Source organism: Mesorhizobium sp. BR1-1-15 (assembly GCF_020165475.1).
Classification (GTDB): Bacteria; Pseudomonadota; Alphaproteobacteria; order Rhizobiales; family Rhizobiaceae; genus Mesorhizobium.
Genome location: NZ_JAIUIF010000002.1, coordinates 167,870 through 281,726, shown reverse-complemented (window position 1 = coordinate 281,726; position 113,857 = coordinate 167,870). Strand labels below are relative to the sequence as shown.

Sequence of the window (113,857 nt, the reverse complement as noted above, 5' to 3'; positions counted from 1 at the left end):
GCGGGCGCCGAAATCCATATGCGGCGCAAACCAGTCGCCGACGATCCTGCCGCCTCTCATGACGGTCAGCGCATCCGTGTGCGAGCGGCTGAGAAAAGCCGCGACGGTTTCCGGCGTGCTCGCCACCGCGATCTTTTCGTCGAGCAATCCGCCGAAATCCTCGGCCGGCGCCTCGTTGACCGGCAGGGCGGCGACACGCGCGCTCGGCACCAGCTCGCCGACGTTCTGGAATGACCATCGGTTGAACGGATTTTCCCGCCAGTTGGCGAGCAGCACCTGGTTGCGGCGGAAGCCGTAACGGGTCTCGAACGCGGTCTTGCCGGTCATGGCATTTCCTTCCAGGTCGTGTCTTGTGGGGGTTCAGCTCAGCGCGGCGGCGATGGCATGCACGGCCTTCAGCGTCGCCATGGAATAGGCGACGTTGCTGAAATCCGGCCAGCTCGAAAGCTTGACCACGACCATCCGCGTATTCCAGTCGATGTGGATCATCTGCCCGAACACGCCCCGGCACATCAGCGCCCGCGAATGTGGATTCTCGATCCAGAACTGGTTGCGATAGCTGCCCTCTGGCAGGCTCGGACTAAAGCCCGGCCCGTGGCTGCCGCTGCGCGTCGCCTCGATCCAATCGGCCGGCACGATGCCGCCGCCATTATCGAGGATCAGCTGGCCGAAGCGGGCATAATCGCGCAGCGTCGCGTTGAAGCCGCCATCGGCCAGCGCGTAGCCGGCGCTGTCGACGGTGAAGCAGGCGCTTTCATCGGCGCCGAGCTTTTGCCAGAGTTCTTCCGAGACCAGTTGCGCCAGCCGCTTGCCGGTCACCCGCTCCAGGATGAACGCGAGCACATCGGTTTCGACCGAGCGGTACTCGAATGCCGCCCCATGTGGCCGGACCGTCTCCGTCAAGCCCAGGATCAGCTCGAACATGTGCGCGGGCCAGCGAAAGTCCGGGTCGCTGCCCGGCGGCACCGGCTTCCAGCCGGTGGCGACATCGACCTGGCCTATGTCGGAATAACGGTCGTTATATTCCTCCGAGAAACACACGCCCGTCGTCATGTCGAGCACGTGCTGGACTCTGGCGCCGGCCCACCCGGTTGCCTTCAATTCCGGCAGGTAGTCCGTCACCGGCCTCGCCGGATCGACCAGCCCGCGCCCGGCCAGTATGCCGAACACCGAGCCGGTGACCGACTTGGCCATCGACTGCGACAGATGCAGCGTGCGCTCGTCCATGCCGTTGAAGTAGCGCTCAAAGGCTATCTTGCCGTCCTTGAGCACCAGGAAGCCATCCGTATAGGTCTCGTCCAGCAGGCCCGCGAGCGTCGAGGCCTTGCCATCGCTGCCCTCGACCGGCAGCCCGTCGAGATCGACCTCTGCGCGTTCGAGGCGGTGACGGTGGCCATTGCCGCGCCAGACTTCGACGGTCGGCAGAATTTCCCTGATGTGCTGGAAAGCCCAGCGGTTCCAGGGCGGCCTGTCCCAGTCGAGCCTTGGTGGCACCATGGCGGGCGGCGAGCCCTGCATGATCGGCGGCCGCGGATCGCTGTTGCGATAGGAGTCCATGAAAGCCATTCCCGGAAACGGAAAGACCCGGCGGCATGTGCCACCGGGTCGATCACGCAGCGATCACTTCTGCAGTTCGGTCCAGATCTTGGTGTAGATCTCCTGGGTTTCGGGAGCGCACATCTTCTGGAATTCGCCATGCGGCTTGGCGTCGGCCGGAATGACCACTTCCGGCGCATCCTTCATGTCGGCCGGCATATACTTCTCCGAGCCGGTGATGGCATTGGCGTAGCGGTGGAAGGCCGAGAGGCCGGCCGCGTTTTCCGGATCCATGATGAAGTTCTGGAACAACTTGGCGTTCTCGACATTCTTGGCTTCCTTCAGGACGACGACATTGTCGCTCCACAGGCCAAAGCCTTCTTTCGGATAGTTGTAGTGGATAGCCGGGTTGGCCAGGCGCTGGCGCAGCGCCGAGCCGTTCCAGTCGCTGGTCGCCTTGAAGTCGCCGGCGCCCATCTTCTCGATGGTATTGTATTCCATGGCGATCCAGTTCGGCTTGGCCGCGACCAGAAGGTCGCGCACCTTCTTCAGCACCGCCTTGTCGTCGGTGCATTGCTCGCCGCCGACATATTTGACTGCCGCGAAGATGACGTCGTTCATCTCTGGAACGACATTGACCTTGCCCTTCAACTCGTCGGGCGTGTTGAACACGATGCCCCAGGTGTCGGCAGGACCCTTGTAGGCGTCGGTGTTGACGACCACGCCGATCGTGCCCCAGGCCCATGGCACGGAATATTTGCGGCCAGGATCGAATTCAGGATTGGCCCATTCGGGCGCGATGTTCTTCGCGTTCTCCATCTTGCCCGGATCGGTCTCCTGGACGAGGCCTTCCTTTATCCAGATCGGCACGTAGGTCTGCGAGGGCACCGCTATGTCGAAGCCGGTGCCGCCCTGGCGAACCTTGGCGAGCGCCGTGTCGTTGGAATCGTAGTCGGTGATGGTCACCTTGACGTTGTATTTCTGCTCGAACTTCTTGATTACGTCGGGGCTGGTGTAGTTGCCCCAATTGTAGATGTTGAGCACGCCGTCGGCGCGCGCAAGGCCCGTCGAAGCGAGCAACGCCAACCCCAAGGTGGCCGTTGTTGTCTTCCAGTTCATCGTTCCAGCTCCCATTTCAGGTTCAGTCTCGTTTCCTGCTGACGAAGAAAAACAACGTGACGATCGCAACCGAAAGCAGCAGGAAGGCGGTCGATATCGCGTTGATCTCGGGTGTGATGCCGCGGCGGATCTGGCCGAGCATATAGGTGGGCAGCGTGTCCTGGCCGCCCGACTTGACGAATTCGGTGATGACGACGTCATCCAGCGAGATGACGAAGGCCAGCATCAGTCCGGCAAGGATGCCGGGCCACAAAAGCGGCAGCGTGATGCGGCGGAAGGTCTTCCACGGCGTCGCGTAGAGGTCGGCGGCGGCGCGTTCCAGAGTCAGGTCCATATTCTCCAGCCGCGCCCTGATCGGCAAATAGGCGAAAGGAATGCAGAACGCCGTATGCGCGGCGATCAGGTAACCGAGGCCCGAATAGCCGGTGAAGATCTTGATGCGCGAGAAGAAGATCAGCAGCGCCACGCCGGTGACGATCTCGGGCACCATCAGCGGCTGGTTGATCGCTGCGTATTTGAAGGTGAGGCCGGGATAGGGCGCGGTGCGCGTGGTGGCGAGCGCCGCCATGGTGGCGAAGATGGTCGACAGCACCGCCGCGGTGGCGCCGATCTGGAACGAGCGCAGCGTCGCGTCGATGACCTGCGTGTTCTGATATGCCGACTGGAACCATTTCAGCGAAAAACCGCCCCATTCGGAAGTCGAGGTCGCCGCGTTGAAGGCATAGATCACCAGCACGACGATCGGCAGATAAAGCACGACGAAACAGGTCGCCGCGATCGCGGTGAATCCGGGCTGGTGCTTGATGGAGAAGTTGCTAGCCATGCCGCACCCCCGACTTGCCGGCATTGCGCACATAGGCAAGCAGCGCCACCATGACGATGATCATGACCGTGATCGACAACGCCGAACCGAGTGGCCAGTTGCGGCCCTGTCCGAACTGCAATTCGATCAGGTTGGACAGCATCATGTTCTTGCCGCCGCCAAGCACGCTCGGCGTCACATAGGCGCCGAGGGCCGGAATGAAGACCAGGATGGAGCCGGCGATGACGCCGGGTTTGACCAGCGGGAAAATGATCTTGCGCAGCACCTTGAAGCGTGTCGCGTAGAGATCGTAGCCGGCCTCGACCAGCCGGAAATCGAGTTTTTCCATGCTGGCATAGATCGGCAGCACCATCAGCGGCAGGTAGACATAGGCCATGCCGATCAGGATCGCCGTGTCGGTGTAGAGGATCTGCACCGGCGCCGAGACGATGCCGAGCTTCAGAAGGATGGTATTGACGATGCCTTCGTTGCGGATGATCTGCAGAACAGCGAAAGTGCGGATCAGAAGGTTAGTCCAGAACGGGATGGTGATCAGGAACAGCCAGAGATCCCTGGTCTTTTCACTGCGCGTCGCCATGAAATAGGCGGTCGGGAAGCCGAGCGCCAAAGTCGCCAGCGTCGTCACCACCGCGAGCTTGATCGAGCGCAGGAAGATGGTGACGTGGGCGGCCGCCAGCGACAGCGTGTCGTCGAAAATGTCGCGTTCCATGAACACCGACACCCAGGCTTCCGGCGAAAATTGCCACTTCACGTCGCCATAGGCGCCGGGCGTCAGGAACGAATAGACGAGCACGATTAGCAACGGGCCGGTCGCGGCGAGCAGAATGACCAGCAGCGCCGGCGCTGACAGCAACCAGCGGGCGCGGACGTCGCGCCGCTCCGCTGCCTTGGCGACTTCTTCGGCGGTGGCCATCAGTCCCTCAGCACTTGCGCGGCGTCGTTGCCGATCAGGATGCCGACCTTGTCGCCGCGCTCGAAACCGCAGCCGGCGCTGCGCGTGTTCTGCTGGCGCACGGTGAAGGCTTCGCCGCTGTCGAGCTGGACATGGATATGCGTGTCGGTGCCGAAATAGACGATGTTGTCGACCGTGCCCGCCAGGTCGCCCTTGCTCCTGGTCAGCTTGGCATGCTCCGGCCTCACCACCACGGTGGCGTTGTCCTTCGGCTGGAAGCCTTCGGCAACGGTCGCCTCGATGGTTGTGCCGGATTTGAGCGTCGCGCGCGCCTTGCCGTTGCCGGTGCCTGATATGGCCGCGGTGAGAAAATTGGTCTCGCCGATGAAGTCGGCGACGAAGCGTTCGGCAGGCTTGTCGTAGATATCCCACGGCGAGCCGACTTGCAGGATCTTGCCCGACGACATCACCGCGATGCGGTCCGACATCGTCAGCGCTTCTTCCTGGTCATGGGTGACGAAGATGAAGGTTATGCCGGTCTCGTGCTGCAGCCGCTTCAACTCGATTTGCATCTCCTTGCGCAGCTTGTAGTCGAGGGCGGAGAGCGGTTCGTCGAGCAGCAGCACCTTCGGTTGCGGCGCGAGCGCCCGGGCCAGCGCCACGCGCTGCTGCTGGCCGCCGGAAATCTGGCCGGTGCGCCGGCCCGCCAGCGCCTCCATCTTGACCAGCTTCAGCATCTCGGCAACGCGCGCCTTGATCTGCGCCTTGGGCTTGCCCAGCATCTCCAGGCCGAAGCCGATATTGTCTGCCACCGTCATGTGAGGGAACAGCGCATAGGACTGGAAGACGGTGTTGACCGGCCGCTTGAAGGGCGGCAATGGCGCGATGTCCTGGCCGTAAAGCAGGATTTCGCCGGCGGTTGGAAAGTCGAAGCCGGCGATCAGCCGCAGCAAGGTGGTCTTGCCGCAGCCGGATGGTCCCAGCAGTGTGAAGAATTCGTTTTCGCGGATGGATATCGAGACTGTGTCGAGGGCAGCGACCTGCCCCTCACCCGATCCGAAAATTTTGCTGACGTTAACTACTTCAATCGCATTCCGATCCGGTTTGTCCGGCACGATTACGCCTCACTGTTGACCCCGCTCTTGCTGGCGGAGCTTTTCCCCTATTGGATGTGACCACATGGCCGGTGGGTTGGCAAGTCCGGCATTGAATCACAGTTCAGTCGGTCATTTCAGTCCGCCATTTCAGCAGGCAAGCCGCATGCCATCTCAGGCCTGGTAGGTGACTTTGCCGCCGCAGATCGTTGTTACCGGGCGCACCTTGTGCAGGTCGGCCGGCATAGTCTTTTCGATGTCGGCCGACAAAACCACCAGATCGGCCATATAGCCCGGCTTCAGCGTGCCCTTGCGGTGCTCGGCGAATTCGGCATAGGCGCCCTCGACCGTGTAGGCGGCAAGCGATTCACGCAGCGAGAAGCTCTGGTCCGGATCGCTTGATGCCCATGGTTTGCGCATCACTGCCGCCTGGATGCCCAGGATCGGATCGATCGGCGACACCGGCCAGTCCGACGCGAACACGACATGCGCGCCGGCATTCTTCAGGGTGCGCCAGGCATAGCTCAGCGGCCAGCGCGCCGGCCCGATGCGCGACACAGTCGGCTCCAGCGGAAAATCCATGGCGCCGGGCGGATGCGGCGGCTGCATCGAAGCGATGGCGCCGAGTTCGGCGAAACGCGGCACATCAGATGCGCCGATGACCTCTATATGTTCGACACGATGCCGGCTGTCGCGCCTGCCATTGGCCTTTTGCGCCGCCTCGTAGCCGTCGAGGACGGCGCGCACCGCGCCGTCGCCGATCGAATGCACGGCGATCTGCAGGCCGCGCCTGTCGACGGCGACGGCGAGATCGATGAATTGCTGGGGCGTGAACAGTGGTTCACCCACCCAGTCGGGACGGTCGGCATAGGGCTCGATCATGACGGCCGTCCAGGAATCGAGCACGCCGTCGTAGAACACCTTGACCATGCCTGACGACAGCCACTCGCCATTGTAGCGCTCGGCCATCGCCGAGGCCTTGTCGAGCATGTCGAGCGTCATGAAATTCTTGTAGTGGAAGGGTATCTGCACCCGGCAGGACAGACCCTCCTCGGCCTCGATCTCGGCCAGCAATTCGAGCTGGTAGAGATTGCCGTCCATGTTCTGGATCGAGGTGATGCCGTGGCGCGCGCACCAGGCGAGCCCGCGCCGCATGATGTCGCGGTCGGCGGCGCGTTCTTCCGCCGATGGCATCGGGTCTGGCTCGCCGCCCGTCGCCAGCCCGAGCCGCACCCGGCCCTCGCCGGCAAGATCGAGCACCGGGCCGAAAGCCTCGCCCTCGCGCAGTTCGCCATTGGCCAGACCGTCGTCGCCCATGACGATCTCATTGCCGGGGCCAAGCGTGCGCCCATTCAGGATGCCAGCCAAGTCCAGCGCCTTGGTGTTGGCCCACATCGTATGGTGGTCGGGCGCGGCCATGACGAAGGGCCGGTCCGGCAGGATCGCATCGAGATGATGGCGCGTCACTCGCTCGTCGTCGAGCACGGTGTAGTCGACGCCCTGTCCGACCAGCATCTTGGCATCGGGGTGCGTCGACGCGTAGTCGCGGATCGCCTTTTGCAGCGCCTCGAAACCGTGGACGCCCGACAACTGGAGATGGGCAAGCTCGGCCGCGCCTGAAAACAGATGCATGTGGGCTTCGATGAAACCCGGGATCACCGAACCGCCCCTGGCGTCGATGACCCTGGTGGCCGGCCCCTTGAACTCTTCGATGGAGGCGTGGCTGCCGAGAGCGACGATGGCGCCATCCTTGACGGCAACGGCTTCGGCGGTCGGATTGTCATCGTCCATGGTCAACACACGACCATTGATGACGATCAGATCCGCCTTGTGACCCGCACCCGTGACAGACATCGCGACTCCGCGCTTTTGACTGAGACCGACAACCACTGCCCACGAGCTGCCGCTCCGCGGGAGGGGCGATGGGGAAAGATGATGCCGGCGCGCTGTCTTCGAAATTCCCCTTGTTATCCCCAAGGCAGCGTGGATAAAAGAATGCGACTAATCATTCGCGTTTGTCAACATGCGGAATTTGCAATGTATTGTGGACAACACTCTGCGCCGATGTTGGGACTGGGCGGGGAACGAGGACGTCAAGCCGTGAAGCGCAGTCTCGATCGCAAAACCAGGATAGCGCTCGAACCGCGCAAGCAGCCGCGCCAACAACGGTCGAGCAAGGTGGTGGACCGGATCCTCGACGCGGCGCTGATCCTGACCCGCGAGCAAGGCACAAGGACGCCGACCACGCTCGCCATAGCGCAGCGCGCGGGCCTGTCGGTTGGTTCGGTCTACCAGTACTTCCCCAACAAGGAAGCCATTCTCCTGGACCTCGCCCGGCGCTGGCTGTCATCCTTTCCCGAAGTGATCGCGAGGCGCATCAGGGTCGACCCGCCCACCAACCGGGAGGAGTTTCGGCGGGAGGTACGCAGGCTTTTCACGGACACCTCCAGGCTTTATCTCGACAATGCCAGCCTGATGCCGGTGATCGAGGCGATTTCAGGCAACGCCGACCTGAGGCCGATCCAGAACGAATATGACGACCAGATCATCGCCCTCTATGCGGCATGGCTGCGGCACGTGAACCCGGCTCTCGAAGACAAGGTCGCCAGCCGGCTCGGCCTGCTGATGATGGAGGTCGGGCACGCCTGCCGTCTTGTCGGCCTGAAAAGGGATCGCCGGACATACGACCTCATCGAGGACGATGTCGAAACCATGTGGCTCGCTCTGGTGACCCCCTATCTCAACCTTGACTGATTTCGCATTCGAGAGGAATTTCATGAAGACTGTCTATTCGCCGCTTCACGCCGGCCACGCCGGCCAGATGGAACTGGTCACATCGGCGATCGTGCCGGGTTTCGAAAAACCCTCGCGCGCCGAGTTCATCAAGGCGCGGGTCGAGAGCGAGAAACTCGGAGCGATCATCGCGCCGGCCGAGCATGATCTTGCCGCCGCCAAGCGCATCCACAGGGCCGACTACGTCGACTTCCTGCCGACGGTCTGGCCGCAATGGATCGCCGAGGGCCACACAGGCACAGCCATGCCCTTCACTTGGCCGACACGCGGCCTGCGCGGCGACGTGCCGCCGAAGCGCATCGACGCCCTGCTTGGCTATTATTCCTTCGATGGCGGCGCCACCTTCGTCGAAGGCACATGGGCCGCGATCAAATCGTCCTACGACGTCGCGCTGACGGCAGCCGGCCTGGTCAAGGCCGGCGAAGCCTCCGCCTTCGCGCTCTGCCGTCCGCCCGGCCACCATGCCGGAGCCGGCTTCATGGGCGGCTATTGCTACATCAACAACGCGGCCGTTGCCGCGCAATGGTTCCGCGACCAGGGGGCCGGCCGCATCTCGATCCTCGATGTCGACTATCATCACGGCAACGGCACACAGGAGATCTTCTACGACCGCGCCGACGTGCAGGTCCTCAATTTGCACGGCGACCCGATGGTCGAATATCCGTTCTTCCTCGGCCATGCCGACGAGCGTGGCGCCGGCGCGGGCGAAGGTTTCAACATCAACTATCCCATGCCGTTCGGCACCGGCTGGGACGCCTGGAGCGCCTCGCTGGAAGACGCCTGCGCCAGGCTCGCCGCCTACGCGCCAGACGTCGTCATCGTCTCGCTCGGCGTCGACACGTTCGAGAAGGATCCGATCAGCCAGTTCAAGCTCAAGTCGTCGGACTATCCCATGATCGGCCGCCGCATCGCCAGGCTCGGCCTGCCGACGCTGTTCGTCATGGAAGGCGGCTACGCCGTCGAGGAAATCGGCATCAATGCCGTCGGCGTCCTGACCGGCTTCGAGGACCGGTGAAACCGGCTGCCCACAGCGCGGCAGCTTTCAGGGAAACACGAAAAAGGGCGGCGTCAGCCGCTCTTTGACATCCTCCAGCGACATCCTCTCGGACCTTGGCTTGCGCGACCGAAACAGCCCGGCCGAGATGACCGGCTTGCATGGCTCGGGTATTTCCACGCACCGAAACGCGCGAAAATCGGCGCCTGAGTCGCGGCTTGAGTCCACTCGATTCGATTTTGTCAAATCGCGTTTGATGTCAGATTCATCTACGGGTAGATTAGACCCGAATCAGCCGGTCCTCGGGGGGCGCGGCGACCACCCAAAGTCTCACGTGCCGGAATATTCCGGCGCCAGACGCGGACGGCTTCGCGTTCCCTGAATGGATTCCGTCTGATCGGGCGCGACCCCGCGCTTGTGTGTGTCTCGTAAATGTAACGCGTTTTCCGGTTCGGCGGCTGGCTCTCCAGCATCCGGACATCAGCATCGATTCCGGCCAAAAACAGCAAATGAGCAGTCCCGCCGCGCTTCTTCAATCCGACACATTGGGCTCGCGCCTGACGTCGCGCGGCGATCTCACCAGCTTTTTCATGGAGTTGACCGCCGAGATCGGTGCCGACAGCTATATGCTGGTCGCCATCGTCCACGATCAGGACCGCAACGACGCGCGCATCGTCTCGTCCAATTGGATTTTCGACGCCATCGAACTGATCGGCAAGCGGCTGATCGCTGGCCTTGCCCAGGGCGCGCTCACCGTTGCGCCGGGCATGCGTCCAAGGCCGCTGGTGTCGGCGCAGGCACCACAGGCCGAGGGGCTGGTCTCCGGCGAAGAGGCACGTCTGCTCGACGTGCTCGGCCACGCCGAGATCTATTCGCTCAGGCTGAATGTCGGCCGCCAACGCCTGTTCGCGCTGTTCTCGGCGGCAGCCGCCGGCCGGATCGACCAGCCAGCGCTGATGAAGGCGCAGCTGAAGTGCTGCTACGCGCTCTCGCATATTCCGCAACTGATCGCCGCCGCCGCCATGCAGGATCCGCTGTCGGACCGCGAGCGCGAATGCCTGTTCTGGGTCTCGGAAGGCAAGACCACGGACGAGGTTGCCGTCATCCTTGGCGTGTCCTCCAACACCGTCAACAGCTACATCACCCACGCCATCCAGAAATTCGCGGCCAGCAACCGCGCGATGGCCATCGCCACGGCGATCAGGAGCGGCATCATTTGAAACAGGCCGACGTCAAGCAGGCCGCCGAGGCCCTTTTCAACGACCAGCGCAATCCGTTCGGTGCCTTCTCGCTCGGCTCCGAAACGCATCACGCCGTGACCATTCCCGATGCTGTGCGGCGCTGCCGTTGGATCGCCGTCGACATCAATGCCTCGGCCTTCGGCCTGTTCTTCGTCAGCCCGTCGCTCGAGCGGGCGCGGCTGGTGCCGTGCTTCGATTCCGACTATCCCGGCATATCGGTGGCGACCAAGTTCATCTCGGGCGCCAATGGCGAGGAGATCGTGCGCCATAGCAGGATCTCGACCGAACCGCGCTGGTGGACGGATGACGGTGTGGCGGCCATGAGCGAGATGTTCGGCGGCCTTGCCTGGACCGAGCAGATGGCGCCGCTGGCGCCCGGCAGCAGCGGCATCGCCTTTCCCGTCCACGCCGATCGCGGCCAGTGCGGCCTCGTCGTCTTCCTCGGCTCGGAGATCGCCCTGCCGCAGGACGCGCTCTATGAAATCCACGCCCGTTGCTTTTCGCTGTTCGCCGCTGTCGCCCGCATGCGTCCGGGCGATGTCGGCAAGACGCGCGCGATCTCCAAGCGCGAGCTCGAATGCCTGAAGCTGACCGCCAACGGCAATACCAGCGAGGAGATAGCGCGGCTGCTGAAACTGTCGGTGCATACCGCCAACCAGTATCTCACCCAGTCGACCCAGAAGCTCAACGCCGTCAACCGCAACCAGGCGGTCGCCAAGGCGCTGCGGCTCGGCCTGATCGAATAGTTAGAACGCCAGCGGCTCGACCTTGCGGATACGCGCCTGTTCGACCACCGCCTCGAGCAGGGCGGTGTTGTGCTCGGGGTCCTCGCCGGGCTTTTCGAACGACACGTAGTTGACCGCGACCGAGGCGCCTTTTTCGCTCAGCGTCAGCTGGAAATAGACCGTGACGCCGGGCGGCCGAAGCTCGAGATCGAGCACGATGCGCGGGCTGCCGCTCCAGTCGACATGCGCCTCGCCGCCATGGCCGAGCCTCAGCGTGCCCGGCTTGAAGAACAGTTCCGCCGCGGAATCGACCAGGTCCGACAGGCAGGCGAAATGCTCCAGCCGGATGAAGGCGATATAATCGGCGACATCGATCAGCCTGAGCTCCGCCACGACTTGCTCGATGGCGCTGGCGACGATGATCTCGCGGGAATTGGCGTGCGGTTGGCGGTTCATGAAATCTGTCTGCGCTCAGCCTTTTTCGAGTAGACGATCCGCACCAGTTCGGCGACGGCCTGGTAGAATTGCGACGGGATCACACTATCGACCGAAACTTGCTTGTACATGGAGCGGGCGAGCGCCACGTCCTCGAAGATCGGGATGTTGTGCTCGCGCGCGATTTCGCGGATCTTGAGCGCCACCAGATCCTGCCCCTTGGCCAGCACCAGCGGTGCCGAATCCTCGTCGCGCACATATTTAAGCGCGATCGAGAAGTGCGTCGGGTTGGCGATGATCAACGTCGCGCGCGGCACCGCCGTCATCATCCGCTTGCGAGCGCGGTCGCGCGCCAGCGAGCGCAGCCGCGACTTAACGATCGGGTCACCCTCGGACTGCTTGAACTCGTCCTTGACCTCCTGCTTGCTCATGCGCAGGTCCTGCTTCCAGTGGAAGCGCGACCAGACGATGTCGATCGCCGCGATCAGGCCCATGACGAAGACGATCGCCACCAGTATGTCGACCGCGATGCCGCGGATGACGAGGCCGAAGGCGACGGGATTGGTGATCATGCCGGCGAGCAGCTTGCGGTGATCCTCGGACAGCGTGAAGGCGAGCACGACGATGGCGAAGCCCACCTTGCCGAGCGCCTTCAGGAACTCGACCCAGCCCTGCACCCCGAACAGCCTGTTCCAGCCCTTGACGATCGAGATGCGCGACAGCTGCGGCCTGATGCGTTCGCCGACGAATTGCGGCATGTTCTGGAACACCGAGGCACCGACGCCGGCGATGGTCAGGAGCACCAGCAGGCTGAGGATGGCACGGCCCACCTCCAGCATGACGATCTTGTAGAGCGCGATGACGTCGGTCTCGGTGTCCATCGGCCAGGCTTCCGGCTTCTCCAGGAACATCGACAGGAACATGCCGAGATCGACAATGGCATCCTTGGCGTAGAAGACGGTGAACACCAGTATGGCGACGAAGGAGGCCAGCAGCGCGGTCTCCCTCGAATGGGGCAGCTTGCCCTGTTCGATGGTGTCGCGGATCTTCTTTTCCGTCGCTTCTTCGGTTTTGGAATCCTTGTCGACCGCCTCTGCCATGATCCGGCCTTAGGCGGCGGCGTTCTGGGTCGCGGGAAGCTCGAACGCGCCTTCGCGCGCCAGCCGGATTGTCGTCGTCACGATCGTCTTGCGCGCCGCCATGATGTCGGCGAGGGGAACCCCTTCGGATCCTTGTCCGAGTTCGGCTTCGATCATGCGCCGCGAGCGTGCGCCGATCGCCGACAGCGCCGCTTCGGCAAGGATCGCCGAAGTGCCGCGCAGCGCCAGCGTGACCAGTTCGGTCGACAGCCCGTCGAATAGAAGCACGCGCGCTTTCTGGGTAAGCAGCGGCAAATCGTCGAAGGAGAACAGCCGAGCCCGGACGCCGTCGAGATCGGGCGTGCCGGCGGCCTCCAGGTCCTGCATGACCTCCTCGAGCAGCGGCTTGTCCAATTCGTTGAGAACGCTGGCGACGCGCGCCTGTCCGGCCGATGTATCCTTGGTCGCGGTTTCCGCCAGCACGCTGGTGCGCAGCCGATTTTCGACGATCCTGCTGGCGGCGTCGGGAACATTGGCCATCGTCACCATGCGCTTGATGATCTCGCCGCGCGTCGGCTTGCTCAACGTCAACAGCACGCTCGCCGCCGCCTGCGGCGCCAGCTTCGACAGCACCATGGCCGCAGTCTGCGGATGTTCACCGGCCAGGAAAGTACCAAGCCGCACCGGCTCGAGCTTCTCGAGCTCGGGCCAGATCGGCGGCGGACCTTCCGGCGCAACCTCGAATTTCTTGTCACCCATGATCGCGCTCATCTCTTCGGGTGACAGCGATTCATTGAGGATGGTGTCCATCCTGTCGGCGGAATCGAGCAGTCCCGCCCCTTCGGTGAACTCCGCCTCGAACTCGGCGACGATGCGCTCGAGATCGCCTTGCGGAATGGTCCTGAGCAGCCGGGCGCCCTCGATGAGCGCCTTCAATTCTTCCTGCTTGAAGAATTTCAAGAGGCGGCTGGCCGACGGCTTGCCCATCGCCACCAGTATGGCGGCCGCCTTCTGCGGACGCGTCAGGGAAAGGGACGTTGTCATGCCTTTCGCTCCCGCTGCCGCCGGCAAGACCCGCGACGCATCTTCACGCGCCCTTCGTGCCGGCGATGATTTCGGTCAGCCTGATGCCGAAGCGCGACGGGTCGCTTTCGAGCACGGTGATCTCGCCGCGCGCTATTCTGCGGCCGTTGACCACCACGTCGACCGGTTCGCCGATGCGGCGGTTGAGCGCCACCGTGGAGCCCTTCTGCAGCGCCATCAGGTCGGACACCGGCATCTCGGTGCTGCCGAGGATGATCTGGACGTCGACTGGGATGTTCATGATGACGCTCGAATTGGCAGCGGACGCGGCCTTGAACGCAATATCGGGGCGCTGTTCCTCTTCATGCAGAACCCCGCGCAATTCCTCGATGGCGCGGTCGAGCTGCTCGTCCGGCTGGTCGATTTCGGCTTCTGCCTTGGTCTTGGCCATGCATCGTCTCCAAAAGCTCAGGCGTGCCCGGCACCAGCCGGCATGAGCCCGTCGATAAAATCCTGTCCGGCATCATAGGGATGCTTGATCCGGACGGTGTAATTCTGTCCCAGCTTGCCGAACTCGCATACGAACAGCGTCTTGCCGCGCGCGCCGAGACGCGCTTGCGATTGCGCCGTCGCCTCGAATTCGATGATCTGGCCAATTTCGAAATCGGCAAGATCGCCGAGCGTCAGTCGGGCCAGCGGCATGGTCGCCTCGAGCGCCACCGTGGAGCGCATCACTTCTTCCGAAAAGCGCGCGCGCCAGCTGGCGCCCTGATCGTTCTCGCCGCCGGCAGCAGCGCTGTCTCGGCTGGCCAGCACGACACGCTGCGGCATCGTCACCGTGACGGTGCCGCTGTCGGCCGGCGTCGAGATGCCGAAGACGATGCGGATTGCAGCGCCGTCGCGGAACACGTGTCGTTTGGCTTCGGTGCCCGACATCGCCCGCGGCACTGGCAGGCGCAGGTCGAGCGACCGTCGTCCCGATCCGTTCAGTGCCTGCGCGACCTGCTGGAACATCATGGTCGAAACATCGACCTCGATCTGCGACAGATCACGCTCTATCGGCGATGCCGGCATCTCCGGGTCGCCGCCGAACAGCGTGCAAAGCGTGACCGCGATCGCCGGCGCATCGATCACCAGGGTCATGGCATCGGAGGACGTGGCTGACGCAACGATGGTCATGGCAAACGTATCGCCGGCACGGGAGCGGGCCTCCGCGACGCGGCTGACCTCGACCCCCCTGAGATCGACGGTGACCGGAACTCCAAGCTCACTGGTCAGGCTCTTCTGCAGCAGCGGCGCAGCGCGCTCTGCCATGCCCCGGCCGGCGCCGATGACCTGGGCGGCCTCGCCGCTGTCGCCGACCAGGCGCTCGATGATCAGGGAGCGCGCTTGTGAGGGACTGCCGGGACTGGTCATGACAATGTCGGCACCGATCTGTCGCGCATCGCTCAGGCGGCCCTTTTCTCGGCGGAGCCGGTGTTCATCGTGCTCTGCTCGACGGCGTCGATGGTCGGCCGTTCATAGGACGATATGGTCTTGCGGCCGAACTCGATCGCCACCTGCGGCAGGGCGCCGTTCATGTAGGCGAGCAACGTCTGCTTGACGATGATGTAGAGCCGGTTCTTCTTCTCGCGCACCGTCTTGATCTTGGTGGCGACGGGCCCGACCACCGCGTAAGACAGGAAGATGCCGAGGAAGGTGCCGACGAGGGCGGCGCCGATCAGGCCGCCAAGGATTTCCGGCGACTGGTCGAGCGCGCCCATCGCCTTGACCACGCCGAGCACGGCGGCGACGATCCCGAGCGCCGGCAGGCCGTCGCCGACCGCCACCAGCGCGTGGTAGGCTTTCATCTTGTCGGACTTGATGGTCTGGATTTCCTCATCCATCAGCGCCTCGATCTCGTGCGAACGGGCGTTGCCGATGATGATGATCCGGCAATAGTCGCAGATGAAATGCGTCAGGTCGTGGTTCTTCAGCACGGTGGGGAATGCCTGGAAGATCGCCGATTCCTCGGGATTGTCGATATGCGCCTCGACCTCGCTGCGCGACTTCGAACGCAGTTCACGCATCAGGCTGTGCAGCACGCCGAGCGTTTCCAGATAATCCTGCTCCTTCGGCACGGCCTGCTTGAAGGCTTCGAGGATGCCCCTGCCGGTGTCCTTGACCGTTTTCATCGGATTGGCGACGAGGAAGGTGCCGAGTGCGGCGCCGCAGATGACCACCGCTTCCCAGGGCTGCATCAGCACATGCAGATGCCCGCCCATGGCCATGAAGCCGCCAAGGACGCAGCCGAGCGTCACCACCAGTCCAATCAGAATGCCCACGAGAGGTCCTTCCGCATTTCAAGTCAGCTGCAAGGGATAGTCCCCGTGCCTTGTGTGAGGCTTGAATCGGAGCGGCATCGAGCCGATCGGCGCGATTCAGTTTCGCGCAAGGAAGTGAGTCTATTGTGCTGGCATAGCTTCGGCCGGAGGCGCGTCCTTGCTCAGTACCTATACCAGCTACCAGTTGATCACTAGGGACATCGACAAGTCGATCGACCGCATCGAAAAGCAGCCGGCGGTCGATCGCGACACCAAATATTATCTGGACAACATCACCAAGGTGAAATCGATCGACGATTTCGTCAACAATGACCGTTTGTTCAAATATGCCATGAAGGCCTACGGCCTGGAGGACATGGCTTACGCCAAGGCGTTCATGGTCAAGGCGCTCAAGGAAGGCGTTTCCGACCCCGACAGTTTCGCCAACAAGCTGACCGACAAGCGCTACGCCGAATTTGTCAGCGCCTTCAACTTCGCAGCCAACGGCGCCAATACCACCGTTTACAACAAGTCGCAGCAGCTGGTGACCGGCAACTATGCGCTGCAAGTCCAGATCGGCGCCTCGCAGGCGGGCTTCTCTTATTATCAGAGCGAAACCGCCTATTATGTCACCAACATCTCCAAGGTTAAGTCGATCGACGACCTGATGGGCGACAGCCGTCTGCTGACATACGCGATGGCCGCATTCGGGCTCGACGCCGAAACCGAACCGGCCGCAACGGTCAGGGCGATGCTCGAAGGTGGCGTCAGCGATCCCAACAGTCCCGCCAACAAGCTGACCGACAAGAGTTACGCCAACTTCGTCTCGGCGTTCGACTTCGCCCAGTATGGCGATCAGACGACCACGCGCGACAACGTCCAGCAGGCGGTGCCTAAGGGCTACATGGCCGGAGCCGGGCTGACGTTGGTCAAGCCGAGCGCGCAGTACGTCAAGGGCGAGGCCGACTACTACGCGGCAAACATTTCCAAGGTGAAGTCGATTGACGACCTCATGGCGGACAAGCGCCTGCTTACATTCGCCATGGCGTCCTATGGACTGGATGCGTCAACCGAAACCCCGCGGCAGATCCGCGCCATGCTCGAGGGCGGCGTGAGCGATCCCAACAGCCCTGCAAACAAGCTGACCGATAAACGATACGCCAACTTCGTCACGGCCTTCGATTTTGCCCAATATGGCGATCAGACGACCACGCGCGACGCAGTGCTGAAAGATACGCCGAAAATCTACACGACAGAGTCGGCGCTTGGCCTGATCAAGCCGAATGCGGACTACATCAAGTCGGAGACCGCATATTACCTGGCGAACATCACGAACGTGAAATCCATCGACGATCTGATGGCCAACAGCCGCTTGTACAATTATGCCCTGTCGGCCTACGCGCTCGATCCGGCGACAGAGAGCAAGGATCTCATCCGCAGCGTCCTGGCCGGTGGCGTCCGCGACCCCGACAGCGTCGCCAACAAGATGACCAACAAAGCCTATGCCGGGCTCGCCTCCGCCTTCAACTTCGAACAATACGGCGAAGCGGCCACCACGACCAATCCGGCACAGCAGCCGACCGTCGACAAATACATGCGCCAGACGCTGGAGGAGGATGCCGGCCAAACCAACGAGGGCGTACGGCTGGCGCTCTATTTCCAGCGCAAGGCGCCCGATATCACCAGCTGGTATAATGTGCTCGCCGACACCGCTCTTGCCAGTGTGGTGCGCACCGTGCTCGGCCTGCCCGATTCCTTCGCCACCGCCGACGTCGACAAGCAGGCGCAGCTGTTCGAGCAGAAGCTCGATATTTCCGATTTCTCCGACCCCGAAAAGCTCGGCAAGTTCCTGACCCGCTTCACCTCCATGTACGAGATCAACCACCCGACCTCGTCAGCCGTGTCGTCGATCAGCGTGCTCTTCGCCAAGCCGGTCACAGCGGGGATCTCCACCGACCTGATGATGGCCATGCAGAAGTTGAAGTTCTGACCATGCGGGACAGTCTCTACGTCGCCCTTTCCTCGCAGATCGCGCTCGAGCGTCGGCTCGACACGATCGCCGACAATGTCGCCAACGCCTCGACCGTCGGCTTTCGCGCCACCGGCGTGAAGTTCGAGGACGTGGTGTCCGGCACCGGGCCGAAATCCGTGTCCTTCGCCTCCTCGGGCAAGACCTACCTTTCCGGCGCCCATGGCTCCCTGACCGAGACCGGCAATCCGTTCGATTTCGCCATACAGGGCGACGCCTGGTTCGCCATCGAGACGCCGGTCGGCACCGTCATGACCCGCGATGGCCGCTTCTCGATGAACGAGAATGGCGAGCTGATGTCGGTCGAGGGCCATCCCGTGCTCGACGCCGGCGGCGCACCGATCCAGCTCGACCCCCGCAACGGCCCGCCCAAGGCCGGAGCCGACGGATCGTTGCGCCAGAACGATCAGCTGGTAGGCTCCATCGGCCTGTACAATTTCGATCCGGGTGAGAATTTCGTGCGCTACGGCAATTCCGGCATCGTGCCGGCGCGCACGCCCGAGCCGGTGACCGATCGCGCCGATATCGGCGTCGCCCAGGGCTTCGTCGAGGAATCCAACGTCAATCCGGTGCTGGAGATGACGCGGCTGATCATGGTCCAGCGCGCCTTCGAGAACACCGCCGCCCTGATGCGGCAGACTGATTCCTCAACCGACGAGGCGATCAAGACGCTCGGCTCGAAGTAGCATGTCGCTCGACCAGCCAACCCTGCGCGCACCCGAAAGACTGCCCCAGCCAACGCCGGAAGACCGGCTTGCCGCGCTGGAGCGGATATGGCGGCGCTTCAGCGATGCCGAGGGACTGCTCAAACGCGGCGGCCTCGTCACCGAAGTCACATCGACGCATTACAAGGTGCGCGGCCTTTCGGATTTCGCCAGGCTGGGCGATCTTGTCGAACAGCGCGGCCATGCCGGCACGCGCCGCGGCGAGATCGTCAAGATCAGCCGCGACGAGATTGTCGTGGCCCCCTTCGAACGCAGTGCCGATGCCGGCATAGGCGACGCCGTTTTCCGTCGCGGTCCGCTCGCCGTGGCGCCGCATGCCTCGTGGCGCGGCCGCACGATCGACGCGCTCACCCGGGCGATCGACGGCGGTCCGCCATTGGTCAGGGGCGACGGCATGTCGGCCGCCGCCGCAACGCCGGGCGCCATGGCGCGCCAGCGCGTCGGCACCGCCTTCATGACCGGGGTCAAGATCATCGACATTTTCACGCCGCTCTGTTTCGGCCAGCGCATGGGCGTCTTTGCCGGTTCCGGTGTCGGCAAGTCGACGCTGCTGGCCATGCTCGCCGGCGCAGACGCCTTCGACACCGTCGTTGTGGCGCTGATCGGCGAACGCGGCCGCGAGGTCCGCGAATTCCTCGAGGACACGATCGGCGACAGCATGGCCAAGACCGTAGCCGTCGTCGCCACCAGCGACGAAAGCGCCATGATGCGCCGGCGCGCGCCGGACACCGCGATGCGTGTCGCCGAACATTTTCGCGACCAGGGCCACCGCGTGCTTCTGGTGCTGGATTCGATCACCCGCTTTGCCCACGCCCTGCGCGAAGTGGCGACGGGAACGGGTGAGCCGCCGGTCGCGCGCGGCTATCCCGCTTCGGTTTTCACCGAGCTGCCGAAGCTGCTCGAACGCGCCGGGCCGGGAGTGGAAGGGAAAGGATCGATCACCGCGATCATTTCCGTGCTGGTCGACGGCGACGACCACAACGATCCAGTGGCCGATTCCGTGCGCGGCATCCTTGACGGCCATGTCGTGCTCGACCGCGCGATTGCCGAACAGGGCCGCTATCCGCCGGTCAATCCGCTGTCGTCCATATCACGCCTGGCCGGCAAGGCCTGGAGCGTCGAGCAGCGCGCGCTGGTGACGCGGCTGAAGTCGATGATCTCCCGCTTCGAGGACACGCGCGACATCCGCCTGCTCGGCGCCTACCAGGGCGGCGCCGACGTGGAACTCGATATGGCGGTGCGCCAGGTACCCCTGATCTACGAGGCGCTGATGCAATCGCCGAAGGACCGCCCGTCCGCTGATCCGTTCTCCGATCTCGCCCGCCATCTCAAGGGAAAGCAGAATGCCGAACAAGGGGACTGAGCTCCAGCATACCGAGCGTATCCTGCGCGAAATGATCGCTGAGGCGAAAGCCGAAGAAGAGATCGAAGCCAGCCGCAACTCGGCCATCGACGGGCTCTTCGCGGCGCCGCAATGGCCGCAGCCGCCCAAGACCGCGTTTCCCAGGCTGGGCAAGAAGGCCGGCCGGCGCAGCGATTTCGTCATCGCCGCGCTCGGCATCACGCTCGGCCTGATCTGCGCGCTGTTCCCCTGGTATATCTTCTTCAATCAGGAACAGTTCGGCGTCCAGGCAATCAAGTTCGGCGGCACCGGCACCAATTCTGGACGCGAGGGCGGCGGCGTGGTTGCCGAGCGCAGCGCGACGCTGACGGCCAAGGACGTTCCGAATGCCAATATCGACCTGCTTGCCACCGGAACCGTGCAGGATTATCCCAGCGCCGCCCCGGCGCCAGATGACCAGCCCTTTCCGGCCGACGTCACCAAATTCCGCATGGTCCACGTCGCCAATGGCCGCGCCATGATCGAGGACGACACCGGGCTGTGGATGGTCCAGCGCGGCTCGATACTGCCGGATTCCAACAAGGTGTCGTCGATCGAGCAACGCAACGGCAAATGGGTGATGGTCACCAGTGCCAACCAGGTGATCGAGCTTTCCAGATAAGTTCGCCGCGCTTGCCGGTTGCGTCCGCCCGCAAGGTCCGCGCAAGACTGGCGGCCTAGTCTTTGGGCACACGCCCGGAGATTCCCATGGAGCCCGTTTCTCTTTTCGATCTCGCCGCCAAGCAGGCGCAATGGCTGGCCGTGCGTCAGTCGGCGGTCGCCGGCAACATCGCCAACGCCAACACGCCGGGCTATACGGCAAACGATGTCGAGCCGTTCGAAAAGGTGCTCGACCGCGCGGCGGTGTCGTTGCAGACGACACAGGCCGGACACCTCGGCAGCGCCGCGACCAATGCCGGTTTCGCGATCAAGCCACAGGAAGACGACGGCGTCGTCATGCCGTCCAAAAACACCGTCGTGCTCGAGGACCAGCTTCTCAAGGCCGGTGAGGTGCGCCGCTCCTTCGAGCTCAACACGGCAATCGTCAAGGCATTCCATTCGATGATGATGATGGCGGTGAAGAGCTGACCATGGACGCGCTCACAGCAGCCCTCAAAGTAGCAGCCTCCGGCCTCGGCGCCCAGTCGGAGCGGCTGCGCGTGGTTTCCGAAAACCTCGCCAATGCCCAGTCGACCGGCACCACCCCCGGCTCCGACCCCTATCGCCGCAAGACCATCAGCTTCGTCTCGGAGCTCGACCGGACCACTGGCAGCTCAACGGTCGAAGTGAACTCGATCGACCGCGATCCCAGCGATTTTCCCGTGGAATTCCAGCCCGGCAACGAGGCCGCCGACGACAAGGGCTACGTCAAGATGCCCAACGTCAACGTGCTGATCGAAATGGCCGACATGACCGAGGCCAACCGCTCCTACGAGGCCAACCTGCAAGTCGTGAAGCAGGCGCGCGATCTCATTTCAATGACCATCGACCTGATGAGGAACCAATGATCGTGAACGGCATCGGCGCGCTAAACCTGAAGCCTGGACTTGGCGACACGGCGACTGAGCTGCTTCAGGGCGGCGTTGCGCCCGCGACCGCAGGCAACCTCGGCACCTCCTTCGCCGAGGCGCTGAGCCAGGCGGCCACAAAGACCGTCAACACGCTGCAGAACGCCGAGCAGGTCTCGGTCCAGGCGCTCAAGGGCGACGCCGACACCCGTCAGGTCGTCGATGCCGTGATGAGCGCCCAGCAGGCGCTGCAGACCGCCGTCGCCATCCGCGACAAGGTCGTTTCGGCCTATCTCGAAGTCAGCCGCATGGGCATCTGAGGAGTTCGGCCATGAAAGCACTCGCCATCGCCGCCACCGGCATGAACGCCCAGCAGACCAATCTGGAAGTCATCGCCAACAATATCGCCAACATCAACACCACCGGCTACAAGCGGGCGCGGGCCGAATTCTCCGACCTGCTCTACCAGGTCGACCGCACGCAAGGCGTGCCCAACCGCTCCAACGCTTCGCTGGTGCCGGAGGGCGTCTCGATCGGCCTCGGCGTCAAGACCACCGCCGTGCGCAACGTCCACACCCAGGGCGAACTGACCAGCACCGGCAACAGTTTCGACATGGCGCTCACCGGCAGGGGCTGGTTCCAGATCGAAGGCGCCGATGGCGGCACGCTCTACACCCGCGCCGGCGCCTTCAACACCAACGCCACAGGCCAGCTGGTGACGGTGGACGGCGCCAGCGTCATTCCAGCGATCAACGTCCCGGTCGACGCCGTCGAGGTCATCGTCAACAAGACGGGCCAGGTCTTCGCCCGCATCGATGGCCAGACCGACCTGCAGAATCTCGGCCAGCTCCAGATCGTCAACTTCGCCAACGAAGCGGGACTGGCGCCGCTCGGCGACAATCTGTTCCAGGAAACGACCGCCTCTGGCCCGGCCAATGCCGGCGTGCCCGGCGATCCCGGCTTCGCCACCATCCAGCAAGGCTATCTTGAGGCCTCCAACGTCGACCCGGTCAAGGAAATTACCGAACTGATCTCGGCGCAGCGCGCTTATGAGATGAATTCCAAGGTCATCCAGGCCGCCGACGACATGGCCTCGGTCGTCTCCAAGAACATCAGGTAACGACAATGGCCGGTCCGGTCTCCTGCTCCGCGTTCCGCCGCACCGCGCTCGTCCTTGCGCTGGTGACCGGCGGCATGCCGGCTTTCGCGCAGGACGCGGCCAACCGGTCGGCAACGCAGATCGCCAGCAGCCAGCCTGCCGGCGAGGTCGTGCTGATCCCAAACCGGGTCATTTATCCCGGCGAGACCATCGAGCTCGCGGCCCTCAAGCAGGTGACCCTCATCCCCGGCAAGCACAAGCCCGACGCGGTGGCGACCCTTGCCGAGGAACTCCAGGGCAAGATCGCCAAGCGCACGCTGCTGCCCGGCCGCTACATCCCCGCCGCCGCCATTCGCGACGCCTGGCTGGTCGAGCAGGGCGCAGCCGTGCAGGTCTTCTTCATCGCCGGCGGATTGACGATATCGGCCACCGCCGTGACCTTGCAGCCAGGCTCGGCCGGCGATCTCATCAAGGTTCGCAACAGCGACAGCGGGAAAATTCTCTCCGGCACGGTGATGGCTGACGGAACCATCCAGGTCAGCGCTTCATGATGCGTCCGCTTGCTCTTCTGCTTGCGGCCGCGCTCGGCCTGCAGCCTGCCTTGGCCGACGGCCTCACGCCCAAGGCCAAGCGCGAACTCGCCGCCAGGAATGGCGGCGTCTATGACGATCCTGAATATGATCCGGCCACCACCACGCGCATGTTCCGCGTCTCGCCCGGGCCAAGCTCGCTGCCGCCGGGCCAGGTCGCCTCGCGCATCAAGGACATCGCGCAGCTGCAAAGTTCGCGCGACAACCAGCTCGTCGGCTACGGCCTAGTCATCGGCCTCGCCGGATCGGGCGACAGCCTGCGCAACTCGCCGTTCACCGAACAGTCGATTCGCGCCATGCTGGAGAATCTCGGCATCGCCACCGAAGGCGGCAGAGCGCGCGCCAAGAACGTCGCCGCCGTCATCGTCACCGCCAACATGCCGCCCTACGTACAGTCGGGCGCGCGCATCGACATCGATGTCTCCTCGATGGGCGACGCCACCTCGCTCGCCGGCGGCACGCTGATCATGACGCCGCTGAAGGCGGCGGACGGCGAAATCTATGCCGTCGGCCAGGGCGCGGTCATCGTTTCGGGCTTCACCGCCCAGGGTCAGGCCGAGCAGTTGACGCAAGGCGTCCCGACCGCGGGCCGCGTGCCGAACGGCGCCATCATCGAGCGTGCCGTGAAGGCCGAGTTCGATGACCAGCCGATACTGACGCTGCAGCTGCGCAATCCCGATTTCTCGACCGCCATTCGCATCGCCGACGCGATCAATGACTACACCAGCCAGCGCTTCGGCATGCGCGTGGCGGCCGAGCGCGATTCCCGCACCGTGCAGATCAGACGGCCGAAAAGCGTCTCGGCGGCCCGCTTCTACGCTGAGATCGAGAACCTGGTGGTCGAATCCGATACGCCGGCCCGCGTCGTCATCGATGAGCGCACCGGCACCATAGTCATCGGCAACGACGTCAAGATCTCGCGCGTGGCCATCAGCCACGGCACGCTGACGGTGCGCATCACCGAAGCACCACGCGTCGTGCAGCCCGAACCCTTCTCCAAGGGCGAAACCGCCGTCGAGCCGTTTACCGCCATCGACGCCAGCCGGCCCGACGCACGCGTCGCCGTGCTCGACGGCCCCGACCTGCAAACCCTTGTTTCCGGTCTCAACCGCCTCGGCGTGAAGCCCGACGGCATCATTGCCATCCTGCAAGGCATCAAGTCGGCCGGCGCCCTGCAGGCCGACCTGGTTCTCCAATAGGCGATGCCGATGATCTCCTCCCTCTCATTCCATCAAGGACGCCGCCCCGCCGCGATCCTGTTCGCGGCCTGCGCTCTGGCGGCCTTTTCCAGCGGCGTGCATGCCGAGGAAGCCGTCCGCCAGGTCCTGCCGGGGGCGCCGCCCGCACCCGCGCCGCAGCTGTTGGCCCGGGAGAAGGCTCCCGACCAAAGCGAGATCGAGCGCTTCTGCTCCAACATAGCCGACGCCGCCCGCGATCGCCGCTACGTGTTGCAGGCGGAGGAGTTGAAACAGCTCCAGGCCGGCATCGACCAACGCATGAAGGCACTGGACGAAAAGCGGGCCGAATACGAGACCTGGCTGAAGCGGCGCGAGGTGTTCCTGGCCCGGGCCGAGGACAGCGTCGTCAAGATCTATGCCGGCATGAAGCCCGACGCGGCGGCCGAGCGCCTGGCCATCGTCAATGCCGATCTCGCCGCGGCCATCCTGATGAAGCTGGATTCGCGCAAGGCCGGCGTCATCCTCAACGAAATGGACCAGAAGGCGGCGGCGACGCTCACCGGCATCATGGCCAGCGCAGCCCGAAGGGTAGATCCGTCATGATCCGCAGAACGCTTATCCTGTGCGCGGTCGCAGCTTTGTCCGGCTGCGGCACCAATCTCAAGGAGATCGGCAGGGAGCCTTCCCTGTCGCCGGTCGGTTCCGGCATCGGCAATGAAGGAGCTTCGCCCTACAGCTATCCCGAGCCGCCTGCGGCGCCGGTCAAGAAATTCTCGCTGTGGGACGATCGCCAGAGCCGGCTGTTCACCGATCCCAGGGCGTTGCGCGAAGGCGACATTCTCACCGTCAGGATCAAGCTCAACGACAAGGCCAACTTCAAGAACCAGAACGACAGGAGCCGCACCGCCTCGCGCAAGCTGGGTTACGACGTCACGCTCGGATGGGAAGACAAGAGCACGAGCGGCAAGGGCGACGCCGGCCTGAGCTCCAGCACCGAAACCAATGCGGACGGCGAGATCAAGCGCTCGGAGAACCTGGAGCTCAACGTTGCTGCCGTCGTCACCGAAGTCCTGCCCAATGGCAATTTGATGATCAGGGGCTCGCAGGAAGTGCGTGTCAATTATGAGCTCAGGGTGCTCACCATCGCCGGCATGGTGCGCCCGTCGGATATCGGCGCGGAGAACACCATCTCCTACGAACGCATCGCCGAGGCGCGCATCTCCTATGGCGGCCGCGGCCGCGTCAGCGAGGTCCAGCAGCCGGCCTACGGCCAGCAGATCCTCGACCAGGTTCTTCCGTTCTAGGGCATTGGAGACCGCAGCACCGTGGCCAGCGTCGAACAGGTTCCGTCTCGCAAGGGTCCTTCCCTTGCCGTCCAGGGCGCCATGCTGCTCCTGGTGACGGCTGCCGCCATCGGCATGGGCTGGCTGTCCGGCGGCTATCTCAAGGGTGTGGGGGCACCGGCATCGGTACCCGTCGCGCCGGAAAACGAGGGCAAGGTACCCAAGCCCGCCGACGCGCAAGAGCCCGGCACGGGACCGTCACTCGTCGCGCTGGCGCCGATCACCACCAACATCGCCTCGCCCGCCGAGACCTGGATCAGGATGGAGGTGTCGGTGGTCTACGACGCGCCGCAGCCGCCGGCAATGTCGGATGAGATCCATCAGGATCTTCTGGCCTTCGTGCGCACCCTGAAGATGCACCAGATAGAAGGCGCCAGCGGCTATCAGCACCTGAAGGCCGATATCGAGGAGCGCGCCTCGATCCGCAGCCAGGGGCATGCCAAGCAGGTACTCATCAGGACGTTGCTGCTCGAATGAAGAAATTTCTTCTTGCCGCGGCGCTGCTCGGCGCCGCCACATCGATCGCGACGGCCCAGCAACTGGACCTCGGCGGCATCGGCAAGGCCGACGGCACCACCGTTGGCTACATCATCCAGATGTTCGGCCTGCTCACCGTGCTTTCGGTGGCGCCGGGCCTGCTGATCATGGTGACAAGCTTCACCCGTTTCGTCATCGCCTTCTCGATCCTGCGCGCCGGCATCGGCCTGCAGTCGACGCCGGCGAACCTTATCCTCATTTCGCTGTCGCTGTTCATGACCTTCTATGTCATGGCGCCGACCTTCGACCAGGCCTGGAATACCGGCGTCAAGCCGCTGATGGACAACCAGATCAGCCAAACCGAGGCTTTCGAGAAGATTTCCGATCCCTTCCGCACCTTCATGCTGCACAATGTGCGCGACAAGGACTTCGACCTGTTCGCCGACCTCGCGCGCGAACGCGGCCAGACCGTTGCGAAGGAAACCGTCGACCTGCGCATCCTGGTGCCCGCCTTCATGATCTCCGAGATCAGGCGCGGCTTCGAGATCGGCTTCCTGATCGTGCTGCCGTTCCTGGTCATCGACCTGATCGTCGCCACCATCACAATGGCGATGGGCATGATGATGCTGCCGCCGACGGTGGTGTCGCTGCCCTTCAAGATCCTGTTCTTCGTCCTGATCGACGGCTGGAACCTGCTCGTCGGCAGCCTGGTGCGCTCCTTCAACTGATCGCGCCCGGCGCCGAACCGCGCCCTCCCGTTTTTTTCGACAATATTTTTCGATTAACCGTCCGGTTTAGTCCTTTGGTAGGGACTTGCCGCCATATTCCCCGCAGATGGCGGGTGATCGGGTCTCAGACAGATCATTGGCATGATGCCGCTCCGTCATACCGGCCAATCCGGTATGTCAAAAAACACCTGTAAAAAGTAAGGTACGAGTAGACATGGCCAGTATCATGACCAATGCCTCGGCGCTGACCGCGCTGCAGAGCTTGAACGCCACCAACAAGAACCTCGAAACCACCCAGGCCCGCATTTCGACGGGCTATCGCGTTTCCCAGGCTTCGGACAACGCTGCTTACTGGTCGATCGCCACCACGATGCGTTCCGACAACCAGCAGATGTCGACCGTTTCGGACGCGCTCGGCCTCGGCGCCTCGAAGGTCGATACCGCTTACACCGGCATGAACAGCGCGATCGACACCATCAACCAGATCAAGACCAAGCTGACCGCCTCTTACGGCCAGACGGATGCCGACAAGGAAAAGACCCAGACCGAAATCGCCGCCCTTCAGAAGCAGCTGAAGGCCTATGCCGACGGCGCCAGCTTCTCCGGCACCAACATGCTGTCCGTGGACAGCGGCACGGGCACGTCCGTGGCGGACATCAAGATCGTTTCGGCCTTCAACCGTGACGCTTCCGGCGCGGTATCGATCTCGACGATCGACGTCAACGTGGAAAGCACCAAGCTGTACGAGGCGGGTACCACGGCCGGCACCGCGAAGGGCATCCTCGACGCCGCGCGTCTGGGCACCGACGGCAGCGTCACCGCCACGGCGGCTACTCCGGCTGCTGGTGCTACCGTTGCGGCCGGCGACACCTATTCGGTCGCCAGCCTGAAGATCTTCGACTCCGCAACGGGCAAAGGCTTCAGCGACGACCAGATCTCGGGGATGATGAACGTCGTCGACGCCGCGCTCAAGGACATGACGAACGCCGCCACCACGCTCGGCGCCGCCAAGAGCAGCATCGACCTGCAGAAGACCTTCACGCAGAGCCTGATGGACTCCATCGACCGCGGCGTTGGCCAGCTCGTCGATGCCGACATGAACAAGGAATCGACCCGCCTCCAGGCCCTGCAGGTTCAGCAGCAGCTCGGCATCCAGGCGCTGTCGATCGCCAACGGTTCGTCGCAGTCGATCCTGTCGCTCTTCCGCGGCTGATCGCCTTCACCATCCACGAACAGCACCAAGATATCGGGCCGCGCCAAAAGCGCGGCCCGATTGCGTTTGCTCCAGCCCCGCGCAATCCTCGTTCCTTAACTGTCGAAAGCTGACTTTTAACAGGGCGTTAACCATATCGCGCTAGCTATGGTTAACCAATAGCTTACGACAGGTTGTCGAATCGGCCCGACCGGCACGATCGCAGCCGATGGGCAGGCCGACCAGGCCTGTGGGCATGCCGGCTTAGAGAAGGAGCGAGTTTCTTGGCGAGCATCATGACGAACGCTGCGGCGTTGACTGCACTTCAAAGCCTCAACGCCACCAACAAGTCGCTCGAGCAGACACAGGCCCGCGTCTCGACGGGCTATCGCGTCTCCGAGGCCTCCGACAACGCCGCCTACTGGTCGATCGCCACCACCATGCGCTCCGACAACCAGGCGCTCTCGACCGTGCAGGATGCGCTCGGCCTCGGCGCCTCGAAGGTCGACACCGCCTATACCGGCATGAACAATGTGCTGGACACGATCGGCAAGATCAAAACCAAGCTGCTTTCGACCGTCGGCCAGACGGATGCCGCCAAGGCAAAGACGCAGACCGAAATCACGGCGCTTCAGGCGCAGATGAAATCCTTTGCCGACGCCGCCACCTTCTCCGGTTCGAATTTCCTGTCGGTGATCTCCAAGCAGGTGTCGGCCGCCAATGACGGCGTCCAGCCCGACTCCAAGATCGTGTCCTCGTTCAACCGCACCTCGTCCGGCGCCGTCCAACTCGGGACGATTGACATCGATGTCGAGAGCACCAAGCTTTTCGATTCCGGTCTCGCCGGCGAGGTCAAGAACCAGGGCATTCTCGACCGCAAGACATCGGTCTATTCGACCGCGGCCGCGCAGACCCTCTATGACACCGCCTATGCGGCATCGATCGCGGGTGGATCAACGGATATCGCAGCCAACACCGCCGGCCAGACAGCGGCGGGGGCGGTTACCAAGGTCGACAATATTTCCGCCTACAATCTCGACATCACTGCGGCAGGCGTGACCGACGACATCATCACCCAGATGATCACCAAGATCGACAACGTCATGAGCCAGCTGACCGATTCCGCCACCATCCTCGGTTCGGCCAAGAGCAGCATCGACCTGCAGAAGACCTTCACGCAGAGCCTGATGGACTCCATCGACCGCGGTGTCGGCCAGCTCGTCGACGCCGACATGAACAAGGAATCGACCCGCCTTCAGGCGCTCCAGGTGCAGCAGCAGCTTGGCATCCAGTCGCTGTCGATCGCCAACAGTTCCTCGCAGTCGATCCTGTCGCTGTTCAAGAGCTGACCGCCCACTCGACGTCTTCACCTCAAGGTTGACGGGCCGCGCGCCGAGCGCGGCCCGATTTCATTTTCGCACAAGCTTCGAGGGCTAGTGTTCCAGCGGACAGTCATGCTGGGAGTAGTCGACCGTGCCGGAACAGATCCAGAGCATCATCGCGAATCTCCGCGGGTTTGGCGTGAAGCGCCTGGCCATGCTGGCGGGCATCGCCGCATTGGTGATGAGCGTCATCGGTGTCGCTTCCGTCTATCTCAACCGTCCGGCCTACGACACGCTCTATGTCGGGCTCGACCGCGCCGACGTGAACCAGATCGGCCTCGTGCTGGGCGAGGCCGGCATCGGCTTCGACGTCGGCTCCGACGGAACCTCGGTCCTGGTCCCGGCCGGCACCACCGCGCAGGCCCGCATGCTGCTTGCCGAAAAGGGCCTGCCGACCAGCGCCAATGCCGGCTATGAACTGTTCGACAATGTCGGCTCGCTCGGCCTGACCTCCTTCATGCAGCAGATCACGCGTGTGCGCGCGCTGGAGGGCGAAATATCGCGCACCATCCAGTCGATCGCGGGCGTCAAGGCTGCGCGCGTCCATATCGTTATGTCCGAGCGTGCCAATTTCCGCCGCGACGAGCAGCAGCCCTCCGCGTCGGTCGTCATCCGCTACGCCGGCATCGACGCCGAGAAAAGCGCCATGTCGATCCGCCATCTCGTCGCCGCCGCCGTTCCCGGCCTGTCGGCCGACAAGGTGACGGTGCTCGATTCCAACGGCAATCTGCTGGCGGCGGGAGATGATCCCTCCAACACAAGTGCCGCCCGCACGCTTGGCGTCGAACAAACCGTCGAGGCGCAGATCGGCGACAACATCCGGCGCGCCCTCACCCCGTATCTCGGCCCGGACAATTTCCGCGCCAGCGTCAAGGCCGACGTCAACACCGATACCCGCCAGACGGAGGAGACGATCTTCGATCCGGAGTCGCGCGTCGAGCGTTCGGTGCAGTCGGTGCGCGCCAACGAGAACAACAACCAGAAGCAGGCCTCAACGCCGGCCAGCGTCGAGCAGAACCTGCCCGAGACGCAGACGACCGCCACCGAGGGTCCGCAATCCTCCTCCCAGAACGACCGCAGGGAAGAGATCACCAACTACGAGATCAACTCCAAGAAGATCGCCACCGTCTCCAACGGCTACAGCGTCACCAAGATGTCCATCGCCGTGGTCGTCAACCAGGATCGGCTGAAGGCGATCCTGGGCAAGGACGCCACGCCCGAACAGATCGCCAAGCGCGTCGCCGACATCCAGAAGATGGTGACCTCTGCCACCGGCTTCGACGACAAGCGCGGCGATGTCATCGACGTCTCGGCGGTCGAGTTCATCGACGGGCTCGACGGCGAGGCGGTCCCGCAAGCCGGAATGCTCGATTCCGTCGGCCAGCATGCCGGCACGCTGATCAATGCCGGCGCCTTCATCGTCGTGGTGTTCCTGGTGGCCTTCTTCGGCCTGCGCCCGATGGCGGCGGCCCTGACAGCAAAGGCCACGCCGGCCATAGCGGGTCCCAATTTCGACGAGGTCCAGCGCTCGCTGCCGACGCCGGAGGGCACGGCTTCCGCCGAAGCCGGCTCGGCCGTCGGCGCGTTGCCGGGCGTGCGCGCCGGTTCCACGCCGCTCGACGACCTGCGCCAGAAGATCAGGCCTGCGCCGCAGGAGCGGCTTGCCCGCATGGTCGACCTCAACGAGGAGCGCACAGCGCAGATCCTGCGCAAATGGGCGGCCCAGGAAGTCGCGGTGTAGTCCATGCCTTCCCTAGCCCTTTTCGATCTCCTGCCGGATTTCGGCCCGCGCCCGCAACGTGTCAGCCAGCCGAGGGCCGCCGCCGAGCACGAGCCGGAAGCAGCCGCGCCGCAAGCCGATATCGGCACGCTGATCGCCGAAGCGGTCGCCCAGGCGGAGGCGGCGCTTGGCGAGCGGCTTGCGGCTGCCCACGAAGCAGCGATGGACGCTGAACGCCGGGCGAATGCCGAGGAAGCGAAGGCCTTTCTCGAGAGCTTCGGCGGCGATGTCGGCGAGGCGGTCTCGCTGCGCATCGATGCCATGGAGGCGCGCGTGACGGACCTCGTCGCCGCCACGGTCGCCCGCATCATCGGCGGCATCGTCAGTGACGACCTGCAAAAGCGCTCGCTTGAAGCGCTTGCCGGTGCGGTCCGCGAAGCGGTCGGCGATGGCGAAGCGGTGCGCATAGTCGTTCGCGGCCCGCTTTCCCTTTTCGAAGCGCTGAAGGCATCGCTCGGAGCGCGCGCCGCCAATCTCGACTTCATCGAAGCTCCCGGCTTCGATCTCACGGTCTCCATCGACGAAGCGGTGTTCGAGACGCGCATGGCCGAATGGTCGGCAACGCTCTCCCAGGTGTTGGCATGAGCGTCGCCGATGCCGATCAGGCCAGGCACGAGATCATCATCGTGCGTCGTGGCCATGACGACCACGAGGAGGGCCATCACGGTGGCGTCTGGAAGATCGCCTTCGCCGACTTCATGACGGCCATGATGTGCTTCTTCCTGGTCATGTGGCTGATCAACGCCGCCAACGAACAGACCAAGGCGGCGGTCGCCAGCTATTTCAATCCGGTCAAGCTGGTCGACCGCACGTCGAGCCGCAAGGGCCTGGAGGATCTCGGCGACGGTCCGCGCGCCATCGGGCTGACCGCCGACAATCCGGAAGAGGCGGCCACCAAGGCCGGACAGGATGGAGCCGGCGGCGCGGGTTCATCCGATCCCAAAAAGGAAAAGCAGGAGCCGCAGCAGTCCGAGCAGTCCGACGAACACCTGTTCGCCGATCCCTACGCGGTGCTTTCGGAAATCGCCACCAACACCGGCATCATGCAGAACGTCAGCCAGAAGGGCGATGGCGGCGCGCAGAGTGCCGGCCCGGCAACGGGCGCTTCCGGCGGCGCCTCCTATCGCGATCCGTTCGAGCCTGATTTCTGGTCTCAGCAGGTGGCCTCGCCGGGCGCCGAGGCCAGCGCGCAGCGCGCCAGGATCGAAGGTGATCCGGTGAAGCCCGGCGACAAGGCCGCCGAGGCGCAGGTCGCCAAGGTCAAGGCCGTGCCGCCTGCGCCGCCGGTCATCGCGGCGCCGCTTGAACCTCTGGCAAAGGACGGCAAGGCCACAACGGCAATCGCCGAGGCGGGTGATGCGAAAGCCGGCGCCGCCGGGCCCGCGGACGCCAAGGTTGCCGCCGCCCAGGAGGCGGCCAAGCCCGATGCCGGCGAAAAGAAGCCGGGCGCGGCCGCGCTTAAGGCTGCGGCCGATGTCAGGCAGCAGCTGGCCGAGGCCTTCAAACCTGGCGACAAGTTGCACGACGGCGTCTCGGTCGAAGCCACCGACAAGGGCGTCCTCATCTCGATCACCGACCAGCTTGACTTCGGCATGTTCGAGGTCGGCTCCGCGATGCCGCGCCGTGAGCTGGTGCTCGCGATGGAAAAGATCGGCCGCATCGTCAACAGCCAGAAGGGCACGATCAGCATCAACGGCCACACCGACGCGCGGCCGTTCCGCAGCGCCGGCTACGACAATTGGCGGCTGTCGACGGCGCGCGCGCATTCGGCGTACTACATGCTGGTGCGCGGCGGCGTCGACGAGCGCCGCATCACCGAAGTCGCCGGCTTCGCCGACCGCCAGCCGAAGGACCCCGCCGATCCGCTGTCGGCGGTGAACCGCCGCATCGAGATACTGATGGCGACCGGCGGATGAGGCGGGCGGTCTTCACCAGCCGCTTGATGGGCCTTTTGCTGTTGGCCGGCCAGCCTACGGCCGCCCTCGCGCAGGATTCGTTGCAACCCTATCAGCTGGTGCGCTCGCTGCAGCTTATTCAGGACCGTATCGCCGTCGGCGACCACGCCGCGCTGCCGATGCAGTCCAAGCTGCTGGAGATGATCGATACGCGCTTGCGCGAGGCGGACAAGGACGATTTCAGGGATCCGAAGAATTTTCGCGCGCTGCTGGTCTACGGCATGAGCGGCGGCAACCCGGTGACCGTCGAGGCGGCCGTGTCGCGCGCCACCGCCGATGCGCGGGACCTAGCCCTTGCCAGGGGCGTCATCGATTACCTGAACGGCCGCCCCGCCGAGGCCATCGAAGCCTTGAAGCCGGTCGATCCGATGGCGGAGCCCAGCGACCTCGGCGCCTTCCTTGCCCTGGTCAAGGGTTCGCTGCTCGCCAGCGACCAGCCGGCCGCGGCGCTGGTGCTGCTCGACGAGGCGAAATTGCTCGGCCCCGGGACACTGGTCGAGGAGGCGGCATTGCGCCGCTCGGTCGGCATTGCGGTCGCGCAGCGCGACGCGGCGCGCTTTGCGCTTGCCTCCACACAATATGTCGAGCGCTATCTCTATTCGCCCTATGCCAGCCAGTTCGCCGACTCCTTCGTCTCGGGCGTGATTGAGCTGCACATGTCGATCAGCCAGGACAAATTGGCCGATATCACCTCAATGATGGATCCCGAGCGCGAGAAGGTCATTTATCTGCGCATCGCCCGCCGCGCCGCGATCGACGGCCTGAACGAACTGTCCGCCTTCGCCTCGGCGCGGGCCGAGCAAGGCCGCGACGGCAACACCAATCAGGGCGATCCGCGCGCCCTGCTCTACTCAAGCCTGTCCACCGTGACATCGGGTACCATCGAGGACGTGCGCGCCAAGCTGGGCAAGATCGACCGCAGCCGGTTATCGGACGGCGACCGCGCGCTGCTCGACGCCGCCGAGGCCATCGCCGGCGAAGTGGTGGCACCGCCCGCTTCCCTCCCGACCGCCAGCTCGGCACCTGCAGAGGTCATGCCATCGCACGAGCCCGAGCCTGCCGCCGCGCAGACGGCCGACGCCGCCGGATTGCCGCCCGTCGAGGGTGCTGTCTCCGAACGGCCGGCCGTCGCGCCATCCGGCGATACAGTGGCAGTTGCGCCGAACGCGCCGGCTCCGGGCGATGCGGCAACTGTCCTGCCGGCATCGGCGCCGGCGGCCGCGGCCAGCACCGACACGTCAGACCCAACCGATGCCGCGATGGTCAAAACCCGTCGACAGCTCGACCTGATCGACCAGATGCTTGGAGCCGCTCCGAAATGACCCCCAGCCTCGGTCCGGCGCTGCCGGGAATCACCACCGCGCGCACGACGGCGGAACAGCCGGCGGCGACCGGAAAAAATGACGACACGGGTTTCGGCAAGATGCTCGACGACAAGGCCGGCCCGGCCCACCCGGACAAGCATCCGGCAGCCGGGGCCGGATCGCGCGATGAGCGCTGGAGCAGGCTTGCCGCCGGTCCTGCCGGGCAGAAGGACGAGCCACTGCCGGCTGGCAAGGCAAGGATCCCATCCAGCGGAATGCCGGCCGCGAAAACGGCCAGGGACGACAAGACCGCCGAGCCGGACAAGGACTCCGATGGCGCAGCGGCCGCGACAGGTGCGACGCCGCTCGAGGACCATCTGCCGTTGCTGATCGCGTTCCATGACCTGCGCCATTTCTCGACATCGGCCAGACCGGCCGATACGAACGAAACCGGACAGGAACCGGCGCTCGACGGGCAGCTCCTGCCGAAGGCCTACCGGCCGAAATCCGCCGCCGGGCATGACGATCTCGACCCGATCTCGAAGCCCGAGCGGACATCGCTCGTCGATGGGTCGCTGACCAAGCTCGATGGCCAGACCGTCCACGACGCCGCTGGCACGCCAAAACGCGACAATGCGATCGCGGCCGGGCCGCTGCCCCAGACAGCGCCGGCCGAAGTGCCGGGCGTGGATCCGAAGCAGGCGGCACCGCAGCTGAAATCCATGGCCGATGTTCAGTCCTCGTTGCGGCACGAGCCCGGAAAACAACTGTCGGCGGCAGGGCGCATCGACGTGGTCTCCGAGCGCAGCTTCCCTGCCCCGCCGCAGGCGCCGATGAGCCAGGCCGCCCTCAACGTGATCGGCGCCATAACAGCCGATGGCGGCCCGAAAACGACGCTTTCGACACACTCCGCAACCGCGCAACTGACAGGCCCTGTTGCCGCCGCGACACATGTGTTGAAGATCGAACTTCATCCGGCCGAGCTTGGCATGGTCACCGCCAATCTTCGCCTCTCCGGAGAACAACTTTCGATTGAGTTGAAGCCTCAAACACATGACGCCTACCACCGGCTGTCCTCTGATAGCGATGCCATCGTCAAGTCCCTGCGCGGACTCGGCTTCGAGGTTGACAAGGTCACGATACTACAACCTTCGGTAGCGGTCCCCGCAACGACCCGCACTGATGCGACCGCATCCTTGCAGACGGCGGCGGGCCGCGACCAGTCGTCCTTTCAACCCGGGAATTCCGGCGGCGGCAACAGCGGCGCCGGCGGCCAGCAACCGGGCCAGCAATCCGCCGGAAGACACAATGATGACGCGCAAGCACACGGCCGCCCCGCTTCGCCTTCTCGCGAGCGCGCTGGCGGCGATATCTTTATCTAGTCTTGCGAGCGCCGCCGCTGCCGCCGCCAATGCTTGCGAACCGGAGATCCTGCGCGCCGCCGACCACTATGGCGTGCCGGCCGGCATCCTCTATGCCGTCGGCTTGACCGAGACCGGCAAGAAGGGAAGCTTGCAGCCCAACGCATTGAATATAGAAGGAAAAGCAGTCTTCCCGACAAGCCGCGCCGAAGCTCTTGCCACCTTCGCCAATGCCCGACGCGAGGGCAAGACGCTGATCGATCTCGGCTGCATGCAAATCAATCACCACTACCACGGCGCGCATTTCCGCAGCGTCGAGGACATGCTAGATCCGCGTCAGAACGTCGACTATGCAGCGCGTTTCCTGGCCAGCCTTCATGCCCGTCACGTGACCTGGTCGATGGCCGTCGCCCGCTATCACGCGGGGCCCGACAACGACCCGGCGCAGAAGGTCTATGTCTGCCGCGTGATATCAAACATGGTGGCCACCGGCTTCGGCAAATGGACCGGCAACGCCCGCACGTTCTGCAACCCATGAGTGTATTGTTGCATCTCATGCAATCAGTCGCAAAGTCTCGGCGTTGCGCTTCGACTTGGCCGGGACTTGGAGCACCAAGCATATCTCACCCCATGCTAATGCAACCGATGCGATTCCAGACTCCCAAGAAACTAGTTACAAGAAATGACGGTTGTTCAGGATTCCTGCCAGCGGATACGGCTTTCCCCACGGGGCAGATGAGCTGATTCGGAGGCGGGGCCGATGATCGTTATCGTTGACGAGCGAGAGCTCGTGACAGACGGATACAATTCACTTTTTGACCGCGAGGGCATCGCCTGCGCGGGCTTCGCTTCCGGCGAATTCGGCGAGTGGGTGAACTCGGCGGCCGATGCCGATCTGCGCTCGGTCCGGGCCTTCCTCATCGGCGACTGCCGCGAAGGCGCGATCTCTCCGCGCCAGATCCGCGACCGCACCGGAGCCCCGGTGATTGCTCTCAGCGAGCAGCATTCGCTGGAGAACACGTTGCGGCTGTTCGAGAGCGGTGTCGATGACGTCATCCGCAAGCCGGTCCATATCCGCGAGATCCTGGCTCGCATAACAGCCATCCGCCGCCGCGCCAACGAAGATGCCGCCTTTACCGAGATCGGTGCCATGCGCATCTTCATGGATGGCCGCGACCCTGAAATCAATGGCCAGCCGCTTCCCTTGCCGCGCCGTGAGCGCCGCATTCTCGAATATCTGGCAAGCAATCGCGGCCGCCGCGTCACCAAGACCCAAGTATTCAACGCCATCTACGGCATCTTCGACGAAGAGGTCGAGGAGAACGTGGTGGAAAGCCACATCAGCAAGCTGCGCAAGAAGCTGCGCGAGAAGCTGGGCACCGATCCGATCGATTCCAAGCGCTTCCTCGGCTACCGGCTGGTGTTCTGATGCACCGCCGCGCCAGCCTCGCGCAAGACAGGACGCGTAGCCTCGCTGCCAATGGCATGGACATTGCGGAGACATTTCGATGAGCCTCTACGGGATGATGCGGACCGGCGTTTCCGGCATGAACGCGCAGGCCAACCGTCTGTCGACGACAGCCGACAACATCGCCAATTCCGATACCACCGGCTACAAGCGGTCCTCCGCCGAATTTTCAACGCTGGTCATGCCCTCGACGGGCGGCGCCTATAATTCCGGCGGCATCACCACCACGATCCGGCAGGCGGTCAGCGATCCCGGCGTTCTCCAATACACCACCTCTGTCTCCGACCTTGCCGTCAGCGGCGACGGCTTCTTTGTCGTCCAGGACCCGAGCGGCACGCCTTTCCTGACCCGCGCCGGCGCCTTCGTTCCCGATGGACAGGGCAGGCTGGTCAACTCGGCCGGCTTCCAGCTGATGGCCTACAGCTACGAAAATGGCGTGCCGGCGGCGACGGTGAACGGTTTTGAAGGATTGGTCCCGGTCGTCATCTCCGACCAGGGAATGACCGCGACCCCGAGCACCGAGGGTCTCTACAGCGGCAACCTGCCCGCAGGCGCGACGCCGGTCGCGGCCGGCAACCTGCCCACCACCAACGCCGCAGGCGCGCAGTACACCTCGAAATCCTCGATGGTCGCCTATGACAATCTCGGCAACAAGAAGCTGCTCGACGTCTATTTCACCAACACCGGCGCCGGCACCTGGCAGGTGTCGGTCTTCGACCAGTCGAAGGCGACCGCTGGAACGTCATTCCCCTACGCCGGCGGCGCACTGGGCTCGGCCAACCTGACGTTCGACACGACCACGGGCAAGCTCACCGGCGCCGTCGACAGCGTCTCGCTCACCGTGCCCAACGGCAGCGCCTTTTCGTTGGATCTGTCGGCATTGACCCAGCTCGGCACCGGCTTCACGGTTTCGGACGCTCAGGTCAACGGCAACGCGCCGAGCACCATCGACAAGGTGCAGATCAGCAAGGACGGCACCATCTACGCCCAGTACAAGGACGGCTCCACCAAGCCGCTCTACAAGATCCCGCTGGCCGATGTGCAGAGTCCCGACCAGCTCACCGCGCTGCCCGGCAATGTGTACTCGCAAGGCACAGAATCCGGCGCGGTCCGCGTCGGCTTTGCCAATGAAGGCAAGCTTGGCTCCATCATCTCCGGCGCGCTCGAGAATTCGAACGTCGATATCGCCGAGGAACTGACCAACATGATCGCGGCGCAGCGCAGCTACACCGCCAATTCGAAAGTCTTCCAGACGGGTTCCGACCTGATGGACGTCCTTGTCAACCTGAAGAGATAAAACCGGGCAACGCCCGTGAAAGACCCGCATGTCGCTTTCCACCGCATTGAGCATCGCCCAATCGGCGCTTATGAACACCGCTCGGCAGACCAGCGTTGTCTCGCGCAACGTCGCCGACGCTTCCAATCCGGACTATACGCGCCGCATCGCCGTCGTCACCAGCACGGCGCCGGGCGCGCGCTCGGTTGACATCCAGCGCGTAGCCAACGACCTGCTCTTCCGTCAGAATCTAAGCGCCCTGTCGGCGTACAGCGGCCAGAACGCGCTCTATAGCGGCCTGGATCAGCTGGATGTTTCGGTCAATGGTGTCGACAATGCGTCCTCTCCCTCGACCGCGATCGGCAATTTGCAGCAGGCGCTGCAGCTCTATGCCACCTCGCCGTCCAACCAGAATCTCGGCTCCAGCGTTATCGACGCGGCCAAGCAGGTCGTGCGCTCCCTGAACGAAGGCTCCAGGGCCATTCAGGACTTTCGCACCCAGACCGACGGCCAGATCGCCACGGCGGTAGACGATCTCAACTCGCTGCTCAGCCAATTCCAGGACGCCAACCAGGCTGTCATATCAGGCACGCGCTCCGGCACCGACGTTTCCGATGCGCTGGACCAGCGCGACGCGCTTTTGAAGAAGATCTCGGACTATGTTCCGGTCTCCACCTTCACGCGCGGCGACAATGACATGGTCATCACCACGGGTGACGGCACGACACTGTTCGAAACCATCCCGCGAACGGTCAGCTTCGCCCCATCCTCCGGCTACAGCGCCGGTACCGTCGGCAATGCCCTCTACATCGATAATGTGCCGATCTCGGCGGGAACCAGCGGCAACACCAGCGCCAGCGGCAAGCTTGCCGGTTTGCTGCAATTGCGCGATGGCGTAGCCTCGACCATGCAGAGCCAGCTCGACGAGACCGCGCGCGGCCTGATCACGGCGTTCGCCGAGACCGCGCCGTCAATGCCCAACGCCGCCGGGCTGTTCACCTGGTCGGGCGCGCCGGCGGTGCCGGCCGCTGGCACGCTGGTCAATGGCCTTGCCGGCACGATCAGCGTCAATGCCGCCATGGATCCAAGTGTCGGCGGCAATCCGGCACTGCTGCGCGACGGCGGCGCCAACGGCGCGGCCTATATCGTCAACACTGGTGGCGCCTCTTATTCCAGCCTTCTGGTCGCCTATGGCGACCGGCTCGATCAGCCGATGACATTCGACCCCGCCGCCGGGATTTCGGCGACGTCGAGCGTTGCCGACTATGCCGCCAATTCGATCGGTTGGCTCCAGAGCGTGCGCCAGCAGGCTTCGACCGCAGCCGACGCCAAGCAAGCCCTGGCATCGCGCAGCGCCGAGGCGCTGTCCAACGCGACCGGCGTCAATGTCGACCAGGAAATGTCACTGCTTCTCGATCTCGAACACACCTATCAGGCATCGGCCCGAATGATGAAAACCGTCGACGACATGTTGGCGGCTCTGCTCAGCGCGGTGGGATAATCCATGACCTCAGTCTCTTCGGCCGCCCTCTCGAACGCGATGCGTTATCAGCAGATGCGCATGCAGGCCGAACTCGTCAAAGCCACGAAGGAGTCCTCGACCGGCAGGGTCGCCGATGTCGGCCTGGCACTGGGCGGACGCACCGCCCAGTCCGTCACCTTCTCGCGCGATCTCGACCGGCTCAACGTCATCATCGATTCCAACGGCCTGGTGGCCGCCCGGCTCTCCTCGACGCAGACCTCGCTCGGCCAGCTTTCCAGCGTCGCGCAGACCTTGCTGTCGAGCCTGACCACCTCGACGTCGGGCGATTCCTCCGCCAACCTCACCCAGTCGGCCGGCAAGACAGCCGTCCAGCAGCTCGCCTCGATCCTCAACACCAGCGTCAACGGCGAGTATCTGTTTGCCGGCACCAACACCGACGTCAAGCCGATCAACGATTTCACCGCGGCCGGATCACCCGCCAAGGCTGCCTTCGACGCCTCCTTCGTCGCCAATTTCGGTTTCACGCCGGATGACCCCGCCGCGGCAAACATTACCGCGGCCCAGATGGACGATTTCATCACCAACGACGTCGAGCCGCAGTTCTTCGGTTCGGGCTGGCAGGCCAACTGGTCGAACGCCACCGACCAGCAGATCGTCAGCCGCATCGCGCTCAACGAAACCACCGCGACCTCGACCAGCGCCAACAGCGACGGTATCAAGAAGCTCGCCATGGCGGCGGCCATGGTCTCCAGCCTGATGTCGACCAACATCAGCCAGGCGGCGAAGGATACCATCGTCGGCCGCTCGCAGTCGCTGGTTGGCGAAGCGCTGAGCGGCATCGGCCAGGTTCAGTCCGAAACCGGCATCGTCCAGAAGCGCGTGTCCGACGCTGTCGACCGCATGAAGACACAGGTCGACCTGTTCGAGCGCCACATTCTCGATCTTGAAGCGGTCGACCCGGCCGAAGCCGCGACCCGCGTCGCCGACCTGACGCAGCACATCGAGACCTCCTTCGCATTGACGGCAAGGCTCCAGCAGCTCAGCCTATTGAATTACCTGACCTGACAACTCTGAACCGGAACGGTAGAGCCAACGATGTACCAATTCTCCTACGCCGACATCCAGAGCACCTCTGTCGCCGATGCGAAGGACCGTGAACGGGAGCTGTTGACCCGCTCGATCGATATGCTGGCGGCGGCCGCCGCCCTTGGCCCCGCTTCGATGGAGGCGGTGGAGGCGCTGCATTTCACCAACCGCGTCTGGACCGCCTTTGTCGAGGATCTCGGCTCCAATGACAACGCGCTTCCCAAGGAACTGCGCGCCAACCTGATTTCGATCGGCCTTTGGCTGCTGCGCGAGGCGGAAGACATCCGCCAGGGCCGCACCCAGAATTTCGAGGGACTGATCGAGGTATCCCAGATCATCCGCGACGGCATTCAATGACCAACACGCTGAAGATATCGCTGAAGCCGAACGAGAAGATCTACATCAACGGTGCCGTCATCCGCGTCGACCGCAAGGTCACCGTCGAATTGATGAACGACGTGCAGTTCCTGCTCGAAAGCCATGTGATCCAGGCCGATGACGCCTCGACGCCGCTCAAGCAGCTGTATTTCATCCTCCAGGTGATGCTGATGAACCCGGCCGGCGCCGGCGAGGCGCGCGAAATGTTCCGCCGCTCCTTGCCGCTGCTGCTTGCAAGTTTCGAGGACGCCGAGATCGGCAGTGCGCTGAAACAGATCGACCGCATGGTCGGCGAGGATCACATCTACGAGGCGCTAAAGGCGATCAGGTCGCTCTATCCGCTCGAACGCCGCGCGCTTGGCGGCAATGACGACGTTCCGGGCGCCTCGCGTCCGCTGGCTGTAGGAGCACGCTGATGACCGTGGACATGACGACGACGATACCGGTTGGCGCCAATCAGGCCAGCCAGCAGACCTCCAAGACCGCTGTCGACTACCAGTCCTTCCTGAAGCTTCTGATCGCCGAGATGAAGAACCAGGATCCGACCAAGCCGATGGATTCGACACAGTATGTCGCCCAGCTCGCCACCTTCTCGCAGGTCGAGCAGTCTGTGCAGACCAATACCAAGCTGGACCAGATCATGCAGTCCTCGGCGCTGTCGCAGGCCGATGCGCTGATCGGGCGCTCGATAACGTCCGCCGACGGCAAGACGACGGGCACCGTCGCGTCCGTGCGCCTTGCCAGCAGCGGCCTCATCGCCGTGCTGGGCAACGGCACCGAGATCGCGGTCGGCCCCGGCGTCTCGGTCAAGGCGGCAAGCTGACGGCTCCGGCGGGCCGACCCCATGAACGAGGCCGACGCACTCGACATCGTCCAGTACGCGGTGTGGACGGTGCTGACCGCATCCGCCCCGGTGGTGCTGGTCGCCATGGCGGTGGGTATCGGCATCGCCTTGATCCAGGCCCTGACGCAGGTCCAGGAGATCACCTTGACCTTCGTGCCGAAGATCGTCGCCATCATGCTCGTGGCGGCGCTGACCGGTCCCTTCATCGGCAGCCAGATATCGGCCTTCACCAACGTCGTCTTCGAGCGCATTGAAAACGGGTTCTAGCTGCTTGCGGCGAGCCGGCCCGTTCTGCCCCGACGACTTACCGGCAGCAGCCTGCTGTCGCCGATGCGGACCGTGTACGGCATAGGGCTGCATCCGCGGCGCGGCGTCGAAGCAACGCCGCACGGCTGCGTGGTCCTCCTCTATCCTCTTGTTGGACCATGATCTTTTTTTCAGGACGTTCGCTCTTTGCGGCACGATGCCATAGTTTCGGCAAACCATCCGGGGAAACGGATCACCGCAACGATCGGCAAGCCATGACAGGGCCTTTCCTATGATTGACGAAAAGCCGGAGAGCGAGAGCGTTTCGGCGCTGGCGCCGTTCCGGCACGGCATCTTCCGCGCCGTGTGGTCGGCCAGCCTCGTGTCGAATTTCGGCGGCCTCATCCAGGGCGTCGGCGCCGCCTGGATGATGACCACGATCGCCACCTCGCCCTATCAGGTCGCGCTGGTGCAGGCCTCGACCACCTTGCCGATCATGCTGTTCGCGCTCGTCGCCGGCGCCATCGCCGACAGCTTCGACCGGCGCAAGGTTATGCTGGTCGCCCAGACCTTCATGCTGGTCGTCTCGGTGCTTCTGACCCTGTTCACCTATTCCGGCTTGATGACGCCGTGGACGCTGCTTGCCTTCACCTTCCTGATCGACAGCGGCACGGCCCTGAACAGCCCGTCCTGGCAAGCCTCCGTCGGCGACATCGTGCCCCGCAACAAGGTGCCGGCCGCCGTCGCGTTGAACTCGATGGGCTTCAACCTGACCCGCAGCGTCGGTCCGGCGATCGGCGGCATCATCGTCGCCGCAGCCGGGGCGGCGGCCGCCTTCGCGGCCAACGCGGTGAGCTATATCGGTCTCATCGTCGTGCTGGCGCGCTGGAAGCCGCAGGTTCAGCCATCGACGCTGCCGCGCGAATCGCTTGGCGCGGCCATGGGCGCAGGCCTGCGCTACGTCGCCATGTCGCCCAATATCGGCAAGGTGCTGGTCAGGGGCTCCGCCTTCGGCTTCAGCGCCGGCGCGGTGCTGGCGCTCCTGCCGCTGGTGGCGCGCGACGTCGTCAAGGGCGATGCCTTGACCTATGGCATCATGCTGGGCGCCTTCGGCATCGGCGCGGTCGGCGGCGCGCTGATCAGCGTGCGGCTGCGCCAGCTTTTGTCCAGCGAGACCATGGTGCGCTCGGCCTTCGCCGGCTTCGCCGTCTGCGCCTTCAATGCCGCCGTCAGCCACAACGCCTGGCAGACATCGCTCGGCCTGCTGGTCGGCGGCGCGTGCTGGGTGATCGCGCTTTCGCATTTCAACGTCACCGTGCAGATGGCGACGCCGCGCTGGGTCGTCGGCCGGGTGCTGTCGGTCTATCAGACCGCGACCTTCGGCGGCATCGCGCTCGGCAGCTGGATCTGGGGCATCGTCGCCGACGCGCATGGCGCCGGGACAGCGCTGATCGCGGCGGCCATCGCCATGCTGGCTGGCGGCGCCATCGGCCTCGTGCTGCCGCTGCCGCAGCAGCAGGTGCTGAACCTCGATCCGCTCAACCGCTTCAAGGAGCCGCATCTCGCGCTCGACCTGAAGCCACGCAGCGGCCCCATCGCCATCATGATCGAATACATCATCCGCGACGAGGACGTGCCGGAGTTCCTGGCCACCATGGCCGAGCGCGGCCGCATCCGCCGCCGCGACGGTGCCCGCAACTGGACGCTGGCGCGCGATCTCGAAAATCCGGCGATCTGGATCGAGCACTACCACACGCCGACCTGGCTCGAATATGTCAGGCACAACGGCCGCATCACCCAAGCCGACGCCACGGTCGGCGAGCGCCTGCGGGCGCTGCACAGCGGCGACGAGCCGCCGCGGGTGCGCCGCGTGATCGAGCGCCCGACAACCGCGGGCACGGCGCTGGTCATGGCAAAGGGCCCGATCGAGCATTAGGAGTGCAGGATAGCGCGAAGACGTTTTCGTCCGGGCTTGCATCAACACAAAGCGTTAGAGCGGACCCAGCCAGCGGAACGCGCGCTTCAGTTCGGCGACGCCATCGCGTTCGTACCAACGGCCGTGCGCCATGATCACGCGTTCCGGATTCCATTCTAGCATCTTTTCGACTGCCGCCTTGAGTTGCCCCCTGGGGAAGGTCAATCGCAAATCGCGCGGCGTCTTGCCATCCGGATCAACGACACCAGCCGCCCTGGCAAGCCAGCGCCACGGCCAGCCAAGCTTCCGCGATTCGAAGTTCTCGATCAGGTCTGTCAGGATCAATGTTCGGCTGACGGAATGGAAGAACACTATCTCCGTCATGAAGCTGCCCTCCACCGGCAGCGACTTGAGGTCATCGTCCCACGGGTAGCCCCTCTCGGCACCAAGCTCGTTCGCCTCGAAATCGATCCTGTCGCCCGCCTGCTCGCGAATGCCCGGTGCCAGCCAGATACCCGCATCCGCAAAGGCCCTGCGCCACATCGGAATCCACCAATAGTGGATCCGGTTCGGCCCGATGATGTAGCGGACCTTGCCCAATCCAGCGATCTCGGCCTCGAGGCTCCCTGTCAGCAAGGTGGGTGAATGGACGAACAAATCGCCGTCGTTGACGCGGATGACGGTCATCCGTGTCGGAAACCGCATTTTCGGCCAAGGCATGCCGAAGCGGATGACCGGGCCATCCACGATCCAGACGTCCTTCGAAACCAGCTTTAACGTGTTGAGCGGCGGATATGGTGTGCGGTCGGCCATGGTCTGCTGATGTAGGGTGGAGAACAAGCTTGGCCACGGCAGCTTCGCCTTGCACGAGTTCAGCCGGGCCGGCTCGGCAGCCTACCTTCGCCCGACCTACCCTTCGCCCGACAAGTCCCGGCGCGCTTTTTCCAGCTCCTCGGCATAGCGCCGCATCAGATGGCCCTCGGTCAGCAGTCCGAGCACGATGTGGTCGGTGAAATCCTCGACCACGGCCAACTCCTCGGCGCCGGCCCGCTGGAAGGTCTCGGCGGCCGACTGCACGTTCATGCTCGGCACCAGGACGGCATCCTTGTATTGCGCGAGGTCGCGCACCGCCGTCTCGCCGTCGGACAGGTCGCTGTGCAGTTCGGCAACGATCAGCACGCCGACATACTGGTCACCCGCGTCGACGGCGATGACGCGCTGGGCCGAGCCCAGCGGTACCTGCTTGCGGAAGGCCGCAAGCGTCGTGTCGGCATTGATGGTCTTGATGTCCTTGCGCATCATCGAGCCGACGGTCAGGCTGCGCATCCAGCCGACGTCATGGGCGCTGCGGATCGTTTCGCCGCGCAGATGAAAGCGCCACGTCGAGAAGGAGTAGCCGAAGGTCTCGCGCACCAGGATCGCCGCCATGATCGAGGCCGCCAGGACGACGCCGGTTAGCGTCAGGTCGCGGGTCGATTCCAGCGCCAGGAACGTCATCGTCAGCGGCCCGCCGACGACGCCGACCGCCAGCGATGTCATGCCGACGACGGCAGCGACGGCGGAATCGATGCCGGTCGACGGCGAGATGAAAGCCATCACATCGGCGAATGCCTTGCCGAGCAGGGCGCCAAGAAACAGCGAAGCGAAGAACAGTCCGCCGCGAAACCCCGAACCCAGCGAGATCGCGGAAGCCGCCAGCTTCAGCACGAAGACGCTGGCCACCACGCTCAGCCCATAGTTCATGGCGAATTCGCGATGCAGCGCGCCGTGGCCGCTCGACAGCACCTGCGGCGTGACCAGCCCGAGCAGGCCGACGATGACGCCGCCGATGACGGGACGCAGCGAGGCGTCGACCGACAGCTTGGCAAAGGCGCGTTCGACCAGCGTCACCAGATGCATGATGGCGATCGAGGCGGCCCCGCCAAGCAGTCCAAGCAGCAGGAAGGGCACGTACTGGCTGGCCGTGAGTGCCGGCAGGCCCGCAAGCTCCAGCGGGAACGGCACGCCGCCGAACATCTCGGCGGTGAGCGAGGCGGAGATCGCCGCCGTCATGACAGGCACCACATTGGCGACCGAATAGATGCCGATGACCAGTTCGAAACCATAGAAAGCACCGGTCAGCGGCGCATCGAAAGCCGCCGCGATGGCGCCGGCGGCGCCGCAGCCGACCAGGATGCGGACATCATTGCGGCGCAGCTTGAACAGCCGCGCCAGCCGCGAAGCCAGGCCGGAACCGACCTGCGTATAGCCGGCTTCCAGCCCGACAGAGGCGCCGAAACCGCTGGAGATCATGGTCTGGCCGGCGATGATGAACGTATCGGTCAGCGACATGCGACCGCCATAGAGCGCGTTGGCCTCGATCGGGTCGACAGGCGTGCGAAATCTCCGCTTTCTCAGCCAGATCACCGTCAGCCCGAGCAGGATGCCGCCGATCGCCGGGATCAGGGCCTCCATGGGGTGGGCGAGCGAGAACATGCCGGAAAGCCGGCCGCCGGGCTGTACGCCGAACAACAGCCCGTGCAGGTCCTGCACGATCTGGCTCATCGCGGTGACCAGTATGCCCGCCATGACGCCGACGATGCCGGCAAGGACGACAACCGCGATGCCTCGCGCTTCGAGCAGCGGGATCGAATTGATGAGCACCGCGCGCAGCCGGCGAGCGTAGACTTGCGGTTGATTCCTGGGCGATTGGTTTTTGGTAAGCACCGGAGCGGCTCGCCGACATCAGCAAGGCATTGAAAACACTGCCGTGCTGATACGCCGAGCGGCACCGCATGGCAACCACAATGACGGCGCCCGCGCGCCCTTTGGGAGGGAGCCCGTCCGGCCGCCGATGGTCAGGTCGGCTTCGGGTCGCCGGCCTCGTAGAGCACGAGATTGCGCTCGCCGATGCCGAGCGCCGGCCAGCTTGCGCGCCAATCCACAAGGTGCGGCGCGGCGAAATGTGCGTCGAGCGCCGCCCTGTCACTCCAGACTTCCGTGACCCGAATCAACCCGGCGTCGAGGACATCCCGCGCATAGGAGTATGCGAGGCAACCGGGCTCGGCACGGCTGGCAACAACCATGCGTTCCATCGCTGGCCTTGCCTGTTCGAGCTTGTCGGGTGGCAGACGAACCGTGCCGATGACCAGCAGCATGAGATTTCCTTTCGATGGTTGGGCAGGCCACTCTCCCACCCTCGCGCAAGCTTGGCCAGCTACCCTCGCCGGGCTGTCGCATGCTCGGCAGCCCACGGTTTTCGAGGACTAGAATGGCGATAAGCGAAAGCATCCAGCCCGGCGCCGTGGCCAAGAACGGTCGCGACGTCTTCTTCGCGCTGGGCATCGTCATCATCCTGGCCGTGCTGTTCCTGCCGATCCCGGCCTTTCTCATCGACGTCGGCCTTGCCTTCTCGATCGCCCTTTCGGTGCTGATCCTGATGGTGGCACTGTGGATCCAGCGGCCGCTCGACTTCTCCTCGTTTCCGACCGTGCTGCTCATCGCCACCATGCTGCGGCTATCGCTTAACATTGCCACCACGCGCATGATCCTGTCGCACGGCAATGAAGGCACGCACGCCGCCGGCTACGTCATCGCCGGCTTCTCCAAACTGGTGATGGCCAGCGATTTCGTCATCGGCCTGATCGTCTTCATGATCCTGATCGTGGTGAACTTCATCGTCATCACCAAGGGCGCCACCCGTATCGCCGAGGTCGGCGCCCGTTTCACCCTCGACGCCATCCCCGGCAAGCAGATGTCGATCGACGCCGACCTCTCCGCCGGCATGATCGACGACAAGACAGCGCAGTTGCGCCGCCGCGAGCTGGAAGAGGAATCCTCCTTCTTCGGCTCGATGGACGGCGCCTCGAAATTCGTCCGCGGCGACGCCATCGCCGGCCTCATCATCACCGCCATCAACATCGTCGGCGGCATCGCCATCGGCTATATCAGGCACGGCATGGGCATGGGCGAGGCCGCCGACGTGTTCATCAAGCTGTCGGTCGGCGACGGTCTGGTCACCCAGATCCCGGCGCTCATCGTCTCGCTCGCCGCCGGCCTGCTGGTTTCCAAGGGCGGTACGCGCGGTTCGACGAACCAGGCCGTGTTCGGGCAACTCGGCGCGCATCCGCGCGCGCTCTATGTGGCGGCGGCGCTGCTGGTGCTGCTCGGCCTGATGCCTGGCCTGCCCTTCTTCCCCTTCTTCGCGCTCGCCGGCGGCATGGCCGGCCTCGGCTATGTCATTCCGATGCGCCACAACCGGGCCATGGCCGAGGCCGAGGCGCTGAAGAACCAGGAGAAGGCGACCAAGGCCGAGGAAGAGAAGAACTCGGTCAAGGCCTCGCTCGCCACCGCCGAGATCGAGCTTCTGATCGGCAAGCAGCTTTCGACCCGGCTGCTGGTCTCGCATCAGGAGCTGGTCTTCCGCATGGCCAAGATGCGCAAGAAGTTCGCCCAGCAATATGGCTTCGTCGTGCCCGAAGTGCGCGTCGCCGACGATTTCGCCATCCCGCCGAAAAGCTATCAGATCAAGGTGCACGGAACGGTGGTCGCCGAATATTCGATGCGCGTCGGGGAGATCATGGTGCTGCTCGGCAACCGCGACGTTCCCGAAATTCCGGGCGAGGAGATCCGCGAGCCGGCCTTCGGCATGCGTGCCTATTCCGTCATGGAAACATTCGCCGAGGATCTGAAGCGCGAGAACTACACCTTTGCCGACAACATGTCGGTGCTGCTCACCCATCTCTCCGAGGTCATCCGCAACAACCTGCCGCAGCTTCTGTCCTACAAGGATATGAAGGCGCTGCTCGAGCGCCAGGATCAGGAATACCGCAAGCTCGCCGACGAGATCTGCACCACGCACATCTCCTATCCCGGCCTGCAGGCAGTGTTGAAGCTGCTGCTGGCCGAGCGTGTCTCGATCCGCAACCTGCACCTGATCATCGAGGCCATCGCCGAGATCGCGCCGCATGTGCGCCGCACCGAGCAGATCGTCGAGCATGTCCGCATCCGCATGGCGCAGCAGATCTGCGGCGATCTTTCGGAGGGCGGCGTGCTCAAGGTGTTGCGTCTCGGCAACCGCTGGGACCTGGCCTTCCACCAGAGCCTCAAGCGCGACGCCAAGGGCGAGGTGCGCGAGTTCGATATCGATCCGCGCCAGCTGGAAGAATTCGGCCAGGACGCCACCAAGGCGATCAAGAAATTCCTCGAAGCCGGCGAGCGTTTCGTCCTCGTCACCGCGCCCGACGCGCGCCCCTATGTGCGCATGATCATCGAGCGGCTGTTCACCACGCTGCCGGTGCTCTCGCATGTCGAAATCGCCAAGGGCGTCGAGATCAGGGTGCTCGGGACGATATCGTGAGCGTTCTCTCGCAAGCGGTCGTCATCGCGGCTTTCCTCGCCTTCTGCCGCATCGGCGCCTGCTTCATGCTGATGCCCGGCCTGTCCAGCGCCCGCATCCCGGTGCAGGTCAGGCTGTTCGTTGCGGTCGCCGCCACCGGCGGCCTGCTCGCCTTCCTGTGGGACAAGATCTTTCCCTTCGTCGATCCGCGTCCGCAGATCCTGGTGCCGATGATCGTTTCCGAACTCCTGGTCGGCGGCCTGATCGGCGCCATGACCAGGCTCTACATGGAAGCCCTGCGCTTCATGGGGTCGGCCATCGCCATGCTGATCGGCTATGGCGGCTCGGGCGGGCCAGCGATCGAGGAGCCCGAACCGCAGGCGGCGCTCGCCGCCATGATCTCGTTCTCGGCACTGCTGCTGCTGTTCGTCTTCGACTTCGACCATGAGATCATACGCGCGCTGGTGACGTCCTATACGGTCGCGCCGGTCAACGTCTTCTTCAACCCGCAGGCGGCACTGGTCGATGTCGCCGACACGGTGTCGGACACCTTCTTCCTGGTCATCCGCCTCGGCAGCCCTTTCGTCGCCTATGCCATTCTCGTCAACCTGACGATCGGCTTCGTCAACAAGCTGACGCCGCAGATCCCGATCTATTTCATCTCTCAGCCCTTCGTCATCGCCGGCGGCATGCTCATCTTCTATTTCGCCGTCGGCTCCATGCTGTCGCTGTTCGTCGACGGCTTTGTCGACCTGACGCTGGCGAGGTGACATGAGCACGCGCAAGGACCGCCTGAAGAAGCTGGTCAAGGTTCAGGAACAGTTGAAGGCGCTGCACGAGACGCGCCACGCCACCCTCCTCGCCGCCGCAAATGCCGCCGAAGCCGAGGCCAAGGAACTGGTCGAGCATTTCGACAAGGACAATTCCCTCTCCGGCCTTTTCCCCGATCTCTACCACCGCCGCATCGCCCAGGCCGTCGTGCGCCAGGAGGCGAACCTCGAAAGCGCCAGGAAGGAGGCCGGCCTCGTCGCGTCGGCAACCGCGCGCACCAACATGGTCGAGCGCGCCTACAAGGACGTGCGCAACCGCGACGAACGCGAACGCTCCGACCGCGAACGCCTCGATCTGATCGCGCAGAAGCGGGGACAGGAGTAGAGGAGGAGGTCTGGACGCAAAGCAAGCCTTCGCAGCGGAATCCTGACTGACCGCTTTGCGCCTCGTACGGGCTATGGATGCAATTTCGCGTCTACCCAGAAGCCGCCCGTACAGCCTGTCGAAGAATGTGCCGAGCCTCCGCATTGCGGAGGATCGTAAAAAGGCGACTTTTCAGCTAGCTTGTTATCTGTTCGGCGGCAGCTTCCTCGAGGCCAGCTGCCGCTTGGACGGCAAGACCGCGAGCCGCTGCCTGTGAATCGTAAAATTCCTCGAGCGCATGGACCCTGCCCCACCGCAGGGTAAACACGTGGAGACCTCGGTTGATGTACGACGTGTCGCCGTTAAGCAGGGTCGCGGTGCCATCCCACTGGGCAAACACAGTGGTATGCCATGGCCAGCCCTCCACCCAGATGTGATTGACCGTGAGACGGAGGGTGGGCAGAACACGGCCGAGGCGTTCAAACCAGCGGCGCAGGGCTTCCTTGTCGTGGCGCTCTCCACCAAGCGCGTGGGCGCCGCCAACCCGATGATGGACATGCGGCGCGAGTGCTTTCACCGCCGCATCCCAGCGATGATTGTTGACGTCATCGAAGCTCTTTCGGATCGATTTCTCGACAAAATAACTATATAGCATATCACTCTCCTCCAACTCATTCGGTAGCGCGATCGAAGGCACCTGTGGCAAGCTGTTCGGACGCAGCCGACACCATGCAGGGTCTGCGCGTCAGCGCATTGTCGCGTCGGCTCGCAGGTATGTGTCGGTCTCGGTCGAGATCGTGACCTCCTCGCCCGACCTTGAGAACGCATAAAGCGAATCCTGATGGCCCGGCATGGAAAAGGCCACGGAGTCGCCGTCAGCAAGGCCCATGACGAAGCGCAGCGGATCACCTCCGATCTTCGGCGCGAAGGTGGCGGTGACCTCCAGCAGGTCGCCGTTGACCGGGACGTAGTAGACCACCATGTCGAGCTGTCCCTCGTGCAGGCTGGCAGCTTCGATCGGGCGTCCGATGGTCGCTTCCTCGGCAAAAGCCGGTTTCGCAAGAAACATCGCGGCCAGAACGGACGCACTCAGGGTTTTGCGGATCATCTCATATCTCCTTTTTTGGATTGCGTTCGACCTCTATATAATGTATAGATTACGAATGCAATCTAAAAAGGAGATGGCGATGCGCGTAAGTCGCACTCAGGCCGCGGAAAACCGCGAAACCGTGATCAATGTGGCAAGCCGCCTTTTTCGGGAGCGAGGCTTTGACGGCATTGGCCTCAAGGATCTGATGAAGGGCGCCGGGCTGACCCAGGGCGCCTTTTACAAGCAGTTCGAGTCAAAGGACGACCTGGCGGCGCAGGCATCCAGGCGCGCGATGGAAAGCGCCACCGACAAGTGGTCGGCCGCGACAGCGGCAAACCCTGGGAAACCGCTCGACGGGGTGATCTCATTCTACCTCAGTATGGATCATCGCGCGGAAAAGATGGACGGCTGCCCGGTCGTCGCGCTCGGCTCGGATGCGGCCAGGCAAGGCGCCGAGGTAAAGGCCTCATTCGAGGCCGGCATCAGGGAGTATCTCGAGATGCTCGGCAGTTGGGTTGGCGAGGACGACGGCGAAAAGGGCGGCAACAAGGCAATGGCCGTTCTCTCGACAATGGTCGGCGCGGTCATGCTCTCGCGGGTGGTCAACGACCCGGACCTCGCGCAGGCTTTTCTGGATGCGGCGGCCGATCAGGTTCGCGAGACAGTCGCCATCTGAATGATGCGGGCAGCGGCGCCTGATCCATTGCTCGCCGCTCGGACCGAACCGTCGCGCGCGACTGCGAAGAAGTAACGGATACCGTCCCAGTCGATCATGGAGAAGTTCGCGTCGTCACGTGAAGCCTCCGGTGCGATTTCGCACCACCGTAGTGCGTGTCTTCCGACTGCATGGCGCGCCTGGGCATGCCTACCTCTTGGCGTGGGGCAGCGGCGATGCGTCCGCCCGAAGGAGAAGCGCGATGAGCTATTCCACCATGAGATTTGGGGCTGTTGGCCAGGCATTGGCCCGTATGTTCGGCCGCTAGGCAAGCACCGGGCTCGGCATCCTTCGGCACTAGCATCGGAACGCCTGCGTGCGCTCGCGCGGCTTATCTAGCTGAGCGGCATCAGCTGACCTCCGGGCCATCCGTCCGGTCGTCTGGCCACCTATAATCGGAGATCAAGGGCATGAACATCGAACTCAAGGGCCGAAAGGCCATCGTCACCGGATCGACCGCCGGCATCGGTCGCGCGATCGCCGAAGGGCTGGCGCGCGCAGGCTCCGCCGTCGTCGTCAATGGACGTACGGAAGAGCGGGTCGCCGCGACGCTCCGGGAACTGCGCGCGCTGCTGCCTGACGCCGACCTCACCGGCATTGCCGCCGATCTCGCGACAGCCGAGGGCTCGGCGGCGCTCGCGGCGCAGGCGCCGGATGCCGACATCCTCGTCAACAATGTTGGCACTGCACGTCCCAATGGCTTCTTCGAGCAGGACGACGCCGCATGGCTCGACCTCTTCCAGCTCAACGTGATGAGCGGCGTGCGCGCCGCGCGCCACTATATGCCGGGTATGGTCGAGCGCGGGTGGGGACGGGTCGTCTTCATCAGCAGCGAGTCCGCGCTCGCTATCCCCAAGGAGATGATCGACTACGGCATGACCAAGACCGCGTTGCTGGCCGTGTCGCGCGGGCTGGCCGAACTTGTCGGTGGCACCGGCGTCACGGTCAACGCTGTCCTGCCGGGGCCGACCGACTCCGAGATTCTCGGCGGCTGGATGAAGGCCACCGCGAAAGAGCAGGGCATCACGCAAACGGACGCCGAGCATAATTTCCTGAAATCGCTGCGTCCGACCACGCTCATCAACCGGTTCGCGACAACCGAGGAAGTCGCGAACATGGTCGTCTACACCTGCTCCGAGCAGGCCTCGGCGACCACCGGCGCCGCGTTGCGCGTCGACGGTGGTGTGCTCCGCTCGATCGGATGAGCCGCGTCCCACCGCCGCGGTGGCATGAGGGTCGCCGCGGCTGAGCCGGCCTCAAATCGGCGCCGGCTCGGGTGACTCCTGTCGGCAGCGATTGTCGGATCGTCGAGCCGCCTGGGGTGCGCCGCCGATCGACCGGGCCGAGGTCAAGATCGACGAGGGGCCGTGGATCGCCAAGAAACATACCTGTCGGGAGAGCAACGGACAGGTGACCGCCGTATTCAGGTCAGTTGACGGCTCGGCGCGTCGAGCCGAGCAGCCTGGAAGCTGTGTTTGCTAATGCCAGGAGCCGCCGTCTGCTCTCGGCCCTTACGCGTCCGTGCAGCAATGCGCCACTGTCCGGAATTACGGTTGGGAAGAGCGCTCGTCCGCCGGTTGCGGGAATTGCCCTTCGTTGTTCATGCTTACTTCCGTAACCAGCTTGCGGCGAAGCGCCGTGCTGTAATCGTTTGGCCCTTTCGGCGTCATGACGAAGGCCTGGGAACCGCCAATGACCGATTTGGCAAAATAGGATGCCAGCAAATTGCCGGGATCGTCGCCTTCGGTGGGAATGGCGATCGCGTTGATCGTATATCCCTTGGCAATGGCGTTCAGCCTGCTCGGCTGAACAGGAAGTCCGTCGTTGTTCTCACCATTGGAGGAGATATCGATGACCTTCTTGGCGGCATTTCCAGGAAACTGGTCCAGCAGAAGACTGCCAATGTCGATAGCCGAGGAAACCGATGTTCCGGCTCGCCCCCGGCGGATGACGCCGGTATCCCCTTTCCTGCTGATCTCCGCCGCCGCCGCTCTTGCGTCTTCCAGTCCGCAGATGCTTGTCCACGGCAGTATGGTGCGTGCGTGTCCGGGGCTCGACCATTCAAAGTAGGCCACGCCGATGCAGCCGACGTAATTCCGGCCGATGGCGGCGATGATCTCGGGCGACGTGAGTGCCGCGGCATGTCCCTCGCGTTGCAGATCGGCGATCTTTGGATCAATCGATGACGAGAAGTCGACCGCGAACACGATGGCAACGTCGACATTCGCTGCATGCGCCGGGAGATTCCAGAACGCAGAAGCTGCAAGTATCCCCGCCAGTCTCAGGAGTGAATTGGCTCGCCTTGCCAGCCCCCTTCCCGATGGCTTTGTGGGCGAAAAAAGATTGGCCCCGCCTATCGGCTGCACCCGCCCGCGAAAGGAGACCGCTCCAGAAGAGGGACCGGCGTCCTGATACATATCTATAAACATGCCATTCTCCATCGCGACAACCGATCGTTGTCAAAGCCGCCCATTTTCAACATGTGGAAATTTGACGAGGGACCTTGGACCCGACGCCGAACAGCAGCAGATCGGCCTTGGTCCACAAAAGATAACAGCCGAGTAACGTCAGCGGCATGATAAGTACCGCGAAGGACTCGCCCGACCAGACCACCGGCAAAGCCTGGCCGAGGGCGACGGTTGTCGCCACCACTGCCGGCAACCTGCTGGCGAGCACCGCACTGCGGAACGGATCGGGCCAGGCGGTCGGCCACACCGGAACCGGCCTGCCCGGCCTGTGAAAGGTGCTGCCGAACTTGCCGAGCGCATGCAGCAGGCCGGAGGTCGCCGCAAGCAACGGGTCGCCGAGCAGCAAGAGCGCGATGCCGAGCCCGATTGCGCCTAATCCCGAGAGGAAGTCGCCCAGACGATTGAGGGTGGGATCGGGAACATCCGGCTTTGCCCAAGCCCGGTGGTAGGCTTCGCCGCCCCAGAAAAAGACGAGGGTAGCCAAGGTGAGCGCAACAGTGCCATGGCTGCCCGCGAAATAGTCCATCACCGCCGCGATGACAGCGCTTTCCTCATGCTGGCCGACTGGCGCGGCCGCAATTTGGGTTGCAAGACCTACGATGAGGCCAAGCGCGTTGCCACTGTTGTAATAGCCGCCGGGTCCCTTCATGCGGGCACCAAGGGCCGATCTCAAATGTGCGAGCGGAAGAAGGACTGTCCACGCGTTCATCGCAGCGCCCCCGCGGCCTGTCCGGCCGCGCTCGATACGGCGACGTTCGCATCAGCGGCAGTGGTCATCGCATTCCTCCACCGGACCTGAACTGTTGACGCGGCGTTCGCCTGCCCCGCTTGCCGGCGCTGTTGCAAAGGCAGGGGCAATGTCGAAGCGTTGGTTCGAAGCGGTCCGCAAGGACGCACGTGCCTGCGGCGCTCGGTTCGATCGTGCGACGGAAAGGATCGCACCGAGAATGATCGCTGCTCCCAAGGCGCCCGGCCACGAACTCCGCTCGCCCAGAAAGATCGCCGCGCCCAGCGCCCCGAAAACGCTTTCGGCACTGACGATCACGGCGGCGTGGCTGGCCGGCGTGAAGCGCAGGGCAACCGTCTGTATGCCGAAGGCTATCGCGGTGGAGAAGACGCCGAGTATCGCCAATTCCGGACCGGCTGCGAATGCGGCGGCCAGCGACAGGTTGCCTTGCATTGCCCCAAGCGGCAGGGCGAAGACTGCGGCGCCGAGGAATTGTGCGGCGGCGGCGGTGAACGGCCGCGCATGGGCCTGCATGTGCCGGCCGAGCTCGACCGCCCAGAGCGCATAGCAGGCAGCCGACAGGATGGCGGTGAGATCGCCGCTGCCGAGGCCGCCGATCCCATCCGACAAAAGCAGGGCTCCGACCAGGGTCAGCCCGGCAGCGATCGTGAGGCCCGCTGTCGGACGCTCGCCGACGAGCAACCAGGCGGCCAGAGGTGTCATTACGGTTGCCGTGCTCACCAGAAAGCTTGCATTGGTGACCGAGGCTCCGACATAGCAAAGCTGCTGAAGCGTGATGGAGATGGCGAACAGCGCGCCCACCCTGGCCAGGCTCGGAAAATAGCCCGCCCCGATCGCCACTCGCCTTTCGGTCAAGACAAAGGGCAGCACCAGCAGCCCGCCGATCAGGCAACGCAGACTTACCGCGCTCATGGCGTCGAGATGGACCAGCACCGTCTTTTGCGAGACGTTGCCGAAGCCCCACAATGCGGCTGCAAAGAGCAGCAGCAAATTGGCTCTTGTTCTGGACACGCGCCCCCCTTGAACCAAGCATTGCGTTGACTTGGCCGCCTAATTTAGCGAAGTCTAAATGACCTGCCGTCACGGGGGCGCTTGACGCGCGGTGACGGACGATTGCGGAACGTTAGATTTGCGTTAGAATTTCGTCAGGCTGAGGCAGCAGATGCAAAGTGACGACGGCGGCGCTGCAAATAGAATCTCACTCTTCGGCGGCTTCCGTATTGAAACAACTGGCCCGCTTCGACTGGTCGGGAAACGCGGCCCGGCAATCGTTGCTTATCTGGCCCGATGTCCGGGCATGGCAGCAACGCGGGAGAAACTGGCTGACCTGCTATGGGGCGACAGCGATGGCGAACATTCGCGCAACAGTCTTCGCCAAACCCTCAGCGTCCTGCGCCGCGATCTCTCGGGTGTCGATCTTATCCATTCCACCGGAGAGTTGATCCACCTCAGGCCAGAGGCGTTTCGGGTCGATGTGGAGGAGTTCGAGACGGGTTTATCGGCCCGCTCCGCGCAGGAACTCGAAAAGGCTCTGGCGAACTACACTGGCCCGTTTCTCGACGGTCTCCATGTGGGAAGCAATGGCTTCGACGACTGGGTCGCGTCGGAACGCGACAGGTTGCTCGGTCGTGCGCTTGAATCATTCGAGAAACTGGCTCGCCTCGTCGACGCTGAAGCGGGCCTCGTCCTGGCCGATCGCGTCCTGGCCATGGATCCGGCGCGGGAAGAATCCTATCGGCTCAAGATGGAATTGCTCCTTGCTTGTGGTCAACGCGACAAGGCGCTCAGGACATACGAGGCCTGCAGAAGCATGCTGAAGAAGGAGTTCGGCGTCGAAGCCGGCCCAGAGACGCGGGCACTATGGCAGTCCCTGCTGCTTGCTTCCGACACGGCGTCACACGCGCCGTCGGCAAGTGGTGTTGCGGCCAGCCATCGCCTCGGACACCCTTCCATTGGCGTTGCCGACTTCACCAATCTGACCGGAAAACAAGGCGACAATTTTTTCTCCAAGGGACTGGTCCAGGACATCACGACAGCTCTTTCCGAGGTGGCCGACTATGTCGTGCTCTCCGCGGTTCCCCCGACAGATAAGGTCGGCCCGCGCCAAGAAGGTAAAGCGCCGGGAGCGCTGCGGGCACAATATGTGCTCAGCGGCAGCATCCAGAGATCCGGCAATGGGCTGAGGGTGAACATCCAGCTTGTCGATGCCGTCGGCGGTCATCATGTCTGGGCCCAGAAGTTCGACGGCCACTCCGAGAATGCGCTCGAATTCCAGGACAGGATCGCCCAGTCCGTCGTTCTGGCGGTGATCCTCGAACTTCAGCTGACCAACTGGAAGGTCCGCGACAAGAGTCCGCCTGGTCCCCCTGAAGTGCGCAGGTTGGTGAACGAGGCGCTCATGAAATATTTTGAGATGACCCACGACTCGCTGCTGGTCGGGATGGAACTTGCGACGAAGGCGCTCTCGACAGGGCCCGACAACGCCCGTGCGAAGCGGACGCTCTCGATCATGATTTCCATGGGCATCGCGTTTGGCGCGCTGCCCCGCGAGCAGGGCAATATCGAGTATACGCTGGCGCTTGCCGAGGCCGCGGTGCGGGCGGTGCCGGACGATGAAATTGCCCGGTGCATCTTGTCATTCGCTCTCGAAAGTTGCGGTCGTATCGACGAGGCGATCGTCGAATGCCGGCACGCGATCAGCCTCAACCCAAATTATCCGAGCGGCCACGGCGATATTGCGATGCTCTTCGCGCTGCGCGGGCAGGTCAGCGAAGCCGTGCGCGAGGCGAACGAGGCGATCCGGCTGGGAACCCATGACGTCATCGACTACTGGCGTCACCACGGGCTCGTTATGGCGCTGTTTGCCGGCGGAGACGATCAGCGGGCGCTCGAGGTCGCGCGCAAGGTGGTCAGGACAAAGCCGGGCTTCGTTCGTGGCGCGCTTTATTGGGCCGCGGCCGCGGCCGCAACCGGCAATCGCGATGAAGCGTCGCGGGCCATCCATCATTGCCTGTCACAACTTCCGCATCTCAATCTGAGCAATGTCTGCCCTGGCTTTGTGCCGCGCTATGTGAAGGATCATCACCATTCCCGGTTCCTTGAAATGCTGTCGAGGGCCGGTCTTCCCCCGTCCTGAAGCGCGTCACGTTCGAACGGATTCGGGCGAGACGCTTTCTGCAGGTCGTTCTCCCAAAACCGGAAGCCACATTTTTACCCGACATGCGTTGTTGAAATCTGGCTGCGCGGCTGGATGCAGAGAACCCTGACCTTCCTTCCTCCCCCGCAAGCCTGCCACAAGCTTGTTGAGGCATGGTCTGGCCAAGGAAACCCGACAAAAGGCGGACTTTCTTGGCGATCTCTCCCCCCAGCGACATCGTGATGGATGTTGTCCGAGCAGCCGAGCCGGCGGATCTCGCGGCCGCGCGCGCCGCACTGACCAGGCATGCGGGCGGCGTTGCCGGCAGCTTTTCGGTCGAGGCCGCTTCGGCCGGGACGATGCTGTCGCGCGCCACCGCCGACCAGGCCGTGGCGGCCGATTCATCCAAGAAGTTCAAGAAATTCGAAGCCATGGTGCTCCAGACCTTCATCCAGAACATGATGCCCAAGGACACCGAGGGCGTGTACGGCAAGGGCCTGGCCGGCGACATGTGGAAATCGCAGCTCGCCGAGCGCGTCGCCGACGTCATGGCCGAGCGCGGCGGCATCGGCATCGCCAAATCGCTGCTCGCCGACCATTATCTCGAAGGCAAGCGCAAGGTGCCGATCGGCCCGGTCTCCGGCGGGCCTGAAAAGACCGAGATCGACCGGCAGAGCCGTCTGTCCACCTCGCTCGTCCAGGAGCTGCAGCGCAAGGCCGCCAGGTCCATGACCGGCGATGAAACGACCACAAAGACAGACATCAAGATCTAGACTGGGAAACGCCATGGCCGACTTTTCGGAATTCACCGCCAACCTGCCGGCGCGCACGGCCACATCGGAAGCCCCGGTCGCACTCGCGCGGCCCGGAAACCTTGCCGCCATCATCGGCCGCATCGAGGAAGTCGTCGAGCAAGAAACGGCCGGGCTGCGCAGCGACACCGGCTACGATCTCAAGGCATCGAACGCGCGCAAGAGCCGCTATCTCTATGAACTGACCCGTGCCATGCGCGGCGGCAGCGAAGCCGAGTTCCTCGAACAGCACCGCGAAGGCCTTGTCCGGCTTCGCCAGAAGCTTGCGAAGAACGAGGCGGCGATCCTGGCGCATCTGAGCGCCGTCAACGAGGTCGCTGGCCTGTTGCGCACCGCCATCCAGCGCGCCGAAACCGACGGCACTTATTCCGCCGGCGAGTTCGGCCGGGCGCGCGGTTAGCGCGTGGTCGCCGGCTCGGGTGCCTGAATGGTCAAGGTCATCGCCATCGCGGTCTGGATCTGCGTCGCCACCCTCGGCGCGGTGTTCTATTCGTTCCAGGCCGCCGGCGAACGCGGCGTCGGCGAAAAGCCGAAGCCGATGCTGGGCGGGCTGGACTACGTCAAGACCGAGGTCATCTCGGTGCCGCTGATCCGCAACGCCAGGATCGACGGTTATTTCCTGACCAAGTTGGTCTACACGGTCGAACCCGAGCAGATCAAGAAACTGTCGATCCCGGCCGAGGCACTGATCACCGACCAGGTCTATTCCTACCTGTATTCCAATCCGCAGATCGACTTCACCAAGAAGGAGACGATCGACCTCGACGCCTTCCGCGCCGCGATCCGCGATACCGTCAACACACGCGTCGGCGCCACACTGGTGCATGAGGTTCTGGTCGATCAGGTCAATTTCCTGAGCAAGGATGAGATACGCGACAACTGGTTGCGCCGCCGGCAGGAAGCCGGCGCCACTGCGTCCGAGATGACCAAGGCCTTCAAGTCGCATTGAGCCCCCGGGCATGCCACTGGCCAGGCACGGTGATCCGGTCCTCGCCCGGTGCGGCGATAGGAACCAGGCCCTGCAATTCGCGTTGACGTAAACGTCAATCCAAAGCTATATGCGGCAGCGACCGTGGCCGCGAAGATGCATGGCCCTCGGGCGGATCGATGTGTCGTGGCGCGACAGGATGCAACCAGATAAGCAGATGCAACCGAACAGGCAGATGCAACCAGACAGGAGAACAGCGTGAGCGTTCAGGAGATTGCCGACAAGATCAGGTCGCGCGTGGCCAGCAGCGGGTTCGATCGTTCCGTGAAATTCGACACCGGCAGCGATGGCGTCATCGTCATCGACGGCGCCGATGTCTCGACCGCCGACGGCCCCGCCGACTGTACCATCAAGCTCTCGCTCGACGATCTGGACTCGCTGATATCGGGCGATCTCAACCCGACCATGGCGTTCATGACCGGCAAGATAAAGGTCGAAGGCGACATGTCTGTCGCCATGGCGCTCAGCCAGTTGATCGGCTGAGACAGAAGACCGCCGAGACTGTTCTCGGAACGAAAACGCCGCCGTTTCGGGCGGCGTTTTTCGTTCGTTTGGGGCTCAGCGCCTCAGGCCGCCAGCGCCTGCGCCTTCAGCTTGCGCCCCGCGGCCTTCAGCGTGCCATGGACGCCGTCGAGCGCGCCCTCCACCAGTTCCACCGCGAGCAGCCGATGCCGCTCATACGGGCCCGGCATGGCCAGCGAACCGGTCTTTGCGGCTGAGAAGCCGAAGCGGCCGTAATAGGGCGCGTCGCCGACCAGCAGGATCGCCGCGTGGCCGAGACGCGCGGCTTCGGCGACCGCATGGCGCATCAGCGCCGAGCCGATGCCGGCACTCTTGAGCGAAGGAGCGACCGCCAGGGGCCCAAGCAACAGTGCTGCCGGACCGCCCTCGCCCAGCGTGACGTCCCAGAGCCGCACCGTGCCCATCACGGCGCCCGATGCGTCGCGCGCGACGAAAGCCAGGCCTTCCGAGGGCCGCCGGCCCCGCCGCAGCTTCTCCGACGACTTCGTCTTGCGCTTCGGCCCCATGGCGGCATCGAGCAACGCCTCGCGCGCCGCGATATCATCAGGCGTTTCGGCAACGATGGCGAAAGCACGGGCACTCTCCCCCCTCGAGGGGGAGATGTCGCCGAAGGCGACAGAGGGGTTCGCCGCGCGTGAAGCGCTAGCCCCATGCGGTCCAAGAGACGTCGAGGCGGCTGAGACAAACCCCTCCGGCCAGTTCGTGACCATCTCCACCTCTGAGGGGGAGATGTCGCGCGCAGCGCCTTCGACAACGAAATTTGCAATGTCCATTTCCGCGATCCTTCACGAGCGGAGACTGTTCCACAGGCGAGCCCGGATGGGCGACAGACGCCCACCTGGGATGACCCGACGGTTCTTTCGAACCGTCAGATCACGTAGGATCGGAGAGGCTCGAAGCCGTTGAAGGCGACCGCCGAATAGGTGGTCGTGTAGGCCCCGGTGCCTTCGATCAGCACCTCGTCGCCGATGGTCAGCGACAGAGGCAGCGGATAGGGCGTCTTCTCATACATCACGTCCGCCGAATCGCAGGTCGGGCCGGCGAGCACGCAAGGCGCGGTTTCCGTGCCGTCATGCGCGGTCACTAGGGGATAGCGGATCGCCTCGTCCATCGTCTCGGCCAGGCCGCCGAATTTGCCGATATCGAGGAACACCCAGCGCACATTGTCGTTGTCCGCCTTCTTCGAGATCAGCACGACTTCCGACTTGATGACGCCGGCATTGCCGACCATGCCGCGGCCCGGCTCGATGATGGTCTCGGGAATGGCGTTGCCGAAATGCTTGCGCAGCGCCGAGAAGATGGCCTGGCCGTAAGCCTGGGCCGCCGGCACGTCGCGCAGGTAGCGCGTCGGGAAGCCGCCGCCCATATTGACCATCTTCAAGACGATGCCTTCCTCGGCGAGCGTCGAAAACACGGTCTTGGCGTCGGCCAGCGCGCGATCCCAGGCCGTCAGGTCGGTCTGCTGCGAGCCGACATGGAACGACACGCCATAGGCGTCGAGCCCGAGCGCCTTGGCATGGCGCAGCACGTCGACAGCCATCGCAGGCACGCAGCCGAACTTGCGCGACAGCGGCCATTCGGCGCCCTCGCCATCGGTCAGCACGCGGCAGAACACGCGGGCGCCTGGAGCGGCGCGGGCGATCTTCTCGACCTCCTCGACGCAATCGACGGCGAACAGCTTGATACCGAGCTGGTAGGCGCGCGCGATGTCGCGCTCCTTCTTGATGGTGTTGCCGAAGGAGATGCGGTCCGCCGGCGCACCGGCGTCCATCGCCATCTCGACTTCGGCAACGGAAGCGGTGTCGAAGGACGAGCCCATCGCAGCAAGGAGGCGCAGGATTTCCGGCGCCGGGTTTGCTTTCACCGCATAGTAGATCCTGGAATCGGGCAGCGCCTTCTCGAAGGCGCGGAAATTGTCGCGCACGACATCAAGGTCGACGACGAGGCAAGGACCGGTCGGACGTCGGGTGGCGAGGAAGTCGAGGATGCGCTGCGTGGCCATCGGGTTTCTCCATCACGCCTTTCGGCGCGCACAAGGGTGCGGACGCGGGCTGTCGGCCTCGCGAACACGCGGTGGACAAAGGCGGGACGGAAATCCATGGAACCAGCCGGTGGAGACCCCGGAACCATGAAACGCCGTCTCGCGGCGATGAACCTTGGCCTTGCCCGGCTTCGGTTCGCTTTGTCTGCCTTGGCTTGGACTGGGAGAACCCCGTTCCGCACTGCCGGCAATGATGGTGTGCCTCTTCAGTAACCCCGGTCTTTGGACAACCGGCAGAGAACCAGAAAGGCCCGCACCGTCGTTGCTTCAAGGTGTCCTCGGTCTGGCGGTTGGCCGCTAAACCGACTGGAGGGGTTGGCTCCAGTTACCTTACCGATTTCCCTCACCATTCAGAGGATCGGCGGACACCCACAGGCACGTGCGACTTTGGGCAAGCGCGATATAGGGGCAGAGAGATTCACAATCAATAAAAATCGTATCGTAGGTTGTAAAAATTCCGGCATCGAACAATGTTGGTTTCACCGTATCCGGATATCGAACGATGACAGGCACGCACGACCCTCTCGACCCCCTTCTGCACCCTCGCAAGATACCGGTGGGCCGGCCTGTCGCTGGCCCTTCCGGCGGCGACATTGCCCTGATACGGCTCGGCCGAAATCTCGACGCCGCACGAAAGGCCTGATTCATGGACACACTGACCCGCATGCGCGCCTTCATCGACGTGGTCGAGGCCGAGGGCTTTTCGGCGGCGGCGCGCAAGATCGGCCGCTCCAAGGCGCTGCTGTCGAAATATGTGCGCGAGCTGGAGGACGAGCTCGGCGCGCTGCTGCTCAACCGCACCACCCGCCAGTTCTCGATGACCGAGGCCGGCCACACCTATTATCGCCGCGCCTCCGAGATCGTGCGCGAGGTCGACAGTCTTGCCGACGCCGTGCGTGAATCGTCCGGCGACGTGCGCGGCAGGATCAAGCTGTCTGCGCCGCGCACCTTCGCCGACGCGCCGATCGGCCAGTCGCTGATCGACTTCGCCAAGCAATATCCCGACATCGTGCTCGACATCCAGCTGGACGACCGCTTCGTCGACCTCGTCGAGGAAGGCTTCGATCTCGCGGTGCGCATCTCGCGCCTGGAGAACTCGTCGCTGATCGCCAGGCGTCTGGCGCCGTTTTCCACACGGCTGTGCGCATCTCCCGAACTCATCGCAAAACATGGCATGCCGGTACGGGCGCAGGATCTCGGCCGCATGCCCTGCATCGTCGACACCAATGGCCGCGGCTTGAACAACTGGCAATTCAAGGGAGACGGCGAGGATACGGTGAGCGTCTCGGTCTCCGGCCCGATCGAAGTCAACAGCCCGATGGCGGCGCGGGCTGCTGCCCTGTCGGGGTTGGGATTTGCCATCCTGCCGGATTTCATCGCCGCGCCGGATATTGCGAGCGGCCGGCTGGTGACGGTGCTGGATGACCGCACCCTGTCGGGCGCCGGCATTTTCGCCGTCTATCCGCACCGGCGCTATTTGCCCGCCAAGGTGCGTGTCTTCGTCGATTTCCTGGTCCAGTGGTTCAGGACGCGCGAAACCGCATGACCGCCTTCAATTGCGGCGCGGTCCCATTTTCGCCCCCTTTCTGGTAACTGTCGACTTCTCTCCGAAGCCAAGGGAATCGCGACCGCGAATGCATCTGAGACGGCACGCAATCACGCTGGCTTCGGCCTTGGCGGCGACATTGACCGCCATTGGACCGGCCGAGGTGCATCCGCACGTTTTCGCCGAGGCCCGCCTCGACGTGATCCTCTCCCCGGATCACCAAAGCGTGAAAGCGCTGCGCCATCTCTGGCGCTTCGATGATCTGTTTTCCAGCACTGTCATGATGGAGTTCGACAAGAATTCCGACCTGAAGCTTGACGACAAGGAGTTGAAGGAGGTCGCCGACACGGTCCACGCCTCGCTGGCCGAATTCAACTACTTCCAGCTCGTCACCCAGGACGGCAAGGACGTGCCGATGACGCCGCCGACGCATCTGATGGCCAATTTCGACAACGACCAGCTGATCATCCTGTTCGAGTCCGAACCAAAGGCGCCGATCAAGCTCACCGGCAAGATCGATATCGGCGTCTACGATCCGACCTTCTACACGGCGATCGACTTCACCGAGGACGCCAACATCACGGTCGAGGGCCTGCCCCCGAACTGCACCGACAAGGTGGTCCGCCCCGACCCGGATGAGGCCATCAAGGAAAACCAGAAGACCCTGACGGACGCCTTCTTCAACGACCCGACAGGCACCGACATGAGCAAGATCTTTGCCACCAAGCTCGAACTGACCTGTCAGCCAGAAGGATGAACCCGGTGATGAGACCATCCCTGCGTTTGGCATTCGGCCTGTTGGCCATCAGCTTCGCGATGGTGCATTTCGCCGGCTCGGCTCATGCCCAGAGCTCGCTCGGCATCGGCGTCAACGATGGCATGGCGCCGACCACCGGCCCGTTCGCCCACATCCTGATGTGGATCAATCTGCGGCAGCAGGAATTCTATCGCGCGCTCGCCACGGCGATGAAGGCGATGCGTCAGGACAACAGCAAGCTCTGGGTGCTCATCGGCCTGTCCTTCGCCTACGGCATTTTCCACGCCGCCGGCCCCGGCCACGGCAAGGCGGTGATCTCGTCCTACATGGTCGCCAACGAAGTGGCGCTGCGGCGTGGCATCCTGTTGTCGTTCGTCTCGGCCCTGCTGCAGGGCCTGACCGCGGTCGCGGTCATGGCAGTCGCCTATTTCGTCCTGCGCGGCACCGCCGTCTCGATGACCGACGCGGCCTGGTTCATGGAGATCATGAGCTTCGTCTTCGTCACCCTGTTCGGCGCCTGGCTGCTGTGGCGCAAGCTCGGCCCCTCCGTCCTGCGCCTGTTCGGCAGAGGTCCCGCCTACAGCCTGTCGGCGGCTCACGCGGGGCATTCCCATGCGGGCCATTCGCATGCCGGTCATACAGGTCACACGGGCCATTCGCATGCCGCTCACAGCCATTCGGCGAACGCGCTGCATGGGCATGAACATCACGACCATGGGGATGACCATTCGCACGATCACCATGACCACGGCGCGCATGACCATCACCACGATCATGGCGCGCACGATCACGCGCACGCGGCGGGCGAGGTCTGCGAGACCTGCGGCCACTCGCATGCGCCAGATCCGGCGCTGCTGTCCGGCGACCGCTTCGACTGGCGCACCGCCTGGACGGCGGTGGCCGCGGTCGGTATCCGCCCCTGCTCCGGCGCGCTGATCGTGCTCAGCTTCGCCCTGCTCAATGGCCTGTGGCTCGGCGGCCTGCTGTCGGTGCTGGCGATGTCGATCGGCACCGCCATAACCGTCTCGGCGCTGGCCACGATCGCGGTGACCGCAAAGAACTGGGCGGTGTATTTCGCCGGCGACGGCCGCATGGGCAACCGCATCCATTCGATCGTCGAGATCGGCGGCGCCGCCTTCGTGTTCCTGTTCGGACTGCTGCTGCTGTCGGCGAGCCTGACGGGTGGCGTTTGACCCGGAAGTAGCGCCCCAAGGTGTGTTGAGATTCAGGTCAGGCCGTGCCGAGAACGGTTGATATCGAGAACCGGAGCGGAGCGTACTTAAAGTACGTGAGCACCGGAAGCGCAGGTATCAGCCGTTCGCAGGCCGGCATCACCTGAATATCAATACACCTTGCCGCCGAGTTCATCCTCGATATGAGCGCGGATAATCTCGTCAAAGCTCTTCTCGGCACTGAAGCCGAGTTCCCTTGACCGCCGCGCCTCGAACCGCGTCGGCCAGCCCTTGACGATCGCCCAGATCGTCTCGTCCGGCTCCTCGCGGATCAGGCTCACCGCCTTCGGCCCGGCGATGCGTTCCAGCGCCTCGATCTGCTCGCCGACGGTGACGGCGACGCCTGGCATCGTCAGGTTGCGGCGCGGCCCGACGGCGGCGCCGTCGATCCCGGCCGCATGGATCAGGAAATTCACCGCCGAGCGTGGGCTGGCGTGGGTATGGACGACGGTGCGCGGCACCGGCAGGATCGCCTCCTGACCGTTCAGCGGCTCGCGGATGATGCCGGAGAAGAAGCCGGAGGCCGCCTTGTTCGGCTTGCCCGGCCGCACGCAGATGGTCGGCAGCCGGATGCCGATGCCGTCGAAGAAGCCGCGCCTGGAATAGTCGGCCAGCAGCGCCTCGCTCATCTGCTTCTGCGTGCCGTAGGAGGTCAGCGGCGTAGTGTGGAATTCATCGGGAATGACGTCCGGGAACGGCGCGCCGAACACCGCGATCGACGAGGTGAACACGACGCGCGGCGCAAACCCAGCCAGGCGGACGGCATCGAACAAGGCGCGCGTGCCGTCGAGATTGACGCGGTAGCCGAGATCGAAATTGGCTTCCGCCTCGCCCGATACGATGCCGGCGAGATGGAACACGACGTCGGGCCGCGACGCGACCAGCCTCTCGGCGGCGCCCGCCTCGGCGAGATCGCCGGTATGGCTGTGGATGCTGACGCCCTCGATGGCCGGCGCCTGTGGCGGTACGATGTCGTGCAGGTCGAGCGCGGTGATCTTCTGGCCGCGCAGCCTGCCGTCCTTTGCCAGCCGTGCAATGAGCTTGCGGCCGACCATGCCGGCGGCGCCCGTGATCAGAATGCGCATGTCGAACTTCCCTTATTTGCTCTGATTTTTGCGTTGGCTGCGCGCGCGCAGCCAGAACACCAAGAAAAACGCCAGCACGAACGCGGTGCCGAAGATGCCGGCCAGCACGGTCGACAGATCGCCGAGGGCCAGCATGATGTTTGGCAGGAAATAAACGGCAATGCCGAACAGCAGCATGATCGACAGCGCGGCGATAGCGGCGTTCTTGCTATCGCGATCCATTATGCTGTCCCTGCGTGGCCAGGGGTCGTCGAGCTCGGATTCAAGGCGCTTGGGTTCCCTGCGTCAGTGATGGTGGCCATGATGCAAAGCCGCGTCATGCCCCTGGTGGTGATCATGGTCATGACCATGGTCGTGCTCGTCGCCGTCGTCGGCGCACTGGCCGAATTCAGGTTCCACCGTGGCATGGCTGATGCCATGCTCCGACGCAAGCCGCTTCTTGATCGCGCTGACCGCCTTGTGCGCGTCCACGCCCTCGTTGAGGCAGGCATGCAGCGTCGCCATGCTGCTGGTGCCGTCGATCGACCAGATATGCATGTGGTGCACCTCGCGCACCCCCTGGACCGTCGTCGCGATGTCGCTGGCGATCAGGTCCCGGTCGAGGCTCGGCGGCACCCCTTCGAGCAGGACGTGGGCGGCCGCGCGCATCAGCGACCATGCCGTGGACAGGATCAGCAGCGAGACCAGCACCGACAGGATCGGATCGATCGGGGTCCAGCCGGTCGCCAGAATGACGATCGCCGCCACGATTGCCGCGGCCGAGCCGAGCAGGTCGCCGAGCACATGCAGTATGGCGCCGCGCATGTTGAGGCTCTCACGGTCGCCGCCATGCAGCACCAGGAAGGAGCCGATGTTGACCAGCAGGCCGAGGATCGCCACCACCAGCATCGGCCCGCCCAGCACCGGCGCCGGCGTCTGCAGGCGCTCCCACGCCTCGTAGACGATCCACAGCGCGATGACGAAGATGGCGATGCCGTTGGTGTAGGCCACCAGCGTCTTGACCCGGCCGAAGCCATAGGTCAGGCGGACGGTCGCCGGCCGGTCCGCAAGATGAAACGCGTACCAGGCAAGGCCGAGCGCAATGGCGTCGGCAAGCATGTGGCCGGCATCGGCCAGCAGCGCCAGCGAGCCGGTGAAAAGACCGCCAAGCGCCTCCGCCACCATGAAGCCCGCCGTCAGGCAGGCCGCGATCAAAACGCGCTTCTTGTCGGTCGAGCCATGACTATGCGCGCTGTGGCCGTGCCCGCTGTGGTCGTGCCGGCTGTCGTCGTGCCGGCTGTCGTCGTGACTGTGCGCCAATGGCAAACTCCCATGCCCGGATTCAGCTCAAGCGCCGAATTCCGCGCGAAAATCCTCGAGCCGTCGTTTCTGCTGGCCGGCACCGTCGAAATTGGCCGGATCGAGCCACGCCTCGTAGGCTTTGCGCAAGGCCGGCCATTCCTTGTCGATGATCGAATACCATGCGGTGTCGCGGTTTTCACCCTTGACGATCAGGTGCTGGCGGAAAATGCCCTCGAACTTGAAGCCGAACCGTTCCGCGGCGCGCTTCGACGGCTCGTTGCGGTTGTTGCATTTCCATTCGTAGCGGCGATAGCCGAGCTCGTCGAAAATGTATTTCATGAACAGGAACTGCGCTTCCGTCGCCGCCGGCTTGCGCGCGATGAGCGGCCCCCAATAGATGTTGCCGATCTCGATGACGCCATAGGCTGGATCGATGCGCATCAACGTCTGGCGCCCGGCGACCTTGCCGCTCGCTTTGTCGATGACGGCGAAGAACAGCGGATCCTCGCTCGCCTCCACCTTGTCCAGCCAGGGTTGGAAGGCGGCGCGGGTTTCCGGCGGATAGTCGGGCAGCCAGGCGAAGCGGCCATCGACGTCGGCCACGGAAGACGCTTCATAGAGGCCATCGCCGTGCTTGGCGGCGCTCAGCGGCTCAAGCCTGACATAGCGGCCCTCCAGCACCTTGCGCTCCGGGCGCGGACGCGGTTGCCAGTTCTTGAGATTTTCCGACACCGAAAGCTCCAATCCGTTTGACTTTTGCGGGCCGAAGCTCACAAAAACGCAACCGCATAGCAAGAACCACACGGACGGGAAAAATGCTCCACACGATTTCGGCCTTCGATCGTCTCGGCGAGGAAAACGCCTTCGCCGTGCTCGCGAGGGCCACGGCACTCGCCCAGCAAGGCCGCGACATCGTCAATCTCGGCATCGGCCAGCCCGACTTCAAGACGCCGCAGCACATTGTCGAGGCGGCGATCAAGGCGCTGCGCGACGGCCACCACGGCTACACGCCGGCGAACGGCCTGTTGGCGACGCGCGAGGCGGTGGTGCGCCGCACGCTGACCACGACCGGGGTCGAGGTATCGCCCGACGCGGTGATGATCCTGCCCGGCGGCAAGCCGACCATGTTCGCCGCCATCCTGATGTTCGGCGAGCCCGGCGCCGAGATCCTCTATCCCGATCCCGGCTTTCCCATCTATCGCTCTATGATCGAGTTCACCGGTGCGGCACCCATCCCCGTGCCGATGCGCGAGGAGAACGGCTTTGCCTTCTCGGCCGAGGAGACGCTGGCGCTGATCACCTCTAAGACGCGGCTCCTGATCCTCAACTCGCCGGCCAACCCGACCGGCGGCGTCACACCGCGCGCCGAGATCGAGAAGTTGGTCAAGGGACTGGAGGCACATCCGCGGGTGGCCATCCTTTCCGACGAAATCTACGACGTGATGACCTATGATGGCGAAAAACACTGCTCGCTGCTCGGGTTTCCCGAAATCCGCGACCGGCTGATCGTGCTCAACGGCTGGTCGAAGACCTGGGCGATGACCGGTTGGCGCATGGGCTGGTCGATCTGGCCGAACGGCGACAAGGGTGCCCATCTCTACGACAAAGTGCGCAAGCTGGCGGTCAATTGCTGGTCCTGCGTCAACGCGCCGAGCCAGTTTGCCGGCATCGCGGCCATCGACGGCCCGCAGGACGACGTCGACAAGATGATGCGCGCCTTCGATCGCCGCAGGAAGATCGTGGTCGAGGGACTGAACGCCCTGCCAAACATATCCTGCATCACGCCCAAGGGCGCCTTCTATGCCTTCCCCAACGTGTCGAAGACCGGCTGGAAGGCGAAGCAACTGGCCTCGGCCCTGCTCGATGACGCCGGCGTGGCGTTGATCGGCGGCCCCGATTTCGGCATTCTCGGCGAGGGCTATGTCAGGCTCTCCTACGCCAATTCCGAGGAGAACATTTTGCGCGCGCTGGACAGGATCGGAGTGTTCCTGGCCAAGTGAGGCCTCCGGCGTTCGCCGCGAGTCCGCATCGATTGCCGCTGGCGGCATGGCAATGTCATGATGCGTCGGGAGGCGCATGGCCAAAGACTGTGCCTGCGTGCGGGGAGCCGCTACGATCGTTGGATCAGGATCGAAATGGGGTGCCTCGATGTTTTATGCAATTCTTGCCTATCACGTGGAAGACGCGATCAAGGCACTGACGCCGCAGGAAGATGCGGCACTGATGACCGACCTGCTCAAGATCCACGACGGGCTCTATGCGAACGGCAGCCTCGGCCCCTCGGCGCGGCTTGGAGCGACCCAGTCGGCCTGCACCTTGCGCGGACCCGGCGACGGGATCGTCATCGACGGCCCCTTCGCCGAGACCAAGGAACAGCTTCTCGGCCTCTATGTCGTCGATTGCGCCAAGCGCGATGACGCGATCGCCATCGCGCGCGATCTGCGCCGCGTCAACCCGACCGCCGTCTACGAGATCCGCCCGATCGCGCTCTATCTGCCGGGCGTGGCGCTGGCAGGCACCTAAAGCAACTCCAGAAAGCGCGTAGAGGTTTCCGGGAAAAGCGCGTAGCGCTTTCCCTTGGGAATTGCGCAAAAATAAAGGCTTGGTCAGCCTCTGCCCACGAACGGCATCTTGGTCGCCATCACGGTCATGAACAGCACATTGGCCTCGAGCGGCAGGCTGGCCATGTGGACGACGGCGTCGGCCACGTGCTGGACGTCCATCACCGCTTCGGCGGCAATGGAGCCGTTGGCCTGTGGCACGCCGACCGTCATCGGTTGCGCCATGTCGGTCAGCGCATTGCCGATGTCGATCTGGCCGCAGGCGATGTCGTAGGGGCGGCCGTCGAGCGCCAGCGTCTTGGTCAGCCCGGTGATGGCATGCTTGGTCGCGGTATAGGGCACCGATCCCGGGCGCGGCGCGTAGGCCGAGATGGAGCCGTTGTTGATGATGCGGCCGCCCATCGGTTTCTGCTTGCGCATGGCGCGGAAGGCCGCGCGGGCGCACAGGAACGAACCGGTGAGATTTACGCCCACAATATCGTTCCACACCTCGACCGGGATCTCGTCGATCGGCGCCGACTTGTAGCCCATGCCGGCATTGTTGAAGAGCAGGTCGACGCGGCCGAACGCCTCCGCCACCGTCTCGAACAAATCATCGACCTCGCCGGGCTTGCTGATGTCGCAGGCGACAGCCAGTGCCTTGGCATCCGTCTGCCCGGCCGCGGCGATCGCCTCGTCCAGCACCCCCTTCCGGCGTCCGCAGAATACGGCGTTCCAGCCGGCTTTGAGCAGCGCGGTGGCGACGCTCTTGCCGATGCCCGTGCCGGCGCCGGTGACGATGGCGGTTTTTTCGGTCATGGCAGATATCCTCCGGCTGCGCCGCATTTGGCTCGACTGATTTTCAGGTGGTCCAGGGGCAAAAGGCATCGCAAATGACGGCGGCGATGGCAAGCGGGACGCTGGTGTCCAGGGCAACGAATCCAAGCTGACAGGTTTCGTCCGGCCTTCGACCGCGCGCTGTCGAGGGAGCATTGAACGGAAAACCCGCCTGTGCGGCGGGTCCCTGGCGCAACTCAGCACCATAACCAAATATCTACCATAGTTGCCTTCACCCAGTCAAGGAAAAAATTCCTATCAAGGGTTCGGAGCCTGGCCGGGTGCCGAAAAGTACAATTCCTTTTTGGGAGAAGCCCGGAGGGCCGACAAAAAGGGCGGTCATTGGCGACCGCCCTGATCTGGACCGGACTTGGGAGGAGGAAAGCCGATCCGACTGTCTAGAATCATGCGCTTCCTGGGTTAACGAGAGGTTAACGCCACGAAGGCCCGCCTGTTCCGTTTTGGCCTACCAGCGTGGATTGGGTGAGGTCCCGGCCTTGGCAGCCGGCACTTTGACCGCCGAAACCGTCGCCTCGACATGGTCGATCACCGCATCCGGCAGGCCGAGCCGGCCCGCGAGGAGATCGAGATAGCCGCGCTCGGCGCGTGTGTCGGGATCGATTGTAAGGCGCGACGCGGTGTAGAGCTCAAGCTTCTGCGCGTCGTTCTTGGCGCCGGCCACCAGCGTGTCGAGGTCGATCGGGCTCTCCAGCTCCGCCATCAGGAATTTTTCCGCATCGGAACCGATCCCCGCGAGGCTCAGCTTGCCGGCGATCTTCTTGCGCTCCTCGTCGTCGACATGGCCGTCGGCCTTGGCCGCCGAGATCATCGCCCGCACCAGGGTCAGCGTGAATTCGTCCTCGCCCTGCGGCGCTTGCGACGGGTGGAAGGCAGTGTCCTTCGGCGGCGGCAGCAATTCCGGTTCGCCGGCCGCCGGCGCCTGCTCGGGTGCATTGCCGGCCTTGTAATTCTGGTAGGCCTTGTAGGCGAGGCCACCGATCGCTGCCAACCCGCCGAGCTTGACGGCGGCACCGGTGACCTGGCGCCCGGCGCCGGTTCCAAGCAGCACCGCGGCCAGCGCGCCCGCCGCAAGAGGATTGTCCTTGGCCATCTGCACCGCCTGTCCGGCCTTGTCGCGGACCGTGCCGCCGGTGCCGGGAATTTGCGAGCCGAGCAGATCGTCGAGAAGCTTCTTGGGATCGAACATCAATGCCTCCAGGATTGCCCGGCCGAACGGGCAGGTTTCGAACGCCGAAGACGTAGGTCCCGAAACCTGGCATTGCAATGACGGGCGGCCGCTTTGCCCCGGCCCAGGCGCCTTGATCAGGACCCGATATGCGGTCCCCTGCCCCGCGCCTGCGCCAGCTCGACCTGCCGCTGGCGCTCGGCATAGCGCTGGCGGTCGTCGTCCGACCGAGCGTCGAAACAACGCGGGCAGGAGACGCCGGCGGCAAATTTCGGCGATGTCAGCTCGTCCAAGTTCAGTGGATGCCGGCAGGCGCGGCACAGCTCGGCGTCGCCCTCGGCGAGGCCGTGCGACACCGAAACCCGTTCGTCGAAGACGAAGCATTCGCCTTGCCACAGGCTGTCTTCGGCCGGCACCTCTTCGAGGTATTTCAGGATGCCGCCCTTGAGATGGAACACCTCCTCGAGACCGAGCGACCTGACATAGGCCGTCGCCTTCTCGCAGCGTATGCCGCCAGTGCAGAACATGGCGACCTTGCGGCCTTCCAGTTCCGCGCGGTGCTCTTCCACCCAGGCCGGGAATTCGCGAAAGCTCGCGGTCGCCGGATCGATGGCGCCCTTGAAGGTGCCGATCGACACTTCGTAGGCGTTGCGCGTGTCGATGACGATCGTGTCGGGTTGGGAAATCAGCGCGTTCCAATCGGCCGGCGCGACATAGGTGCCGGCACTCTTCGCCGGGTCGATGTCTTCGACACCCATGGTGACGATCTCGCGCTTCAGCCGCACCTTCATGCGGTGGAAGGGCGTTTGCGCGGCGCTGCTGTATTTCACCTCGAGGCCGGACAGCCCGTCGATGGCTTCGAGATGGTCGATCAGTTCGGCAATCGCCGCATCGCTGCCGGCGACCGTGCCGTTGATGCCTTCATGCGCCAGAAGCAGCGTACCCCTGATGCCGCGCCCACAGCAGAAGGCAGCCAGTGGCGCCCGCAGCACCTCGAACGCGTCGAGCCGGGCAAATTTGTAGAGCGCGGCGACGCGGACAGGCTGGGATGGCGCGGACGGTGTCATTGCCAGAGCAACTAGACGCTCGTAAAAGCCGTTTCAAGGTGAAACGGGTTTGACGGCCTGCCATGGCCCTGTTCCGGAAGAGCCCGTAAGCTACCCGGCGTGCGTGACATCACGACACGCCCGGTTGCGTGGACAGGAAAATACCCGTCTGCTAATCGGTTGAATTGACAACGATATGGAGAAGAAGATGCCCAGCAAGACCGAAAAACTCCTGTCGTTGCTCAACGGTCAGCCGGTCATCCCGGTGTTGAAGATCGCTGATGTTGCCAATGCGGTGCCGTTGGCCCGCGCTTTGGCGCGCGGCGGCCTGCCGGCGATCGAGATCACGCTCAGGACCGCGGATGCGCTGGAAGCGATCCGGCGCGTGGCCGGCGAGGTCGAGGAAGCCATCGTCGGTGCCGGCACCATTCTGGATGCGCGTCAGTTCGACGAGGCGGCCGCCGCCGGCTCGCAATTCATCGTCAGCCCGGGCATAACCCGCGAGCTTCTGGCAGGCGCCGCCGACAGCGAGGTTCCGCTGCTGCCCGGCGCCATTACCCCCGGCGAGATCATGGCCGCGCGCGAAGCCGGCTTGCGCTTCCTGAAGTTCTTCCCGGCCGAGCAGTCCGGCGGCATCGCCTCGCTGAAGGCATTCGCCTCGCCGCTCGCCGACGTGAAATTCTGCCCGACCGGCGGTATCACCGGCAAGAACGCGGCCGACTATCTCAGCCTGCCCAATGTTATCTGCGTCGGCGGCTCCTGGGTTGCCCCCGACGACATGGTCAAGGCCGGCAGGTGGGACGAGATCGAAGCTCTCGCACGCGCCGCGAGCAAGCTCACCGGATAAGCGCTTTCGCGTTCACCAGCGCAGCGGGCCATTCTCGTCGAAATAGCCGGCGGTCGGACCATCGGCATCGAGCGTCGCCAGGCGCACGATGATCTCGGCTGCCTGCTGCACCGTGCGACCGCCCCTGTGCCCGTTGAGATCGGTCGCGGTGTAGCCGGGAGCAGCGGCATTCACCTTGATGCCGCGCGGCGCGAGTTCCCTGGCGAACGCCACCGTAATCGCGTTGAGCGCCGTCTTGGAGCTGCCATAGCCCATTATGTTGGGCGACTGGTTTTCGCCTGTTGCGTCCTGCGCGCGTGCGATCGAGCCGATATAGCTGCTTACCATGACGATGCGGCCGGCGGGCGATGCCAGCAAGAGCGGCAGGAATGCCTGGGTGACGCGGACCGGGCCGAAGACGTTGACATCATAGGTGGCCTTGATGTCGGCGATGTTCTCCCGGCTCGGCGGCAACTCATACCGCCCGTTCGAGCCGAGCGCGTCGACATATCCAGGAGCAATGCCGGCATTGTTGACCAGCACGTCGAGGCTGGCTACCCGCGCCGCGACGGTCCTGGCGGCGACCGCCGCGCTTTCGTCATCGACGACGTCGAGTTCGAGCCACTCGACGTCGAGCCCTTCGTTGCGCAGCGCCTGTGCCGCCTCAGCGCCGCGTTCAGCGTCGCGGGCGCCGAGCCAGACCTTGAATCCTGTCGCCGCCAGGCGCCGTGCGGTCTCCAGGCCGATGCCCTTGTTGGCGCCGGTCACCAGTGCGCGCTTCGATGTCGTCATATCCAAATCTCCTTTGTGGAGGCCTGATGCCTGTCGCCTGGAAGTGGCCCGGTCCGGGAAAACGACATGCATAAAACAAAGGCCCAAAACACGCCGCCAAACGCGACGCGCCTTAGAGATGGCGGATTGCGGCCCGCCTCGCGCGCCGAAAACTCTCTTGCTCTTGCCCGATCCTCTCACCTGGTTGCGCGGCCCACGCGGATCGGCAATGCTGGAACGATGAGAGAGGCGCTGCTGGAATTGATCGCCATCGCCGCCCGCCATGCGCATGGACGGCGGACAAGGACGGCGATCCCTCGCGTTACGATCGGCCGCAGCGAGGTCCCGACGCCGCCTATGCCCGAGCTTTGTCAGCCGACGGCGCTGTTCGTGCTGCAAGGCACGAAATCGGTGCTGATCGGCGAGCGTACGCTTCGTTATCAAGCCGGCAGCTATTTCGTCTACGCAGTCGAGACACCCGCCACCAGCCAGCTGATCGAGGCGAGCACCGCGCATCCCTATGTGGCCATCGGCTTCGCCCTCGATGTCAAGGCGATCGCAGCCCTGCTCATCGAGCACGAGCCGGCCGTCGGTGGCGACGATTTCATGACCTACCTGGCCAATGACGACCTGCTCGACGCGTGGCGCCGGATGCTGCGGCTGCTCGACAGGCCCGCCGAGATTCCCGTGCTCGCTCCCCTGCTCGAGCGCGAGATATTGTTTCGCCTGTTGCAAGGCCCGCAAGGCGCGAAGTTGCGCCAGCTCGCCGGCGCCGACAGCCGCTTGTCACAGATCCGCCGGGCGACCGCCTGGATCCGGGCTCACTATGACGAGCCTATCGAGGTGCGGCGGTTGGCCGAGCTCGCCAATATGAGCAGCGCTGCGTTTCATCGCCACTTCAAGGCGGCGACGGCGATGAGCCCGATCCAGTACCAGAAGCAGGTCCGCCTGCTGGAGGCCCGCCACCTGCTGCTGGCCCAGCCGGGAAACGCCGCGCGGGTTGCCTTTGCCGTGGGCTATGAAAGCGCTTCGCAGTTCAGCCGGGAGTATGCGCGTCAGTTCGGGTTGCCGCCTGCACGCGATGCCGCGCGGCTTCTGGCGCGGGGCGAAGCGGCCGCGCTGGACATCGACTGAACCATCCCGGGCGGCACGAAAAAGCCCGGCCGGCTTGCGCCGATCGGGCTAGTTTGGTGCCATGGCAATCAGCCTTGGCGGTCAGTTGCAGACCCTGACCTTCTCGACCACCTTGTGGTGATGCTTCCAATGCGTGACCATCTTGGTCCGGCAGTGATGCTTGCCATTTTTGATGATCACGGTTTCGGCTTGCGAGGGAGCAAAAGCCGCCGATGCCGCCACCAGCGCCAGGACGGATGCCAACAGGATCTTCTTCATGAATATCCCCGGGGTTGGAACGCAGCCATTCTAGCCGGGAAACAGGCAGCTTTTACCTTTTCACGAGAAGTTCAGGCACCCGTGATCCCGCGGGGCCGGGGCCGGCTTCATGCATGCCGGTTGTGCCCGCACACAGCCGGCTGACAACGAAAAGCCGCGCCGGTTGCCCGGCGCGGCTTTCGGAATGCCCGGTCTTTACTTCGTCTGGAAGCGCGCGACGGACAGGAATTTTACGGCATTGCCGGTGAAACGGTTGGCATCCGCCATCTGGTCGCCCTGCTGGAAGCCGGCCGTGTAGACCTCGCTCGGCGGCGTGTGGACCACGTTGTAGGCGTAGCCCGGCGCCGTCGTGGCGCTCGAAACCGTCGCGACATTCTCGCCGCTGGTCAGCGCCCAGCGGGCGGCCTGCGGTGCGGCGGCAACCACGATGGCCTTGGGACCGGGTTTCAGGTCGCGGGCGGTGGCTCTGGCCTCCTTGCGGGTCGTCTTCACGCCGGCGCCGATCGCGGCGACCGGATCGGAACCGGCAGCGCGGGCGACGACGGCCTCGCGCGGCGATGCGGCATCGACGCCGGACGGGTCGTTGAAAGCCGAACGAGGCTCGGACAACGACGCAACCCGATAATAGTCAGCCTGCACGGGAAGCGCCTCGGCCTCGTCGAGCACGGCCTTGACCGCATCGGGCTTGACCGCATCGGGCTTGGCCGCATCGATATTGGTCATATCCGGCCGCGCGCTCGGCAGCACCGAGAAGGCATCGGTCGCGGTCTTGCCACGCTCGGCCGTCTCGGCCAGCGCCATCAGCACATCCTTGCTGGGCGCAGGCGCCAGCACCGCCGGCAACGTGTGTTCGGGGCGCCATGTCGGCAAAGGTATGTTGTTGGCGGCAACCTGCGCTGCATCGGCGGCGACCGCCGAGGGATCAGCCTTGCCGAAAGGCATATTCGCCGGCGTCTGCACGGTTGCCACGGTCTGTTCGGTGCTGGCCGTCGCATCCGCCATGCCGAAGGGAACATTTTCAGGCGGCTGCGCGCCGACATCGACTTTCGGCCGCGGCGCGAAATCGGGCAGCGGGATGCTGCGTGCCGGCAACGCCGCGATGATCGTCTCGGGCGTAACCTTTTCCGGCTCCGGGGCCTGCTCCTCGGCGACCTGCGGGATCTCGGCGCGCTTGGCGTTCTCGGGCGCCACGATCGCGATCCCCGGCAGGGTGCCGCTCTTGGCGGTGCTCGCCGGTACCGGCTTCACGCTTCTCGGCTTCGGCGCCGGCTCTGCCGATGCGACATCGGCGCTGTCGTCGGCCTCGTCGTCGCCGCCGCCGAAGAAGGCAGCCAGGAGTCCGCCGGACCTTTTGGAACCACCGCCGGCGCTGGCCAGCTCGATGGCGGCGCCGCCGGAGCCCTTGCGTGCCTTGTATGAGGCAAGCGCCTGCTCAAAGCCAGGCAGCGGCCGGCCGTCGCTCGGCACGTGCAGCGTCTTGCCGTTCGGGAACAGGCTCACCAGTTCCTGTCGGCTGATGCCGGGCCAATGGCGCACATTGCCGACATCCATGTGGACGAACGGCGAACCGGATCTCGGATAGTAGCCGACGCCGCCGCCCTGCATCTTGAGCCCGATATTGCGCAGCTTCTTCAGCGGCACGCCCGGAATGTAGAAGTCCATCGCCTTGCCGAGCATGTGCTGGCTCTTCTCGGCGACACCCTTGCTGCGGCTGCGCAGCATCGAGTTCGTCGACGGCGAGCGATAGCCGCAAACCACCTGGATATAGTCGGTGGCGCCGCTTTCCCGATAGGCTTCCCAGACCAGGTCCAGCAGGCGCGGGTCCATCTTGGTCGGCTCGTTGCGGCGCCAGTCGCGCAGGATGATGTTGATCTTCCTCAGCCCGGCCTGATCGTAACGGCCGTTGCGCTTGTAGACGATCTCCGCCTTCTCGTGCGTGTGGAGGTGGTAGAGCTTCAACGAACGCACTTCGGCCCTGGCGCCGGTTGCGGCAGCGGCAAGAAAACCAAATGCGACAATCATGGCCGCCAGCCACTTCGGCCAGACGCTCAAATGATAGTGCCGCCCGTTTGTGTGTCGTTCGATTCTGTTCAAATCAAAAGGCCTTGCAGGCTGCCGTTTGTCCCCGGATTTGCCCAAACGGACGTGTCGTTGTCACATCCGAATATCGATCCTAATGGTTAATCATCGCTTATTGAAGCCGAAATGCGGTAAGACCGTGGCGATATCCCGCCAAAAATTGTCCACAAGGTTTCTTGGTAAACCGCTGGTTTAGATCATGATTCCTCGTTTGGCCGAAACACGATCTGTTACCGTTAGCCTTAATGCGTGAACGGGACCGTCGGGGACGTCGCCAGCGGCGCGCCACACTCCGGTCCAGTCAATGCACCGGCGACATGATGGCAGCGCAAGCTGGTCCCGGCCTTGCGTGACCGCACTCGGGCCGACCGCTCTCAGGCCGGACATCGGGCGGCTGTGCGCGATAGCGCCCTCAGGAAGCGAGCCGGTCGAGCCTGCCGGTTTCCGGATCGATGCCGTATTCCTTGAGCTTGCGGTAAAGCGTCGAGCGGCCGATGCCGAGGCGGCGGGCGACTTCGCTCATCTGGCCGTTGTAGTGATCGATGGCGAGCTTGATCATCTCCAGTTCGACATCCGCCAGCGCGCGCACATTGCCGCGCTCGTCGAGCGCGCGCAGCGTGCCGAAGCGTGGCTGAAGCCGCGTCGGCGATTCGGGTTCGGCGGCCGAAACGCCCTCGCCGGCCAGCGCCCGCTCATCGCGCGGTTCGACAGCCAAGAGCGGCCCGGCCGGCGCGATGTCCACATCGAGGCGGACCGTGCCCTCCACCTGGGCGCGGATTTGCGGGAAATCCTCGACGCCGAGCACATCGCCTTCGCACAGCACCGAGGCGCGGAAGACGGCATTTTCCAGCTGCCGGATATTGCCGGGCCAGTCATAGGCCTGGAGCACGGCGAGCGCCGCCGCCGAAATGCCCCGCAGGCGATGGCGCGGGTCCGCCGGAGCCACCTTCTCCATGAAATGTGTGACCAGATCGGGAATGTCGTCGCGGCGGTCGCGCAATGGCGGCACATAGATCGGGTAGACGTTGAGCCGGTAGAACAGGTCCTCGCGGAACTTGCCGTCCTTGACCTGCTGCAGGAGATTGCGGTGCGTCGCCGAAATCAGCCTGATGTCGACCCGGACCGTGGCGCGGCCGCCGACCGGATCAACCTCGCCATCCTGGACGGCGCGCAGCAGCTTGACCTGCACGTCGAGCGGCAGGTCGCCGATCTCGTCCAGGAACAGCGTGCCCGAATGCGCTTCGACGAATTTGCCGGTGTGCTTCTCCGTGGCTCCGGTGAACGAGCCCTTCTCATGGCCGAACAGGATCGATTCGACCAGATTGTCGGGAATGGCGCCGCAATTGACGGTGACGAAAGGTTTCGAGCGGCGGTCGCCGCTGCCCTGTATGGCGCGCGCCACCAGTTCCTTGCCGACGCCGGATTCGCCCTCGATCAGGATCGGGATGTTGGATGCCGCCGCTTTCTGGCCGAGGCGGATCACCTTGTCCATGGCGGGACTGTGCGTGATCATGTCCCTGAAGGTCAGCAGCCCGCCGCGCCGGCGCGACGTGCGCTTGACCTCGCCTTCGACAGCCTCGACCTTGAGCGCGTTGGCGATCGAGGCCTGCAGCCTGTCGGGAGAGGCCGGCTTGACGACGAAGTCGAAGGCGCCGTGGCGCATCGCCGAAACCACGGTCTCGATGCCGCCCTGGGCGGTCTGCACGATAACCGGGATGGTGATGCCGCGCTCGCGCATCGCCTTGAGCACGCCGATGCCGTCGAGATCGGGCATGACCAGATCGAGAATGACCACCGACACGTCGCGGGCGCCGGGCCCGTCGAGGACGTCGAGGCCGGCAGCGCCCCCGTCGACGACGATCGCGGTGTGGCCGAACCGCGTCACCGCCGCCTCGAGCAGCCGGCGCTGCACGGGATCGTCATCGACTATGAGTATGGAACCTGTCATGACTGTCTTGAGCCGCCCGCCTGATATCCCCATGGACCATCTTGGCACAGGGTTCTAAATAAGGTTTCAAAAAACCCGGTGAACGAATTCCTTAGGATTTGACCGGCTTCTCCGTTCTCCTTGATTCTGGCCCTGGGCCGGCCACTCGATTCAAAGAAGGTATTGTCGATGCGCGTGATGTTTGATCGGCGGCCTGCGGCGCCAGCTTCCGGTCAGGGCGCCGCCGAGCTTGGCGATCTGCCGGAATGGAATCTTGCCGACCTCTATGCGGGCATGGAGGCGCCGGAGCTGAAGCGCGACATCGCCAAAGCCGCCGCCGATGCGGTCGCCTTCGAGAGCCGCTGGAAGGGCACGCTGTCCGCCGAGGCCGAGCGCGGCAGCGCAGGCAGGCTGGGCGAAGCGCTTGTCGCCTATGAGGCCCTGGAAGAGCTGATCGGCCGTATCGTCTCCTATGCCGGCCTCATCTACGCCGGCAACACCGCCGATCCGCAGCGCGCCAAGCTCTATGGCGACATCCAGGAGAAGATGACCGACGCCAGCGCGCATCTTCTGTTCTTCGCGCTCGAACTGAACCTGATCGACGACGCGGCGATCGAGGGCGCGCTCGCCGCCGACCCCGCCTTCGGTCACTACCGGCCCTGGGTGCTCGATCTGCGCCTGGACAAGCCCTATCAGCTCGAGGATCGCGTCGAGCAGCTCTTCCACGAAAAATCGATCACCGGGCGCGGTGCCTGGAACCGGCTGTTCGACGAGACTATGACGGACTTGCGCTTCGACGTCGACGGCGAGGAGCTGACGTTGGAACCGGCCCTGAACCGATTGCAGGATGCCGACGGCGAGGTGCGGCGCCGCGCCTCCGAGGCGCTCGCCCAGACCTTCCGGAGGAATTTGCGCACCTTCACGCTGGTCACCAACACGCTGGCCAAGGACAAGGAAATCTCGGACCGCTGGCGCGGCTTCGAGGACATCGCCGATTCACGCCATCTCGCCAACCGCGTCGAGCGCGGTGTGGTCGATGCGCTGGCTTCGGCGGTGCGCGAGGCCTATCCGCGCCTGTCACACCGCTATTACCGGATGAAGGCGCGCTGGCTGGGCATGGAGGTGATGAACCACTGGGACCGCAACGCGCCGCTGCCGGAGACGCCGCAGGCGGTGATCGGCTGGGACGAGGCCAGGAACACGGTGCTGTCCGCCTATCAGCGCTTCTCGCCCGAGATGGCCGAGATCGCGCGGACTTTCTTCGACCGCAACTGGATCGACGCGCCGGTGCGCCCAGGCAAATCCCCCGGCGCCTTCGCCCATCCGACCGTGCCTTCGGCGCACCCCTACGTGCTGCTCAACTACATGGGCAAGCCGCGCGATGTGATGACGCTGGCGCATGAGCTTGGCCATGGCGTGCACCAGGTGCTGGCCGGCGGCCAGGGCGCGCTGATGGCCTCGACGCCGCTGACGCTGGCCGAGACGGCGTCCGTTTTCGGCGAGATGCTGACCTTCCGCTCGTTGCTCGAGCAGACCACCGACAGGCGCGAGCGCAAGGCCATGCTCGCCCAGAAGGTCGAGGACATGATCAACACGGTCGTGCGCCAGATCGCCTTCTACGAATTCGAGCGCAAGGTGCATGCGGAGCGCCGCAACGGCGAACTGACATCCGACAGGCTCGGCCAATTCTGGCTGGAGGTGCAGGCGGAAAGTCTGGGCCCGGCGATAAAGTTGCGCGACGGCTACGAAGTCTTCTGGACCTACATCCCGCACTTCATCCATTCGCCCTTCTACGTCTACGCCTATGCGTTCGGCGACTGTCTGGTGAACTCGCTCTACGCGGTCTACCAGAACGCCGAGCGCGGCTTCCAGGACAAATATTTCGAGATGCTGCGCGCCGGCGGCACCAAGCATCATTCGCAGCTTCTGGCGCCTTTCGGCCTCGATGCCACCGATCCCGCCTTCTGGCAGATCGGGCTTGGCGTGATCAGCGGCTTGATCGACGAGCTGGAAGCGCTCGACAACTGAGGCGTCTTCTGTACGTCGTCCCCACCTGCTCAGAACAGTTTAGCCGGAATGCATATTGGGCCCACACTATTCTTGGTCTAAATATCTGTTCTTGAATAACTCTCTTTCGTAGTTTTCCCATAGCTTTCCGTAAGCTCTATGATAGCCTCCCCGCCAAGCTCAGCCGGAGCATGCGGGTCGGGCGGGGAAGTCTCAGCTGACCGCGGCGTTCCGGTGCACGCGACGACGGCCATTGGCCATGGCTTGCAAAGCCGACGCCGACGGCTCGACTGAGGCCGGCTGTTCCGCAGGCGGCGGAACCATCATCGAGTAGTCCTTCGCCGAAGGTCATTAAGTCCAATGCCGCGGCAGACGGATCTGACTGGAGAGAGAGACAATGGGCACTTTTTTCTACATGCTCCTGGCGTTCCTTGTGGGTGTGCTGGTTGGCTGGTTCATCTGGGGACGCTTGCGCGGTGAACTCGACAGCTTGCGCGGCGATCTCGACCGCACACGCAGCGAGCGCGACCGGCTGCGGGCCGACAGCGATCGCCTGACCGGCGAGTTGGATGCCTGTGGGCGCACCCGCGCCGACCTCGAGCGCCGGCTGCGCGAGGCCTCGACCGGCTCCGGTCCGGCAAAGGCGGCGACCCCGGCGCCGGCCGCCTTGATGTCGACGCCCACCCCTGCCAAATCCGCTCCGGCGGCCAAGCCGGCGCCCAGGAAGCCGGCTGCGGCCAAGGCCGCTTCCAGCGCCGCGAAGACCGGCGCGCCGAAGGCCGCTGCCGCCAAGGCGGCACCCAAGGCCAGCGCGGCACCCAGGAAGGCGGCACCGGCGAAGGCCGCGCCGGCCAAGGTGGCTTCCGGCAAACCCGACAATCTGCGCCGGCTGATCGGTATCGGCCCGGTCAACGAGAAGCTGCTCAGGGCACAAGGCGTCACCAGCTTTGCCCAGATCGCCGCCTGGACAGCCGCTGATATCAAGCGGATCGAGGACGTCATGAATTTCGACGGCCGTATCGCGCGCGAGCGCTGGATCGAGCAAGCCAAGCTGCTCGCCGCCGGCAACGAGGCGGAATTCGCCAGGCAGTTTCCGTCGGCCGGAACCGCCAGCAACACCTGAGCGACAGGGCAGATCCGACGATTGCGGCCGGCGGCGCGAACGAAGCGTCGCCGGTTTGTTTTTGGCCGCAGGTCTGTCCACAGGTCGGGCCAAAGGTGGGGCCAGAGGTCGGCTTTAAGTGGCAAGGTGCCGCTCCCTCGATTGCGCGCGGCTGGCCCCCCATATAGAGCCATCATTGGCTTCATCGATCCACGCGCCGAGTTCCATGCCCCTGCCCGCCGCAATTTTCCGCAATGACGAAAGCGCGCGCCAGCTCGTTTTCGATCGACCGGACGACATCATCACGGCGCACGAGGCCCGGGATTTCTCGGCCGCGCTGCAGGCGGCCCAGGCGGCGCATGATGCCGGCAAGTGGCTTGCCGGCTACTTCTCGTACGAGGCGGGCTACCTGCTGGAGCCGAAGCTGGTTCCGTTGCTGCCGGCCGGGCGCCGCGCCCCGCTGGTCTGCCTGGGCGTCTTTGACGCGCCGGTGCAAGAGCCGGTGCCGCCCCGCAAGGCGGCGGCGACCAACGGCCCGATCTTCGATGCAAGGGCGACATGGTCGTTCGAGGATTACGAGAAGCGGTTCTCGCGGCTGCACCGGCACATCAGGCAAGGCGACTGCTACCAGGGCAACCTGACCTTTCCGGTGCATGCGCAATGGTCGGGCGATCCGCTGGCCGCCTTCGACGCGCTGACCGAACGCCAGCCGGTGAAATACGGTGCCCTGGTTTCGCTTGGCGATCCGGTCGTGCTGTCACGCTCACCCGAACTGTTCTTCGAGATCGACGCGCAGGGCATGGTCGAGACGCATCCGATGAAGGGCACGGCGCCGCGTGGTGCGACGGAAGCAGACGACGAGCGCCAGAAAACCTTCCTGCGCAATGATGAGAAGAACCAGGCCGAGAACCGGATGATCGTCGACCTGCTCCGCAACGACATCTCGCTGATCAGCGAAGTCGGCACGCTGGAAGTGCCAGAGCTGTTCCGCATCGAGACCTATCCGACCGTCCACCAGATGGTGAGCGACGTCAGGGCGAAGCTGCTGCCGGGCCTCACGATCCGCCAGATTTTTGCAGCGCTGTTTCCCTGCGGCTCCATTACCGGCGCACCGAAAATCCGCGCCATGGAGATCCTGCATGACCTTGAAGGCACGCCCCGCGATGTCTATTGCGGCGCCATCGGCTGGATCGCGCCCGGCGGCACGATGCGCTTTTCCGTGGCGATCCGCACAATCTCGCTCTTTCCCGGCGGCGAGGCCGTCTACAATGTCGGCGGCGGCATCGTCTTCGATTCAACCGCGCAGGAGGAGTATCAGGAGTGTCTCTTGAAAGCCCGCTTCGCGACGGGAACGCCGCCGGTTTCGAATTGATCGAGACCATGCGCTGGGAGCCGGCCACGGGCTTCCTGCGCTTGGAGCGGCATCTGGCGCGCCTCTATGGTTCGGCGGCCGAACTCGGTTTTGCCTGCGACCCGCAACGCATCGGTGACGTGTTGGGCAAGGCTGTCGATGGCGCGCGCAACGCCTTGCGCACGCGCCTGGCTTTGGCGCGCAGTGGCGACGCGGCCGCCTCGGTCCAGCCCTATGAGCCGCTCGCCGCCGATAAGGTTTGGACGCTGCGGCTGGCGCGCACGAGGCTCGATTCGAACGACATGCTGCTGCGCCACAAGACCAGCCGCCGGCAGGTCTACACGCATGCCCGCGCTGAATACCTCATCACCCAGGCCGACGAAGTGCTGTTGGCCAACGAGCGTGGCGAGATGTGCGAAGGCATCATCACCAATGTCTTCGCCGATTTCGGCGACGGCATGCTTTTGACGCCCCGCCTCGATTGCGGGCTGCTGCCTGGCGTATTGCGCGGCGCGCTTCTGGATGAAGGCCGCGCCCGCGAGGCGATCTACAGCTTTGACGACTTGAAATCCGCCAGGGCGCTCTATGTCGGCAATTCACTGCGCGGCTTGATCCCGGCAAAACTGATCTGAAGCATGACATCGCTGCCCACCCACACGCCCTATGATGGCTCGTCCAAGCTGTTCACCATCGGGCTGAAGCCGCTTGCCCTGGCCGACTGGATCGAAGTCGACGAACATCTCCTGCCGTTCCTCGCCGAGAAGCAGCGGCTCTATGCCGAAATGCCCGGCACCGTGTTCGTCGAGGAAGACGGCACGCGCGATGCCCAGCGCGAAGTGCTCGACCTGCTCGAAGCGCACTTGCCGCGGGCATTTCCCGAGACCCATCGGCGTGCCAGTGGCGGGGTCGAGGTGATCGGCGCCGCCGGCAATCCCGAGGGCGACTTCGCCAAGGCGCCGCTTGTCGCGGCCTCGCTGCTCGTCCAGGAAGACCTGATCCTGATGCGCCGCGGCGAAGACGGCTGGCGGCTCGCCGCCGGCTCGCTCTGCTTTCCCTCGTCCTGGTCGCTGCTCGAAAAATTCGGCAAGCCGTTGCAGCAGATCCATGCGCCCGTGCCGGGTTTTGGCCCTGGCACGCGGCCGGCCGAGCTGATCAACCGCATGTTCGACGGCCTCCAGGGCCAGGCCGTGGAGCGCTACAACTGGTCGATTCAATCGGGCGATGCGCTCTACCATCCGCTATCCAATGTCGAGCGAATCGAGCGCGCCTCCAGCCGCCCGTCGCGATTTGCCGATGGCGACGCCAATGCCCACGCCTTCATCCGCGTCGAGCGGCAGACGCTTCGAAAATTGCCCGTCTCGGGCGACATCCTGTTCACCATCCGCATTCATCTCGACCCGCTGGCGGCGTTGGCGCATCACCCCGACCGGGCAACGCTGGCTCCGGCTTTCGCTGCCCAGCTCGAAGCGCTCGACATCGCCCAGCTCGATTACAAGGGCTTGACATCAGACCGCGACCGGCTGGTCGGCGTCCTTAACCAAATGGCGAACGCCGCCTGACCGGCGGTTGGCGCTTTTCACTGGTTTATGACAATGATCTGTGATGTAGCGCATGCCCGTTGGGCGAGAATGCCCGGGTTTGCACCTGTCTGAAGGAGTGCTCGATAAAATGGCGAATGAAAACTGGCCCGTTTACGGTGAGATCACCGGCCCTGTGGTGATGATCGGCTTCGGCTCGATCGGACGGGGCACGCTGCCGCTGATCGAGCGCCATTTCAAGTTCGACAAATCGCGCATGACGGTCATCGACCCGCTCGGCACCGACCGCGCGCTGCTCGACGAGCGTGGCATCACCTTCATGCAGGATGCGGTGACCGAGAAGAATTACAAGAAGCTCCTGACCCCGCTTCTGACCAATGGCGGCGGCCAGGGTTTTTGCGTCAACCTGTCGGTCGACACCGGCTCGGTGGATCTGATGCGGCTCTGCCGCAAGCTCGGCGTGCTCTACATCGACACGGTCGTCGAGCCATGGCTCGGTTTCTACTTCGATGCCGAGGCCGACAATGCCAGCCGCACCAACTATGCGTTGCGCGAGTCGCTGCTCAAGGAAAAGCACGACAAGCCCGGCGGCACGACGGCGGTCTCCACCTGCGGCGCCAATCCGGGCATGGTCTCGTGGTTCGTCAAGCAGGCATTGGTCAACCTGGCCACCGATCTCGGCCTCGAGTTTTCGGAACCCGCGCAGGAAGACCGCGAGGGCTGGGCGAAGCTCATGAGGAAGGCCGGCGTCAAGGGCATCCATATCGCCGAGCGCGACACCCAGCGCACCAAGAAGCCGAAGCCGATGGACGTGTTCTGGAACACCTGGTCGGTCGAGGGCTTCATCTCCGAGGGCCTGCAGCCCGCCGAACTCGGCTGGGGCACGCATGAGAAATGGATGCCCAAGAACGGCAAGAAACACAAGCATGGCTCCAAGGCCGCAATCTATCTGGAGCAGCCCGGCGCCAACACGCGCGTGCGCTCGTGGTGCCCGACGCCAGGTGCCCAATACGGCTTCCTGGTGACCCACAACGAGGCGATCTCGATCGCCGATTTCTTCACCGTGCGCTCCAAAAAGGGCAAGGTTCAGTACCGCCCGACCTGCCACTACGCCTACCATCCCTGCAACGACGCGGTGCTGTCGCTGCATGAAATGTTCGGCGCCGCCGGCAAGGCGCAACCGGTACACCACGTGCTGGACGAAAACGAACTGGTCGATGGCGTCGACGAGCTCGGCGTGCTGCTCTACGGCCATGACAAGAACGCCTACTGGTACGGCTCGCAACTGTCGCTCGCCGAAGCGCGCAAGCTGGCGCCTTACCAGAACGCCACCGGCATGCAGGTTACCTCGGCGGTTCTGGCCGGCATGGTCTGGGCGCTGGAGAACCCCGAGGCCGGCATCGTCGAGGCCGACGAGATGAACTACAAGCGCTGTCTGGACGTGCAGTCGCAATATCTCGGACCGGTGAAGGGCTATTATACCGACTGGACGCCGCTCGATAATCGGCCCGGCCTGTTTCCGGAGGACCTCGACCGGAACGACCCGTGGCAATTCCGCAACATCCTGGTGCGATAGCGTCGCGCCAGGCATGCCTCACTGCCTTGCAATCGCCCGGAAATCGGGCGATTGAAGGATGCGGACGGGAGCAAGCCGCGTCCATCTGGACGCATGAACTGCGCTCTTGAAACTTGGATGCATGCACCGTGCTTTCCGAAAGTCGTTTTCCGATTTCGGGCCGACGGGCGAGGAGAGGATTTTTACATGACCATTGCGCGCAAGATTCTTTCGATGAGTGTTGCGGCGGCCACGATGGTGGGGCTGGCCGCTTGTGCAACCAGCGGTCCCGACGAGCCGTCGATAGGGGCCGCGCCGAAGGGCGTCGAAGGCTCCTGGATCGACGCCAAGGGCACCGGTCTTTCGACCTTTGCCGGCGGAACCTTCACCACGGTAGCGACCGATACCGGCCAGAAGCTGTCCGACGGTACCTATACGATGACCGGCGCCACATCGGTCGAGATCCACGGTACCTCGCTGATCCGGCAGACTCCGGTGAGCTTCAACTGCTTGCTGGTGTCCACCAGCCAGCTCAACTGCACCAGCGGCTCCGGCCAGAATTTCGTGCTGACCCGGCGCGCCTGAACCGACCGGCATTCAGACCTCCAAAGGACGGCGGCCAATGGCCGCCGTCCTTTTTTGTGCCCCGCAGGGATCAACGGGGTTTTGCCCCGATTTCCCCTTGCATGCTCCGGAACGCGATGGGAACATGGCTGAAAAAGCCGGCTGTTATAGACCGGTCAAGCAAGAGCGCTAAACGGCTCTGATCAGCCTATCCGGGAGACGAAGATGAAGAAGCTTGCCGCCATTGCCGCCCTTTCCGCGTCGACGCTGGGCCTGTCGGCCGGCGCATCTTTTGCCGACTACACGCTGAATATCCTGCACATCAACGACTGGCACAGCCGCATCGAAAGCAACAACAAGTACGAATCCACCTGCTCGGCGGACGAGGAGACAAAGGGCGAATGCGTCGGCGGCGCCGGCCGGCTGGTCACGGCGATCGCGCAGGAGCGCAAGAAGCTGGAAGGCCAGAACGTGCTGTTGCTCAGCGCCGGCGACAATTTCCAGGGTTCGCTGTTCTACACGACTTACAAGGGCAAGGCCGAAGGCGAGTTCCTCAACGACATGAAGTTCGATGCCATGGCGCTCGGCAACCATGAATTCGACGACGGCGAAACGGCATTGGCGCCGTTCCTCGACATGATCAAGTTCCCCGTGCTCGGCGCCAATGTGAAAGCCAACGCGCAGTCCAAGCTCGGTGACCGCGTCAAGCCGTCCATCGTCGTCGAGGTCGGCGGCCAGAAGATCGGCATCATCGGCGCCGTCACCAACGATACGCCCGAACTCGCCACTCCCGGCCCCAACATCGCCATCGAGGACGACGTCAAGTCGATCACGGCCGAGGTCGAGAAGCTGAAGGGAGAGGGCGTCAACAAGATCATTGCCGTGACCCATATCGGCTACAACAGGGAGCGCGATGTCATAGCGAAGATCCCGGGCGTCGACGTGGTCGTCGGCGGCCACAGCCATACGCTTTTGTCCAACACCGATCCGAAGGCGGCAGGCCCCTATCCGACCATGGTCGACAATCCGGACGGCTACAAGGTGCCGGTCGTGCAGGCGGCGTCCTATTCGAAATATCTCGGCGAGTTCAAGGTCGTGTTCGACGACAATGGCGTCGTCAAGTCGGCGAGCGGCGACCCGATCCTCCTCGACAAGTCGATCACGCCCGATCCCGCCGTGCTCGCCCGCATAAAGGAGCTCGGCGCGCCGATCGAAGCGCTGAAGAACAAGGAAGTGGCCGAGACGACCGACGTCATCGACGGCAGCCGCGAGAGCTGCCGCGCCCGCGAATGCGCGATGGGCAATCTCGTCTCCGACGCCATCCTCGACCGCGTCAAGGGACAGGGCGTCGAGATCGTCATCTCCAATGGCGGCGGCCTGCGCGCCTCGATCGACAAGGGCACCGTCACCATGGGCGAGGTGCTGACCGTGCTGCCCTTCCAGAACACGCTGGCGACCTTTCAGATCTCGGGCAAGGACCTTGTTGCCGGGCTCGAAAGCGGCCTCAGCCAGGTCGAGGACGGCGCCGGCCGCTTCCCGCAGGTGGCCGGCCTGAAATACGCCTTCGACAAATCCGCCCCGGCCAATGCCGGCCGCGTCAAGTCTGTCGAGGTGATGGAGAACGGCGCCTGGACGCCGCTCAATCCCGACAAGGACTATCTGGTCGCCACCAACAACTATGTCCGCCAGGGCGGCGACGGCTACAAGGTTTTCGCCGAAAAGGCCAAGAACGCCTATGATTACGGCCCCGGCCTCGAACAGGTGGTCGCCGACTATCTCGGCGCGCACCGGCCCTACACGCCCAAGCTCGACGGCCGCATCACCGAGATCGCCGCGACGACAGCGGCCGCGCCTGCGGCGGAGCCCGCCAAGCCAGCCGAAGCAATGCCCGATCTGCCTGCCAACTCCGGCGATATCGCCAACACGCCGCCGGCCGTGTCGACCGAGGCCGCGCCTGCGCCCGCACCGGCAACGCCTGCCGCTCCGGCAACGCCAGCACCTGCGGAACCGGCAAAGCCTGCCGAAGCCGCCCCTGCCCCGGCAACACCCGCGCCGGCTGAGCCGGCAAAGCCCGCCGAGGCCGCACCGGCCGAAACCAGCCATGTCATCGTCGCCGGCGATACCTATTGGGACCTGGCAAAGAAGGCCTATGGCGACGGCACCAGGTGGAAAGTCATTTCCGAAGCCAACAAGGGCTACGAGCCGCGCCGGCTTCCGGTCGGCGCCACCTTGACCATACCGCCGAGGTAACCGCCTTCGCCTTTGCGCGCAGGGACACCCGCCCGAAACAGGGCGGGCATCCTGTTTCGGGTAAGGTGCGGCCAGACGCTGCATTGAAAAGCAGCGCCGCATCGCTACTTTCGCGCCGTGTTCGGAGACCCGCAATGCCGCCTTCCACTCCTGTCGACGCCAAGCCCGCGAGAACCGTGGGGCCGAGACCGGCCGGACATTCGCCGGCCAAGGCGGGCAAGGTCGGCGTCATGCTGGTCAATCTCGGCACGCCGGACGGCACCGATTTCAGGCCGATGTGGCGCTATCTCCGCGAATTCCTGTCCGACCCACGCGTCATCGAACTCAACAAGGCGATCTGGTATCCGATCCTCTACGGCCTCGTGCTGACCACGCGACCGAAGAAGTCGGGCGCCAACTATGCCAGGATCTGGAATCGCGAGAACAACGAGTCGCCGCTGCGCACCTATACCCGCGCCCAGGCCGAGAAGCTGACCGTGGCATTGCGCGACCTGCCCGACGTGGTCGTCGGCTGGGCGATGCGCTACGGCAATCCCTCGACCGCGAGCGTCGCCGAAAGCCTGGTCGCGCAGGGCTGCGACCGCATCCTGACCTTTCCGCTCTATCCGCAATATTCGGCCACCACCACGGCGACTGCCAATGACCAGTTGTTCCGGGCGCTGATGAAGATGCGTGCGGCGCCTGCCGTCCGCAGCGTGCCGCCCTACTATGCCGAACCGGTCTATATCGAGGCGCTCGCCCATTCGATCGAACGGCATCTGGCCAGCCTCGATTTCGAACCGGAGGTGGTCATCACCTCCTATCACGGCATCCCGAAACCCTATTCCGACAGAGGCGATCCTTACCGCGAGCATTGCCTCGAGACGACACGGCTGCTGCGCGAGAGGCTCGGGTGGGACGAGAAGAAGCTGATCACCACCTTCCAGTCGCGTTTCGGCGCACAGGAATGGCTGCAGCCCTACACCGACAAGACGGTGGAGAAACTGGCCAAGGACGGCGTGAAATCGATTGCCATCGTCAACCCCGGCTTTTCCGTCGACTGCATCGAAACGTTGGACGAGATCGGCCGCGAGGCGGCGGAAACCTTCCATCATGCCGGCGGCGGAAGATTCGCGCACATCCCCTGCCTCAACGACAGTCCCGAAGGCATGGCGGTGATCGAGGCGATGGTGCGGCGCGAACTGTCCGGCTGGATCTGAAACCGGGAACAATGGACGTTCCGGGGCGTTGAGGCGCGCCCTCCGGAGACCATCGATGCCCCGCAAGCTCGACCTCAGAAGCGGCCGGCCAGTCTGGTCCGCCTATCGGGCACCCGCTGTCCCGACAAGCGCTCTGACCCGTGACGCCAAGGCCGATGTGCTGGTGATAGGCATGGGCATCAGCGGCGCCATGATCGCAGAAGCGCTGACGGCGGACGGCCATTCGGTGGTCTGCATCGACCGGCGCGGCCCGCTGAGAGGGTCGACGTCGGCGACCACCGCCCTGGTGCAGTTCGAGATCGACCAGCCGCTGACGGCACTCGGCAGGATGATCGGCAAGGCCTCGGCGGAACAGGCCTGGCGGCGCTCGCGTCTGGCCGTTTCCAACCTTGCCGGCCGCATAGCCGAGCTCTCCATCAACTGCCGCCTGAGCCGCGCCCCCTCCCTCTATCTGGCCGGTACCGTGCTCGGCCCATCGCAGTTGCGTGACGAGACCGAGGCGCGGCGACAGGCGGGCATCGCCGCGACCTATCTCGCCCCTGCGCCGCTGGCTGCGCGATTCGGCATCGAGCGCGACGGCGCCATCCTCAGCCATGGCAACATCGCGCTCGATCCGCGCAAACTGACCGCCGGATTGCTGCTGAAAGCGCTGGAGCGCAAGGCGCGCCTCTACGCCCCGGTCGAGGCGACCACGATCGAAGACAGCGCCAAGGAGGTCGTCGTCGCCACCAGGGGCGGCCCCACAATCACCGCGCAGCACGTCCTGCTCGCGACCGGCTACGAGTTGACCGACATCGTGCCGGCAGCCGCCCACCGCGTCATCTCGACATGGGCCATCGCCACACGCTCGCAGCCGCGAAAGATCTGGCCGGACGCGGCCCTCATCTGGGAAGCGTCGGACCCCTATCTTTATGCAAGGGCGACAGCCGACGGCAGGGTGATCTGCGGCGGCGAAGACGAGGATTTTATCGACAAGGAACGGCGTGACGCGTTGATCGCCGGCAAGAGCCTGAGACTGGCCAGGAAGCTCGGCCGCCTGTTCCCGGATCTGGACACCAGGCCCGATTTCGCCTGGACCGGCTCCTTCGGCACCACAACCACCGGCCTGCCCTATATCGGCGCCATCCCTAGGCATCCGCGCATCCAGGCCGTGATGGGCTATGGCGGCAACGGCATCGCCTTCTCGCAAATCGCTTCCGAAATCGTTTCTGCCGCCATGGCCGGATCGGAAGATACGGACGCAAGCCTGTTCGCCTTCAGCCACCGGCAGCAGCAACACAAACAATCCCTTATCACCTGATTGTAACGTTGTTGAAACACACTTAAGTGTTTGCTGAAGCCGGCTGCGGGAGAATGGCTCCCATGGCTTGCCTCTTGAGGGAGAGCCAAATGGATTTCAGTGGTTTCGATATCGCGATTATTGTTCTGGTCGCTCTTGTCGTGCTGGTGCTGTTCAAAGGCATAAAGACAATCCCGCAAGGCTACAATTATACGGTCGAACGCTTTGGCCGTTACACGAAAACGCTGTCGCCAGGCCTCAACCTCATCGTGCCGTTCATCGATCGCATCGGCGCCAAGTTGAACATGATGGAGCAGGTGCTCGACGTCCCGAGCCAGGAGATCATCACCCGCGACAACGCCATCGTCGGTGTCGACGGCATCGCCTTTTTCCAGATCCTCAACGCGGCGCAGGCGGCCTACCAGGTTTCCGGCCTGCAGAACGCCATCCTCAACCTGACCATGACCAACATCCGCACCGTGATGGGCTCGATGGATCTCGACGAGCTGCTGTCGAACCGCGACGCGATCAACGAGCGCCTGCTGCGCGTGGTCGACGAAGCGGCTCATCCCTGGGGCATCAAGATCACCCGCGTCGAGATCAAGGATATCAATCCGCCCGCCAACCTGATCGAATCGATGGGCCGGCAGATGACGGCCGAACGCAACAAACGCGCGCAGATCCTTGCCGCCGAGGGCCTCAAGCAGTCGCAGATCCTCGAGGCCGAAGGCCGCAAGGAAGCCGCCTTCCGCGATGCCGAGGCACGCGAACGCTCCGCCGAAGCGGAAGCCCGCGCCACGCAAGTGGTGTCGGAAGCGATCTCGAAGGGAGATGTGCAGGCGCTCAACTACTTCGTCGCCCAGAAATACACCGAAGCGCTGGGCAAGATCGGTTCGGCCACCAACAGCAAGATCGTGCTGATGCCTTTCGAAGCGTCGTCGCTGATCGGCTCGCTGGGCGGCATCGGCGAGATCGCCAGGGAAGTGTTCAAGGGCGACGGGCCGGCCGGCACGCAACGGCAGGTCTCACGACCTCCGGTCGTCAGGCCGAGCGACAACTAATGTCTTTGTGAGTGGATCAAAACCATGATCGACCGCATCGTTTCCGAACTCGGCCCGTGGAACTGGATGGTTCTGGGCTTCGTGCTTTTGGCGATGGAAATCATCGCACCGGGCATCTTCATGTTGTGGACCGGCATCGCCGCGCTGATCGTCGGCGCGGTATCGCTGCTGGTCTGGGATGCGGCCAGCTGGACCTGGCAGGTCCAAGTGCTCGTCTTCCTCGCGCTGTCGCTGGTCTCGGCATTGGTCGGCAAGAAACTCATCGGCGGACGCGACGAGCCGACCGACCAGCCGCTGCTCAACCGCCGTGGGGCGCAGATGATCGGCAGGATGGCGACGCTGGCCGAGCCGATCCGCGACGGCCGCGGCCGCATCAAGCTCGGCGACACGCTGTGGCGCGTCTCTGGCCCTGACCTGCCGGCCGGCACCCAGGTGCGCGTCACCGGAGCCGCCGACACCGATCTCGAACTGACCGTCGAGCGAGTGTGAAACCGGCTCCGCGCTAGCGCAATTCCAGGAAAAGTGTGTACGGTTTTCCGTCCGGAATTGTGCAGAAACAAAGAGATAGAGCAGTTCGCCGTTTCCGTGAAACGGTGAACTGCCCTACGCAGCGCCGATGCGCAAAAGATCGTGCAGGTGGACGAGCCCGACGGGCTTGTTGCCCTCCACCACCATCAGGCTGGTGATGGCTGAATTGTTGATCGTCTGCAGTGCGGTCGCCACCAGCGTGTCCGGCGCCGCGGTCTTGGGAGATCTCGTCATCACCTGATCGACGGTCATCGCCGTCAGGTTGCTGCCTATGTGACGCCTGATGTCGCCATCGGTGACGATGCCGATCAGCGCGCCGTCGGCGGCGGTGACCGCCACGCAGCCGAAGCCCTTGCGCGACAACTCCAGGATCGCGTCCTGCATGCCGGTGCCCGAAACGACCAGCGGCAATCTCTCGCCGACATGCATGATCTCGCGGATCTGCATCAGGTTGGCGCCGAGCTGGCCGCCGGGATGGAAGGTGCGGAAATGATCGGGCGTGAAACCCCGCGCCTCGAGCAGGGCGATCGCCAGTGCGTCGCCCATCACCAGTTGCAGCAGTGCCGATGTCGTCGGCGCCAGGCCATGCGGGCAGGCTTCCGGCGCACGCGGCAGCAAAAGCACGACATCGGCGGCGCGCGCCAGCGCCGATGTCTCACCGGACGTGATTGCAATGAGCGGGATGGAGAAGCGCCTGGAATAGGCGACGATGCCCATCATCTCCTTGCTTTCGCCCGACCATGACATGGCGATGATGGCATCGTCCCTGGCGATCATGCCGAGATCGCCGTGATTGGCTTCAGCGGGGTGGACGAAAAAGGCCGGCGTTCCGGTCGAGGCCAGGGTCGCGGCGATCTTCGAGCCGATATGGCCGCTTTTGCCGACGCCGGTGACGATGACCCGGCCTTCGATCCTCGAGATCATGTCGACCGCTTCGGCAAAGGGCTTCGCCAGCCCGTTTTCGAGCGCCTCGGCCAGCGCTGCCACTCCCGCCTGTTCGGTCGCCACCGTTCTTAGCGCCGAAGCGATCGAGGCCTGTCTGTCCAACGGCTTCTTGTCGAGGGATCGCGCATCCATGGCCGATGCGATTAGCGCTTTGTGCCGCGCCTGTCCAACGGAAATGCCTCCCCCGACCGTCTAGGAGAGCGGTTCGAATGAACGAAGCGCAAGGTCACGAATGTCGAGGCCTGGAACAATGAGCGCTTGGAAAAGCAATCGCCCCCCGCCTCAACCCTCCGTTAACCATCCCCATTTACGGTTCGGTAAGTATGGCGCGCGCTCGCGCCGCGCAAGCAGTGGTGGCGATGTCCGGGGCCCAGTCAGAAAAGACGAGAAGGCGAAAGAGCAAGGCTGCCTGCGCCTTGCTGCTGGCGACCAGCATCTTCGGCCTGCCGCGACCGACGCTGTCCTTCGCCCAGGAAACGGAGCTGCGCGGCGAGGTCTCGGAATCGGCGATCCTGTCCGACCAGCAGCGCAAAGCGAGACTGGCCGCCATAGCCGGTCAGGGTCAACAGCAGCCAGCGAATGCCGCCGGTCAGGACGACACGCCGTCGCGCACCTATCTGCCCGCCAGCGCCGGCGCTGCTCCTGACGATAGCGGTGCCGCCTCGCCCACTGGCAGCATCTTCGACCCGCCGGCGGCCGGTGACGACGTGACCGCCGACAATCCGCCTCCGCCCAAACCACGCCGGCCATCGGCCACCGGGCAGGCCAATGCGGACAAGGCCGCCGACAGGGCGAAGACAAAGAAAAAGAACACCACCGCGACGACCGACGCGACCACGACCGCCAGCACGGCCGACGATGCCGACGCCACCGTCACCGGCACCGGCACCGGCACCGACCAGGAGACCGCCAACCGCCGCGCCGTCACGATCGACAGCGTCGACCGGCAGCAGCTCGATCCGGGCGCCGAACGCACCGCTTCCATCGAAGGGCAGAAGAAGAAAATCGAGGACGATCCGTTCGCCGCTCCAGGCATCAAATGGGGCTCCTTCGTCATAAGGCCGACGCTGGAGCAGGGCCTGACCGCCACCTCGAACGGCGATTCCAGCAGTGCCGGCAAAGCGGCGCTGCTGTCCGAGACGGCACTGCGCTTTTCCGCCGCCTCCGACTGGCGCGAGAACTCCGCGACCATTGATGGTTATGGCCTCTTCCGCGAGACCGTCTCGGGCTACCCGGTTCACAATGAGCAAGGCCGCATCGAAGGCCAGCTCAATGTCGACCTCGACAACGAGCAACGCGCCGTCGCCAAGCTCGGTTACGAGGCCGTGCCGGAATCGGCCTCGTCGCCCGACGCCATTGCAGGCGTCAGCAAGCAACCGCTGCGCCAGACCATCGACGGCAGCCTCGGCATCGAAAAGGACGTCGGCAAGGCGCAATACACTTTGACCGGCGCGGTCTCGGACGACTTCTATGGCGATGCCAAGCTTTCTGACGACACCTCGCTGTCGCAGAAGGATCGTAACTCCACGCTTTATACGGCGACCTTGCGCACCGGCTACGAAATCTCCCCTGCCCTTACGCCTTTCACCGAAATCGAGCTCGGGCGCAGGGCCTATGATCAACGCTTCGACAATGAAGGTTTCGAGCGTTCATCAACGCGGCTTGGTGCCCGCGCCGGCCTCGAGCTCGACATGGGCGAGAAGCTCGCCGGCGAGTTCTCGGCCGGCTGGCTGCGGGAAGCGATCGACGACGACCGCCTGGGGGCGATCGCGGGTGCCACCGTGGACGCCGACCTGAAATGGTCGCCCGAACGCGGCACCACGATCGGCCTGACCGGGCGGACCACGGTCGAGCCCACGACCACCGCAGGTGAAAGCGGCGACATCCTCTATTCCGGCCGCCTCACGGCCGAACGCCAGATCCGCGCCAACCTGACCGGCAATGCCGCGCTGGGCCTGGACTGGCGCGATTATATCGGCATAGACGGCCATGACAGGGTGCTGAGCGCCGAAGCCGGGCTGACATGGTGGCTGAACCGCTATGCCGGCCTCACCACCCGCGCCAGGACCGAGAAGCTCACCAGCAACCTGCCTGGCCGCGACTACACCGCCAACAGCATCTATCTCGGCTTGAAGGTGCAGCGGTAAGCGCGGGCCGCTAAGCTGCGTGCCGCATCCGAGACATCGGCCAGACAGCGCCTCCCTTAAAGCGCCGCCACAACGTCCTCCGAAGGCGCCATCTCGTCGAGAAGCCTGCGGATAACGCCGGCCATGCTCTGGTTCATGTCGTTGCGCCAGAGCGCGAAGGCCACATTGGCCTCGACGAACCCTTCCGGCGATCCGCAATCGAAGGTGCGGCCCTGAAAGTGGTAGCCGTAGAAGGGCTGCTGCTTCTCCAGCTTCAGCATTGCGTCCGTGAGCTGGATCTCGTTTCCGGCGCCCTTCTCCTGGCCTTCGAGGATTTTGAAAATCTCGGGCTGCAATATGTAGCGGCCATTGATGTAGAGATTGGAGGGCGCGGTGCCGGTCTTCGGCTTTTCCACCATCTCGGTGATGCGGAAGCCATGATGGGTGGCTTCGCCCCGGCCGACGATGCCGTATTTATGGGTCTCGGCGGGATCGCATTCCTGAACCGCGATGATGTTGTTGCCGGTCTCGGCATAGAGGTCGACCATGTCCCTCATGCAGCTCTTTTCCGACTGCATGATCATGTCGGGCAACAACAGCGCGAACGGCTCGTCGCCGACCAGTTCGCGCGCGCACCAGACGGCATGGCCAAGTCCGAGCGGCACCTGCTGGCGAGTGAAGCTGGTCTGTCCCGGCCCGGGCTGCAGCCGCTGCAGCCTGGCGAGCTGGTCGTCCTTGCCGCGCTGGGCGAGCGTGTCATAGAGCTCGAACTGGATATCGAAGTGATCCTCGATGACCGCCTTGTTGCGCCCGGTGACGAAGATGAAATGCTCGATGCCTGCCTCGCGCGCCTCGTCCACCACGTATTGGATGACGGGCCGGTCGACGACGGTAAGCATTTCCTTGGGGACGGCCTTGGTGGCCGGGAGAAACCGCGTGCCGAGACCTGCGACCGGGAAAACTGCCTTGCGAACTCTCTTCATGCCTTCAATTATCCGTTTGCAGGCCGGCTCCGCAATCCCGCGCCGCGACATTTTCACGCCGGAATTCAGGATTATCGGGCGAATGAAGGGAAACTTGCACCGGTAGAAGCATCGAGGCGCCTTTTCGTTCCAGGGGCGGCCTATGGTAAACCAATTCCTAACCTGGTTCGGCGATGAATGGTCTTTCCCAAGACGGAGAAGGAGGAAAAGATGTCCGTTCGCAATGCCGCAAAGCGTTTAACCAGCGTCATGACGGCCGCCAGCCTCTCGCTCGCCATGCTGATGCCTGCCGGGCCGGCCTTCGCCGATGCCGGCTTCCGGCAATGGGTCGCCGGCTTCCGCGCCACCGCGGTGCAGGGGGGCGTTTCCGGCGCCGTCTATGACCGCGCCTTCAGGGGCATCGACGAACCCGATCCGGTGGTGCTGGAAAAAGCCCGAACCCAGCCGGAATTCACCGCGCCCGCCTGGGATTATTTCGACAACCGCGTCCACGACCAGTCGGTCGCGGTCGGCCAGCAGATGGCCAGGAAATGGAAGCCGTGGCTGGACAGGATCGAGGCGAGGTTCGGCGTTGACCGCAACGTCCTGCTGGCCATCTGGTCGATGGAATCCAACTATGGCGAGATCCTCAAGCGCGACGACATCATGCGCAATGTCGTCCGCTCGCTGGCGACCCTGGCCTATGGCGATCAGAAGCGGTCGAAATATGCCCGCACGCAACTGGTCGCCGCACTGAAGATCCTCCAGACCGGCGACATCGACGAGAGCCACCTCATGGGTTCCTGGGCGGGCGCCATGGGCCAGACCCAGTTCATCCCGACCAGCTACCAGCACTATGCCGTGGACATGGACGGCAACGGCAAGCGCGACATCTGGAATTCCATTCCCGATGCGCTGGCGACATCAGCCAATCTGCTCAAGAAGAATGGCTGGCAGGCCGGCAAGACCTGGGGCTACGAGGTGGCCTTGCCGGCCGGCAAGCTGCCAGCAGGCTCCAGGACGCTGGCGCAATGGCAGGCGCTCGGCGTGGTCAGGGCGAGCGGCAAGCCGTTCAGGAACCTCAGCGACAAGGCGACGTTGAAAGTACCGGATGGCCGCGGCGGCCCCGCTTTCCTGATGATCAGGAATTTCTCGGTCATCAAGGCCTACAACAATGCGGACAAATACGCGCTTGCCGTTGGTCTTCTTGCCGACGAGATCGCCGGGTCCACCGGCCTCGTACAGGACTGGAAACGGCCTTTCACCAAGCTGACGTTCGAGGAAAGGCAGGAATTGCAGAAGCGGCTCTCCCAGCACGGCCTTTATGACGGCAAATTCGACGGCAAGATCGGCGACGGGTCGAAGTCGGCCATCATGGCCTATCAGGCAAAGGTCGGCTTGACCCAGGACGGCTATCCGAGCATGGAAGTGCTAAAATGGCTCAGGCAAAAATAGGGCCTGTCATGAACTGAGGAGGAGCGATTGGCTTGGGCTGCGCGCATCGGGACCTTCATTCCCCGCATGCTGGTGCTGTTCCTGGCCGTCGCCGTGCTCGCCGTCGCCATGGCCGGCGCCTTCCATGCCCCCGCCATGGCGCAGGAGCAGCAAAGCCGCGGCTGGTCATTGCGTGACCTTCTGTTCCCGCGCCGCAGCGAGCGGATCGAGCCGCCGCTGGACATCCAGAAACCAAGGCCCAGGCCGAAGGCAAAAAAGCCGCGTGCCCCGCGTCCGCCCGCGGAACCGGAAATCCCGATCGCCGAGAAGGCGCCGGACGCCCGGGTCGTCCTGGTGGTCGGCGATTTCATGGCGGCCGGGCTCGCCGAAGGTCTAGATACCGCCTTTGCCGAGAATACCGGCGTCAGGATCGTCGTTCGCTCCAATGGCTCGTCGGGCTTCGTGCGCGATGATTTCTACAATTGGCCGGAACAGATCAAATCGTTGATAGAGACCGAAAAGCCCGCCGCCGTGGTCGTGATGCTCGGTTCCAACGACCGCCAGCCGATGAAGGTGGGGGATGTGCGCGAGCAGCCCCGTTCCGAGACCTGGACCAAGGAATACGAACGTCGCACCGAAGCGTTCGGCAAGGCCATCGCCACGGCTAAGGTGCCTTTCCTGTGGGTCGGCATGCCGGCGTTCAGGGTTTCGAAGATGACATCCGACATGCTCGCCTTCAACGACATCTACCGTCAGGCGGCCGAAAGCCATGGCGGCGAATTCGTCGATGTCTGGGATGGATTCGTCGACGAGAACGGCGCCTTCGTCACCAGTGGCCCCGACATCAACGGCCAGCCCGTGCGGCTGCGCTCCGATGACGGCATCAACATGTCGAAGGCCGGCAAGCGCAAGCTCGCCTTCTATACCGAAAAGCCGTTGATGAAGGTCCTGGGCCTGGCCGCGCCGGGAAGCGTCGCCCCGACCGCTGCTCCTGCCGGCGCGCCGGTCGAGGCGCCGGCGCCGGCCGCCGCTCCCATCGTCATTGACCGCACCGCGCCGATGCTGCTCAGCGATCCGGCGCTCGACGGCGGCACGGAACTGCTCGGCGCCGGACCGCCCGCGAAGGCCAACCCGGGCCTGCCCGGCGAAAAACTGGTGGTCGAGGGCAAGGCGCCGGTGGCTTCGCCCGGCCGCGCCGACGATTTCGCCTGGCCGCCGAAGACAAATCCGGCAGCCGCGGCCGCCGCGGCTGGCACGACGACGGCCATCACTCCTTAGCAGCGCGGAGGGCCGAAACCGGTTTTCGGAACTCGCTGCTGCGAGCCATAGGATGGCGTTTTCAAGAACCGGAGCGAGCGTACTTTTTGGGTACGGGAGCACCGGAAGCGCAGAAAACGCCTTATGGCCGCAGCAGTAGAGTTTCCAAACGGGCTCAGCGGGGCAGGACGCTCGAACCCATCAATGCCTCGTCGATCGAACGCGCCGCCTGCCGACCCTCGCGGATCGCCCAGACCACCAGCGACTGGCCCCGACGCACGTCACCCGCGGCATAGAGCCTGTCGACGCTGGTCCGGTAGTCGCGGTCATTGGCCTCGACATTGCGGGAGCGTCGGCTGTCGGTGACGATCTTCATCTCACCTTCCAGTTCAGACACCACGCCGGCCATGGCCGGCCCGGCAAAGCCGATGGCGATGAAGGCGAGATCGGCGCGGATGACGAACTCGGTGCCGACGATCGGTCGGCGCTTGTCGTCGACCTCGCAGCATTTGACACCGGTCAGCTGGCCTTCCTCGCCGATGAATTCGAGTGTCGCCACCTGGAATTCGCGCTCGGCGCCCTCGGCCTGCGAGGAGGAGGTGCGCATCTTGGTCGCCCAGTAGGGCCAGACGGCGAGCTTGTCTTCCTTCTCCGGCGGCTGCGGACGGATGTCGAGCTGCGTGACGCGCACGGCGCCTTGGCGGAAGGCGGTGCCGACGCAGTCGGAAGCGGTATCGCCGCCGCCGACGACGACGACATGCTGGCCGCTGGCGATGATCGGGTGCGACGGCCACGCCATCGACTGGATCGGCTCGCCGCCGACACGCCGGTTCTGCTGCACCAGGTAAGGCATCGCGTCATAGACGCCGCCGAGATCGTCACCGGGGATGTTGGCCGCACGCGGGGTCTCGGATCCGCCGCAATAGAGCACCGCGTCATGCTCGGCGAGCAGTTCGGCCACGGGCTTGTCGATGCCGACATTGACGCCGCAATGGAAGGTCACGCCTTCGCCCTGCATCTGCTCGATGCGGCGATCGATATAGTGCTTCTCGATCTTGAAGTCGGGAATGCCATAGCGCATCAGCCCGCCTGGCCGGCTTTCGCGTTCGTAGACATGGACATCATGGCCGGCGCGGCCGAGCTGCTGGGCGGCGGCCATGCCGGCCGGGCCGGAGCCGATGACGGCGACGCGCTTGCCCGTCTTCCTCTCCGGCGGATAGGGCCTGATATGGCCGGTCTCGTAGGCCTTGTCGGCGATCGCCTGCTCGACCGTCTTGATGGCCACCGGAATGTCCTCGAGGTTCAGCGTGCAGGCTTCCTCGCAAGGCGCGGGGCAGATGCGGCCGGTGAATTCGGGGAAATTGTTGGTCGAATGCAGGTTGCGGATCGCATTGTCCCAGTCCCTGTTATAGACGAGGTCGTTCCAGTCCGGGATCTGGTTGTGGATCGGGCAGCCGGTCGGCCCGTGACAGAACGGGATGCCGCAATCCATGCAGCGCGCGGCCTGTTTCTCGACCTCCTTGTCCGACATCGGCAGCGTAAACTCGCGGAAATGCCGGATGCGGTCGGAGGCCGGCTGGTACTTGTGCACCTGCCGGTCGATCTCGAGAAAGCCTGTTACCTTGCCCATAGTCCAGTTCCTGCTGTCCAGATGGTGCGGTTTTCGCCGCACCCGTTAACCTCTTCAGGCAGCCGTGGCAACCTTCCGCGAGAGGTCAAATTATCAGTGACATGGAGCCGGGAAGCCTGGGCTTCCCGGCCTTTGCGAAGATCTATTCGGCCGCCACGCTCATGCGCATGCGTTCCATCTCGATCAGCGCGCGGCGGTATTCGACCGGCATGATCTTGCGGAATTTCGGCCGGAACGCCGCCCAATTGTCGAGGATCTCGCGGCCGCGCACCGAACCCGTATAGTGCACGTGGTTCGAGATCAGCTGATAGAGCCGCTCCTCGTCATGGCTGGTCATGTCACCCGAGACGTCGACGCGGCCCTTGTGGTCGAGGTCGCCGCCATGATGCAGCAGCTTTTCCATCAGGTCGTCTTCTTCCGGCACCGGCTCCAGCTCGACCATGGCCATGTTGCAGCGCTCGGCGAAATCGCCCGCCTCGTCCAGCACATAGGCAACGCCGCCCGACATGCCGGCGGCGAAGTTGCGGCCGGTCTTGCCGATGACGACGACGATGCCGCCGGTCATGTATTCGCAGCCATGGTCGCCGACGCCCTCGACGACGGTGACGACGCCCGAGTTGCGCACCGCGAAGCGCTCGCCGGCGACACCGGCAAAATAGGCCTCGCCTTCGGTAGCGCCATAGAGCACCGTGTTGCCGACGATGATGGACTCGGCCGCGACGATCTTGGCTTCATCCGGCGGCCGGATGATGATGCGGCCGCCCGACAGGCCCTTGCCGACATAGTCGTTGCCGGCGCCGACCAGCTCGAAGGAGATGCCGCGCGCCAGGAAGGCGCCGAAGGACTGGCCGGCGGTCCCGGTCAGCTTCACCTGGATCGTATCCTCGCGCAGGCCCTTGTGCTTGAAGCGCTTGGCCACCTCGCCCGACAGCATGGCGCCCGCCGAACGATCGACATTGCGGATGTCGACCTCGATCTTGACCGGCTGCTTGGCCTCCAGCGCCGGCTTGGCCAGCTCGATCAGCTTGCGGTCGAGCACGTCGTCGATCGGGTGCTTCTGCCGCTCGGTCCAGTGCACCGCCTCATGTGGCGCATCGGGCTTGTAGAACATCTTCGAGAAGTCGAGCCCGCGCGCCTTCCAATGCTGGATCACGTCGCGCTTTTCCAGGAGATCGGCGTCGCCGATGATCTGGTCGATATGGGTGAAGCCCATTTCGGCAAGCAGCCCGCGCACCTCTTCAGCGACATAGAAGAAGAAGTTGATGACGTGCTCGGGCGTGCCCTTGAAGCGCTTGCGCAGCACCGGATCCTGCGTCGCCACGCCGACCGGGCAGGTGTTGAGATGGCATTTGCGCATCATGATGCAGCCGGCCGCGATCAGCGGCGCGGTCGAGAAGCCGAACTCGTCGGCGCCGAGCAGCGCGCCGATGATGACGTCGCGCCCCGTGCGCAATCCGCCATCGACCTGCAGCGCCACGCGCGACCTGAGACCGTTGAGCACCAGCGTCTGGTGCGTCTCGGCAAGGCCCATCTCCCACGGGCTGCCGGCATGCTTGAGCGACGTCAGCGGCGAGGCACCCGTGCCGCCATCGTAGCCCGAGATGGTGATGTGGTCGGCGCGCGCCTTGGCGACGCCCGCCGCGACCGTGCCGACCCCGACCTCCGACACCAGCTTGACCGAAATGTCGGCCGCCGGGTTGACGTTCTTCAGATCGTAGATCAGCTGCGCCAGATCCTCGATCGAATAGATGTCGTGATGCGGCGGCGGCGAGATCAGGCCGACGCCGGGCGTCGAGTGCCGGACCTTGGCGATGGTGGCGTCGACCTTGTGGCCGGGCAACTGGCCGCCCTCGCCGGGCTTGGCGCCTTGCGCCACCTTGATCTGCATGACGTCGGAGTTGACGAGATATTCGGCCGTCACGCCGAACCGTCCGGAAGCGATCTGCTTGATCGCCGAACGTTCGGGGTTCTTGCCGCCGCCGGGCAGCGGCAGATAGCGGTCTGCCTCCTCGCCGCCCTCGCCAGTGTTCGACTTGCCGCCGATGGCGTTCATGGCGCGCGCCAGCGTCGTATGCGCTTCCCTGGAGATCGAGCCGAACGACATCGCGCCGGTCGAGAAACGCTTGACGATCTCGGCCGCGGGCATGACGTCGTCGAGCGCGACCTTCTTGCGGCCGGTATCTTCCGCCAGCTTGATCTTGAACAGGCCACGAATGGTCTGCGCGCGCGCCGTCTCGCTGTCGATCTGCGCGGAATACTCCTTGAAGGTCTCCCAGGACCCCTGGCGCACGGCGTGCTGCAAGGTGGCGACCGCGTCGGGCGACCACATATGCGCCTCGCCGCGCATCCGGAACAGATATTCGCCGCCGACATCCAGGCTGTTGCGCAGCACCGGATCGTTGCCGAAACCATCCGTATGACGCCTGAACGTCTCCTCGGCGATCTCGTCCAGCCCGACGCCTTCGATCAGCGTGGCGGTGCCGGTGAAATACTTCTCCACGAAATCGGTCTTCAGCCCGATGGCGTCGAAGATCTGCGCGCCGCAATAGGACTGATACGTCGAGATGCCCATCTTCGACATCACCTTGAGGATGCCCTTGCCGATGGACTTGATGTAGCGCGACACGACTTCGTAGGCGTCGACCTCTTCAGGCAGTTCGCCGCGCTTGTGCATGTCGAGCAGCGTGTCGAAGGCGAGATAGGGATTGATCGCTTCGGCGCCGTAACCGGCGAGGCAGCAGAAATGATGCACTTCGCGCGGCTCGCCGGATTCCACGACGAGCCCGACCGAAGTACGCAGCCCCTTGCGGATCAGATGATGATGCACCGCGGCCGTGGCCAGAAGCGCGGGAATGGCGATGCGGTCCGGCCCGAGCTGGCGGTCGGACAGGATGATGATGTTGTAGCCGCCGGCGACCGCCGCTTCCGCCCGCTCGCAGAGGCGATCGATGGCGCCCTGCATGCCGGCCGCGCCCTCGATCGAGGCATAGGTGATGTCGATCGTCTTGGTGTCGAACCGATCCTCGGTGTGGCCGATGGAGCGGATCTTTTCGAGATCGCCATTGGTCAGGATCGGCTGGCGCACTTCCAGCCGCTTGCGGCGCGAACTGCCGACCAGGTCGAAAATGTTGGGCCGCGGGCCGATGAAGGACACCAGGCTCATCACCAGTTCCTCGCGGATCGGATCGATCGGCGGATTGGTGACCTGGGCGAAGTTCTGCTTGAAATAGGTGTAGAGCAGCTTCGATCTGTCCGACATTGCCGAGATCGGCGTGTCGGTGCCCATCGAACCGACGGCTTCCTGGCCTGTGGTGGCCATCGGCGACATCAAGAGCTTGGTGTCTTCCTGGGTGTAGCCGAACGCCTGCTGGCGGTCGAGCAGGCTGACATCCTTGCGCAGCGCGCGCGGCTCGACCGGCTTCAGGTCCTCCAGGATGAGCTGCGTGTTGGCGAGCCAGGTCTTGTAGGGGTGCCTGGTGGCGATCTCCGACTTGATCTCCTCGTCGGAAACGATGCGGCCCTTGGCAAGATCGATCAAGAGCATGCGGCCGGGCTGCAGCCGCCACTTCTGGACGATCTTTTCCTCCGGCACAGGCAGCGCGCCGGCCTCCGACGCCATGATGACCCGGTCGTCGTCGGTGACGATGTAGCGCGCTGGCCGCAAGCCGTTGCGGTCGAGCGTGGCGCCGATCTGGCGCCCGTCGGTGAAGGCGACCGCGGCGGGCCCGTCCCACGGCTCCATCAGCGCCGCGTGGTATTCGTAGAAGGCCTTGCGGTCGGCGTCCATGAGCTTGTTGCCGGCCCAGGCTTCCGGGATCAGCATCATCATGGCGTGGCTGAGGCTGTATCCGCCCTGGAACAGGAACTCGAGCGCATTGTCGAAACATGCGGTGTCGGACTGGCCCTCATAGGAGATCGGCCAGAGCTTGGAGATGTTGTTGCCGAACAGCTCCGAATCCACCGACGCCTGGCGCGCCGCCATCCAGTTGTTGTTGCCGCGCACGGTGTTGATCTCGCCATTATGCGCGACCATGCGATAGGGATGCGCCAGCTTCCACGAGGGGAAGGTGTTGGTGGAGAAGCGCTGGTGGACCAGGATCAGCGCCGTTTCGAAGCGCGGATCGGACAGGTCCTTGTAATAGGCTCCGACCTGATAGGCCAGGAACATGCCCTTGTAGACGATGGTGCGCGCCGACAGCGACACGCAGTAGGCGCCGATGTCCTTGTTGTCGTTCTCGGCGTAGATGCGGCCCGATATGACCTTGCGCAGCAGATAGAGCCTGGCCTCGTACTCCTCGTCGTCGGGAATGTCGGCCGTGCGTCCGATGAAGACCTGCCGGTGGAACGGCTCGGATGCCACGATATCCGGGGCCTTGGAGAGCGACGAATTGTCGACCGGCACGTCACGGAAGCCGAGCAGCGGCAGCCCCTCGGACTGCGCCGATTCGGCAATGATGTCCTCGACATGGGCGCGCAGCGCAGCATCCTGCGGCATGAACCAATGGCCGACGCCATACTGCCCCGCCGGCGGCAGCTCGACGCCCTGCGCGGCCATCTCCTCGCGGAAGAAGCCGTCGGGAATCTGCACCAGCACGCCCGCGCCGTCGCCCATCAGCGGATCGGCGCCGACGGCGCCGCGATGCGTCAGGTTTTCGAGCATGGAAAGCCCGTCCTCGACGATCGTGTGCGACTTCGCGCCCTTCATGTTGACGATGAAGCCGACACCGCAGGCATCGTGCTCGTTGCGCGGATCATAAAGGCCCTGGGCGGTCAAACCGGTGCGGCGGGTATTGGCCAGGGTTTTGACGGCTGCCGCTTTCGTCTGCGCGGCCTTGCCGTTCGTCGCAGCGTGCGTCAATTCCGTCATCGTCCTGTCCTCCATTCCGCGTCCTTGCGGGCGCTGGTTTGCCTCGGGAAGCGCATTGCTTCCCCTTCATCCTTACGGCACGTCTTGCGAAATCCTTGCCGAACCATGCGGCTCGCCGCGCGGTTCGCATCCGGTATCGTACAGGCCAGAGCACGGCCGTCCACCTGTCGCTCGCGGCAAAAGCCGGAGAGGCTTAGAATACGCCAATCCAGCCTGTTTTGCGCGACAAAATAAGACAGCACTACTGTCCTAAATTTTTATGGCAGAAAAGCCGGGCGCATACAAGACCGATTCACAAAAAACTTCGGCGTTCCGCGACACAAAGTTTCGTGAAATACCCGCTAAACGCAAGCTTCCGTCCCTGCCGGTTTTCGGCAGTTCGCTGGCTTTACCCGTTTTCTGGCGTCTGGCCCTTGCGAGCCAGCCATGAAACCGGTCAAGGTTGCAGCGATTTTCCCAGCACAGGCAGATGCATGTTCTTCGCTTCCGACAATTGGGCAGGCGCCCACCCCAACATCGCCTCCGGTCTCTCGGCCCACGCCGGCGGCTTTTCCACTGCCTATGGCGATGGCGCGCTCGACCAGGCCGTCTGCCAGCGCTTCAGCGAAATCTTCGAACGCGAGGTTGCGGTGTTCTTCGTGGCCACCGGCACCGCCGCCAATTCGCTGGCGCTAACCGCCTACAACAAGCCCGGCGGCATTTCCTTCGCTCATCGCGAATCGCATGTCATCGAAGATGAGTGCGGCGCACCGGAATATTTCTCTGGCGGCTCGCGGCTGCATGCCGTCGATGGCGCGCTGGGCCGGATCGATCCGCACAATCTGGAAACGGCGATCGGCCGTTTCGCCGGCGAGCTGGTCCATTGGGGCCGGCCGATGGCGGTCTCGATCACCCAGTCGACGGAGGTCGGCACGGTCTACGGCCTGCATGACATCGCCGCGATCTCGGCCATCGCGCGGCAACATTCCGTGCCATTGCATATGGACGGCGCCCGCTTTGCCAATGCACTGGTCGCGCTCGACACGACGCCCGCCGAAATGACCTGGAAAAGTGGCGTCGACATACTGTCTTTCGGCGGCACCAAGAACGGCTGCTGGTGCGCCGAGGCGATCGTGCTGTTCGATCTCGAGCGTGCCCGGGAATTGGCCTTCCTGCGCAAGCGCGCAGCCCAGCTGTTTTCCAAATCGCGCTTTATCGCGGCACAGTTCGAGGCTTATTTCCGCGACGGCCTGTGGCTCGACACCGCCAGGCACGCCAATGCCATGGCTGCCCGTCTTGCCGCGGCGATCGAGGATTCCGAGACGGCGAAACTGGCTTGGCTGCCGCAAGCGAACGAGGTTTTCGCGGTGATGAAAAAGGCTGAAGCCGACAGGCTGCAGGCGGCGGGTGCTGTTTTCTACGACTGGCACAAGCCGCATGGCTTCGAAGGCCATATCGGCGAGGACGAATTGCTCTATCGCTTCGTCACCAGTTTTGCGACGACGTCAGAGGAAGTCGACCGCTTTGGCCAGTTGATCGCCGGGTAATTGCTGTTCCCGGCAAATAAAAAAGAAGCGGCGCCTTTCGGCGCCGCTTCCGTCTCGGGAGGAGACTTAGGGATTACGCAGCGGTCTTGGCCTCGATCTGCTTGGCCTTGGCCGGAGCCGAAGTGATCGCGATCTTGCGCGGCTTCAGTTCCTCGGGGATGTTGCGCTTCAGGTCGACGAAGAGCAGGCCGTTCTTCAGCGTGGCGCCCACGACCTCGACGTGGTCGGCAAGCTGGAAGCGGCGCTCGAAGGCCCTGGAGGCAATGCCGCGATAGAGCAGTTCGGAACCCTCGCCGGTGCCCTCATCCTTGCGCTCGCCTTTCACGGTTAGCACATTGCGGTGGGCCTCGATCGAGATCTCCTCGTCCGAGAAGCCGGCGACAGCCATCGAGATGCGGTAGGCATCCTCACCGGTGCGCTCGATATTGTAGGGCGGATAGGTCTGCGCGCCGTCGGGCTGCGCAAGCGAATCAAGCATGGTGAAGAGACGGTCGAAGCCGACGGTCGAGCGATAGAGCGGGGAAAAATCAACGTGACGCATGGTGTGTTCTCCTGTTGAGCAACAAGGTTTGCGTTTGGCCGGTGCGAAACCCGTGAGCGGCGTTCCGGTTTGACCAGCGGCCCCGACGTTGGCGGCCGCAATCCACATTTGGGGAGCGGGCAAAGCCATTTCAAGATTTTGCCTCCCGGCAAAAATCGAGGATGAACGGCAGATGAACCGGCGCTTTTGCGCGCGTTCAGACAGCCCCCGCTAGACTGCTCTCGACATCAAGGACAAGCGGCGCCGGATTTGCATGGACCGGGCGCCGCGACGAGGCCGAACCGGGTGCAACGTCCCTTCCTCCCGGATCGACAGGGGCCGGAAGCACGCTCATAGCGGCTTCCGGCCTTCCCTGCTGCCGATCCGATGCCTCCCGGAATTCCTTTGCTTTTGGCCCATGGACGGCTATCAACCTTGGCGAGGCCGGCCATGACAGGCAGGCATGCGAGACGCCGAGCACGAAGCGCCGAATGACGTATCTCCTCCACGAAACGCCCCCCTTTCCCGACCCCCCCCTTTTTCATGAAACTGAGGGCAACCCGCGACCGGAAAACGCCACCGGCGGCTTTTTCACGGCACGCGACGGCAAGAAGATACGCTATGGCCTGTTCGCCGCGGTCGCCCGCCCGATGAAGGGCACCGTGGTGCTGCTGTCCGGCCGCAACGAGTGCATCGAGAAATATTTCGAAACCATCCGCGATCTTGCGGCGCGCGGTTTTGGCGTCGCCACGCTGGACTGGCGCGGCCAAGGCGGCTCCGACCGGCTGATCCGCGATCGCCAGCGCGGCTATATCAAGTCCTTCCGCGACCACACGGCCGATCTTGAACAGTTCTTCGAGGAGATCGTGCTGCCGGATTGTCGCGGGCCGTACTACATCCTTGCCCATTCGGCCGGCGCCGTGATCACGCTGCTTGCTTCGCCCTCCATGGTCAACCGCGTGCGGCGCATGGTGCTGATCGCGCCGTTCTTCACCTTGCCCGACCTGCCCGTCTCGATCCGGACGGTCCGCCGCGTCTGTTCGCTGTTTTGTGCCCTGGGCCTTGGCCGGCTTTACGCCGCCTGGGGGCCGCGGCCGAAAGTTACCGCTCCCTTCGACACCAACAAGGTAACGACGGATCCGGAACGTTACCGGCGCAACACCAGGATCTACGAGGATCACCCGCAACTGGCGCTTGGCGGCCCGACGATCCGCTGGCTGAGAGCGGCTGCCGAAGCCGCGGAAGTGGTAAGCGATCCCGAATTCATGGCCCGCATCCGGGTCCCCCTGCTGGTCATCGCCGCCGGTGCCGATCAGGTCGTCTCGACCAAGGCCGTGGAAGCCTATGCCAGGCGTCTGCGCCTCGGCTCGCTGCTCATGATCGACGGCGCGCGTCACGAGATCCTGCAGGAGGCCGACATCTACCGCGAGCAATTCCTCGCCGCCTTCGACGCTTTCATTCCCGGCAGCGACGACCCGACGGCCTGATGGCGCGTATTGCCGAGACCGGAGCCGGTCCGGCGCCGGCTCATGCCTGGTTGGCGAAATTCCATAATCCGGTTGGCCCCCCAGGTCGCCCCGCTATCCGCCGACAACGCCCGTTCCCAGCACGCCGTCTTGCACGGATCAATGTCGGACGATGATCGCGCCGACGCCTCGGCAGGTTTAACGGCTATGCATGCTTCTCAATTCGGCCGTTCGGCCGGAGGCAGCTCGACGCCTGGTTCCCGTTCCGGCGCCGGGCGCTAGTTACCGTCCGCAGAGGTCAGTCGACGGGATCGGGAGGAGCGGTCATGAACGCATCGGGCACGCTGCCACGCCAGGGCCATCGCCTGCTGCAGCTCGGCATCGCCCTCCTGCTGTTTTCGTCATTCGAAGGGTTCGCCATCCCATACC

109 protein-coding genes (2 of these 109 cut by a window edge) are annotated in these 113,857 nt (G+C 64.1%); 70 read left to right on the top strand and 39 right to left on the bottom strand.

Annotation, left to right across the window (positions count from 1 at the left end; translation table 11 throughout):
* The 7 genes from LB541_RS05030 to LB541_RS05000 all read right to left on the bottom strand — a co-directional run.
* Positions 1-327, bottom strand: the 5' end (the start) of a protein-coding gene (locus LB541_RS05030) for a serine hydrolase domain-containing protein (RefSeq protein ID WP_140566272.1). 852 nt of this gene lie to the left of the window's left edge; 327 of the gene's 1,179 nt are visible here — the first part of the coding sequence; the start codon lies at positions 325-327; its stop codon lies beyond the left edge, outside the window.
* A 33-nt stretch (positions 328-360) separates the two neighbouring features.
* The gene (locus tag LB541_RS05025) at positions 361-1,557 is read right to left on the bottom strand and encodes a serine hydrolase domain-containing protein (RefSeq protein WP_140650980.1); all 1,197 of its coding nucleotides are present in this window, start codon (positions 1,555-1,557) and stop codon (positions 361-363) included.
* A 63-nt stretch (positions 1,558-1,620) separates the two neighbouring features.
* Positions 1,621-2,655: an extracellular solute-binding protein gene (locus LB541_RS05020; RefSeq protein ID WP_140671467.1), complete on the bottom strand. Its 1,035-nt coding sequence runs from the start codon at positions 2,653-2,655 to the stop codon at positions 1,621-1,623.
* A 22-nt stretch (positions 2,656-2,677) separates the two neighbouring features.
* Positions 2,678-3,478: an ABC transporter permease gene (locus LB541_RS05015; RefSeq protein WP_140513623.1), complete on the bottom strand. Its 801-nt coding sequence runs from the start codon at positions 3,476-3,478 to the stop codon at positions 2,678-2,680.
* The gene (locus LB541_RS05010; protein ID WP_140522306.1) at positions 3,471-4,391 is read right to left on the bottom strand and encodes an ABC transporter permease; all 921 of its coding nucleotides are present in this window, start codon (positions 4,389-4,391) and stop codon (positions 3,471-3,473) included. Before LB541_RS05010 ends, LB541_RS05015 begins: the two co-directional genes overlap by 8 nt.
* Complete coding sequence (locus LB541_RS05005) at positions 4,391-5,485, bottom strand: ABC transporter ATP-binding protein (RefSeq protein WP_224618007.1); 1,095 nt, start codon at positions 5,483-5,485, stop codon at positions 4,391-4,393. Before LB541_RS05005 ends, LB541_RS05010 begins: the two co-directional genes overlap by 1 nt.
* Positions 5,486-5,638: 153 nt before the next feature.
* Complete coding sequence (locus tag LB541_RS05000) at positions 5,639-7,318, bottom strand: amidohydrolase (RefSeq protein ID WP_140671465.1); 1,680 nt, start codon at positions 7,316-7,318, stop codon at positions 5,639-5,641.
* Positions 7,319-7,564: 246 nt separating this feature from the next.
* On the opposite strand from LB541_RS05000, the gene LB541_RS04995 reads away from it, so the two are divergent.
* From LB541_RS04995 to LB541_RS04980, 4 genes are all read left to right on the top strand, one after another.
* Positions 7,565-8,218, top strand: coding sequence for a TetR/AcrR family transcriptional regulator (locus tag LB541_RS04995; RefSeq protein WP_140560339.1), 654 nt, complete (start codon positions 7,565-7,567; stop codon positions 8,216-8,218).
* Between the two features lie 22 nt (positions 8,219-8,240).
* Positions 8,241-9,272, top strand: a complete 1,032-nt coding sequence (locus LB541_RS04990; protein WP_224618005.1) for a histone deacetylase family protein — start codon at positions 8,241-8,243, stop codon at positions 9,270-9,272.
* A gap of 488 nt (positions 9,273-9,760) precedes the next feature.
* A complete protein-coding gene (locus LB541_RS04985; protein WP_140496200.1) occupies positions 9,761-10,471 on the top strand; it encodes a helix-turn-helix transcriptional regulator in 711 nt (236 codons plus the stop codon).
* Positions 10,468-11,238: a helix-turn-helix transcriptional regulator gene (locus LB541_RS04980; protein ID WP_140513628.1), complete on the top strand. Its 771-nt coding sequence runs from the start codon at positions 10,468-10,470 to the stop codon at positions 11,236-11,238. The genes LB541_RS04985 and LB541_RS04980 overlap by 4 nt, the downstream gene beginning before the upstream one ends.
* Here the strand turns inward: LB541_RS04980 and LB541_RS04975 are convergent, their stop codons facing one another.
* Genes LB541_RS04975 through motA form a run of 6 tightly spaced genes read right to left on the bottom strand, consistent with a single transcriptional unit; the run spans position 11,239 to position 16,078 of the window.
* A complete protein-coding gene (locus tag LB541_RS04975; RefSeq protein ID WP_140496202.1) occupies positions 11,239-11,673 on the bottom strand; it encodes a hypothetical protein in 435 nt (144 codons plus the stop codon).
* The gene (gene flhB, locus LB541_RS04970) at positions 11,670-12,752 is read right to left on the bottom strand and encodes a flagellar biosynthesis protein FlhB (protein WP_140496203.1); all 1,083 of its coding nucleotides are present in this window, start codon (positions 12,750-12,752) and stop codon (positions 11,670-11,672) included. Before flhB ends, LB541_RS04975 begins: the two co-directional genes overlap by 4 nt.
* Positions 12,753-12,761: 9 nt before the next feature.
* Complete coding sequence (locus LB541_RS04965) at positions 12,762-13,775, bottom strand: flagellar motor switch protein FliG (RefSeq protein ID WP_140513630.1); 1,014 nt, start codon at positions 13,773-13,775, stop codon at positions 12,762-12,764.
* Positions 13,776-13,818: 43 nt separating this feature from the next.
* Positions 13,819-14,205, bottom strand: coding sequence for a flagellar motor switch protein FliN (gene fliN, locus LB541_RS04960; protein ID WP_140496205.1), 387 nt, complete (start codon positions 14,203-14,205; stop codon positions 13,819-13,821).
* A gap of 17 nt (positions 14,206-14,222) precedes the next feature.
* Positions 14,223-15,170 (bottom strand): FliM/FliN family flagellar motor switch protein, encoded by a 948-nt coding sequence (locus tag LB541_RS04955; RefSeq protein ID WP_140566253.1) that lies wholly within the window; start codon positions 15,168-15,170, stop codon positions 14,223-14,225.
* Between the two features lie 32 nt (positions 15,171-15,202).
* Positions 15,203-16,078 (bottom strand): flagellar motor stator protein MotA, encoded by an 876-nt coding sequence (gene motA / locus LB541_RS04950; RefSeq protein ID WP_140496207.1) that lies wholly within the window; start codon positions 16,076-16,078, stop codon positions 15,203-15,205.
* A gap of 157 nt (positions 16,079-16,235) precedes the next feature.
* Here motA and LB541_RS04945 point away from each other — a divergent pair, with 157 nt between their 5' ends.
* The 31 genes from LB541_RS04945 (at position 16,236) to LB541_RS04795 (ending at position 44,806) form a co-directional block, all read left to right on the top strand.
* A complete protein-coding gene (locus LB541_RS04945; protein WP_140657410.1) occupies positions 16,236-18,047 on the top strand; it encodes a DUF1217 domain-containing protein in 1,812 nt (603 codons plus the stop codon).
* A gap of 2 nt (positions 18,048-18,049) precedes the next feature.
* Positions 18,050-18,772 (top strand): flagellar basal-body rod protein FlgF, encoded by a 723-nt coding sequence (gene flgF, locus LB541_RS04940; RefSeq protein ID WP_140513633.1) that lies wholly within the window; start codon positions 18,050-18,052, stop codon positions 18,770-18,772.
* Between the two features lies 1 nt (position 18,773).
* Complete coding sequence (fliI, locus tag LB541_RS04935) at positions 18,774-20,174, top strand: flagellar protein export ATPase FliI (RefSeq protein ID WP_140657408.1); 1,401 nt, start codon at positions 18,774-18,776, stop codon at positions 20,172-20,174.
* Complete coding sequence (locus LB541_RS04930) at positions 20,155-20,814, top strand: hypothetical protein (RefSeq protein ID WP_140897297.1); 660 nt, start codon at positions 20,155-20,157, stop codon at positions 20,812-20,814. Before fliI ends, LB541_RS04930 begins: the two co-directional genes overlap by 20 nt.
* An 86-nt stretch (positions 20,815-20,900) precedes the next feature.
* Entirely contained in the window at positions 20,901-21,281 is a 381-nt protein-coding gene (gene flgB, locus LB541_RS04925) for a flagellar basal body rod protein FlgB (protein WP_140496212.1), read from the top strand.
* 2 nt (positions 21,282-21,283) lie between these two features.
* On the top strand, positions 21,284-21,700 hold the full coding sequence (gene flgC / locus LB541_RS04920; RefSeq protein ID WP_140496213.1) for a flagellar basal body rod protein FlgC: 417 nt from the start codon (positions 21,284-21,286) through the stop codon (positions 21,698-21,700).
* Positions 21,697-22,020, top strand: coding sequence for a flagellar hook-basal body complex protein FliE (locus LB541_RS04915; RefSeq protein ID WP_181168599.1), 324 nt, complete (start codon positions 21,697-21,699; stop codon positions 22,018-22,020). The genes flgC and LB541_RS04915 overlap by 4 nt, the downstream gene beginning before the upstream one ends.
* Before the next feature lie 11 nt (positions 22,021-22,031).
* On the top strand, positions 22,032-22,820 hold the full coding sequence (gene flgG / locus LB541_RS04910; protein WP_140513636.1) for a flagellar basal-body rod protein FlgG: 789 nt from the start codon (positions 22,032-22,034) through the stop codon (positions 22,818-22,820).
* 5 nt (positions 22,821-22,825) lie between these two features.
* Entirely contained in the window at positions 22,826-23,350 is a 525-nt protein-coding gene (flgA, locus tag LB541_RS04905; protein WP_140496215.1) for a flagellar basal body P-ring formation chaperone FlgA, read from the top strand.
* On the top strand, positions 23,347-24,588 hold the full coding sequence (locus tag LB541_RS04900; protein WP_140522322.1) for a flagellar basal body P-ring protein FlgI: 1,242 nt from the start codon (positions 23,347-23,349) through the stop codon (positions 24,586-24,588). Before flgA ends, LB541_RS04900 begins: the two co-directional genes overlap by 4 nt.
* 3 nt (positions 24,589-24,591) lie before the next feature.
* Positions 24,592-25,170, top strand: a complete 579-nt coding sequence (locus tag LB541_RS04895; RefSeq protein ID WP_181169624.1) for a MotE family protein — start codon at positions 24,592-24,594, stop codon at positions 25,168-25,170.
* Entirely contained in the window at positions 25,167-25,871 is a 705-nt protein-coding gene (gene flgH, locus LB541_RS04890; protein ID WP_140496218.1) for a flagellar basal body L-ring protein FlgH, read from the top strand. Before LB541_RS04895 ends, flgH begins: the two co-directional genes overlap by 4 nt.
* An 81-nt stretch (positions 25,872-25,952) precedes the next feature.
* Positions 25,953-26,387 carry a flagellar basal body-associated FliL family protein gene (locus LB541_RS04885; protein ID WP_263483070.1) on the top strand — a complete coding sequence of 145 codons (435 nt, stop codon included), beginning with the start codon at positions 25,953-25,955 and terminating at the stop codon, positions 26,385-26,387.
* Positions 26,384-27,115, top strand: a complete 732-nt coding sequence (fliP, locus tag LB541_RS04880; RefSeq protein ID WP_140513640.1) for a flagellar type III secretion system pore protein FliP — start codon at positions 26,384-26,386, stop codon at positions 27,113-27,115. The genes LB541_RS04885 and fliP overlap by 4 nt, the downstream gene beginning before the upstream one ends.
* Before the next feature lie 214 nt (positions 27,116-27,329).
* On the top strand, positions 27,330-28,328 hold the full coding sequence (locus tag LB541_RS04875) for a flagellin (protein WP_140496221.1): 999 nt from the start codon (positions 27,330-27,332) through the stop codon (positions 28,326-28,328).
* 263 nt (positions 28,329-28,591) lie between these two features.
* Complete coding sequence (locus tag LB541_RS04870; protein WP_140513641.1) at positions 28,592-29,656, top strand: flagellin; 1,065 nt, start codon at positions 28,592-28,594, stop codon at positions 29,654-29,656.
* Positions 29,657-29,780: 124 nt separating this feature from the next.
* The gene (gene fliF / locus LB541_RS04865) at positions 29,781-31,430 is read left to right on the top strand and encodes a flagellar basal-body MS-ring/collar protein FliF (protein ID WP_140496223.1); all 1,650 of its coding nucleotides are present in this window, start codon (positions 29,781-29,783) and stop codon (positions 31,428-31,430) included.
* A gap of 3 nt (positions 31,431-31,433) precedes the next feature.
* Positions 31,434-32,054, top strand: coding sequence for a hypothetical protein (locus tag LB541_RS04860; protein ID WP_140496224.1), 621 nt, complete (start codon positions 31,434-31,436; stop codon positions 32,052-32,054).
* Positions 32,051-33,385 (top strand): MotB family protein, encoded by a 1,335-nt coding sequence (locus tag LB541_RS04855; RefSeq protein ID WP_140522326.1) that lies wholly within the window; start codon positions 32,051-32,053, stop codon positions 33,383-33,385. Before LB541_RS04860 ends, LB541_RS04855 begins: the two co-directional genes overlap by 4 nt.
* A complete protein-coding gene (locus tag LB541_RS04850; protein WP_140650217.1) occupies positions 33,382-34,746 on the top strand; it encodes a chemotaxis protein MotC in 1,365 nt (454 codons plus the stop codon). Before LB541_RS04855 ends, LB541_RS04850 begins: the two co-directional genes overlap by 4 nt.
* The gene (locus tag LB541_RS04845) at positions 34,743-36,110 is read left to right on the top strand and encodes a flagellar hook-length control protein FliK (protein WP_140650215.1); all 1,368 of its coding nucleotides are present in this window, start codon (positions 34,743-34,745) and stop codon (positions 36,108-36,110) included. The genes LB541_RS04850 and LB541_RS04845 overlap by 4 nt, the downstream gene beginning before the upstream one ends.
* A complete protein-coding gene (locus tag LB541_RS04840) occupies positions 36,040-36,627 on the top strand; it encodes a transglycosylase SLT domain-containing protein (protein ID WP_181165242.1) in 588 nt (195 codons plus the stop codon). The genes LB541_RS04845 and LB541_RS04840 overlap by 71 nt, the downstream gene beginning before the upstream one ends.
* 222 nt (positions 36,628-36,849) lie before the next feature.
* Positions 36,850-37,518, top strand: coding sequence for a response regulator transcription factor (locus LB541_RS04835; protein ID WP_140496228.1), 669 nt, complete (start codon positions 36,850-36,852; stop codon positions 37,516-37,518).
* Positions 37,519-37,597: 79 nt separating this feature from the next.
* On the top strand, positions 37,598-38,854 hold the full coding sequence (locus LB541_RS04830; RefSeq protein WP_140624290.1) for a flagellar hook protein FlgE: 1,257 nt from the start codon (positions 37,598-37,600) through the stop codon (positions 38,852-38,854).
* Between the two features lie 28 nt (positions 38,855-38,882).
* Positions 38,883-40,334 (top strand): flagellar hook-associated protein FlgK, encoded by a 1,452-nt coding sequence (gene flgK / locus LB541_RS04825; RefSeq protein ID WP_224618003.1) that lies wholly within the window; start codon positions 38,883-38,885, stop codon positions 40,332-40,334.
* 3 nt (positions 40,335-40,337) lie between these two features.
* Positions 40,338-41,381, top strand: coding sequence for a flagellar hook-associated family protein (locus tag LB541_RS04820; RefSeq protein ID WP_140496231.1), 1,044 nt, complete (start codon positions 40,338-40,340; stop codon positions 41,379-41,381).
* A gap of 30 nt (positions 41,382-41,411) precedes the next feature.
* The gene (gene flaF / locus LB541_RS04815; RefSeq protein ID WP_140496232.1) at positions 41,412-41,759 is read left to right on the top strand and encodes a flagellar biosynthesis regulator FlaF; all 348 of its coding nucleotides are present in this window, start codon (positions 41,412-41,414) and stop codon (positions 41,757-41,759) included.
* Positions 41,756-42,196 carry a flagellar biosynthesis repressor FlbT gene (flbT, locus tag LB541_RS04810; RefSeq protein ID WP_140496233.1) on the top strand — a complete coding sequence of 147 codons (441 nt, stop codon included), beginning with the start codon at positions 41,756-41,758 and terminating at the stop codon, positions 42,194-42,196. Before flaF ends, flbT begins: the two co-directional genes overlap by 4 nt.
* A complete protein-coding gene (flgD, locus tag LB541_RS04805) occupies positions 42,196-42,603 on the top strand; it encodes a flagellar hook assembly protein FlgD (protein ID WP_140549654.1) in 408 nt (135 codons plus the stop codon). Before flbT ends, flgD begins: the two co-directional genes overlap by 1 nt.
* Positions 42,604-42,624: 21 nt before the next feature.
* Positions 42,625-42,891 (top strand): flagellar biosynthesis protein FliQ, encoded by a 267-nt coding sequence (gene fliQ / locus LB541_RS04800; RefSeq protein ID WP_140496235.1) that lies wholly within the window; start codon positions 42,625-42,627, stop codon positions 42,889-42,891.
* A 271-nt stretch (positions 42,892-43,162) separates the two neighbouring features.
* Positions 43,163-44,806, top strand: coding sequence for an MFS transporter (locus tag LB541_RS04795; RefSeq protein ID WP_140665849.1), 1,644 nt, complete (start codon positions 43,163-43,165; stop codon positions 44,804-44,806).
* A 54-nt stretch (positions 44,807-44,860) separates the two neighbouring features.
* Here LB541_RS04795 and LB541_RS04790 read toward each other — a convergent pair whose 3' ends face one another.
* The 3 genes from LB541_RS04790 to LB541_RS04780 form a co-directional block, all read right to left on the bottom strand.
* Positions 44,861-45,598: a DUF4336 domain-containing protein gene (locus LB541_RS04790; protein ID WP_224617995.1), complete on the bottom strand. Its 738-nt coding sequence runs from the start codon at positions 45,596-45,598 to the stop codon at positions 44,861-44,863.
* Between the two features lie 96 nt (positions 45,599-45,694).
* A complete protein-coding gene (locus tag LB541_RS04785; RefSeq protein WP_224617994.1) occupies positions 45,695-47,491 on the bottom strand; it encodes a chloride channel protein in 1,797 nt (598 codons plus the stop codon).
* Positions 47,492-47,622: 131 nt separating this feature from the next.
* Positions 47,623-47,922 carry a putative quinol monooxygenase gene (locus LB541_RS04780; RefSeq protein ID WP_140665860.1) on the bottom strand — a complete coding sequence of 100 codons (300 nt, stop codon included), beginning with the start codon at positions 47,920-47,922 and terminating at the stop codon, positions 47,623-47,625.
* 113 nt (positions 47,923-48,035) lie between these two features.
* Here LB541_RS04780 and flhA point away from each other — a divergent pair, with 113 nt between their 5' ends.
* From flhA to LB541_RS04765, 3 genes are read left to right on the top strand one after another with little or no spacing between them, the layout of a single operon-like run.
* A complete protein-coding gene (gene flhA, locus LB541_RS04775; protein WP_140496240.1) occupies positions 48,036-50,123 on the top strand; it encodes a flagellar biosynthesis protein FlhA in 2,088 nt (695 codons plus the stop codon).
* On the top strand, positions 50,120-50,872 hold the full coding sequence (gene fliR / locus LB541_RS04770) for a flagellar biosynthetic protein FliR (RefSeq protein ID WP_140496241.1): 753 nt from the start codon (positions 50,120-50,122) through the stop codon (positions 50,870-50,872). The genes flhA and fliR overlap by 4 nt, the downstream gene beginning before the upstream one ends.
* A 1-nt stretch (position 50,873) precedes the next feature.
* Complete coding sequence (locus LB541_RS04765) at positions 50,874-51,257, top strand: hypothetical protein (protein WP_140496242.1); 384 nt, start codon at positions 50,874-50,876, stop codon at positions 51,255-51,257.
* Positions 51,258-51,432: 175 nt separating this feature from the next.
* Here LB541_RS04765 and LB541_RS04760 read toward each other — a convergent pair whose 3' ends face one another.
* Both LB541_RS04760 and LB541_RS04755 read right to left on the bottom strand, forming a co-directional pair.
* Entirely contained in the window at positions 51,433-51,891 is a 459-nt protein-coding gene (locus tag LB541_RS04760; RefSeq protein ID WP_140522346.1) for a nuclear transport factor 2 family protein, read from the bottom strand.
* Between the two features lie 90 nt (positions 51,892-51,981).
* Positions 51,982-52,344, bottom strand: coding sequence for a hypothetical protein (locus LB541_RS04755; RefSeq protein ID WP_140560320.1), 363 nt, complete (start codon positions 52,342-52,344; stop codon positions 51,982-51,984).
* 79 nt (positions 52,345-52,423) lie between these two features.
* On the opposite strand from LB541_RS04755, the gene LB541_RS04750 reads away from it, so the two are divergent.
* Together LB541_RS04750 and LB541_RS04745 are read left to right on the top strand one after the other, a co-directional pair.
* Positions 52,424-53,002, top strand: coding sequence for a TetR/AcrR family transcriptional regulator (locus LB541_RS04750; RefSeq protein WP_140513927.1), 579 nt, complete (start codon positions 52,424-52,426; stop codon positions 53,000-53,002).
* Between the two features lie 449 nt (positions 53,003-53,451).
* Positions 53,452-54,246, top strand: coding sequence for an SDR family NAD(P)-dependent oxidoreductase (locus LB541_RS04745; RefSeq protein WP_140496246.1), 795 nt, complete (start codon positions 53,452-53,454; stop codon positions 54,244-54,246).
* 342 nt (positions 54,247-54,588) lie between these two features.
* Here the strand turns inward: LB541_RS04745 and LB541_RS04740 are convergent, their stop codons facing one another.
* From LB541_RS04740 to LB541_RS04730, 3 genes are all read right to left on the bottom strand, one after another.
* Positions 54,589-55,482: a DUF1194 domain-containing protein gene (locus LB541_RS04740; RefSeq protein ID WP_318012596.1), complete on the bottom strand. Its 894-nt coding sequence runs from the start codon at positions 55,480-55,482 to the stop codon at positions 54,589-54,591.
* Positions 55,483-55,516: 34 nt separating this feature from the next.
* Positions 55,517-56,158 carry a hypothetical protein gene (locus LB541_RS04735; protein WP_224617993.1) on the bottom strand — a complete coding sequence of 214 codons (642 nt, stop codon included), beginning with the start codon at positions 56,156-56,158 and terminating at the stop codon, positions 55,517-55,519.
* A 111-nt stretch (positions 56,159-56,269) separates the two neighbouring features.
* Positions 56,270-57,268 carry a DMT family transporter gene (locus tag LB541_RS04730; protein ID WP_140624298.1) on the bottom strand — a complete coding sequence of 333 codons (999 nt, stop codon included), beginning with the start codon at positions 57,266-57,268 and terminating at the stop codon, positions 56,270-56,272.
* A gap of 151 nt (positions 57,269-57,419) precedes the next feature.
* On the opposite strand from LB541_RS04730, the gene LB541_RS04725 reads away from it, so the two are divergent.
* From LB541_RS04725 to LB541_RS04705, 5 genes are all read left to right on the top strand, one after another.
* Positions 57,420-59,393, top strand: coding sequence for a BTAD domain-containing putative transcriptional regulator (locus tag LB541_RS04725; RefSeq protein WP_140624300.1), 1,974 nt, complete (start codon positions 57,420-57,422; stop codon positions 59,391-59,393).
* A gap of 173 nt (positions 59,394-59,566) precedes the next feature.
* On the top strand, positions 59,567-60,166 hold the full coding sequence (locus LB541_RS04720; protein ID WP_181175014.1) for a rod-binding protein: 600 nt from the start codon (positions 59,567-59,569) through the stop codon (positions 60,164-60,166).
* A gap of 13 nt (positions 60,167-60,179) precedes the next feature.
* Positions 60,180-60,605: a hypothetical protein gene (locus LB541_RS04715; RefSeq protein ID WP_140496250.1), complete on the top strand. Its 426-nt coding sequence runs from the start codon at positions 60,180-60,182 to the stop codon at positions 60,603-60,605.
* A gap of 27 nt (positions 60,606-60,632) precedes the next feature.
* A complete protein-coding gene (locus tag LB541_RS04710; RefSeq protein WP_140496251.1) occupies positions 60,633-61,154 on the top strand; it encodes a hypothetical protein in 522 nt (173 codons plus the stop codon).
* Between the two features lie 237 nt (positions 61,155-61,391).
* Positions 61,392-61,676, top strand: coding sequence for an SCP2 sterol-binding domain-containing protein (locus tag LB541_RS04705; RefSeq protein ID WP_140496252.1), 285 nt, complete (start codon positions 61,392-61,394; stop codon positions 61,674-61,676).
* A gap of 83 nt (positions 61,677-61,759) precedes the next feature.
* Here the strand turns inward: LB541_RS04705 and LB541_RS04700 are convergent, their stop codons facing one another.
* Positions 61,760-62,425 (bottom strand): GNAT family N-acetyltransferase, encoded by a 666-nt coding sequence (locus tag LB541_RS04700; RefSeq protein ID WP_411969767.1) that lies wholly within the window; start codon positions 62,423-62,425, stop codon positions 61,760-61,762.
* A 158-nt stretch (positions 62,426-62,583) separates the two neighbouring features.
* On the bottom strand, positions 62,584-63,717 hold the full coding sequence (gene odc2 / locus LB541_RS04695) for an ornithine/lysine decarboxylase (protein WP_140513661.1): 1,134 nt from the start codon (positions 63,715-63,717) through the stop codon (positions 62,584-62,586).
* A gap of 685 nt (positions 63,718-64,402) precedes the next feature.
* Between odc2 and LB541_RS04690 the strand changes: the two genes are divergently transcribed.
* The 3 genes from LB541_RS04690 (at position 64,403) to LB541_RS04680 (ending at position 67,252) form a co-directional block, all read left to right on the top strand.
* Complete coding sequence (locus LB541_RS04690) at positions 64,403-65,302, top strand: LysR family transcriptional regulator (protein ID WP_140522360.1); 900 nt, start codon at positions 64,403-64,405, stop codon at positions 65,300-65,302.
* Between the two features lie 88 nt (positions 65,303-65,390).
* Positions 65,391-66,059, top strand: a complete 669-nt coding sequence (locus LB541_RS04685) for a DUF1007 family protein (protein WP_224617992.1) — start codon at positions 65,391-65,393, stop codon at positions 66,057-66,059.
* A complete protein-coding gene (locus LB541_RS04680; protein WP_140556582.1) occupies positions 66,056-67,252 on the top strand; it encodes a nickel/cobalt transporter in 1,197 nt (398 codons plus the stop codon). Before LB541_RS04685 ends, LB541_RS04680 begins: the two co-directional genes overlap by 4 nt.
* 149 nt (positions 67,253-67,401) lie before the next feature.
* Here the strand turns inward: LB541_RS04680 and denD are convergent, their stop codons facing one another.
* From denD to LB541_RS04660, 4 genes are read right to left on the bottom strand one after another with little or no spacing between them, the layout of a single operon-like run.
* Positions 67,402-68,376, bottom strand: coding sequence for a D-erythronate dehydrogenase (gene denD / locus LB541_RS04675; RefSeq protein ID WP_224617991.1), 975 nt, complete (start codon positions 68,374-68,376; stop codon positions 67,402-67,404).
* Positions 68,377-68,388: 12 nt separating this feature from the next.
* Complete coding sequence (locus LB541_RS04670; RefSeq protein ID WP_140879578.1) at positions 68,389-68,601, bottom strand: SoxR reducing system RseC family protein; 213 nt, start codon at positions 68,599-68,601, stop codon at positions 68,389-68,391.
* 60 nt (positions 68,602-68,661) lie between these two features.
* Positions 68,662-69,675 (bottom strand): cation diffusion facilitator family transporter, encoded by a 1,014-nt coding sequence (locus LB541_RS04665; protein WP_224617990.1) that lies wholly within the window; start codon positions 69,673-69,675, stop codon positions 68,662-68,664.
* Positions 69,676-69,702: 27 nt separating this feature from the next.
* Positions 69,703-70,389: a GNAT family N-acetyltransferase gene (locus LB541_RS04660; RefSeq protein ID WP_140566223.1), complete on the bottom strand. Its 687-nt coding sequence runs from the start codon at positions 70,387-70,389 to the stop codon at positions 69,703-69,705.
* 83 nt (positions 70,390-70,472) lie between these two features.
* Between LB541_RS04660 and LB541_RS04655 the strand changes: the two genes are divergently transcribed.
* Both LB541_RS04655 and LB541_RS04650 read left to right on the top strand, forming a co-directional pair.
* Positions 70,473-71,657: a pyridoxal phosphate-dependent aminotransferase gene (locus tag LB541_RS04655; RefSeq protein WP_224617989.1), complete on the top strand. Its 1,185-nt coding sequence runs from the start codon at positions 70,473-70,475 to the stop codon at positions 71,655-71,657.
* A gap of 148 nt (positions 71,658-71,805) precedes the next feature.
* Positions 71,806-72,180: a YciI family protein gene (locus LB541_RS04650; protein WP_224617988.1), complete on the top strand. Its 375-nt coding sequence runs from the start codon at positions 71,806-71,808 to the stop codon at positions 72,178-72,180.
* An 83-nt stretch (positions 72,181-72,263) separates the two neighbouring features.
* On the opposite strand, the gene LB541_RS04645 is transcribed toward LB541_RS04650, so the two are convergent.
* From LB541_RS04645 to LB541_RS04635, 3 genes are all read right to left on the bottom strand, one after another.
* Positions 72,264-73,016 (bottom strand): SDR family oxidoreductase, encoded by a 753-nt coding sequence (locus tag LB541_RS04645; RefSeq protein WP_224617985.1) that lies wholly within the window; start codon positions 73,014-73,016, stop codon positions 72,264-72,266.
* 484 nt (positions 73,017-73,500) lie between these two features.
* Positions 73,501-74,241 (bottom strand): tellurite resistance TerB family protein, encoded by a 741-nt coding sequence (locus tag LB541_RS04640; RefSeq protein WP_224617983.1) that lies wholly within the window; start codon positions 74,239-74,241, stop codon positions 73,501-73,503.
* Positions 74,242-74,357: 116 nt separating this feature from the next.
* Entirely contained in the window at positions 74,358-75,287 is a 930-nt protein-coding gene (locus tag LB541_RS04635) for a rhodanese-related sulfurtransferase (protein WP_224617981.1), read from the bottom strand.
* Between the two features lie 187 nt (positions 75,288-75,474).
* Between LB541_RS04635 and LB541_RS04630 the strand changes: the two genes are divergently transcribed.
* Positions 75,475-76,113 carry a 2-dehydro-3-deoxy-phosphogluconate aldolase gene (locus tag LB541_RS04630; RefSeq protein ID WP_140522379.1) on the top strand — a complete coding sequence of 213 codons (639 nt, stop codon included), beginning with the start codon at positions 75,475-75,477 and terminating at the stop codon, positions 76,111-76,113.
* Positions 76,114-76,125: 12 nt separating this feature from the next.
* Here the strand turns inward: LB541_RS04630 and LB541_RS04625 are convergent, their stop codons facing one another.
* Positions 76,126-76,884: an SDR family oxidoreductase gene (locus tag LB541_RS04625; protein WP_224617980.1), complete on the bottom strand. Its 759-nt coding sequence runs from the start codon at positions 76,882-76,884 to the stop codon at positions 76,126-76,128.
* Positions 76,885-77,103: 219 nt separating this feature from the next.
* Here LB541_RS04625 and LB541_RS04620 point away from each other — a divergent pair, with 219 nt between their 5' ends.
* Positions 77,104-77,997, top strand: a complete 894-nt coding sequence (locus LB541_RS04620; RefSeq protein WP_140896398.1) for an AraC family transcriptional regulator — start codon at positions 77,104-77,106, stop codon at positions 77,995-77,997.
* 81 nt (positions 77,998-78,078) lie between these two features.
* Here the strand turns inward: LB541_RS04620 and LB541_RS04615 are convergent, their stop codons facing one another.
* From LB541_RS04615 to LB541_RS04605, 3 genes are all read right to left on the bottom strand, one after another.
* Positions 78,079-78,255 (bottom strand): hypothetical protein, encoded by a 177-nt coding sequence (locus LB541_RS04615; protein ID WP_181169626.1) that lies wholly within the window; start codon positions 78,253-78,255, stop codon positions 78,079-78,081.
* 195 nt (positions 78,256-78,450) lie between these two features.
* Positions 78,451-80,277, bottom strand: coding sequence for a DUF882 domain-containing protein (locus LB541_RS04610; RefSeq protein ID WP_224617978.1), 1,827 nt, complete (start codon positions 80,275-80,277; stop codon positions 78,451-78,453).
* 469 nt (positions 80,278-80,746) lie between these two features.
* Positions 80,747-82,282 (bottom strand): sigma-54-dependent transcriptional regulator, encoded by a 1,536-nt coding sequence (locus LB541_RS04605; RefSeq protein ID WP_224617976.1) that lies wholly within the window; start codon positions 82,280-82,282, stop codon positions 80,747-80,749.
* Positions 82,283-82,450: 168 nt separating this feature from the next.
* Between LB541_RS04605 and LB541_RS04600 the strand changes: the two genes are divergently transcribed.
* The 12 genes from LB541_RS04600 (at position 82,451) to LB541_RS04545 (ending at position 96,656) form a co-directional block, all read left to right on the top strand.
* On the top strand, positions 82,451-84,289 hold the full coding sequence (locus tag LB541_RS04600) for a M3 family oligoendopeptidase (RefSeq protein ID WP_181165232.1): 1,839 nt from the start codon (positions 82,451-82,453) through the stop codon (positions 84,287-84,289).
* Positions 84,290-84,665: 376 nt separating this feature from the next.
* Positions 84,666-85,391, top strand: coding sequence for a proton-conducting membrane transporter (locus tag LB541_RS04595; protein WP_140560310.1), 726 nt, complete (start codon positions 84,666-84,668; stop codon positions 85,389-85,391).
* 187 nt (positions 85,392-85,578) lie between these two features.
* Positions 85,579-86,742: an aminodeoxychorismate synthase component I gene (locus LB541_RS04590; protein ID WP_411910463.1), complete on the top strand. Its 1,164-nt coding sequence runs from the start codon at positions 85,579-85,581 to the stop codon at positions 86,740-86,742.
* Entirely contained in the window at positions 86,691-87,353 is a 663-nt protein-coding gene (locus LB541_RS04585; RefSeq protein WP_140686029.1) for an aminotransferase class IV family protein, read from the top strand. The genes LB541_RS04590 and LB541_RS04585 overlap by 52 nt, the downstream gene beginning before the upstream one ends.
* Before the next feature lie 3 nt (positions 87,354-87,356).
* On the top strand, positions 87,357-88,280 hold the full coding sequence (locus LB541_RS04580) for a heme-dependent oxidative N-demethylase family protein (protein ID WP_140686030.1): 924 nt from the start codon (positions 87,357-87,359) through the stop codon (positions 88,278-88,280).
* A 109-nt stretch (positions 88,281-88,389) separates the two neighbouring features.
* Positions 88,390-89,835 (top strand): homospermidine synthase, encoded by a 1,446-nt coding sequence (locus tag LB541_RS04575; RefSeq protein ID WP_140513679.1) that lies wholly within the window; start codon positions 88,390-88,392, stop codon positions 89,833-89,835.
* 186 nt (positions 89,836-90,021) lie between these two features.
* Positions 90,022-90,399, top strand: coding sequence for a hypothetical protein (locus LB541_RS04570; RefSeq protein ID WP_140496275.1), 378 nt, complete (start codon positions 90,022-90,024; stop codon positions 90,397-90,399).
* A 204-nt stretch (positions 90,400-90,603) separates the two neighbouring features.
* Positions 90,604-92,628, top strand: coding sequence for a bifunctional metallophosphatase/5'-nucleotidase (locus tag LB541_RS04565; RefSeq protein ID WP_140560306.1), 2,025 nt, complete (start codon positions 90,604-90,606; stop codon positions 92,626-92,628).
* A 134-nt stretch (positions 92,629-92,762) separates the two neighbouring features.
* Positions 92,763-93,827, top strand: coding sequence for a ferrochelatase (gene hemH / locus LB541_RS04560; protein WP_224617975.1), 1,065 nt, complete (start codon positions 92,763-92,765; stop codon positions 93,825-93,827).
* 55 nt (positions 93,828-93,882) lie between these two features.
* Positions 93,883-95,127, top strand: a complete 1,245-nt coding sequence (locus tag LB541_RS04555; RefSeq protein ID WP_224617964.1) for an NAD(P)/FAD-dependent oxidoreductase — start codon at positions 93,883-93,885, stop codon at positions 95,125-95,127.
* 89 nt (positions 95,128-95,216) lie between these two features.
* Entirely contained in the window at positions 95,217-96,167 is a 951-nt protein-coding gene (locus LB541_RS04550) for an SPFH domain-containing protein (RefSeq protein ID WP_140624323.1), read from the top strand.
* 24 nt (positions 96,168-96,191) lie between these two features.
* A complete protein-coding gene (locus LB541_RS04545; RefSeq protein WP_140496280.1) occupies positions 96,192-96,656 on the top strand; it encodes an NfeD family protein in 465 nt (154 codons plus the stop codon).
* Between the two features lie 114 nt (positions 96,657-96,770).
* Here LB541_RS04545 and LB541_RS04540 read toward each other — a convergent pair whose 3' ends face one another.
* Positions 96,771-97,772, bottom strand: a complete 1,002-nt coding sequence (locus tag LB541_RS04540; RefSeq protein ID WP_140496281.1) for an SIS domain-containing protein — start codon at positions 97,770-97,772, stop codon at positions 96,771-96,773.
* A 227-nt stretch (positions 97,773-97,999) separates the two neighbouring features.
* Between LB541_RS04540 and LB541_RS04535 the strand changes: the two genes are divergently transcribed.
* Entirely contained in the window at positions 98,000-99,787 is a 1,788-nt protein-coding gene (locus LB541_RS04535) for an outer membrane beta-barrel protein (RefSeq protein ID WP_224617962.1), read from the top strand.
* Positions 99,788-99,843: 56 nt separating this feature from the next.
* On the opposite strand, the gene galU is transcribed toward LB541_RS04535, so the two are convergent.
* Positions 99,844-100,758, bottom strand: a complete 915-nt coding sequence (gene galU, locus LB541_RS04530) for a UTP--glucose-1-phosphate uridylyltransferase GalU (RefSeq protein WP_181165245.1) — start codon at positions 100,756-100,758, stop codon at positions 99,844-99,846.
* A gap of 201 nt (positions 100,759-100,959) precedes the next feature.
* Between galU and LB541_RS04525 the strand changes: the two genes are divergently transcribed.
* Complete coding sequence (locus LB541_RS04525) at positions 100,960-102,183, top strand: lytic murein transglycosylase (RefSeq protein WP_224617960.1); 1,224 nt, start codon at positions 100,960-100,962, stop codon at positions 102,181-102,183.
* 27 nt (positions 102,184-102,210) lie between these two features.
* Positions 102,211-103,440, top strand: coding sequence for a DUF459 domain-containing protein (locus LB541_RS04520; protein ID WP_224617957.1), 1,230 nt, complete (start codon positions 102,211-102,213; stop codon positions 103,438-103,440).
* 154 nt (positions 103,441-103,594) lie between these two features.
* On the opposite strand, the gene LB541_RS04515 is transcribed toward LB541_RS04520, so the two are convergent.
* Complete coding sequence (locus LB541_RS04515; RefSeq protein ID WP_224617954.1) at positions 103,595-105,049, bottom strand: glutamate synthase subunit beta; 1,455 nt, start codon at positions 105,047-105,049, stop codon at positions 103,595-103,597.
* A 142-nt stretch (positions 105,050-105,191) separates the two neighbouring features.
* A complete protein-coding gene (gltB, locus tag LB541_RS04510) occupies positions 105,192-109,916 on the bottom strand; it encodes a glutamate synthase large subunit (protein ID WP_224617951.1) in 4,725 nt (1,574 codons plus the stop codon).
* Between the two features lie 473 nt (positions 109,917-110,389).
* Here gltB and LB541_RS04505 point away from each other — a divergent pair, with 473 nt between their 5' ends.
* On the top strand, positions 110,390-111,442 hold the full coding sequence (locus LB541_RS04505; RefSeq protein WP_140624334.1) for a threonine aldolase family protein: 1,053 nt from the start codon (positions 110,390-110,392) through the stop codon (positions 111,440-111,442).
* Positions 111,443-111,515: 73 nt separating this feature from the next.
* On the opposite strand, the gene LB541_RS04500 is transcribed toward LB541_RS04505, so the two are convergent.
* On the bottom strand, positions 111,516-111,983 hold the full coding sequence (locus LB541_RS04500; protein WP_140496288.1) for an Hsp20 family protein: 468 nt from the start codon (positions 111,981-111,983) through the stop codon (positions 111,516-111,518).
* 470 nt (positions 111,984-112,453) lie between these two features.
* Between LB541_RS04500 and LB541_RS04495 the strand changes: the two genes are divergently transcribed.
* Together LB541_RS04495 and LB541_RS04490 are read left to right on the top strand one after the other, a co-directional pair.
* Positions 112,454-113,449, top strand: coding sequence for an alpha/beta fold hydrolase (locus LB541_RS04495; protein ID WP_224617949.1), 996 nt, complete (start codon positions 112,454-112,456; stop codon positions 113,447-113,449).
* Between the two features lie 305 nt (positions 113,450-113,754).
* Positions 113,755-113,857, top strand: partial view of a hypothetical protein gene (locus tag LB541_RS04490; RefSeq protein WP_140513690.1) — the start only. Its footprint extends 341 nt past the window's final position; the window shows 103 of its 444 coding nt (coding positions 1-103); the start codon lies at positions 113,755-113,757; the stop codon falls past the right edge of the window.

Bases quoted from the DNA above. Each gene is read 5' to 3' on its own strand.
- LB541_RS05025 (WP_140650980.1), bottom strand. From the start codon at position 1,557: ATGGACTCCTATCGCAACAGCGATCCGCGGCCGCCGATCATGCAGGGC.
- LB541_RS05020 (WP_140671467.1), bottom strand. From the start codon at position 2,655: ATGAACTGGAAGACAACAACGGCCACCTTGGGGTTGGCGTTGCTCGCT.
- LB541_RS05015 (WP_140513623.1), bottom strand. From the start codon at position 3,478: ATGGCTAGCAACTTCTCCATCAAGCACCAGCCCGGATTCACCGCGATC.
- LB541_RS05010 (WP_140522306.1), bottom strand. From the start codon at position 4,391: ATGGCCACCGCCGAAGAAGTCGCCAAGGCAGCGGAGCGGCGCGACGTC.
- LB541_RS05000 (WP_140671465.1), bottom strand. From the start codon at position 7,318: ATGTCTGTCACGGGTGCGGGTCACAAGGCGGATCTGATCGTCATCAAT.
- LB541_RS04990 (WP_224618005.1), top strand. From the start codon at position 8,241: ATGAAGACTGTCTATTCGCCGCTTCACGCCGGCCACGCCGGCCAGATG.
- LB541_RS04985 (WP_140496200.1), top strand. From the start codon at position 9,761: ATGAGCAGTCCCGCCGCGCTTCTTCAATCCGACACATTGGGCTCGCGC.
- LB541_RS04975 (WP_140496202.1), bottom strand. From the start codon at position 11,673: ATGAACCGCCAACCGCACGCCAATTCCCGCGAGATCATCGTCGCCAGC.
- flhB (WP_140496203.1), bottom strand. From the start codon at position 12,752: ATGGCAGAGGCGGTCGACAAGGATTCCAAAACCGAAGAAGCGACGGAA.
- LB541_RS04965 (WP_140513630.1), bottom strand. From the start codon at position 13,775: ATGACAACGTCCCTTTCCCTGACGCGTCCGCAGAAGGCGGCCGCCATA.
- fliN (WP_140496205.1), bottom strand. From the start codon at position 14,205: ATGGCCAAGACCAAGGCAGAAGCCGAAATCGACCAGCCGGACGAGCAG.
- LB541_RS04955 (WP_140566253.1), bottom strand. From the start codon at position 15,170: ATGACCAGTCCCGGCAGTCCCTCACAAGCGCGCTCCCTGATCATCGAG.
- flgF (WP_140513633.1), top strand. From the start codon at position 18,050: ATGCGGGACAGTCTCTACGTCGCCCTTTCCTCGCAGATCGCGCTCGAG.
- fliI (WP_140657408.1), top strand. From the start codon at position 18,774: ATGTCGCTCGACCAGCCAACCCTGCGCGCACCCGAAAGACTGCCCCAG.
- LB541_RS04930 (WP_140897297.1), top strand. From the start codon at position 20,155: ATGCCGAACAAGGGGACTGAGCTCCAGCATACCGAGCGTATCCTGCGC.
- flgB (WP_140496212.1), top strand. From the start codon at position 20,901: ATGGAGCCCGTTTCTCTTTTCGATCTCGCCGCCAAGCAGGCGCAATGG.
- flgC (WP_140496213.1), top strand. From the start codon at position 21,284: ATGGACGCGCTCACAGCAGCCCTCAAAGTAGCAGCCTCCGGCCTCGGC.
- LB541_RS04915 (WP_181168599.1), top strand. From the start codon at position 21,697: ATGATCGTGAACGGCATCGGCGCGCTAAACCTGAAGCCTGGACTTGGC.
- flgG (WP_140513636.1), top strand. From the start codon at position 22,032: ATGAAAGCACTCGCCATCGCCGCCACCGGCATGAACGCCCAGCAGACC.
- flgA (WP_140496215.1), top strand. From the start codon at position 22,826: ATGGCCGGTCCGGTCTCCTGCTCCGCGTTCCGCCGCACCGCGCTCGTC.
- LB541_RS04900 (WP_140522322.1), top strand. From the start codon at position 23,347: ATGATGCGTCCGCTTGCTCTTCTGCTTGCGGCCGCGCTCGGCCTGCAG.
- LB541_RS04895 (WP_181169624.1), top strand. From the start codon at position 24,592: ATGCCGATGATCTCCTCCCTCTCATTCCATCAAGGACGCCGCCCCGCC.
- flgH (WP_140496218.1), top strand. From the start codon at position 25,167: ATGATCCGCAGAACGCTTATCCTGTGCGCGGTCGCAGCTTTGTCCGGC.
- LB541_RS04885 (WP_263483070.1), top strand. From the start codon at position 25,953: ATGCTGCTCCTGGTGACGGCTGCCGCCATCGGCATGGGCTGGCTGTCC.
- fliP (WP_140513640.1), top strand. From the start codon at position 26,384: ATGAAGAAATTTCTTCTTGCCGCGGCGCTGCTCGGCGCCGCCACATCG.
- LB541_RS04875 (WP_140496221.1), top strand. From the start codon at position 27,330: ATGGCCAGTATCATGACCAATGCCTCGGCGCTGACCGCGCTGCAGAGC.
- LB541_RS04860 (WP_140496224.1), top strand. From the start codon at position 31,434: ATGCCTTCCCTAGCCCTTTTCGATCTCCTGCCGGATTTCGGCCCGCGC.
- LB541_RS04855 (WP_140522326.1), top strand. From the start codon at position 32,051: ATGAGCGTCGCCGATGCCGATCAGGCCAGGCACGAGATCATCATCGTG.
- LB541_RS04850 (WP_140650217.1), top strand. From the start codon at position 33,382: ATGAGGCGGGCGGTCTTCACCAGCCGCTTGATGGGCCTTTTGCTGTTG.
- LB541_RS04845 (WP_140650215.1), top strand. From the start codon at position 34,743: ATGACCCCCAGCCTCGGTCCGGCGCTGCCGGGAATCACCACCGCGCGC.
- LB541_RS04840 (WP_181165242.1), top strand. From the start codon at position 36,040: ATGACGCGCAAGCACACGGCCGCCCCGCTTCGCCTTCTCGCGAGCGCG.
- LB541_RS04835 (WP_140496228.1), top strand. From the start codon at position 36,850: ATGATCGTTATCGTTGACGAGCGAGAGCTCGTGACAGACGGATACAAT.
- LB541_RS04830 (WP_140624290.1), top strand. From the start codon at position 37,598: ATGAGCCTCTACGGGATGATGCGGACCGGCGTTTCCGGCATGAACGCG.
- flgK (WP_224618003.1), top strand. From the start codon at position 38,883: ATGTCGCTTTCCACCGCATTGAGCATCGCCCAATCGGCGCTTATGAAC.
- LB541_RS04820 (WP_140496231.1), top strand. From the start codon at position 40,338: ATGACCTCAGTCTCTTCGGCCGCCCTCTCGAACGCGATGCGTTATCAG.
- flaF (WP_140496232.1), top strand. From the start codon at position 41,412: ATGTACCAATTCTCCTACGCCGACATCCAGAGCACCTCTGTCGCCGAT.
- flbT (WP_140496233.1), top strand. From the start codon at position 41,756: ATGACCAACACGCTGAAGATATCGCTGAAGCCGAACGAGAAGATCTAC.
- flgD (WP_140549654.1), top strand. From the start codon at position 42,196: ATGACCGTGGACATGACGACGACGATACCGGTTGGCGCCAATCAGGCC.
- fliQ (WP_140496235.1), top strand. From the start codon at position 42,625: ATGAACGAGGCCGACGCACTCGACATCGTCCAGTACGCGGTGTGGACG.
- LB541_RS04795 (WP_140665849.1), top strand. From the start codon at position 43,163: ATGATTGACGAAAAGCCGGAGAGCGAGAGCGTTTCGGCGCTGGCGCCG.
- LB541_RS04790 (WP_224617995.1), bottom strand. From the start codon at position 45,598: ATGGCCGACCGCACACCATATCCGCCGCTCAACACGTTAAAGCTGGTT.
- LB541_RS04780 (WP_140665860.1), bottom strand. From the start codon at position 47,922: ATGCTGCTGGTCATCGGCACGGTTCGTCTGCCACCCGACAAGCTCGAA.
- flhA (WP_140496240.1), top strand. From the start codon at position 48,036: ATGGCGATAAGCGAAAGCATCCAGCCCGGCGCCGTGGCCAAGAACGGT.
- LB541_RS04765 (WP_140496242.1), top strand. From the start codon at position 50,874: ATGAGCACGCGCAAGGACCGCCTGAAGAAGCTGGTCAAGGTTCAGGAA.
- LB541_RS04760 (WP_140522346.1), bottom strand. From the start codon at position 51,891: ATGCTATATAGTTATTTTGTCGAGAAATCGATCCGAAAGAGCTTCGAT.
- LB541_RS04755 (WP_140560320.1), bottom strand. From the start codon at position 52,344: ATGATCCGCAAAACCCTGAGTGCGTCCGTTCTGGCCGCGATGTTTCTT.
- LB541_RS04750 (WP_140513927.1), top strand. From the start codon at position 52,424: ATGCGCGTAAGTCGCACTCAGGCCGCGGAAAACCGCGAAACCGTGATC.
- LB541_RS04745 (WP_140496246.1), top strand. From the start codon at position 53,452: ATGAACATCGAACTCAAGGGCCGAAAGGCCATCGTCACCGGATCGACC.
- LB541_RS04740 (WP_318012596.1), bottom strand. From the start codon at position 55,482: ATGGAGAATGGCATGTTTATAGATATGTATCAGGACGCCGGTCCCTCT.
- LB541_RS04735 (WP_224617993.1), bottom strand. From the start codon at position 56,158: ATGAAGGGACCCGGCGGCTATTACAACAGTGGCAACGCGCTTGGCCTC.
- LB541_RS04725 (WP_140624300.1), top strand. From the start codon at position 57,420: ATGCAAAGTGACGACGGCGGCGCTGCAAATAGAATCTCACTCTTCGGC.
- LB541_RS04720 (WP_181175014.1), top strand. From the start codon at position 59,567: ATGGTCTGGCCAAGGAAACCCGACAAAAGGCGGACTTTCTTGGCGATC.
- LB541_RS04715 (WP_140496250.1), top strand. From the start codon at position 60,180: ATGGCCGACTTTTCGGAATTCACCGCCAACCTGCCGGCGCGCACGGCC.
- LB541_RS04710 (WP_140496251.1), top strand. From the start codon at position 60,633: ATGGTCAAGGTCATCGCCATCGCGGTCTGGATCTGCGTCGCCACCCTC.
- LB541_RS04700 (WP_411969767.1), bottom strand. From the start codon at position 62,425: ATGGTCACGAACTGGCCGGAGGGGTTTGTCTCAGCCGCCTCGACGTCT.
- odc2 (WP_140513661.1), bottom strand. From the start codon at position 63,717: ATGGCCACGCAGCGCATCCTCGACTTCCTCGCCACCCGACGTCCGACC.
- LB541_RS04690 (WP_140522360.1), top strand. From the start codon at position 64,403: ATGGACACACTGACCCGCATGCGCGCCTTCATCGACGTGGTCGAGGCC.
- LB541_RS04685 (WP_224617992.1), top strand. From the start codon at position 65,391: ATGCATCTGAGACGGCACGCAATCACGCTGGCTTCGGCCTTGGCGGCG.
- LB541_RS04680 (WP_140556582.1), top strand. From the start codon at position 66,056: ATGAACCCGGTGATGAGACCATCCCTGCGTTTGGCATTCGGCCTGTTG.
- denD (WP_224617991.1), bottom strand. From the start codon at position 68,376: ATGCGCATTCTGATCACGGGCGCCGCCGGCATGGTCGGCCGCAAGCTC.
- LB541_RS04655 (WP_224617989.1), top strand. From the start codon at position 70,473: ATGCTCCACACGATTTCGGCCTTCGATCGTCTCGGCGAGGAAAACGCC.
- LB541_RS04650 (WP_224617988.1), top strand. From the start codon at position 71,806: ATGTTTTATGCAATTCTTGCCTATCACGTGGAAGACGCGATCAAGGCA.
- LB541_RS04645 (WP_224617985.1), bottom strand. From the start codon at position 73,016: ATGACCGAAAAAACCGCCATCGTCACCGGCGCCGGCACGGGCATCGGC.
- LB541_RS04640 (WP_224617983.1), bottom strand. From the start codon at position 74,241: ATGTTCGATCCCAAGAAGCTTCTCGACGATCTGCTCGGCTCGCAAATT.
- LB541_RS04635 (WP_224617981.1), bottom strand. From the start codon at position 75,287: ATGACACCGTCCGCGCCATCCCAGCCTGTCCGCGTCGCCGCGCTCTAC.
- LB541_RS04630 (WP_140522379.1), top strand. From the start codon at position 75,475: ATGCCCAGCAAGACCGAAAAACTCCTGTCGTTGCTCAACGGTCAGCCG.
- LB541_RS04625 (WP_224617980.1), bottom strand. From the start codon at position 76,884: ATGACGACATCGAAGCGCGCACTGGTGACCGGCGCCAACAAGGGCATC.
- LB541_RS04620 (WP_140896398.1), top strand. From the start codon at position 77,104: ATGAGAGAGGCGCTGCTGGAATTGATCGCCATCGCCGCCCGCCATGCG.
- LB541_RS04615 (WP_181169626.1), bottom strand. From the start codon at position 78,255: ATGAAGAAGATCCTGTTGGCATCCGTCCTGGCGCTGGTGGCGGCATCG.
- LB541_RS04610 (WP_224617978.1), bottom strand. From the start codon at position 80,277: ATGATTGTCGCATTTGGTTTTCTTGCCGCTGCCGCAACCGGCGCCAGG.
- LB541_RS04605 (WP_224617976.1), bottom strand. From the start codon at position 82,282: ATGACAGGTTCCATACTCATAGTCGATGACGATCCCGTGCAGCGCCGG.
- LB541_RS04600 (WP_181165232.1), top strand. From the start codon at position 82,451: ATGCGCGTGATGTTTGATCGGCGGCCTGCGGCGCCAGCTTCCGGTCAG.
- LB541_RS04595 (WP_140560310.1), top strand. From the start codon at position 84,666: ATGGGCACTTTTTTCTACATGCTCCTGGCGTTCCTTGTGGGTGTGCTG.
- LB541_RS04580 (WP_140686030.1), top strand. From the start codon at position 87,357: ATGACATCGCTGCCCACCCACACGCCCTATGATGGCTCGTCCAAGCTG.
- LB541_RS04575 (WP_140513679.1), top strand. From the start codon at position 88,390: ATGGCGAATGAAAACTGGCCCGTTTACGGTGAGATCACCGGCCCTGTG.
- LB541_RS04570 (WP_140496275.1), top strand. From the start codon at position 90,022: ATGACCATTGCGCGCAAGATTCTTTCGATGAGTGTTGCGGCGGCCACG.
- LB541_RS04565 (WP_140560306.1), top strand. From the start codon at position 90,604: ATGAAGAAGCTTGCCGCCATTGCCGCCCTTTCCGCGTCGACGCTGGGC.
- hemH (WP_224617975.1), top strand. From the start codon at position 92,763: ATGCCGCCTTCCACTCCTGTCGACGCCAAGCCCGCGAGAACCGTGGGG.
- LB541_RS04555 (WP_224617964.1), top strand. From the start codon at position 93,883: ATGCCCCGCAAGCTCGACCTCAGAAGCGGCCGGCCAGTCTGGTCCGCC.
- LB541_RS04550 (WP_140624323.1), top strand. From the start codon at position 95,217: ATGGATTTCAGTGGTTTCGATATCGCGATTATTGTTCTGGTCGCTCTT.
- LB541_RS04545 (WP_140496280.1), top strand. From the start codon at position 96,192: ATGATCGACCGCATCGTTTCCGAACTCGGCCCGTGGAACTGGATGGTT.
- LB541_RS04540 (WP_140496281.1), bottom strand. From the start codon at position 97,772: ATGGATGCGCGATCCCTCGACAAGAAGCCGTTGGACAGACAGGCCTCG.
- LB541_RS04535 (WP_224617962.1), top strand. From the start codon at position 98,000: ATGTCCGGGGCCCAGTCAGAAAAGACGAGAAGGCGAAAGAGCAAGGCT.
- LB541_RS04525 (WP_224617960.1), top strand. From the start codon at position 100,960: ATGTCCGTTCGCAATGCCGCAAAGCGTTTAACCAGCGTCATGACGGCC.
- LB541_RS04515 (WP_224617954.1), bottom strand. From the start codon at position 105,049: ATGGGCAAGGTAACAGGCTTTCTCGAGATCGACCGGCAGGTGCACAAG.
- gltB (WP_224617951.1), bottom strand. From the start codon at position 109,916: ATGACGGAATTGACGCACGCTGCGACGAACGGCAAGGCCGCGCAGACG.
- LB541_RS04505 (WP_140624334.1), top strand. From the start codon at position 110,390: ATGTTCTTCGCTTCCGACAATTGGGCAGGCGCCCACCCCAACATCGCC.
- LB541_RS04500 (WP_140496288.1), bottom strand. From the start codon at position 111,983: ATGCGTCACGTTGATTTTTCCCCGCTCTATCGCTCGACCGTCGGCTTC.
- LB541_RS04495 (WP_224617949.1), top strand. From the start codon at position 112,454: ATGACGTATCTCCTCCACGAAACGCCCCCCTTTCCCGACCCCCCCCTT.